The following is a 112,895-nucleotide window of genomic DNA, read 5'->3' on the forward strand; positions in this document are numbered from 1 at the left end:
GTCGGCAAGGGCCGCCCCTGCCAGAGGGCACAGGATCAGGAACAACATGGTGGTGAAAAGGATGCGCATCGTGAGCCCCTTACGCCTTTCTTCGTTCTTTCCCGCCATAGGCCTTCTTGCCGGACGCCCCCCGCAGGGGGTCCTTGGCAACCCTGACCCACTCCCCGGAACGGCGGAAGGAGAGGATGCGCCTTTTCTGGATGAACGATTCGAGTTCATTATCCCCCACAACGCCGGGGGTGGCGTCGATAAAGAGTACCGGAATCTTCATAGGTCGTTTTTAGCAAACTTTCTCAGCAACAGCAATCCCCCAAAACAGGGAAAGATTGTGACCTGGATTCGATCGGACGCAGAGGGACTTGAGTCGCCTTCCGGCGGCCACGCACCGATTCGCTCGCACTGGATCGCCTTGTAGCAGATTTCCCCACGAGTAACAATACCCCAATGGACAAAAACGCCACGGATAAAAACGCCGTGCAGTCCGGGCCGGGACGGGTACGAAATAAGGCTTGTGCATCACACCGGAAAACAATATGATTTCCCGCAAACACCCTCCCAAAGGAGCCGTACATGACACGAAGCGCACAGTTGTTGAGCATCATTTTCACCATCTCTTTCATCGCGGCGGGCCAGGTTGCCCATGGGTTCCCCAAAGGGACCTTCAGCAACCGTTCCGCGGCCCGGACCGTCTCGCAGCAAGCACCGCTCCCCCTCTCCGGCACCGTGGTGGAAACCATGGACGCGGGGGGATATACCTATGTCGGCCTGGAGAACAACGGAGTGAAGAGTTGGGTGGCCGTCCCCGTGATGAGCGTGACCGTGGGGCAGAAGATGTCGTTCAACCCCGGGGGCGAGATCCCAAATTTCACCAGCAAAACCCTCAAGCGCACCTTCGACCGGATCGTCTTTTCAGACGGGCCGGTGGCACAGCAGAAGGCCGCCCCGACGAGCGCACCCAAGGCGGCACCGGCGAAAGCCGCCGCTAAAAGCGACAACGCCAAGGTGGAAAAGGCCACCGGTCCCAATGCCTATACGGTGGCGGAACTCTACAAGAACAAGAATACCCTGAACAAACGCAAGGTCGTGGTCAGGGGCAAGGTCGTCAAGGTCGCAACGGGGATCATGGGGAAAAACTGGGTCCACCTGCGGGACGGCAGCGGCAGCGCCAAGAAGAAGACCAACGACCTCACCGTCACCACCCAAACGGTGCCCAACGAGGGGGATGTGGTCACGGCCGCGGGGATACTCAGCAAGGACCGGGATTTCGGCGCCGGCTACAAGTATGAGCTGATCATCGAAGATGGCACCCTGCAACCCTGAACCTGAGCCGGCGGCCGCCCCCAGCGTCATCGGCGTCAGTTCCTGCCTGCTGGGGGAGCAGGTCCGCTACGACGGCGGCCACAAACACGACCGGTACCTCACCGGCTGCCTGGGCCCCCTTTTCCGGTTCGTATCGGTCTGTCCCGAGGTGGGGTGCGGCCTGTCCATCCCCCGGGAGGCCATGCGCCTGGAGGGGGACCCGGCTGCCCCGCGCCTGGTGACCACCCAAAGCCGCATCGACCTGACCGGCCGGATGCAGGCCTGGTGCCGCATGAAGGTCAGGGAGTTGGAAGGCGAGGACCTGTGCGGCTTCATCTTCAAAAGGAGTTCGCCCAGTTGCGGCTTGGTGCAGGTCCCGGTCTACGACGGTGGCGGAGCGGCCGGAAGCGGCAGCGGCCTGTTCGCCGCAGCCCTGACGGCCCGATTCCCGCTTTTGCCGGTGGCAGAGGAGGGGCGGCTGGGCGACCAGGGGTTCCGGGAGGAGTTCATCGAGCGGGTCTTCACCTATCGGCGTTTGAAGGCTTAAAACAGCGGACCTCTGTTCGTAAGCCCTCCCCTGCTCCGGCAGCGGGGGGAAATGCAAGCGACCGGCGTGACGACACTATCCCGCTATCCGCACCAACCCCTTGACTTGCAACGTCAAACGCAGTATGTAGCCACACAGTCATAACCGCATACTTCCGAACGCAAAGGTCATCCATGCACCTGCGTCTCTCCCTCATCGTCAAGCTCACCCTGGCCACCTCCCTGATCCTGGTCGGCTTCATGGGCATCCTGGACTATATCAACCTGAAAAACTTCCGCAAAGCCACCATCGAGTACGCCATCTCCAATGCCGACCAGTTGACGGAGATCATCAACCAGAGCACCTACGACGCCATGATGAAGAACGATAAGGCCAGCCTGTACCTGATGGCGGACCGGATCGCCCAGAGCAGCAGCATCGAGCATATCAGCATCATCGACCGGAGCGGCAAGGTGGTCTTCTCCAGCCACAAGAGCGAGATCGGCACCATCATCGACCAGAAGAACGCGGCCTGCATCTTCTGCCACCAACCGAACAACACCCGGCTCTTTTCCCCGACCAACAACAGCAGCCGCCTGTACCGCACCGCCAACGGTGCGGAGGTGCTGGGCTACACCAAGGCCATCTACAACCAGCCGGAATGCTCCACCGGGGCCTGCCATTTCCACGACAAGGATCATCATATCTTGGGCGTGCTGGACATCACCCTCTCCCTGGAAAGCCTGCGCCAACAGTCCCACGAGTACCGCATGCAGTTCATCGTCATGACCTGCATGCTCCTGCTGTTCATCGGGGTGTTGATCACTTTCCTGACCCAGCGCCTCGTGGACCGCCCGGTGCAGCGGCTGGTGCAGCACACAGCCCGGGTGTCGGCGGGGGACATGGACGCCCGCATACCGATCACCAGCGACGACGAGTTGGGGGATCTTTCCGAGGCGGTCAACGACATGACCGCGGGCCTCGCCAAGGCCAACGAGGAGTTGAAGGAATGGGCCGGCAATCTGGAACACAAGGTCGAGGAGCGGAGCCAGGAGATCAAGCAGATGCAGGCCCAGCTCCACCGTTCCGAAAAGCTGGCCTCCCTGGGCAACCTGGTGGCGGGCATCGCCCATGAGATCAACAACCCCCTGAGCGGCATCCTGCTCTACGCCTCCATCGTGGACAACGACAAGCGCCTCGCCCCGTCCCTCAAGCCGGACCTGGAACGGATCATCGCCGAGTGCCGCCGCTGCGCCGAGATCGTCAAACAACTCCTGGAGTTTTCCCGCGAGGCCCTGCCCCACAAGGAGGCCATCTCCCTCAACAACCTCCTGGACCGGGTCGTCGGCCTGCTGCAGCATCAGCCCAGCTTCCAGAACATCAGCATCAAGCGCTCCTATACCCCGGACCTGGGGGATGTCTTCGTGGATTCCAACCAGATGCAGCAGGTCTTCGTCAACCTGTTCATCAACGCCAGCCATGCCATGCCCAAGGGGGGGCTGATCAGCATCACCACCTCGCAGCAGGACGGCGGCGGTTTCGCCTGCGTGGAGATCGGGGATAACGGCTGCGGCATCTCCGAAGAGGACCTGCAACGCATCTTCGACCCATTCTTCACCACCAAGGCCGAGGGGACCGGGTTGGGGCTCTCCATTTCCTACGGTTTTGTGGAAAACAATGCGGGGAAGATCGAGGTGGCAAGCAAGGTGGGGGTGGGGACGACCTTTACCATCCTGCTGCCGCTTCAGGGAAGCGGAGAGGAAGAGCAGGGAGGACCTATGTGACTTATAGGTCCTCTGGGTCCTATAAGTTCTATTATTTTTTACTTCTCCATCTGCGCCTTCACCGAGATCCCCAGCCGCTTGAGCATCCCCTGGAAGTTGGGACGCAGGATGCCGGTCTCCTCGGCGGCCCGGGTGATGTTCCAGTTGTTCCGCTCCAGAGCTCCCATGACAAAGGCCTTTTCGATCCCCTCCACGGCCTGGTCCCGGATATGGCGCTTCATCTCCTTCAGTTCGTCCGACGTATGGGGGACATACCCTTCCTCCATTCCGTGCAGCTCCGGCGCGCCGGGACTGTCCGGGGAGAGTTCCAGATCGTCCTTGTGGATGACCTCCCCACCCGCCAGCACCACCGCGCGCTCGATGGTGTTCTCCAACTCCCGCACGTTGCCCGGATAGTCGTAGGTTTCCAACAGCGCCATGGCGTCCGGCGCGATGCCCCGGATGTTCTTGCCCATGGCGGCGGTGAATTTTTTCAGGAAATGGCTGATAAGCAGGGGGATGTCCCCCTTGCGCTCCCGCAGGGGAGGCAGTTCGATGGGGATGATGTTGAGGCGGAAGAACAGGTCCTCGCGAAAGGTCCCCTCTCCCACCATGGTGCGCAGGTTCCGGTTGGTGGCCGCCACCAGATGGATGTTGATGGGGACCGGCTGGGTCCCGCCGATGGGGGTCACCAGGCGTTCCTGGAGCACCCGCAGCAGCTTGGCCTGGGTGGAGAGGCTGATGTTGGAGACCTCGTCCAGAAACAGGGTGCCGCCGTCGGCCACCTTGAAGAGCCCGGTCTTGGCCAGGACCGCCCCGGTGAACGCCCCCTTGACGTGGCCGAACAACTCGCTCTCCAGGAGGTTTTCCGCCAGGGAGCTGCAATCAACGGCCACGAAGGGCTTGCCGTTTCTCGGGCTGCTCTGGTGGATGGCCCGGGCGACCAGCTCCTTGCCGGTGCCGCTTTCGCCGGTAACCAGCACCGTGCTGTCGGTGGCGGCCACCTGCATGATCCGGTGGTAGACCTTCTGCATCTCCTTGCTCTGGCCCACGAACAGGCCGAATCCGTGCTGTGAGGAGATGGCATCCTTGGTCCTGTTGAGTTCCTCCATGAGGAGGACCCGCTGCTCCAGGGCCCGGTCGATCTTCTGGAGAAGCTGCTCGGGAGTGAAGGGCTTGGCGATATAGTCCACCGCCCCGTTCTTCATGGCCTCCACGGCGGTATCCACGGTGGCGTAGCCGGTGATGATGATGACCGGCGCTTCCGGCTGGAGGGTCTTCACCGCCTTGAGGACCTCGATGCCGTTCATGCCCGGCATCTTCAGGTCGGTGACGATCAGGTCGAATTCCCGCGCGTGCAGGGATTCGATGGCGCTGTGGCCGCTCACGCACGTTTCTACGAAGAAGCCTTCTCCTTCGAGAATACGTCTCAGGCCGTCCCTGATCACCGCCTCGTCGTCGACTACCAGCATCCGGAACTGTCCCATCCCCGTCTCCTTCCCCGTAAACGTCACATTGCAATAGTTTCAAAAGCATGTCAACTACTCAAAACATAATCTGTTTTCCTATTTTAGCAAGACGATACCGCAAGTCAATACGACTGCCCAGATGTATAATTTCGCTATACGGTTACGCCTCCCGCCGATTCTTCATTAAAAACCAAATGATCCCGGCCTCCTGACGACCGGTTTGCGCCTGTCCTCTTTTTTCGACTGTATGGGATTGCTATACAGCCGGCCGCGCCGCTCCCCACGCCCCGTCCGCGGAGTGCCCGGGCATACCTCTAATTATCCCAGATACTTATCTTTATTTTTTAAATGGTTGCGTCATTATGGCACGGTCGATGCTCTGGCAATGGGCAAGGAAACACCATGACACGCTCAGCAAGAAAGGGGAGAGCCATGAGAACCATATCAGCAACGCTATTGTCCCTGATGATCACTGCCGGTACGGCGCTGGCGGCGGGAGGGGGAGCAGAGGGAGAAGGTCTGAGCCTGTTGGCCACATTCTTCATCGCATTCGGCATCCTGATCGTCCTCTTCCAGTTCGTTCCCGGCATCATGCTGCTGGTCGGCATGCTCAAGGGGGTATTCTCGGCAAGCGAGAAGAAGGCGCACGAAACCGGCGGCGACAAATAACGCCACGCTCCGTAAAAAAGGCGGGGCAACTTTTCAAACACACTTTGAATGCTATACTACCGAGGGAGGACGCCATGAAAACCACACCATTGATCAATGCTCTCATGCTTACCATCGGTTCCGCATCCAGCGCCTTTGCGGCAAGCGGCGCGCGGGAGGACAACAGCGGGCTCTTCGTATGGATCTTCCTGGGCTTCTGCGCCCTGATCGTCGTTGCCCAACTCATGCCGGCGCTCCTGATAATGCTCGGGTTCGCCAAGGCCATGGGCAAGAACAAGGTAGCCGACCCCCAGACCGTGACCAATAAATAACGGCGCAGCACGAGCACTTACCGCCGATTTCACGTCAATGTGGAATCGGCGGCACATCTACGAAACAATGCGCACCAGACGGCACCACTACCCATCGCCCCGCCCGAGACGGGGCCCCAGGGAAAAGGAGAGCTCACGTGAAGACGGATGTTTGCAGAGTGATACTGTGCCTGGCTGTTCTCATGCTGCCCGCGGCCGCCGCTTCGGCGGCCGGCGCGGACAATGACGCCTGCCTCGCCTGCCACGGCAATCGGGATGTTGCCAGAAACGGCGGCGAGCGGCTGTACCTGGATGCGAGCAAATTCGCCTCCACAACCCATGCCCTGATCGGGTGCACCTCGTGCCATGACTCGGTGACGGCAGCCCATCCCAAGGACGGTTCCCACCCCACCAAGGCCAGGTGCAAGGAATGCCATGCCCCCATCCAGGCGGAATACGCCAAAAGCCTCCATGGCGCCAAGGCGGCCTGCAACGACTGCCACAACCCCCATGAGGTCAAGCCGGGCATCGCGGCATCCGGCGATTACCTGAACAGCAAATGCGCCAAGTGCCACGACAAGGGCAAGACCATCAAGAGCCATTCCAAATGGCTCACCCAGGCCGACCTGCACCTGGATTCGCTCCCCTGCGTCACCTGCCATACCGGCTCCAAGAGCTACGTCATCACCATGGCCATCGAAAACAAGAAACCGGACGATCCCCACGGCGACTTCAAGACCGCCACATACGGCGAGCTTGGCGCGCTGCAACCCATAAACGGGGATATCAGCCGACTGGTGGACAAAAACGGCGACGGCTTCATCTCCCTGGCCGAACTGAGGGATTTCAACCACGAGGCGCGCAACAAGGGGATGCGGCTCTGGGGGATGATGACCCCCGAGACGGTCACCCATACCTACCAGATCAACGAGAAGTGCTGGGATTGCTCCTTCTGCCACGCCTCGGGGCCTCAGGCGATGCAGACCAGCTATGTGGCGTTCCCCGACAAAAACGGCAACGTGACCCGCGTGGCGGTTGAAAAGGGCGCAATTCTTGATATTCTCTATGGGACGCCCGATTTTTACATGCTCGGCACCACCAGAAGCAGCGCCCTCAACATCGTCGGTGCGCTGATCATAGTGGGCGGGATGATGATGCCGGTCGGGCACGGCACCCTGCGGTTCCTCACCAGAAAAAACCGGAAGGAGCACTGAGCCATGAAACACACGGAACAGATCTATCTCACCCCCATGCCGGTCAGGATCTGGCACTGGCTGAACGCCTTCGGCATCGTGACCCTCTGCGTGACGGCCCTGCAGATCAGGTTTCCCGATTACGTGAACATCTTCGGCACCTACAAGGCGGCCATCCGCCTCCATAACACCGCCGGCGTCGTGGTGTCCATATCCTATGCCCTCTGGCTCATCTACTACATGTTCGTGGCCCGCACCATGCTCAAACTGTATGTCCCAACCCTTGAGGACATAAAATCCGGCCTCTTCCGCCAGGCGTTCTTTTACTTCTTCTATTATTTCAAAGGGGGGCCCAACCCGCATCACAGCACCCCGGACAGCAAGTTCAACCCGTTGCAGAAGGCCTCGTACCTGGTGATCATGTTCGTGCTGCTGCCGCTGGTCGTCTTTTCCGGCTACGTCCTGATGTACGTCGCCCCGCTGCGGGAGATCTTCATCGTGATCGGTGGCATCAAGACCCTGGTGAGCGTCCACTACCTGATCGCCTGCTGTTTCTGCGCCTTCCTCTTCGTACACATCTACCTGGCGACCCTGGGGCACACCCCCTTTGCCCACTTCAAGCCGATGTGGAACGGCTGGGAGGAAGAGGAGGTAGAGGACGAACTGGGGGCCATCCCCGGAGCGGAGCCGGTGCCGGTGACCGAACCCCATGCGGCGGCGCGCCATTCCAGCACCACGGAAACAGCGTAGATAGATTTCGATTCGGAAAGGAGGGATTTTTCGTCCAGGCACGGAAATCGAGGGATTGCGCGGAGGCGTACATCAGTACGCCGCACGAAGCGAGCCCGGAGATTGACGCCGCATGGGCGAAAAAGAACCCTTTCCTTCCATCATCCACAGGAGGAGCTCCATGCGTCGCAATCTCATGTTTTCGATCACCCTGGCGGTTCTGTTATTCGGCATGATTGCACAAGCCGTGGATATTCGGGATATCACCTTCACGACGAACAATGCCGGCAAAGTGGTCTTCAGCCACAAGAAGCATATCCAGCAGAAACAGATGGCCAACAACTGCAAGTCCTGCCACGACACCCTCTACCCATTCAAGAAAAAGGCCACCTACACCATGGCCGACATGGAGAAGGGCAAGTCGTGCGGTGCCTGCCATGACGGCAAAAACGCCTTTGCCCTGAAGGAGTGCGCCCGCTGCCACCAGGTGAAGGAGATCACCTACGCGGTGAAGGCAACGGGCACCACCCGTTTCAGCCATCAGAAGCACCTGGCCGCCACCCCCGACTGCAGCGCCTGCCACCCGAGCCTGTTCGCCGCGGGCCACAACAAACGGACCACCATGGCGGAGATGGAGAAGGGCAAGTCGTGCGGGGCGTGCCATAACGGCAAAACTGCCTTCAGCCTCGACAAATGCGCCTCGTGCCACCCCACCAGGGATCAGAAATTCGCCGTCAAGAACGTCGGCAACGTCATCTTCAGCCACGCCGACCACGCGAGCCATTTCCAGTGCGGCAGTTGCCACACCAAGATTTACACCACCACCCGCAGCAAGGCGCGCGTCACCATGCATGCCATGGAAAAGGGGAAATCCTGCGGTGCCTGCCACAACAGCGCCAAGGTCTTTACCGTGGTCGGCAACTGCGATCGCTGCCACAAAGGGTTGAAACCGAAGGACATCGGCTTTACGGTCAAGGATACCGCACCGGTCACCTTCAGCCACTCGTTCCATAGCCAGGCATATAAATGCGCCGACTGCCACACCAAGATCTTCCCCTACCGGGCCGTGACTGGCAAGGCGACCATGACCGACATGGAGAAAGGCAAATCCTGCGGGGCATGCCACAACGGCAAGGAGGCATTCAGCGTCAAGGCCAACTGCGCCAGTTGCCACAAGACGAAATAAGAACTACTCTGGGGCCTATAGGACTCATACGACCTATAGGTCCCAGAGGGAAGGTTGAATCAACTACCACCAGGGAGAGATGAAAACATGTTCAAAACCCTCGCAGGACGAGCCCTCATTCCGGTCGGCATTGCCGTCACCGGATTCGTCGTCGTCTGTTTCCTCCTCCTCTACTCGGTCATCAAGAACGTGGTCAACCGGGACACGGTAGGCTATGCCACCAACCTGGCCGACACGATCCTCAAATCCACCCGGTACGCCATGCTCAAGTCCGACCGGGAGATGCTCACCACGATCATCAGCAACATCGGCCAGCAGAAGGGGGTCGAACATATCCGCATCTTCAACAAGAAGGGGATCGTCAATATCTCCACCCGGTCCGACGAACTGGACCGCCAGGTGGACAAGAAGACCGAGGGGTGCATCGCTTGCCACGCCGGGGCCACGCCGTCCGCCTCCCTGGGCAAGATGGAACAGGCGCGCATCTTCACCAACGGCGACGGCCGGGATGTGCTGGCCATCACCGCCCCCATCTACAACGAACCGGAATGCGCCAATGCCGCCTGCCATGTCCACCCCCCGGAACAAAAGGTGCTGGGCATCCTGGACATCGGGCTCTCCCGGGAGATGCTGCTCAACTCCCTGGCCTCCATCCGCAACCAGATGATCGTCTTCACCATCATGATCCTCGTGCTGACCGTGGGCGGCGTCACGGCACTCCTGCGCCGGAGCGTCTTTCTGCCGTTGCAGAGACTGCGCCACCTGGCCGACCAGGTGGAGGCGGGTGAGACCCCCACGGCCCATCCCACCCACTTTCCCCGTGAACTTGACAGAATTGCCCAATCCCTCTATAACCTGAGCCAGAGGATTCGTCCCGCCGGGAAAGAACCGGCCACTACCGAACAGGGAACCGTCCCGAAGGATGTCTAGGTGCTGCAAGAAACTCACAACCGGGGCCCGGCTCCGGTTTCGCGCACATCGGGCTATGCGATGACACAGACCGTCGACAATCAGCCGGCAACCGACCTGGCGCCGCAGCAGAGCCAGGTCGAGCTGTTCGAACAGCAGCTCAGGGCTGACATCAAGCGTCTCGGCCGTTTCTCCAACCGGGGGCTGTGGGCCTTTTCCCTGTTCATGCTCGTCTGCATGACGGCATGGCGCGACTTCCCCATGCTCCCCCTGCCCGACACGGTCGTGGCGGCCCTCGGTCCGCCGCCGGCGCCCCACATCATCAGCATCGTCCTCCTGTTCTACACCTTCTCCGCCATCATCCTCAGCCTCTCGCGCATGACGGCGGGCCTGGAGCACAAGAGCAGCTTCTGCCATGTGGGCTACCTGACCGGCTTCTTTCTCTTCTACCACTTCGCCAAGGCGCTGGACGACAACTTCTGGGCCGTCCTCGGCTCCGGGGTCACCATCCTGTCGGTGGAGAGCTACCGCATCTGGAGCTTCTGCCGGGAGGCCCTCGGCCGCAAGGCCGAACAGCTGGAATTCGTCCAGAGGACCGGCCGGATACCGCCGGAGGACGAGTAAGCAGCAGCCCATCCCCGGCCTCCGGCTTCTGGGACCTATGGGTCCTATGGGACGTATAAGTCCCATGAGGGAAAGTTGGGAAGAGATAATTAATCCACTAGCCACCGGGAACCCACTTACCATGCACATCATCAGCATCGACTCCTCCACCGCCATCGCCAGCATCGCCCTGACCTCCGACGAAACCATCGTCGCCGAGGCCCTGTTCAGCGCCAACAAGACCCTGTCGGCGCGCCTCATACCGGAGATCGAACGCATGCTGGCCGCAGCGGGGCTCACGATCGACGCCATCGACCTCTTTACCTGCGCCGTCGGCCCCGGCTCCTTTACCGGGGTGCGGGCCGGCGTCGCCACGATCCAGGGGCTGGCCCTGGCCACCGGCAAGCCGTGCGTCGGCTTCTCCACCCTGGCCCTGGTTGCCATGAACTTCCCCCTGGCCTCCCTGCCGGTCTGCCCCCTGCTGGACGCCCGCAAGAACGAGGTCTACGCCGCCCTGTACGACTGCTCCGCCCCCCTCCCCGCCCCCATCATGGAGGAGTGCGTCATGGGGCCGGAGGCGTTCCTGGACAAACTCTCCGCCGCCACCCATACGCCGGTCATCTTCGCCGGCGACGGCGCGCTCCGCTACCGCCAGGTCATCACCGAACGCATGGGCGGACAGGCCCGCTTCCCCTCCCCCTTCCACCATGCGGGCCACGCCGCCAACGGCGCGCTCCTGGCCCTCCACGCCTACCGGAACAGCGCCACCCTGACGCCGGAGCGCCTCCTGCCGGTCTACCTGCGCCCCTCCGAGGCGGAATACGCCAAGATCGACCAGCAGAACACCCGCCAGTCACGGTAATCCTCAACCACCCCCTGACCCCCTCCTAATTTAGGAGGACCCTCTGGGGCCTAAAGGGCCGGGGGTGGTAGCCACACTCTCGCATTTTACCCATAATAAAAAAATTCATTACCGGTAAAATCATCTTGTCTACACCATATTTCCTGGTATACTCCATCAAAATCCCGACGGACGGAGCTTGCCATGAACATCCATGAGTACCAGGCCAAGGAGATCTTCAGCACCTTCGGCATCCCCGTGCCCCGCAGCCGCGTGGCGCTGACCGCCGACCAGGTGGAGCGGGCCGCCAAGGAGATGGGGGGCCACTGCGTGGTCAAGGCCCAGATCTATGCGGGCGGGCGCGGCAAGGCGGGGGGCGTCAAGATCGTCCACCACCCGGAGCAGGCCAACGACGTGGCCAAGGAGCTGTTCGGCAAGAAGCTCGTCACCCCCCAGACCGGGCCGGAGGGGCTCAAGGTCCGCCGCATCCTGGTGGAGGAGGCGGTGGAGATCGCCCGGGAGTTCTACCTTTCCATCACCCTGGACCGGGCCACGTCGCGCTACTGCCTCATCGCCTCCCCCGAGGGGGGCATGGACATCGAGGAGGTGGCCCACAAATCCCCGGAAAAGATCCACGTCCTGACCATCGACCCGCTCATGGGGCTGCGTCCCTACCAGGCCCGCAAGATCGCCCTGGCCCTGGGGCTCACCGGCGTGGTGTGCGAGGACTGCGTGGAGTTGATCCTCAACCTGTACCGCTGCTGCCTGGACAAGGACTGTTACCTGGTGGAGATCAACCCCCTGGTGGTCACCAAGGCCGGGTGGCTCCTGGCCATGGACGGCAAGATGTCCTTCGACGACAACGCCGTGTACCGCCACCGGGAATACCCGGACATGGTGGACTACTCCCAGCTCGACCCGCTGGAGATCAACGCCGGCAAGTACGACCTGGCCTACATCAAGCTGGAAGGCTCCATCGGCTGCATGGTCAACGGCGCGGGCCTGGCCATGGCCACCCTGGACGTGCTGAAGGAGTTCGGCGGCGAACCGGCCAACTTCCTGGACGTGGGGGGCGGGGCCACGCGGGAGAAGGTCACCGAGGCGTTCAAGATCATCCTGGAGGACTGCGACGTCAAGGCGGTCTTCGTCAACATCTTCGGCGGCATCATGCGCTGCGACGTCATCGCCCAGGGGATCATCGAGGCGGCCAACGAGGTGCAGTGCCACCTCCCCATCGTGGTGCGCATGGACGGCAGCAACGTGGAGGAGGGGAAACGCCTCCTCATGGAATCGGGGCTGAACGTGCAGGTGGGCGACAACCTGGGGGACGGCGCCAAGCGGATCGTCAAGATGCTGGGATTGGGGGGAAAATAGCATGTCCATACTGATCGATAAGCATTCCAAGATCATCGTACAGGGGATCACCGGCCGCAGCGGCCTGTTCCACACCCAGCAGTGCCGGGCCTACGGCACCAACATCGTGGCCGGCGTCACCCCCGGCAAGGGGGGCATCCACATCGACGGCATCCCGGTGTTCAACACCGTGGAAGAGGCGGTGCGCTACACCAAGGCCAACGTCTCCATGATCTTCGTGCCGCCCCCGGCGGCGGCCGACGCCATCCTGGAGGCCTGCGCCGCCGAACTGGACCTGGCGGTGTGCATCACCGAGGGGATACCGGTGCGGGACATGGTCCTGGCCCGCGCGATCCAGGAGCGGAGCCGGACCCTGCTGGTGGGCCCCAACTGCCCCGGCGTCATCACCCCCGGCCAGTGCAAGCTGGGCATCATGCCGGGCTACATCCACAAGCCGGGCAAGATCGGCGTCGTCTCCCGCAGCGGCACCCTGACCTACGAGGCGGTGAAGCAGCTCACCGACATGGGGCTGGGGCAATCCACCTGCGTCGGCATCGGCGGCGACCCGATCATCGGCATGAAGTTCATCGACGTGCTGGAGTTGTTCAACAACGACCCCCACACCGAGGCGGTCTTCATGATCGGCGAGATCGGCGGCGGGGCCGAGGAAGAGGCGGCCTACTGGATCAAGGAAAACATGAAGAAGCCGGTGGCGGCGTTCATCGCCGGGGTCACGGCCCCGCCGGGCAAACGCATGGGCCATGCGGGAGCCATCATCACCGGCGGCAAGGGCAAGGCCGAGGACAAGATCCGCACCCTGAACGAGTGCGGGGTCGTGGTGGCCGAGAGCCCCACCAGGATGGGGCACGCCATGAAGGAGGCGTTGAAGGCGGCGGGCAAGCACACCGCGCACCCGGCGAAACCGGCGGCGAAAAAGGCGAAGAAGTAGCGTAACGATAGCAAGGGTGTGAACTGGCCCCGTTTCCCGTGAGGGAGGCGGGGCTTTGTTTGTTTTAGGAGGGATTTTTGTGGCGACACATGGTATTTTGGTGGGGAATTTGACCCGTAGGGGCGCCTTGCATGTGCCCCTACGGGGCTGTCCCGAATATATGGGCTCTAAATTTCAAATGAGGAACCCTCCCCCTACCCATCCCCCCACAGCGGATCGGTCTTGAACTGCCGCGCCCTTGGTGACGGGCCGTGATCTCCCGGAGGGACGCACGTTCGCCAAGGCCGAAGAGGTGCAGCGATGTCTTCAGATCCGCAGAGGTCAAGGCCGGCTTCCTTTAGGAACAGCGGCAATCGGCATCCTGTTCATTGTTGTACATAAGCTTTAATCCGCACTTCTGGCACCGCCAGAAGAGGCCGCCTCAGCCGGGCAGCAGGATCATCTTGCCCTGGCATTCGGGGCACTGTTTTTCAGTTACCATGATGTGTTCCTCCCCTATTCTGTGATATGCTCCTCACCGCATGAGGCAGCCTTTTAATGGGTGGCCCTCATGGTGTATTCTTACCTATAACAGTAACAAACAAGCATCAATTATTCAATGCCGCCCCGCCTTGCTCAACAAAAAGCAGGGCGGCGCGCATCGTTCGAGGCACGCACCATGAAGATCGGGCGCAACGATCCCTGCTCCTGCGGCAGCGGAAAAAAATACAAGAACTGCTGCGGCTCAGGCCATACCCTCCCCCTCAACGAGGATCGCCGGTGGGTAGAGGAGCAGGTCATCAAAGACGGCGACATGCTCCTGTACGGAAATCTATCGGACGAACTGGCGGACATCCCGGCGGAAGCGCTCTGGAAAGAGTTCCGGCGGATCGGGGAAAGCTATCTGGGCGGCGGCAAGGATCGAACGCGCGTGGTGCACGAGCTGGTGGATGCCACCATCGACTCCCTGATCGAACGGGACAGGAGGTTCGGCTACGCCCCTCCGTTCTGCCACAAGGGGTGCGGCAATTGCTGCCATGAAGTGGTCTATTGCACCGCCGAGGAAGCGGCGGATATTCGTGATTACTGTCGGGAAAACGGCGTCGGGATCGATTACGAAAAGCTCGCGCGCCAGCTTGATTACCTGGAATTCGACACCAGCATGGATCACACGGGGGAAACGACCTGGAATGACCAAAGATCGGAAGACCAGTCGTGCGTCTTTCTGGACCGGGCGGACAACGGCTGCGCCATCTGGCCGGTCAGGCCGCTGGTATGCCGGGTGCATCTGGCCGAGGATACGGATCAATACTGCGCGCCGCACAATGGCGTCGTAAACCCCGAGGCCCACGGGATCAATTATATCGAACTGAGCTATATCCTGAGCGTCGTTTTTACCATCCACCGGGATTCCATCAAGAAAACCATGGGGAGATTGCTGCTTGACGCACAACCAAGGGGATCGGATGAGACCAGGCTCCCCGAGTGACAAATCGGGAAGCCTCCCCCAAAAACACAAAAAAATAACGCCAACATTCCGGCCTGTTACGCATAAGGGCTTGTAATCAAACCAATAACTCCCGATTGACGTACCGCCCGAAACGGGGCATACTATCCCCCACATATCACCGAACGGGAACTCATAGAGGTCCCGTTCTTTTTTGCATCCGGCTCCGCTTCCCCTTCGTCATTAACGCTGTTCGCTCTCAAAAGGTCGCCCATGGAAACACCTCCCTTCGTCCATCTGCATCTCCATACCCAGTATTCCCTGCTGGACGGCGCCATCCGCGTCGAAGACCTGGTCCACAAGGCCGAGGATTACCACATGCCGGCCCTGGCCATTACGGACCACGGCAACATGTTCGGCGCGGTGGAGTTCTACCTCAAGTGCCAGAAGGCCCACATCAAGCCGATCCTCGGCTGCGAGGTCTACCTGGCGCCCGAGTCCCGCTTCTCCAAGGAGGCCAGGGGGATCTCCGACGCGGCCTACCACCTGATCCTGCTCTGCCAGAACCTGGAGGGATACCGGAACCTCTCCTACCTCACCTCGGCCGGCTACAAGGAGGGGTTCTACTACCGCCCCCGCATCGACCGGGAGTTGTTGAAGGAACACAGCAACGGGCTCATCGCCCTGTCGGCCTGCCTCAAGGGCGAGGTGGCCATGCAGTGCGGCCGGAACAAGATGGAGGATGCGCTGGCCACGGCCCGCTGGTACAGCGAGTTGTTCGAGGACCGCTATTACATCGAGTTGCAGGAAAACACCCTGGCCGAGCAGGATGTGGTCAACAAGCGTCTGCTGGAGATTGCGGGCGAGCTGAAGCTGCCGCTCGTGGCTACCAACGACTGCCACTACCTGAACCGGGAGGATGCCCGCGCCCACGAGGTGCTGCTCTGCATCCAGACCGGCAAGACCATGAGCGACCCGACCCACATGAAGTTCACGGCGGACGAGTTCTACGTCAAGTCGCCGGAGGAGATGGTCAAGGCATTTTCCTACGCCCCCGAGGCCATCGCCAACACCGTGGCCATCGCCGAGCGCTGCGACTTGGAACTTCCCTTGGGCAAAGAGTACTTCTTCCCCCACTTCGAGCCGCCGGCCGGCAAGACCCACGGCGAGATGCTGGAGCACCTGGCCACGGAAGGGCTCAAGGAGCGCATGGTCACCATTCTGGCCAAGTACCCGGATATGACCCTGGAACGGCAGCAGGCCTACTTCGACCGCCTGCGCATCGAGCTGGACTGTATCCACCAGATGCAGTTCCCGGCCTACTTCCTGATCGTGTCCGACTTCATCAACTGGGCCAAGGACCACGGCATCCCGGTCGGTCCGGGCAGGGGCTCGGCCGCCGGTTCGCTGGTGGCCTACTCCATCAAGATCACCGACCTTGATCCCATGCCCTACAATCTGCTGTTCGAACGTTTCCTCAACCCGGAACGTATCTCCATGCCTGATATCGACGTCGACTTCTGCATGGACCGCCGGGAAGAGGTCATCCAGTACGTGGTGGAGAAATACGGGCGGGAGCGGGTCTGCCAGATCATCACCTTCGGGACCATGAAGGCCAAGGCCGTGGTGCGTGACGTGGGGCGGGCGCTGAACATGACCTACGGGGATGTGGACCGCATCGCCAAGCTGATCCCGGACGACCTGAAGATGACCCTGGCAAAGGCCCTGGAGCAGGAACCGCAACTGAAGGAGTTGGCGGCGGCCGACCCGCAGATCAAAAATCTGCTGGAAACCGCCATCTGCCTGGAAGGCTTGGCCCGCCACGCCGGCACCCATGCCGCCGGGGTGGTGGTGGCCCCCCGGCAGCTGGAGGAGTTTCTGCCGGTGTACAAGGACCAGAAGACCGGTTCCATCAATACCCAGTACTCCATGAAGTACGTGGAGATGGTCGGCCTGGTCAAGTTCGACTTCCTGGGGCTCAAGAACCTTACCGTGATCCAGAACGCCGTCAAGCTGGTGCGGGAGGGGAAGGACCCGGAGTTCGACATCACCCGCCTGCGGGACGACGACAAGGCCAGCTACGACCTCATCTCCTCGGGCAACACCACCGGCATCTTCCAGCTCGAAGGCAGCGGCATGAAGGAGATGCTGGTCAAGCTCAAGCCCTCCTGCTTCGAGGACGTGATCGCCGCCTGCGCCCTGTACCGGCCGGGCCCCCTGGGGTGCGGCATGGTGGACGAGTTCATCGAGCGCAAGCACGGCCGCCAGAAGGTGGTCTACGACCTGCCCCAGCTGGAGCCGATCCTGAAGGATACCTACGGGGTCATCGTCTACCAGGAGCAGGTCATGCAGATCTCCCGCACCCTGGCCGGCTACTCCCTGGGGCGCGCTGACCTCCTGCGCCGCGCCATGGGCAAGAAAGACCCGGCGGTCATGGCCAAGGAGAAGGAGCCGTTTCTGGCCGGGGCCAAGGCCCAGAACATCGACCCGAAAAAGGCCGAGGCGATCTTCGACCAGATGGCCAAGTTCGCCGAATACGGCTTCAACAAGTCCCACTCGGCCGCCTACGCCCTCATCGCCTACCAGACCGCCTACCTCAAGTCCTACTACCCGGTGGAGTTCATGGCCGCGCTTCTCACCTGCGACATGGACAACACGGACAAGGTGATCAAGAGCATCGGCGACTGCCGCGAGCAGGGGATCGAGGTGCTGCCGCCGGATGTGAACAAGTCCGGCCTCTCCTTCACCGTGGTGGGCAAGTCCATGCGCTTCGGCCTGGGCGCGGTCAAGGGGATCGGCACCGGCGCCGTGGAGGCGATCCTGGAGGCGCGGGCCGAAGGTCCCTTCAAGGATATCTACGACTTCTGCGAACGGGTCGATATGCGACGCGCCAACAAGAAGGTATTCGAGGCCCTCATCAAGTGCGGCGCCTTCGACTCCACCGGCGCTTTCCGCTCGGCCCTCATGGAAGGGCTGGAGCAGGCCATGTCCTACGGCCAGAAGATCCAGGAGGAAAAGGCCAGCGCCCAGGTTTCCCTGTTCGACACCGCCGAGGTGGTACGACACAACGGCAACGGCGGCATGCACCTCCCCGACGTCCAGGAATGGCCGGACAAGGAAAAGCTGGGGTACGAGAAGGAGGCGTTGGGCTTCCTGATCACCGGCCACCCCCTGGACCGCTACGTGGACGACATCAAGCGCCTGACCAACTCGGAGATCGCCCATCTGAGTGAGATGCCGGACGGCTGCGAGGTGCGGGTCTGCGGCATCGTCTCCGCCTTCCGGGAGATCCCCACCAAGAAGGGGGACCGCATGTGCTTCGCCACCATCGAGGACCTGACCGGCTCGGTGGAGATCACCGTGTTCCCCGACACCTATGTGGAAACCTCCACCCTGCTCAAATCCGACGACCCGCTGTTGGTGACCGGCAAGCTGGAAAAGACGGAAAAGGGGGCCAAGATTCTGGTCAGCCGCCCCAGCCCCGACAACGGGCGCAGGGGGGGGCATCATCGCGACCCCGGCCCGGCCGGCGATATCAAGCTGCTCCAGGATGCCCGGGCCATGACCACCAAGCGGGTCTGCTTCACCCTGCGCACGGACGATCTGCCGGTGGAGCGTCTGGACGCCCTCAAGACGATCATCCAGCGCTACCACGGCAGCGTGCCGGCCTGCATCCATTTTCTCATCCCGCAGCGGAGCCGCGCGACCATGCCGCTCCCGCCGGATTTGAGCGTCATGGCCAGCGATGATTTAAGGCTGGAAGTGGAGCGACTGTTCGGCTATAATGCCGCGACTTTCGAGTAGAATCTTATAGGACCCATGAGACTCATGGGCTCTACAAGTCATATCCCGGCAAAAACACTATCGAGGTATCACTATGGCGACCCCGTTTCATCTGGAATTCGAAAAACCTATTGTGGAGCTTGAGAAGAAGATCGAGGAGTTGAACGCCCTGGCTGCGGACGGCCTGGACATCAGCGCCGACGTGGCCACCCTGGAAGGGCATGTGGAGAAGACGCGCAAGGATATCTTCGCCAACCTCTCCCGCTGGCAGACCGCCCAGGTGGCGCGCCACATCAACCGTCCCTTCACCCTCGACTATGTCAAACACATGTTCACCGAATTCGTGGAACTGCACGGCGACCGCAACTTCGGCGACGACCACGCCATCGTGGGCGGCCTGGCCCGCTTCGACGGCCAGCCGGTCGTGGTGATCGGCCACCAGAAGGGGCGCGACACCAAGGAGAAGGTCTACCGCAACTTCGGCATGCCCAACCCGGAAGGGTACCGCAAGGCGTTGCGCCTGATGCAGATGGCCGAACAATTCAAGCTGCCGGTCATCACCTTCGTGGATACGCCCGGCGCCTACCCCGGCATCGGCGCCGAGGAGCGCGGCCAGGCCGAGGCCATTGCCCGCAACCTGCGCGAGATGGCCAGCCTGCGCACCCCGATCATCGTCTGCGTCACCGGCGAAGGGGGCTCCGGCGGGGCCCTGGCCATCGCCGTGGGCGACCGCATCCTGATGCTGGAGCACTCGGTCTACGCCGTCATCTCCCCGGAAGGGTGCGCCGCCATCCTCTGGTCCGACGGCACCAAGGGCGAGCAGGCCGCAGAGGCGCTCAAACCGACCGCCAAGGACATCATCGGCCTGGGGGTCATCGACGAGATCATAGGCGAGCCCATAGGCGGCGCCCACCGGGACCACGAGGCCATGGCCGCGACCTTGAAAGAGGCCATAGCCCGCAACCTGGCGGAGCTGAACAAGCTCTCCCTGGACGACCTGGTGGAGAAACGCTATCAGAAGTTCCGCGCCATGACGCGCTGCGTGGAATAGCGAACTTAAAGTCCCCCCTCCCTTGACGGGAGGAGGCTAGGGGGTGGGTGAAGCTGCCAATGAGTTCATTTCATGGCAATCTCCCCCCCACCCTGCCCCTCCCCCGCAAGGGGGGAGGGAAATGTTTGGAATTGGAATATAGTATCAATGGGGGCGGCTTAACCGCCCCGTTTTCGTTAAAGAGGTACGACTATGCTGGAACGTCTGCAAAAACTCATCTCCCAGGCCGGTATCACCTCCCGCCGGGCCGCCGAGGAACTGATCGTGAACGGCCGGGTCGCGGTCAACGGCGTTATTGTCACCGAGCTGGGGAGCAAGGCCGACCCGGCCACAGACCGCGTCGCCGTGGACGGCAAGCCGCTCCAGTTCAGCGAAAAGCACCTGTATATCCTGCTCAACAAGCCGACCGGCTACATCACCGCCCTGAAGGACTCCCAGGACCGGCCGCTGGTGACCGACCTGTTGAAAGGTGTGGAGGAGCGGGTCTACCCGGTGGGGAGGCTGGACTACAACACCGAGGGGCTTCTGCTGCTGACCAACGACGGGGATTGGGCCAACCGCCTGATGCACCCGCGCCACGAGGTGGAGAAGGAGTATCACGTCCGGGTGCGGGGCAAGGTGCTGGAACAACAGCTGAAACGGATGGCGGGCGGGGTCGAGCTGGAGGACGGCGTCACCGCTCCGGCAACGGTGCGCATGGTGAAGAGCAGCGACCAGAACGACTGGATTTCGGTAACGATCCACGAGGGGAGGAACCGCCAGGTACGGCGCATGTGCGAGGTGGTCAGCCTCTCCGTGGTGCGCCTGCGGCGGGTACGCTACGGCAGTCTGGAGATCGGGGCGTTGAAGCCGGGCCAGTTCCGCTACCTGACCGATGCCGAGGTGCAGGGATTGCTCCAGCCGGGAGGGATATCTGAGCCCGAGCCGCAGAAGGTGCAGAAGCCGCGCCCCCCCCGCAGCACGAACACGACAAAGACCGGCACTGGGGCGCCAGGGAGCCCCCGGAAAGCGCAGAGTACGGCAAAGGTCGGCACAACGGCGTCTGGACGCCCCCAGAAACCGCGTGGCACGGCAAAAACCGGCATAGAGACGGCAGGACGTCCCCCCGCCCGGACGGCCGAGAAACAGACCAAAAGGCAGCCCTCCCGCACGAAGCCCGGGGAATCCCCGAGACCCTCGCGACCACGCCGGTGAACTGCTTTTTCGACAGATGTAGGGGCGGAGTGCCTCCGCCCTGCATATCTTCGCCCGGATCAAGAAAACTCAAGCAGCCCGTTTCCAGGGGTTAATCCGGGCCAACGCCTCCGATGCCCCCCGCTCCGCCTCTTCCGTATCGAAATCAGCCTGCAATCCCAGCCAGAGCCCGGCGGTCGTGCCGAAGAATCGGGCCAGCCGGACGGCCGTATCGGCCCCGATCCCCCGCTTACCCTGGCAGATGGCGGAAATCCTGGACTCGGGCACGCCGATTTCCTTTGCCAACCGATACTGGCTGATGCCCATGGGCACGAGGAATTCCTCTTTCAGCACTTCTCCCGGATGGATGTTCGGCAGCTTATTCATACTCATTACCTCAAGATATGTTGTTGTTAGTGATAGTCGCAAATCTCGACGCGGGATGCCGTGCCGTTTTCCCACACAAAGCAGATACGCCATTGGTCGTTGATCCTGATGCTCCACTGCCCTTCGCGGTCGCGGCCTAGCTTCTCCAACCTGTTGTTGGGCGGGGTACGGAGGTCTTCCATAGCTCTGGCGTTGTTCAGCATCCTGAGCTTGCGCCGTGCCACCGCCTGAATGTCATGGGGTAGCTTGCGTGAGAATTCACCCTCCCACACTTTCAATGTCTCGTTGTCGTGGAAGCTCTGGATCATGGAGAACAATACTACCGCACAACGGAAGCATTTGCAAGGATTGTAATGTCGGGCCGAAGCAAAACCGGCACCACGCCCCGGTGCCACAGGCACAGCCTATCCGCTCGTAACAGATGAACGCCCCTCACAGCATATCCATCGGGATTGCCCTGACAACGACGGACTCCTGCCTGAAAAGGCGCTCCAGCCTCTCCCGGAACTCTTTCCACCACCCGCGGTCCAATTCCTTTGTCATGACTTCGTAGATAACGATTTCGTCCTTTACCGCGTCGCTCTGCCCCTCTTTCCACACCCCTTCTGCGGGAGACCTGACGTAGGTGGTTATCCCCCCGAACTGTTCGGTGAGTTCGTCCCTGACCTGGAGATACATTGATTGCGGAAAGGGATGGCCATCGTTGTCGCACAGGGGGAGCAGCAGTTGAATCAGGTTCATGGAATCACCTCATGCCATGTGTATATCGGGGATGGCCTAAGCTCCGGGGGCTGGTTTGGCAGGGGCCTGATAGGAATCGATGAGTCCCTGAAGCAGTTCATCCTGCGCTTGCAGGTGCTTCTGGATCTCAAGCGCCTCGTACAGAATGGCCTCGGCATCATTGTAGGTGTCGTCGGCCCTGGTATCGGCCGCGGCCCCCTCGACTTTCTGGCCTACCATGATGATGGACAACAGGACCAATTGCAGGAAGGTCTGCGCGATCCAGGATATGAGGGCGCTCGTGCCGCCGTGAATGGCTTCCGGGAGGCTGATGAGTGCGATGAGGGCAAAGGCATAGGCGCACCACATGGTGCCCACGCCCTCGGTGATTTTTTCTCCCAGAAATGAGTTAAAGCGGGCCACCGGGCCTTCTTTGACAACCTTCTTGGGTTTGGGAGCGCGCTTCTTCCGGAGTTCGATTTGGGGATGCGGCTTATGCTGGTAGACTTTCATGGCTGCTCCTTGGGGTGGAGAGATCATGGGGATTATTGGGATGAACCTGTCTACTGGCCCGTTTTCCTGAGCTGCTTATTCTCTGTCATGAGGCGGATAATCTCTGCCTTGAGGCGCGCATTTTCGTCCTTCAGTTGCTCACAGGTGTTTTCCGGGTGCGGTACGGCAGGTTCCGGCTTCTTTACTTCGACTGCCGGGTTGCCCCCGCCACTGTTGCCGCCGCTGACGGCTTGCTTCACCGGGACAACAGGTGGAACGCCGGAATCGGCATTTTCGGCGCTGCCGATCTTTTTGCACTTATCGGTAGCGGTATACTCCCTCAACGCCTTCTGAGTCGCAAAGCATGCGCTCGGATTCAGGAGATAGCTGAAACCGCTGCATGCGCCGGCCTCCTTCTTCTTCAAGGCATCCTGTTCCTTGATGCAGCGGTCATACCCGCTGCCGGCCAGAGCATTTCCCGAGAGCACAAGAAGCAGGGTGGAAAGGGGCAGAATTATTCTCATAGAACTATAATCCTCGTTTTTCCGCTGTCCAGCGTTCTGCCGGACAGCAAAATTTGTCATTTATATGCACTGCTGCGCAAAGAACTCATCAAGTTCCCTGATCCATCCCGCCTTGACGCTTTCATCCACAAAACTGGCCTGAAAACTGTTGCGGGCCAACCGGTATGCCTCATGCGCCCCCAGCTCCGGCAGCGCGGCGAAGGTGGCCAGGTAATTCTCGTTCAGGTAACCACCGAAATAGGCCGGATCGTCGGAGTTGATCGTTGCGGCGATACCGGCAGCCAGCAATCTGCCGATGGTGTGGCCGGCAAGGTCCGGGAATACGCAGAGCTTTACGTTGGACAGGGGGCACACGGTCAAGGGTATCCGTTGCTCCGCCAGCCGCGCCACAAGCTGGGGATCTTCCAGGCAGCGCACGCCGTGGTCGATGCGCTCCGCCTTCAGCAGATCGAGGGCATGGTGGATGTATCCGGCCGGTCCCTCCTCCCCGGCATGGGCTACCAGCCGCAGCCCCAACTCCCGGCAGCGGGCGAATACCCGGGCGAATTTCTCCGGCGGATTGCCGCGCTCACTGCTGTCCAGGCCGACACCGATGAACCGGTCGCGGAACGGCAGGGCCTCTTCCAGGGTCGCAAAAGCGGCCTCTTCGCTTAGGTGGCGCAGAAAGCAGAGGATCAGCGAGGCGCTTACCCCCAACTCTTCGCGGCCACGCCGGACCGCCCGGTCCAGCCCGTTGATGACGGTTGCAAAGGGAATTCCCCTCTCCGTATGGGTCTGGGGGTCGAAGAAGATCTCCGCATGGCGGACATTCTCGGCTTTGGCGCGTTTCAGGTATGCCCAGGCCATGGCGAAGAAATCGTCTTCCGTTTGCAGCACGCCGGCCCCGGCGTAGTAGATATCCAGAAAGCTCTGCAAGTCGGTAAAGGCATAGGCGGCACGCAGGTCGTCCACGGTTGGATAGGGGAGCGGGATGTTGTTCCGCGTTGCCAGTGCAAAGATCAGTTCCGGCTCCAGGGAGCCTTCGATGTGAATGTGCAGCTCTGCTTTGGGCATGCGGCAGAGAATGTCGGGCAGGCTCTCCCGTGGGATACAAGCGAAATTCATGGTGACGTGGTTACTCCTGATATTTTTGAGATCACGCTTACAACAAAAGGCCGCGCGATCAACCCATGTTGACCGACACGGCCTTTTTTATACTCATTGAGAGACCGCGTCCCGGACGAAATCATTCTTCCTCCTGCGCCTGATCTATCGCTACTTTTTCGCCTGCGCCTTTTTGAGACTCTCCTGGAACGACTCCGGGGTAAAGCCGTGCATGACGATCTCGTTCTGCCCCGTTCCCAAGACGATCACCGGAATCCCCTTGCTCTTGTATTTGCCGGTCAACAGCTTCATGGCTTGGTCATCCTGCTCCACGTCGCGGTTGGTGTAGGGGATGTTGTTCTTGGCGAAGTACTCCTTGGTCGCGCGGCAATGGGGGCACCAGGAGGTGGAGTAGAGCACGATCTGGGGGTACTTCCGGGCCTCTACCGCCTTGACGGGGTTGAGCCTGCTCTGGGGGGCCTGTTGTCCGGCGGCCATGGCCCCGGACGCCACCAGCAGCGTCAGCATGACGGCGGCCAAAATCCTCTTGATCATTATCATTTCTCCTTGGGTGCGGTTATCACCAGTTGTTGTCGCTGCAAGGTAAAGGTCAGCGGCTTCTCCACGCCTTCCCGCCGGACCTTCAAAACGACCGGAGTCCCGGCGCGCCCCCGCAGCCGCTTGTGAACCATCTGCCGGAAATCGCTGCCCCGGGTCGGCTTGCCGTCGATGTGGGTAATGACATCCCCCGCCTTGATCCCGGCCACATGGGCAGGTCCGCCGGCCACAAGCTGCCGGACCGTGATCTGCCCGTCGGGGGCAGCCACGCCGTCAATGCCGACGCCGCCGAAGTTCTTCTCGCCGTTGGCCGCAAACGCCGTCAGCGCCGTCAGGGCCACAAACAATATCAGCAGCACTGTTTTCATGGGTCAAATGTACCACAGGGCACTGGCGGGGTCAAACGAACAAGGCTCTTGAACCTGTGTCCGATTGCACGTATCATCTGGTACAATACCTGGGAAAAAGCAGTTCACCACAAAGGCACAAAGGACACAAAGCTAAACAAAGAACGATTTCAGTTGGATATATGATAATTTCATAATTGACTGGCCTCACCTTTTCGCCGCTAACTCTTTGAATCCTTTGTGCTCTTTGTGCCTTTGTGGTGAATAACCGCCGTCTTTAGGATAATATCTTCCACCGGAGAACCACAACTATGAAAACTCGGATACGGACACTCCTGGCGGGCGGCACAAGCGGCCGGGAATGCGTGGTCACAGGATGGGTGCGCTCGGTGCGCGCCGCCAAAGAGGTGGCCTTTGTCACCCTGAACGACGGCTCCGACATGGCCGGGCTCCAGGTGGTGGCCGGAAAAGATCTGGCGAACTTCGACCCGGTCTGCCGTCTCGGCACCGGCGCAGCCCTGCGGGTGCACGGCACGCTGGTGGAATCCCCGGCGGCCGGGCAGCAGTGGGAGTTGCACGCCACCATCATCGAGATCGTCGGCGAGGCCGACGATGCCTACCCGTTGCAGAAGAAGCGCCACACCTTCGAGTACCTGCGCACCATCGCCCACCTGCGGCCCCGGACCAACACCCTGGGCGCCGTGTTCCGCCTCCGTTCGCGCCTGGCCCAGGCCGTGCACCGGTTCTTCGCGGAGCGGGATTTCCTCTACGCCCACACCCCGATCATCACGGCCAGCGATTGCGAGGGGGCCGGCGAGCTGTTCCGCGTAACCACCCTGGATGCCGGTGCGCCGCCCGACTTCGACCTGGACTTCTTCGGCCAGCGCACCGGCCTCACGGTCAGCGGTCAACTGGAGGGGGAGCTTCTGGCCCTGGCTTTTTCCGACATCTACACCTTCGGCCCCACCTTTCGCGCCGAAAACTCCAACACGCCGCGCCACGCGGCGGAATTCTGGATGATCGAGCCGGAGATGGCCTTTGCCGACCTGGCCGACGACGCCGAACTGGCCGAGGAGTTCATCCGCTACCTGTGCCGTTTTAGCCTGGATGAGTGCGCCGACGACATGGCGTTTTTCGACAAGCAGATCGAGAAGGGGTTGGTGGAGCGTGTCCGCCAGGTGGCCGAGGCCGACTTCGTCCGCATGGATTACGGCGAGGCCATCGAGCGGCTCCAGCGGTCGGGTACGGCGTTCTCATTTCCCGTGGAATGGGGGCTGGACCTGCAGACCGAGCACGAACGCTATCTGAGCGAGCAGGTGGTGGGTGGCCCGGTGTTCATCCTCAACTACCCCAAGGAGATCAAGGCCTTTTACATGCGCCAGAACAGCGACGGCCGCACCGTGGCCGCCATGGACCTGCTGGTGCCCAAGGTGGGCGAGATCATCGGCGGCAGCCAGCGCGAGGAGCGGCTGGACCGGCTGACGGCACGCATGACCGAGATGGGCGTCTCCCAGGAACCACTCTGGTGGTATCTGGACAGCCGCCGCTGGGGGAGTTGCCCCCACGCCGGTTTTGGTCTGGGCTTCGAGCGGCTGGTGATGTACCTCACCGGCATGGACAACATCCGGGACGTGATCCCCTTCCCCCGCACGCCGCGCCACGCCGAGTTTTGACGACAGTCCTACACCATCCAAAGCGGCCTCGCGCGACGACGCAGCGTAAAACCAGGCGGTTGCTGCATCACGGCCATTCAGAGGTTCAGGCCGTAATCGACATCATTCAAGCCTTTGAATTCCGTTACGTCGTCGCGGCGTTGCGTGAGTAATGCCGTTACCGGTTTTCTCCGCCCCACTGCTCTCCCTCCCCTTGCGGCGCGATGGTCGAGTTGTAACGTTCGATAGTGGCGTTGCATTTGTCCAGGGCGCCGCGGTACAGCTCCAGGTTGGTCAATATCCCCAGACGGCCGCTCTCGGACAGGCAGTATGCCGCCCCCGGCTCCGAGGGATCGAGGGTTTCGACCTCGCTCAAAAGAGGCTGCGGCTCAGTGGGCAGTATGGGACGGACGCACGGCGGGCAGGTCCGGCAACCGGCCAGCAGGCACCAGCACGCCATGCCGAGCAGGGCGCGGCTGAACACGGAGAGAACTGATACGGGACTGCGTAACTTTGTCGATGGTCTGCTTCTCATGCTGAATGTCCCCCTGGAGTGTTATCGAGCCTTGGGCGGCCTGTACCTGCGCCTTGAGCTCCTGATTTTGTGTTTGAAGCTGGTCGCGTTCGGCCGGGACGTGGAAGCCGAACCACCAGACAACCCCTGCCAGCGCGGCAACACCCGTCACCTCAACAACAACCCTGCGGTTGTCCCACAGCCATGCGGCTAGTGCGGCGGCGGTCATGGTTCCCCACCCGGCTCGGTGTGGGCTTTCTGCCCAATGCCGAAGCCTCCGGCCCCCAAGATCGCGGCGACCGCCCCGCCGAACGCAAGCAGGTCCACCGGCTGTCCCTTCACCAACTGCGTGATGATGGCGCCGATGGCCGTGACCAGGGCGGCGGCAATCCCCACCCTGATGTTGTCATACGTCTGGCCGTCGATGCCGGTCAGAATGTCCCGAATGAATTTCATTGGTCCTCCTTTACGCTTCACGGCGTTATTGTGCGCATCAGGCACGCGCCTTGATCATCTCCTTGAGCCCGGCAACCTCGGCATAGGTCAGCCCGTCCCTGGCGGCCTGCATGACCTGCGTAATCTCTTCAGCAGACACCCCGTCGCGCCGAAGCCAGGACGGGAGGAACTGCACCTGTGACGGATCGGCGGCGGCCCGGTCCAGCCGATAGAAGGCGGCCACGTCCTCGGCCTCCTGCAGGAGCTCGACGGGGTCGGAGGCATTGATGGCCGCAATGGTGGCCGGCCCCACCTTGCCGTCCGCCGTCACCCCGGCCGCCTCCTGCAGCCACATGGCCCCCCGCGCCCCCCCGTTGACCACGTGATCGTAAAGCCAGGTCGCCACGGACTGGTCGTTGATCTCGGACAGACGGTACTTGTCCCAAAAATTCCAGCGGTAGAAGTCGAGCACAACCTGTTGCAGTGAGGCGAGCCTAGCCAGACAACAGTTCAAATGAGAGGCATAGTTGCGATACGCCGTGGTGCCATAGGCCGGTTGGGGCACGGTATTGGCCTTGACGCCATCCACATACTTCCACCCGACCCAATTCGGCCAGGACTTGCGGGCAATGCCCTTGTACGTTTCCCCCCCGGCATCGTGCGGGTTGTTGGCGTAGCCGCCTTCATTTGATATGACTGTTGCGTGTGCTATGGTGAAATTTACCATTTTGGCCCCCTTTCTCAGGTAATCAATGTGCTTGTCACTGCACCCTGGTCGTTTACCCAAATTCGATATTGTTTTGTCCCATCCGGCGTAGAAACGACCATCCCGTATTTCGACATGGAATGCAAACAATGCACCTCGCCCCCTGGCGTTACCTGGAAATTGACATTGCCGGTGCCAGAACCGGTTTTATATTTGACCCCGAGGGCTCCATCTGTTTCGCGCAAAACGATCCCTTCCACGGCATTAAACGACAGGCCCCGAAAATAAGAAGGAAATTCACTATTTCCATTCGTTTGTGTAAAATCACCGATGTACCAACTGGCGATCTCGCCTTGATTGTTGATATAGGGTTGCACAACCCCGGATTTGTCCGCTCCGCCGAGCCAGATGATATTGTAGACTCCACCCCGATTGGTGATCTCAAACAACCGCCAGGTTGAAAGCTGATTACCCAGAACATGCGGAACTTCTAAAGTGATATTCTGGCACTCACCGTCGAAATAGAAGCCCCGCTGTATCCGACTCACAAAGGTCGGCAAGACGATCTTCAGTCCTTCCACATCGTGGGCTTCTATGCAACAGCCGTAACGATCAAACATGGGGCGCCTGATCTCGATAGCCTGCGCCCTCCCCATGCGGGTTGAGGAACGCCCGATATGTACCCCTATCCTGCCAGCCTTGATGGGATCACCATACAAATGGTCGTATTCCAGAGGATACGCCAGGGTTAGCACATTATTGTTCACCAGCGTGACGCGATTCATTTCAAAATTGTTGTCACCACGGCCGATATATACAGGATCGTCAACCGTGAAGAGGCTCCCGTTTGCCACATTGACCGAGATATCGCTGTTTGATGTTGAGGCGACCAATGTCGATACCAAGAACTGCCCGTCACCGGAAACCCCCTCGAACGTGGAATCCTCAATGGTAATGTTCCCGTTTTGATAGGAGTCTTCATACACCTTGGTGTCACCGATCCAATAAGCCAGCGCCACGTTCTGGACAATCGGTTGGTATGCTCCCCAGTTCGAGGCCCCGTCTCCGACGCGGATTCCGTACCCACAAGGGATATTCGCCATGGTGAGTTGCTGCATCCGCATATTGTTGGAACTTCCCCGAAAATCAAACACGCCTCGGATCAGCTTGTTGCCCTGACCATCCACATAGACGTTCTCTATCTGCACCCCGTCTTGGTCGTGGGCATAGAGAAAGCTCTTGCACCCCTTTTTTAGCAGTACCGCCATGTCCTTAAATTGGTAGTTGAACTGCCCCCACGGCCAGTTGGCGGTCTGTGACACACCATCAATGGCTAAAGGCTTGCCAATGGCTCCGAGTTCAATGGTATCTATACTGTCATCGTCGCCGTCCCACATGAGAGCCGTACCCATGGGGCCGTTTGTATCCCAGTAGAAGGTTGAACCCTGTCCCTGGAATATCCAGGAGCCACGAATGGGCGAACTTGGAGCAGTGATCTTCTTTGTATACCGAAAAATACCGCACGGGAAAAGAATGCGCCCGCCGTTGCTGGCATTGATGCAGGCCTGTATAGCGTCGGAATCATCGGTTACGCCATCGCCGATGGCACCGAACCATCCCGGAGAACAGCCGTTGCTGCCGGTTGCAAAGGCCACACTGCCGGCACCACTCTTCAAAAACAGCTTATGGTTGTTGCTGGCCTGAATAGGAGCCAACACGGAAAGGTTGTAAGCCCCCAAATCCACAGAACCGCCGCCTACGAACACCAATCTCACATTGCGTTGCACAGCCGTGTTTGCCGTCAGGGCTACCACACTGCTGATGAGGATATCCGCCGACAGCCCTCCCACCTGCGCAAGGCACTCAGTCAGAGAACCGTACGCCCGTGCGTCAACCCACGGCGCGGAAAGTGAAAATTGCATTGTATTGATAGACAATGGCAAATCGGTCAAAGTCCCTTCGGCATTCCAGCCCACCACCTTGTTGGCTAGCGTTCCGGCCACGGCTATGACCTGATTCGTGTCGTTCTCAACCGGCACCCTGATCGCTCGCTTGAATATCGACCCGACCTGCTGGAGCATCATGAAGTTGCGGCAGGTCTTGAGCCCGGTCAGGTAGCGGGCCAGGTCCACGCGCCCGTACAGGGACGGCGCCAGTTCTCCGGCGGTGAATGCGGTTTGGGGGATGCCCGTGCCCATGCTTAACTCCTTAGAGGCGTGAATGGTGGAACCTTAAAGGCGTGAATGGTGAATAGTGAATGGTGAAACCTTGGAATCGCCTTTATTCACCATTCACGATTCACGATTCACGGTTTCTACCTTCTCGCCCTGATGAAATCACTCTCCGGCCCGTCGCCGCTCCGTTCCTCGTTCAGGGCGTCGGCCCCCGCCTCCAGCATTGCCTGGGCGTACATCCTCTGGGCCAGCTGCGCCCGGTTCATGTCCGTGGTCAGGGGGATGGCGATCTCCGCCGCTAGGGCCCACGCCAGGGCCGAGGTGAAGGATTCGGGGAATAGGGCGACGTCGGCGATCCGGGCGGTGTACTCGGCCTCGGCCATTTCCAGGTCGGTGAGGATGGCCCTGGCGGCGCTCGCCTCCGCCTCCCCGATCTCGAAGGGGACCGGCGCGCCCGCGCCCTGCCCCCGCTCCCCATCCGGCACGAGCCGCCGCACCTTCAGGCAGTCGGAGGGGTAGTGGTAGCGGTACCGCCAGCATGAGGGGGGCGAACCCAGCTCCTGCAGCAGGGCGTACCTGCGGGCAAAGGGCCAGGGCCAGGCCTGGAGCACCCGGTCCCGCACCGGCACGTAGAAGAGGTTGCAGACGCTCGCCTGCTGGCTTGCCTCCCCCACGGACTCGATGAACAGGGTCACCCCGCAGCGCGCCAGGGCCATGTTGCAGATCGACACCTCGGAGATGCTCGCCGACAGGTATTCCACCACGTACAGGCAGTTGATGCCCGGATCGGCGCCAAGGGCCTGGGCCATGACCACCAGCTCCCCCAGGGTGTCGCACACGGACGCCGCCAGGTCGATGTTGTACCAGCCCAGGCCACGCTCCGTGACCACCGGGGAGATGGCAACAAAACCGCCGCCGTTCTTGGACACGGCCACCGTCAGGGTCAGGCCGGTTTTCCCGGTGACATGGTCGATGGCATCGGTCAGGCGCACCATGATGCTGGTGGCCGTGTTGAGCTGTATGTCGTGCATGGGGAGACTCCTTTATAGGACCTATGAGTCCCATGGGACCTATAGGTCCTATGAAAACCTAAACGACGACGTAGCCGCCTGGGTAGGTGGTATTGTCCGGCGCATCCGAACAGATCCAGGCCGAGAAGTCCCCGGCGGTGAGCGGCCCGGTGGCGACCAGGTAGTTCAGGGCCAGGTACTGCTTGAAGGCCGCCGAGGGGAGTTTGAACTTAAGGGCGCTGTTCCCTCCCAGGGAAGCCTTGGGGATGGCGCCGGAATCCAGCACCGTGACGGCCGTGCCCATGGCGGAACTGCTGTCGGTCTGCAGCTGGAAGTTGACCGTGGCGGCCCCGGCAGCCTGGGCCGCGGCGCCGACCCGGATGTAGAGGAACAGGTCCTCCCCGGCGCCGATGTTGCGTGCCGTTGCGATGTCGATCACATTGGCGGACAGGGCCGTGGTCGTAACGGCCTGGGCCAGGCTGAGTTCAAGGGACTTGTCGAGAATCATGTGAAGCTCCTTTCTAAAACCGTGAATGGTGAACGGTGAATGGTGAATCGTGAAATATTGGAATCGCCTTTATTCACGATTCACGTTTCACAATTCACGGGTTTTACGCCACCGCCGCCTCGGTCAGGGACAGCTGGTCGCAGGTCTTGATGGGGATGCCCATGAAGGTGGTCTTGAACTGCTCCGCCGCCTCCCGGATGGCCAGGACGTTGGACGACTTGGCCAGGGCCTGGATGTCCAGCATCTCCCGCACGGTGCGGTTGGCGTAGAACACCGGCCTCCCCATGGTCAAAAACGGGATGCGGTGGATCGCCTTGATCATCAGCTTGATCACGTCGGCGGCCGAGGTCTCGGTGACCAGGTTACTGACGTCCACGTTGCAGATGCGCACGGCATAGCGCCAATCCTTCACCACCAGGCCGTTCTTCCACTGCCACCAGTCCTTGTAGGCCCGGTAGAAGCCGCCATTGGCGTCGGTCACATCCTGGAGCCCCAGGTCGTCGTGCTGCAACCCGGCCTTGCTCCCCTTGGGGTAGATGCCGAAGACGGAGTTCTCGCCCCACACCACGAGCCAGATGGAGGTGTTGTCGGAGCCGGTGCCGCCGCCGCTGATGACGTTCTGGGAGACCGGCACGGCGGTGGATAGCGTATTGTAGCGGGGGGTGAGGCCGTTGAAGCGCTCCGGGTTCAGGGACGAATCGCCGTAGAACAGGGTCTGGGCCATGGTCTGGTTCATGGCCTCCACCTCGGCCACCCCTTCGGAGAGGCGGAAGGCGGCTGTATTGCCGTTCAGTTCGGCCACGTCCTTGTCCACGTGGTTCCTGGCTTCCAGCATGCCGCAGGTGTCCACCACCGGGGTGCGGGTGGATTTGGACGGCTGGACCCCCTCGTACAGCTTGCGCCAAGTGGCCGAGGGAAGGCCGGTGCGGATCACGGAGCGGTGCCCGGTCTCCAGGTTGGATTCCTTGAAGGGCATGTCCTCCAGGATGGAGTTGGTCTGGTTGAGCAGTTCCGCGACGGCGGCCACCTTGCCGTCGGGATCGAGGCTGTTGGCCACATCGATGAGGGTTGCCCCCTTGTTGCCGATAACTGCCATGGTGATGCTCTCCTTTCATTTCAGGGAATGGCGGTGCTGACTGGTTGCAATACTGTCTATTTTCCGGGAGCTATGGGAACGATGGGGTCCCATGATTCCCCCCCGCAGGGTCGCCCCGGCATTTTCGAGCTGCGGTCATTCGCCGCTGCCGTACAGCCGGTCGGCCACGCTCCGTTTGCCGCCGCCGGGACGGCTGCCGGGGAGGACGATGCTGTCCTCGCGCATGGCGTTCCCCATGCGGACCATGAGGCGGATCAACTCCGGGTGATTGCCCAGGCCGAACCGGTTGAGGGCCGCCGTGAGCTCAGGGGTGCCGAAGGTGTTGAGCGCCCGCTGGGCCACCTCCACGTTATGGGCGAACCGTTCCCCGCCGATCTCCCGGTCCGCCCGGGCCGCATCGGCCCATCCCGTGACGATGCCGTTCCAGGCCTCCAGGCGCCGCGCCTCCATGCGGGGATGAACCTGGGTGAGGAGCCGGTCGAAGAGGAGCTGCGCCTTTTCCTGGGGCAGCCCCATCTCTTGGGCGACCGGCTTGAAGGCCTCCAGCGCCTCGGCCACCAACTCCATCTCCTGGGCCTCCGCCGGGATGGTGAACTCGCCGTACTCCTCCGGCGCTCCCGTCGCATCCGCTTCGGGGGCAGGTTCCCGCTCCCCCGCCGTATCGTCGGCCTCGTGCCCTTCCGGGGCCGCCGCTTCCGCAGTGGCTCCTGCTCCGGGATGGGGCGCGCCTTCGGGCGGGGCGTCTCCCGCCCCTGCGGCCCCGGCCGCCCCTGCCGCCCCCATGAGCAGGAACAGCGGGGACAGCGCAATCCTTCTAAGCCATGTGTCGAGCATCTTCATCCTCCTGATCTCCGGGCCCCTTGCCAAGACGCATCATGGCGATGTACTTCTCCGGGCAGGCGGCCATGATTGCACCCACCACCCTAAGCCCCACGTTGCGCTGCCCTTCGTTCATGGCCATCACCAACGGATCGGTGGAGAACGACGACCGGAACACCCCGCTTTGGGTGAGGAGCCGCCAGAGAAAGCGCCGCCCGGCCGGGATGGACATGAGGCTGTCCAGGTCCAATAGTTCCTGTTTCCTGCCCTTTAGCTGTGCCATTGCCGTTTCCTTGCATTTGGTAGGGGCGATACCGTAAAACCGGGCGAGCCGTTGGCATCGCCCCTACCTGTTGTTCACCACGATAAAATCGGGCGTAGGGGCGACGCCGACGGCTCGCCCTGACGTCGCCCCTACGGTTATGCCGTCCCCAGCAGACGGGCCAGGGCGTTGGTATCGCCCACGCCGGTCTCGCTCAGGGTCTTGGCCGCCTGCGCCGCATCCGCCATGGCCGGGGCGGCCGCCGCCATCTGCTGCGCCTGCTGGGCCTTGGCCTTCTGGGCCCGCAGCCCCTTCACCGCGTCGGCGGAATTGATCACGTTGGGCGGCACCCCGTGCATGCTGGCGTACTCGTCGATGGCCGCGTCGATGTTCAGCTTGTCCACGGCGCCCGCATCCATCCGGGCCAGGTTGCCGATGTACCCCGCCACCCGCTCCATATTGGCCGTGCCGATGAGCTTCTGGGCCTGGGCCATGACGCTGATGTACTCGATCTTCAACGCCTGCCCCTGCAACTCCCGGGGCGGTGTGGGGATCATCCCCCGGCGCAGCATGATGGCGAAGGTCCGGTCGATGGCCGGGTCGTACAGCTCCTCGCCGAAGCGCTCCATGGTCGGGCCGAGCACCAGCAGCTTCTCCTGGTGGCGCTCCTCCACCTCCCGGGCCGTCACGTTGGAGGCATCAGAGGTAGCGAACATCTGCATCAGGTCCTCGAAGAAGATCGTGCGGATCTCCCGCTTGATGGCTTCGATGTCGGCGCGGATCTCGCCTATGTTGGGGTTGAACTGGTAGGCCGGGCGGAGCCCCGCGTGCTGCTGAGCCCCCAAATTATCGATATAGGTCACGTCCCCCGGCAGGATGGAGGTGCGCTGGGTGCGCAACGACGCATCGGCCAGCATGGGGGGGCGCACCAGCTTGTCCAGGGCCTCGGCCTTGCGCTTCTCGCAGAATTGCAGCCCCTTCACCAGCCCCAGGGCGTCCATGCCGGGGGAATAGCCGTACACGTCGTCCCCCTCCACGTCCCAGCGCGGGGCCATGACCGGGAACTCGTCGAAGCCCGACTCCCGCAGCAGGAGGTCGTTGCTCCCCCCGGCTTCGTAGTAGATGGAGCGGAACGGCTTGTCCTTGGCGTTCATCCTGGAGCAGTCGCGCCCCTGATTCGGCTCGATGGCGTGGACGACCTCCACCGGCTGCTCGTAGGAGCCCCGGTCCCACAGGGTCTTGATGGTGTGGGAGACATGGTCGTGGCCGAACTGCTGCACCACCTGGCGCACAGTCATGGGGAATTCGCGGTACAGGGTGTCGCAGCGGAGCTTGTCGGAGAGGGCGATCATGAACGACCCCACCGGGAAGGGGTAGCAGCGGATCACGGTCTCGTCGTCCTCCAGGATCGCCAGGGCCGCCGTGCCGTGGCCCGCCGCCGCGCCGTAGATCTGGGGCATGACGTTGTAGAAGTTGGAGCGGGAGAACACGATGCGCATCTTGTTCTCCACGTCGAAGAGCCACTGCTTGACCGCGCTGGAAGCCATCATGTCCACGTCGTCCGTGGTCAGGCGGAACCAGGGGCGGGCCTGGGAGGTCATGCCGGCGTGCATGCCGGACTTGAGGGTGCGCAGGGCCGTGGTGGCGCAGGAATTGATGATCTTGTCGTTGGCCTTGACCCCTTTGTTGCGGTCGATGACCAGATAGCGGCCCGTGCGGGGGGAGAGGAAATCAGTGAGCTCCCGCCAATGGGGGATAAAGGAACTCCGCTCCTGTTTCAGCTCTCCCAGCCGCCTGGAAACCTGCTCGCGTACCGATTCTTCAGCCATGGAAATGCGCTCCTGTCGTCGCGACGGTGCTTGGTGAATTATCCCCTGCCCTTCCTCATCAAAGAGGGAGAAGAGCCGGGCGTTTTCCTCCCCTCCTGGTTCAGGAGGGGCCGGGGGTGGTAGCCGGTAACTTCTCAAACTCAACCACCCCCAACCCCCTCCTTATCAAGGAGGGGGAATTCTACTGTCCCAACAAGGTCTTACCGACCGTGGGCGCCGGTGCGGTCACCCCCTGCGCTCCGGTCAGGATCGTGTTGCTGGCCGCCTGCCTCCGGCGCAGGCGTTCCGCATCCCTGGCCGCCACCACCCCGGCATCCTGTTCTTCCGGCGCCGGGGTCACCACCGGCGCGCTGGGCGCTCCTCCTCCGCACATATTCCGCCTCCCGTGACGTGGTGTGTTTCGTATGGCCATCAAAACAAAAAAACGGGATTGCGTCCATGCCGCAACCCCGGTGTCTTTCCCCAAAAGTGCATGGGGGATGGGTGAGAGTCGAATTTTTTGTTTAGGGGATCAAGGGGGTGGTTAGGGCGGACGGTTGCTTATGTCTGTTTTTTAGAAACGCGAAAGGCGGCCGATTGGCCGCCTTGGGGAGCAATAAGGGGACAGACTGCTTATTGCCCCTCCGTCGAAACATAGAAAAAGTCTCCTTACGATTGGAGCGTCTTGTCCTCAATTACCTTTCGCACGCGCAAAGCAACTTCTTGTGCCAATTTCATATCATCATGAAGTCGGTGCATATTTAACCAATGCTCTTGCCAGAGATCGGGTGGAACAATTGAAGCAAAATCAATTGGCGTAACGTTGCCCCACTTTTCGTATGCTTCTAACCGTGTAATCCTCTCATGTAGATCAACTATCTTGCGCGTTCCGGGTGAACGCTTAGCTGGGCCCAACATCCATTGTCGCCAATGGCTTTTTCCTTTGGACTGATTGCATTTACCACATGAGGGGACAAGATTTCTTATTTCACTGATGAATCCAGTGGGCATCTGGTCAGTGACAATCGGTCTTAAGTGGTCCCATTCTGATGACTTATCCCCACAGTATGCACAACGGACATTTCCCGGTTCCATCTCAAGAATGAGCAGTGCTTGCAGTATTTCATCGTCAGTTGGCGGAATAATCGGAAGGATCGAGGAAACGAAAGCGGCGGTAATGCTCGATGACCGTGCAGAGATTGCTTTTGCAATAGCAGTGCTTGGCATCTGAAAAACGGATTGAATATTCATTTTGATTCCCTCGTTCAAGGAAGTGCATGAGGCCTCACACAGGGCAAGTCTCAAGGGTCAGATGACCAATAAGGGGACAGGCTACTTATTCGTTTTTACCTCTATCCTCCAATAAACGGCCTGTCACCTTATTGAACTTCCTACATAAAATGAAACAAGTAGACGCGACCCTTTGTATTTCTCAGACTGATTCACCTATCTGCAGTAAATTGATTAATGACGGAAGTCAAGCATCTCTCGGTCGCATCGCTCACAATTTTATGGTACTCTTTTACAAGTCCAGAATAAGGAAAAGTCCCCGACGCAGACCCGGAGCACGTTGCTTTATATTCTCGCTTCGCTCCGTCAGGCCATGTCACCTCCAGGGAATGGTTAGTAGAAAAATCATATGTATTTGTGAGTACCGGTGCCAGCACAAATAGAGTAAGTCCAGTTAAAAAACCTTTAGTAATATTCATACCCATATTCATATCAGGATTTTCTTCAATAGATATATTCAGGTCATAGTATGGAGCATTGGGTTTCTTAGAATATAATCCATAGCCTAGATCTTCAAAATAATTTGACTGTTTCAGTTTACCAACCACTCGGTTTACAAATCCATCACTAGTATTAGTGATGCTATTATTTGTTTTTACGTTAATGCTTGAAATATAGCCTAATTTGTCACTTTTATTGTTTTTAGATGCCACAGCAATATTATCCGAAAAATCAGGTGTTTTTGTCATGTTCGAAAACGAATAGCAACCGTTCAGTGCAATGACTACAAGAAAAACACCTATAAATTTTGTTACCAATGCGTACCTGCTTACAACCATACCCATTCCCCCCTTGTATTTTTTAATAAAGTCTGGTTCTTAGTCATTTCGTGAGGGCAACGCATGACCTTCCCTCTGCAATCTGAGCCGTTGCAAACTTAGTGAGCCCCCGCAATGGTCAGGTCTCCATTCCCCACAAAACCAGCAAACACCGACGCCCCAGCGCCCTACCCATCCCCTTCTACACCCCGCACCCCCTAATTTCAACGGAGGAAGCATATGGGGTCGCGTCTCCAAAATTCAAATTTGCAATCTGGAGACGCGATCCTTACAATACTCACAACAGATGGTTATTTAGGTCGCTGAATGGTAAGCCCCTGCTGCCCAGATGCAACCCATCCATGAATCCCTGCATCAGTTTCAACATGTAACGCCCAATAGTCCTTTCCGTAAGTCGTACGATTTACTTTCAGCTTTTCTCCAGGTTTTAGCGTTTTGATTAACTTTAGGCTACCGTATGCTGCATCAATTTCGCTGGCATAAAGTGGGGTCGCAGAATCGACGAAAATTTTGATTTGCTGGTCCTGATAACGATCCCATCCCCAAATGATGAGCGGAATTGCCATAGCTACAGCAATTATCACGATCAATTTCTTTCTCATGATTTCTCAATCCCACCAGCGACTATGCGTAATTCCGAAGACATACTCAATTGACCGAACTTATTAACCTGTATCGCAGTTCCTTATCTCGGATATCCCCGGAATTCCCTCCAAGCCTTTGCATCAAGAAACTCTCTTCCTTTCATACTGAGCCGGGGAAGCCCTTTGTCGATAACCACGAACTCCAGCTTCACCAATGCTCGCACACTATCCGCAGCAGAGCCCCTGGCCAGTGCCCGCACACGCGCCATCGCCTCGGAGGCATCACGGGTGGCCAACCCCTGCAACAGTGTCACCGAGGTGCTTAACTCCGCCTCTTGCATGCCGCGCCACAGCCACCTGCTGCCAAAAATTTCCCCATAGGCGCTCAAAATCAGGTGTGAAATGGACACCAAAAAGCCAAGACCTATATGGGCCCGGTCGATGTCGTCCTGGATGGTGAAGGGGTCATCCATCAAAAGCGGCCCTGCCGTCCACCCCAGGTAATAATCGTCTTTAGGCTCGTAGGCATGCCCGACACACCCCAGCATGGCCAAGGCCAGCAGCAGGTAGAACGGCCAGAACCACCCCGGATGAGTCCGGGAGAGCGGAGTTGCGTAGGACATGGCGAGGAGGCAGCAGAACAGGCCGCCCGCCGCCGCCAGCCAAGCGGTGTCGCCGTCCTGACGCCGGCATTCCTCCTTCGGCCGGAGGAAATACGAAGCGACCATGAACGCCAGGCAAAGGTTTACCCCGGTGACAAACGACAACCGGTAGCCCAGGTGGTCGATTACCGGCAAATCGACAAAGGCCAGGGCAAAGAGCAGCATGAGGATGAAGAGCACCACCGCCACCGGGGTCAGCAGTACCGTCAAGACGGCAAAAAGCTTTGCATCACTGCGTGCGCCGGCGCAGAGCTCCCGCAGTTTCGTGCGGAGCACCCAATCAACCTTCTGTTGTTCAGTTAGCTCGGTCATGTTCGGCTGATTCCTTGAGTTTTAGGCCCTCCGCAAAGGCCAGACCGCCTACTCTCCACATAACCAGCGCCCCCCCCCGCTGCCCCAGCGGACTACTGCCTCCCCTTCTACCCCACCCAACCCCGAATTTCAACGTAAAATCAAAGTGTTAATAAAATTAACACAAAACCGCCAATCCCCATATCCCCCTGTTTTCACATTAAAAAAAGGCACCCGAAACCTAGCCGGATGCCTTTCATTGCGTCATTTTGATACATAAAAAGTTTACAGGGGCACGGGATCGGGCCTGACACGTGCTTTTTGCCCCACTGAATCCTTATGGGGCCAGGTCCGCACCTGTGACAATTTCAGCCTTCCGTCACGCTCCCCGACAGAGCCCCTGTTTCCTTGCTTACAGCCTGAACTGCTGCACCAGCCGCTGCAACTCCTCTGCATTGCCCCGCAACTGCGCGGATGCCGTGGCCGATTCCTGCGCGCCGAGGGAGGTCTGCTGCACCACTGCGGTGATCTGCTGCATGTTGCTGGATATTTCGCTGGTCGTGGCGGTCTGCTGCTCGGCTGCCGTGGCGATCTGGCCGACCTGCATGGCCACGTCGTTGACCTGCTCCAGGATGTCCCGCAGCGCCTCGCCGGAACGGGCCGCTTCCATGGTGCCGGCCTCCACCTGGTTCACTCCCTGCTCCATGGCGCTCACGGCGCCTTTGGTTTCGCTCTGGATGGCCTTGATCATCTCGCCGATCTCGCGGGTGGCGCGGGTGGTACGTTCGGCCAGGGCGCGCACCTCGTCGGCAACGACCGCGAAGCCCCGCCCCTGCTCACCGGCGCGGGCCGCTTCAATGGCGGCGTTCAGGGCCAGAAGGTTGGTCTGGTCGGCAATATCCTCGATAGTGCCGATGATGGCGCCGATCTGGTCGCTGCGCGCCCCCAGGTTTTCCACGGTTCTGGCCGACTCCTGAACCTTCTCGGCGATCTGCCCCATGACTGCCACGGTCTTCTCGACCACCGCTGCGCCGTTTTCGGCCGATTGGGAGGCGCGTTGCGCCCCTTCGGCGGCAAGCTGGCAGTTCCGGGCGATATCCCCCGATGTGGCCGACATCTCTTCGCCGGCCGTGGCCACGGTGCCGACCTGAACGGCGACCTCCTCGGAGCCGCTGGCGATGCGCTCCGCGGTGGAATGCAGTTGACCGGAGGCAGCGGCAACCTGGGCCGACGTGTTGGACAGTTGACTGATGATGTTGTGCAGGTTTTCGATCATATGTTTTGCCGATTCGTTGAGTTGGCCGATTTCATCCTTGCGATCGACAACGACGGCCACCTTCAGGTCCCCGTCCGCGATGCTGCGATTGACCTGCACCGCATGGCTGAGGGGCAGGGTAATGCTGCGGGCGGTCACGAAGCCGATCAGTGCGGCGACAAGCAGCGAGATCGCGACAACGATGATGATCTCCAGTCGAGCCGACCGGTAGGTTTCCTTCACCGCATCGCCCGATTTGCTCATCTCCCTGGCCTGGAAGTCGATCATTTTGTTGAGCGAATCCAGATAGTCATTCTGGACCGGTTGAAGCTTTGTCAGCAGCAGCTTTCCGGCTTCTGCCTTGTTGTTGGCGTCAAGCAATTCGAAGATCTCATTCTGTGCGGCGTTATATGGCGTCTTGCTGTTTTTGATCGCCTGGAACAGCGCCTTGTCTTCGCCACTGTCTATCGCCTTGTCGAGCTTTTCAAAAAAGCCGGCGTTCTCTTTTTTAGCTTTCTTGATCTGTTCAAGGCCGTTTTTCAGCGTGGCAGGGTCTTCCGAGATAATGGCGTCTCTCATGAGGCGCGTTATCAGGTTGGTATTGTCCTTGATAACATGGATCGCGACCGTCTTTTGCCACCTGTTATCGGTAATGACATGCACCTTGTCGTTGATGCGGGTGAAGCCCTTCAGGGCAATCCCGCTGATCACGACCATAATCAGCAGCATCACGGAAAAACCGAGGGCCAACCGGGCACTGATCTTCAAATCTGACAGCATGCTACACACCTCCTTTTTTTGTTTCATGGGATATCATAGACATATAATATGGACGTAATAGGGATATTTATCGATTAACGAGAGCGTCGAGGGGATCGATCCTCCATCCTGCGGCATGATACGTAGAGCAAGCTCAACCTGATAAAACCTGCTTCCCCCTTCTACCTCACCCGAAACCAAATTTCAATGTAATTGCAAAACGTTAAAAATTTTAAACGGACATTTCCCTTATCCCCTTGTTTTCGCGCAAAAAAAGGCACCCGGAACCGAGCCGGATGCCTTTCATGGTGCCATTGTGGTACAAAAAACTTTTACCGCCGCCTGCTCCCTGACTTTCCCTCAAGAAGCACGCAGGGCGGCCGCCTGGCCGCCCCTCCCCTGATTCTTGCCTACAGTGCCGCCGCGACCGATGTCGCCAACGGCGTCGTGCCCCTGCCGATCAACCGGCTGAGTTGGCGGCCGTCGTCGAACAGCGCCCCCTTGGCGGCTCCGCTGTCCGAATTGGCGAGCAATTCGGCGACCACCTCCGGCAGCCCCGCCTTGAGAAGGGCATTTTTGTAGTCGGCTTCCGCCAGGTTCACATACCCGATTGCCGTGCCGGACCGGCGCGAGACCTCCGCGGCAAACTCCGTCAGGGTGTAGGCGGTGTCGCCGGCCAGTTCATAGACGCGCCCCGCCTGGTTGTCCGCGGCCAGCACGGCAGCCGCCGCTTCCGCGTAGTCGGCGCGCGCGGCGGATGAGATCAGGCCGTCGCCCGCGCAGCCGTACACGGCGCCGAGTTGCAGCGCGGCAGGCACGCCGGCCGTGTAGTTTTCGGTGTACCAGCCGTTGCGCAGCAGCGCGAACGGGATCCCGGAGGCACGGAGCAGCGCCTCGGTCTCCCGGTGTTCGTCGGCCAGCCCCAGCACCGACGTATCGGCATGCAGGACGCTGGTGTACGCCAGGAATTTCACCCCCGCCCGCTTGGCGGCGTCGATGACCGTTTTATGCTGGGCCGCGCGCTGTCCGATCTCGCTGGAAGAGATCAGGAGCAGCTTGTCCGCCCCCTTGAGCGCTCCGTCCCAGGTGGCGGGCTGGCTGTAATCCCCATGACGCACCTGCACGCCCAATGCGGCAAGATCCTTGGCCTTGTCCACATTGCGCACCGCGGCGACGATATCGGTTGCGGGTACCTTTTTCAGCAGCGCTGCGACGACCAAACGGCCCAACTGCCCGGTTGCTCCTGTGATGACGATCATGACAAACTCCCTTCAACGGTGATTGATGTATTGTATGGATTCATCATATCAGCTATAATTACTTTTAGTAAGTACGCACAAAAAGGTAAGTGCCATGACAAAAGCCAAAACCCCAAAACTCTCCGAACTGCTGCGGCGCGGGGAGATCTTTGCCGTCGAATGCCCCTCGCGGGAGATCCTCAAACACGTCACCAGCCGCTGGGGCGTGTTGGTGCTGGTGGCCCTGATGGAGGGCACGCACCGCTTCAGCGATCTGCGGCGCAAGGTGGGCGGGGTCAGCGAAAAGATGCTGGCGCAGACGCTGCAATGCCTGGAAAAGGACGGCTTCATCCACCGGGTGTCCCTGCCGGTCGTGCCGCCCCATGTGGAATATTCCCTGACGCCCATGGGAGCGGAGATCGGCCGCAAGGTGGAGTCGTTGGCCGATTGGATAGAGATCAACCTGCCGACGATTCTGGCGGCGCAGCGGGCAGGGTAACGGGGCCTGCCCCAGTGGGCGCATACCCCATATGAGGTAAGCACAGGATGATTTGCGGTGGTTACAAGCCGGGCGCAGCCGGGGCAAAAAAATTAATTCCACACATATCGGCATGTTAGCCGAACCTTCGTAGTTGGCACCGTTAATGCTATTACCTTAGGCAAGAAGCATTTAAACTCATCTGGAGGCATTATCACATGAAAAAAGTTCTCTCCACCCTCGTAGCCGCTATCGTTGCTCTGTCCTTCTCCGCCGTTGTTTTCGCTGCTGACGCTGCTGCTCCGGCTGCCGACGCTGCTGCTCCTGCTGCAACCGAGAAAAAAGAAGTGAAGAAACCGGCTAAGAAAGCAAAAAAAGCAAAGAAAGCAAAGAAAGCCGCTAAGAAAGACGCAGCTGCTCCTGCTGCTGACGCTGCTGCTCCTGCTGCTCCTGCTGCAAAGTAATTCTTCCTCCGAAGGAAGAAAAAAGGCCACACCGCAAGGTGTGGCCTTTTTTTATTCCCGCTCCGGCGTTTTGCAGCCCTCGCGGGGCCGAGTGGAGCGCAGGTTGTCCCGAATGTGTTGGAGTGGATGGTAGAGCGTCTAGTTTTAGGGATCGGGAGGGAGTTGAGAGAGGGAGCCTGCTTACATCCGCTTTCGGGAAACACGAACGGCGGCCGATTGGCCGCCTTTGCTATGTCATTACCGCTCAGGTTGCTGCTAGGCGAGCGCTTCCAACCCTTTCCGCCTGACCAGATCGAGCAGCTTCAGTGCCGGACCGCTCGGATGCTTCTCGCCGCGCTCCCACTTGCTTACCGATCCGACGGACACGTTAAGGTAGTGGGCAAAAACGGCTTGGCTTACACCGGCCCTATTCCGTGTCTCGATGATCTCATCGGGAGCAAATTCCGCAACGGGAACAAGACACGATTCATCGAACTTTCGCATCGTTCTTTGGTCAACAACCCCTATATCATGCAAATCCTGCATCGATTCATGCAGTGCCGCCAGTGCGGTACTTTTATATCTCTTTGTCATGGGTACTCCACCTCCTCCATCTTGCCATGTTGCAGCGCCGTTTCGATATGTGCGTCACTCAAACCCAGATAGAGAGAAGCAGCATCCTTATATTCGCGTTCTTCTTCCCTGGTGAGGTTTTCCTTGTCTTTTTTGGCGAAGCAGAACATGAAAACGCACCTTAGAGAAACATCCGATAATCAACATTCAGAACCTTTGCCAGCTTGCGGGCGTTTTCCTTGCCAATGGGCCGCCTGCCGTTTTCCATATCGGAGATATGGCGGCGGGGGATTTCCGCGAGTTTGGCAAGCTCTTCCTGCGTCAACCCCTCCCGCATACGATACGCTTTAACGGCAATTTGCGGCTCTTTACCGGAAAACTCGGGAAAGGCGTCCCGGTAATCGATGGTATCCTCCAGATCGGATAGTCCCAGGGACACCGCAAAACGGCGGACTTCCATTATTTTATCGGGCGGTCCCAAAAATCTTGCCGCATCCATTTTTTCAATAGGGCGCTTTCTCGTGCGTGCCAACATAGAGTACCTCCACCAACCGAATCTGTTTGTCCCGTTCTTCCCACACCGCAACGTAACAGGGCTTTCCTTTTTTAAGGTACTTCATGGGGGAGCGCCTACATTTTACATTTGTGTATAATGTAGGCGCGCCCCTTTTCTGTCCTTGAAATTTCCGTCGAATTTTCCCTATCCTATCATCCTTGCCCATTTGTGGTAAAAACCCACCCGAGCTTCAATCGTTCATTTTTGCTTCTGTACGCAATCAAGTGACCATCTCTAATCATGGCTGCAACCTGATGTTCAACTTTTCGCTCAAAAACCTTTCGTGGCGTCCCTCTCGTCAGAATGCAGCATTTTTTTAGTATAATTGTTGTTAATGCTTTGCGCACGCAGGAGTTGTTTGGTAGCGTTTTAAAGGCTTCAAGTATTAGTTTTCGCAACTCAACTGGTTTTAAATTGAGTACTTTTTGTATTGAAAGTGGACCGCCGCTAATAATTTCATCAGAGTCATCAATCTCACCCTCATCATCTGATTCCAAATCAACATCATCGATGTCCTGTGGATTGGATTCTGTACTGTCATCTATAGGCTCTTCGGCTGCTTCATTCGGAGAATTCGTGTGCTGTTCACCACCTTGAGGGTAAATCCCCCTTGCTTCAAGCATACCCCAAAGCTGTTCCAGCGCTTTTTCATTGTCTATACGGTAGTTGCTTTCCCTTACCCTGAAAAAGACCCAATTGCAGCGCTCCAGCATCCGTTGTCGTTGCATGTCATCTTCAAATTTATCTCGACCGTGCCAATGGTCACCATCGCACTCGACTGCGAGTTGCGCGCTGCCGCCTTGGACAACAAGATCAATTTTTTTACCTGCAAACTCAAATTGTGGAACCACAGTATAGCCACGACCGGCAATTTGCAGTGCAACATCTACTTCAAACCAGCTATCAAAAGGTGCTGGCGATTCTTCACGCCAACGATCAGCCACATGCGCGGCCTGTCTCAAATCTTCAACTGAGATGCCCCCTACTGTAGGAGGCGCTGTCGTATCGTAGAAGTGATTGAGTAATCGCTTACGGAGACATCTGTTGCTCAAGTCGTTGCTGGTCACAGAGTGAAACAACCACATCTGTTCTCTGGCTCTGCTTGCTGCGACGTTAAATCTTCGCGTATCCTTTTCCTGAACTAGTGCACCAATACGTTCATTGGTCGCCGCCACCATGCTCATAAAGATAACATCCCGCTCATCACCCTGGAAACTGTACGGATTGCCGCAGAGTAGTCGTCGCTCTTGCATTTCTTCCGTACCCAATTGCCTGACGAGCATATCTTCAATGACTTTTGACTGGGCATCGCCTTGTAAGACAATGACCCCCATCGTCATCCCGTCATAGCAATTGTCTTTACAGCAAGCAATTATCTGCTTAACAATCGCTTCAGCTTCAGGTCGGTTAACAATTGTTTGCCCACTTCCCTCTCTGTATCCCGAAGGAACATGCACAGCCTTGAGCGGTACCAGACGGTTCGGAGGGACTTGCTTCAATGGGATCAGAGGATCGGATGTGTAGCAAAGTTCATTACTAAAACGGATAATTTCTGGGGCACACCTGAAGTGTTCACAGAGGGTGATTTTGTTGCCAAACCGGATCTGACCATGTGCAAATAGACTGTTTTCAATGTCAAAGGAGGCGCTGTGCTTAAAATCGCTCAGGTGTGCCTTCATAAGGTTGAATACGTGCGTTCTGTCTGTGCCAACAGCTTCAGGACTGATCTGCTTCTCATCACCAACCACGATAATTTTTTTGGCAAGATAGAGTAGTGGCAATCCTTCAAAACCGCACTGTGAAGCCTCATCCACGATTACAACGTCAAAACAACCAGGTGCGGCTTCAACTGTTTCGTAGATCCTGTGAAGCGGCATTATCCAGGCAGGAACAGCCCCTTTACATTCGTTGAGGCTTCGCTGGGCATCTAGTCGATGTTTATGCGCATGTTTTCCAGTGCCTTTGCCAAGTCTACGCATAGACTGATGCCAGGAAACCAAGTGTTGTTGATGCTCTCTTGTCATTCGAGCAAAACAATGGGTCCAAGCCTTAAGCGCAGCAAGTTCTTCTAGTGCTTTGGAATATGTCAATTCATACTGTCGAATGTTTCTTTCCAGAACGCTGCCATCCTGCCTTTGGAATTTAACCATCCAGTCAGTAGCTTGACGCCATGCCCATGCTTTATCCAATTTTTCCAATTGCTGGACTGCCAACTGTTTAGAATGCGGAGAAGAAAGGGTAGAAGCAAAACGTGGGGTTTTTGATGCCAATACGTTGAGGAATTTTTTCTTTGTAACAACTCGCGCATGCTGTGTACTCAGACCTTGCAGACTGTTAACGGCCTTACAGTACCTGTCAGGATCATGGTCCTTGACCGCATGGTAGATTTCTGAACAGAGTGGATGACCGTTAGCGCGTGAGACAGCTGACATTACTCGACCATCTTCTTTCAAAACTTGTTGTTTCAATTGCTTTAGTTCAGCTTGTTCAAGTACGTTTTGACAGGTTTTTATGAGTTCCACGAGTGAATCAACATCCTCAAACTGTGGGCGAGGCAGTCCCGGTATTGCAACGACTGCTGATATTACATCCGCTCTTTTTGAGTACAAATCCAATACATTATCAAGCGCTTCTATTAACTCTTCAATTTCGGCTATCTGCATCAGCGGGTGAATCTCCGGCTGACTGGATGCCTTGCCAGCCCAAAGCGACCATATTTCAGCAAGCAAAAACTTTACGCTCAAGTAATCGATGAGATCGGGCAATAAATCCTTGTTGAGACATTCTTGGCCATTCAACCTCACCTGACGTAACATTTCACCATGTTTCTTTACCATCGGGTGTTCAAACAGACCAAACTGCTTTAGTCCGCCACCTGATGTAAAATGAGTAAGTAGGCTTTTGGCATCACCACTCAAACGCATCTGATCTATTCCAGAAGGAATTTCTACGACACATGATTGCGTTTTATCTGCCATTTTTTTGAGATTTTCAAGGCGATCAGTCGTGAGTTTGTGCAATTGTTTCCAAGGAGTGTCGAGGTCAGCTAACACGTCTTTAACTGCTCCGCCAACCCATGATTGTGATCGGCGGTTGACACTATGGATTTCTGCAACCAAGTGATTCATGGCATCATGCAGTGCGAGAATCTGCTCCCGATCTGACTTTGCAATGGCCTGCCCAGATAATGACCTTAATCTTCCCTCGCTGTCTTTCGCCAGCAATTCGTAGTCTGTAAGTTGCTGCCATAGTCCGCGCAGATACTCACAATCAGGTAGATCCTTATTAGGATCAGGAAAATATTTTGATAGCTCAACCTCCATCTCGTTGCTTATGTCTAACAACAAAACGGACAATTCGTCTATCTCAGACCTCGAAAGCGGAGCGTCATCAGTTTCCGTTATTTCATCAGTAAGCCAGTTATAAACTGGTTCATCGGTCAACAGACTGGAAGCAATTGCGGCTGCAGTTCCTGTGTAGGTTCCGCCAGCGATAGAGTGCTGAAAGGTCTCCCTTTCCCGCAAAGCAACCAGCGCATATTCAGCTTCCGCCTTAGCCTTTTTACTATCATGCAGCTTTTGCTCAAGCTCTTCCATTTTCCTGGCAGTTGCAGGGATATTACGGCTGTTTATGTTGTTCAGAATGCCGTTGACGCTGCGCTCCATCGATTCGCGTTCATCAGTCCCACTCCCGAGCATGCTGATGCACAATGGGCTAACTGCCGGCGGAATTTTTTCATGCAATACTTCCAGCGCCCGGGTAGTCTTGGCGGTTACGAGAACTCTCTGGCCGGTAGCCAGCAAATGGCAAATGAGATTCGTGATGGTCTGTGATTTGCCGGTTCCCGGTGGACCCTGAACAAGCACCCCCCGCTGTTTGTTAAATTTGTAGATTATTTGTCTCTGCTGTTCATTCGCCTGTAGCGGGAAATAGATATGATCATGTACGTAAGGTGTTTGTTCGTGAGGTGTGTCGTGCTCACAGATTTCTCCTTGTAAATCAGCGGGGTCCGCCGCCTCACAAAGATCGAGGAATTGTACTGGTATCTCCATGCCGCTCTCTACCTGACGGCGCATGTCGGCAAGAATGTTCAATAGACCTTTTTGAGACCGCTTTCGTAGAATGAGTGCGGGAGCAAATTCGATGAGTGGAACTTCGGTGGTATTGGCACCACAGGGGCGTTCAGCATCAGCATTGTAAATACCTCTGCCTTGCTCTTCGAGTGAGTTTGAAATTGACGACAGAATTGAATTGGAGGTAGTTCTATCCCAAAAATTATCTCTTAATTGTCTGCCTGCGGCCACAAGTGACGAGGCATTGGCCGGAAAACAATCTGACTCAAGCATGTCGAGTTCGACTTCTGCCTGATCACCGTCAGGCGCAGGCTTAACAACAAATCTACCAATCGCGGCCTCGAACTCAAGTGATGCCTTGGCGACTACCAAATGCCTGCGCACGGACTGCCCTTTGGGTTGCCGCCATGTCAGCAACCCCAGTCCCACGATTAATTCATACTGTTCACCAAACCGCTGCTGTTCCTGGTAAATTCCATATAGCGCTCCAAATACCTTTTGAATTTCGAGGTATTTTTTATAGATGACCACCCAAGGTTGCCATTTCTGCTGTACATAGGCGTCCCAAGAGGTTTGTACCGCAGGGTTATCGGATAGACGCTTTGTTTCAATAGTTTCGTGCTGCTCACCTGTGGCAGGATCAATAACTTTGGTAGTTATGGTAATGGATTGCTGAAGTGACGGCAGTGAATCAAATTTCCGTAACTGAGACTCAATGACCCACTGATCACAGATTTTAGGCACTGGTGGCAGTGCTGCCTCAGGCATTTTTTTTACTTCAAGCCAAATGTCATCAGGGGTGTTTTCTTCCGCTCCCCATGTCCTTGAATAACAGTTTGTTCCATTTCTTGGGATGTCTGAGAACCAAAAAATATTCTGATAATTATCGATATCTCTGACCACTACTGAATTTACTCTGGCGAGCGCGGATAGATATTCGATGACGTTGACAACGTGTGCTCGTGCTTTATCGAGTGGCGTTGGAACAGATGCAGCAACTGGGGGGGATGGTGGTTTAGGTTGTGGCACTGGTGCTGTATCTGGCTGTGGCTGTGCAGTGGAAGACAGAGCAACTGGCTGTTGTTGTGATTCAGAAGGTGACGCTGCTACATATGGCTCAGATTCCGACTGTAGCATAGTTGGTGACACTGACTGTAGCTCTAGTTGAAATTGTGGCATGGAGGTTGTTGGTTTTGGTGTGTTCGATGAAAATGGTGTTGACAGTCTGCATTTATCAATTGCAGTAGCAATTTCTTCACGCAAGTGCATTGCTTTAGGTTTATCTCTGTGCTGAAGTTCCAATAATAAATCCTTCAATACAGCCATTTTGTTAACATTTATATTATAAAGTTCTTCTATTTCTGCTGTAGATTTATCGAAATATGGCCTCGACTGCATAACGATAAGAGCCCCTTTAGGCTTTATTTAAAACTTTTACGCATTAGACTCAGCGATTAAGGAACAATTACCACGCAAATTGAATATACGTGGTACCTTGGTGACACAAAGGAAAGCCCATAGGGGTTACGTCCGCAATTTTCAAATTTACAACACAACCACATAAGCTTTGAACCCTGCCCAGACTACATCTCCCCCACCCTCACATAAACTTCCGCCCGACCGAGTAAGCCTTCCCGAGCAGCGGCCCGACGGCATGATACCCCTTGTGGGCGGTATCGTAGATGAGCGGCTGCAGCTTGAGGATGTCGGGGAGACCGTCTTCGCCCAAGGTATCCCGGTCCGCCTTCACATCGATAATCTCGCCGACAAACTGGGTGTGTATCCCCAGATCGAAGGTATGCACCAGCCGGCACTCCAGGACAAGCGGGTACTCCTCCGCATAGGGGGCATCCACCACGTCGCTCCTCACCACGGTCAACCCGGTCACGCCGAACTTGTCCGCGCTGCGCCCCGAGGCCATCCCGGCATAGTCGGCTTCCGCCATGTACGCCCCGTTGGCAATCCCCACGGTGAACGCCTTGCGCTCCACAATACTGTCGTAGGAGTGCCGGGACTTGCGCAGGGATACGGCGATGCAGGGGGGCTCGGAACAGCACACGCCGCCCCACGCGGCGGTCATGATGTTCGGCTTGCCTGCCTTGTCATAGGTTCCGACCATGAGTACGGGGGTGGGAAAAAGCAGTGTCTTTGCGCCAAGTGATTGTTTCATAGTATCTCCAGTGTGATGACGCCCCGCAAGGGGCTGGTTTTCATTCGACAGAGAATGGGGGAGTACCGACGCACTCCCTTTACACGTTCTACCCCACGGAAAATCGAATTTCAATTAAAAACCAACGTGTTAATCTTATTAACATTTCAGGGTCAGTGCCCCTATTCCCCTGTTTTCACATTAAAAAAGGCACCCGAAACCTGCCCGGATGCCTTCGATTGCATCATTTTGATACATAAATATGTTTTCACGAGGGCGGCAGCCCAAGGCTCCATACGAGCCCTCCGGTCCGCGCCCCGCTTCCCTGCCATCCCTCGCCATCCTCCTGCCCGGCACCGGCGTTGTCAACCGCAGACCACACTCTTAACGCCTGCCACCGCCACGGAACCCGCCACCGCGAACGAAACCGCCGCCACGGAATCCGCCGTCGCCGCCGCGGAAGTAGCCCCTGCCGTAGAAAACGTCCCGGCCATGGAAGCCGCGCCCGCCGTGGCCACCGGTAATGAACACGAAGTCCGAGCCCCAATAGCCGTAGGGATACGGGCCGTAATAGTCGCCGTAATAGCCGTAATAGGGATGATAATAGGCGCCATCGTACACCGGGACGGCAACACAGCCCGTCACCAGGAGCGAGACGGCGATCAGAAGCAGTAGCCTTTTCATGTGGCACCTCCTTCGATGCCGGGTTCTTCCCCCCTTACTCTATAAGACGTTTCTTCCCGCTCTTTTGTTACAAAAATCCGCTGAAAAGGCGCCCCCGGAGAGCCCGGCGGCGGGCATCAACCGACCAAGGCGGCGATGGCCCGGATGGATTGCGCGATGTGGCTTTCCCGGGGTGATTGGTCCGGCCGGTGGGCAAGGAGGAACGCCGTCAGGTCCGTTGACGGGATAATGGGAATGCCCCCGCCGTCGACCCGCTCCAGGCTGTTGTCGCGGGACAGGGCGACCGCGCCGGTCACCCAGACGCGCACCCCGTGGTCCTTCAGATAGGCCGAGAGCAGGTGTACCTGCTGCCGCACCTGCTTGATGGGATTGCGCACCGTATCGCGGTACGCCGTGCCGCCCCGCCCGACCTTGTGGATGGTCCAGCGGCGGTCGTCAGGGCCGCCTTCCAGCACGCCGTTATGGCTTTTGGATTCGACCACGAAAACGCCGTTGGGACCGCAGACGATGAAATCCAGCTCCCGTTCGCCCGTTGACGACCGGGGGTCCGGGAGACAGACCTGATAGAAGATGGTGTAGGTGTCGGGGAGTTGTTTCAGGATGCCGAGGGAATAGTTCTCGCCGGCGGCACCGGATACCCTGGAGCGATCCCGGTATCCGGCGGCCAGCAGGAGGATGCCCACCATCCCGAACCAGAGGAGAACCCCTGCGGGATACAGCGCCGAGGCCGCGAGCGCCAGGGGGAGGCCGATATATGCCACGTATTTTCGCCGTCTGCTACAGTCGCGGGCAAGCTCTTGGGTGATCCGGTTTTCCCGCACGTAGTCGGTGTTTGCCACTAGTTACTCCAGAGGGTATCGGGGGGGGCATGTTACCCTTTCATGTCGCCGCAACGCAACAACCGCTCGCCCCTACCTCCCGAACACCTTCTTCAGCAACTCGGTCCCCCGCGCCGCCGGGTTGGTCCTGATCTTCTTCTCTTCCTCGCCCAGCATGGTGAAGAGGCCGTCCACCGCCTTGGTGGCGACGTAGTGGTCCAGATCGAACCCACCGACCGTCGCCCCGGCAAAGGGGATGGACTCCACCTTGCCCATCATCTGGTTGTAGCTGCGGGCCACGCCCACATCCTTCATGCTCGACGCGACCACCGGCTTGAACGCGCCATAGATCCGGTCGCCGGTCTTCTGCCGGAAATAGTCGGTCGCCGAGGTGTTACCCCCCTGGAGGATCTTCCGGGCGTCGTCGAAGGTCATCTCCTTGAGCGCGGAGACGAAATACTCCGTGGCCTTGGGCGCCGCCTGTTCCGCGGCCCGGTTCATGCTGAGGACGAAGTCGTCCACCTGGGCCTGGAACCCGAACTTGCCCAGCAGGTCGGTGGCGGTGCGGATCTTCTCGGGCACGAGGATCTTGATCGCGGCGTTGTTGAAGTAACCGTCCCGCTGCCCCACCGCCGTGACCGCCTTGGTCGTGCCGGTGGCAAGCGCCTCCTTCAGCCCCCTGACGATGGTGGAATCGTCCAGGCCTGCGCCGGAGGAGCCGGAAAGCCCCAACCCGTGGGTCAGATCGTCGAAGAAGCCGCCATGGGCGGCCAGGGGGGATATGCAGAGGAGCAGGACCAGGAATAGTGCGGATACATGCAGGCGTTTCATAGTGCCTCCCAGGTGTGGTTCGGGGTCGCGAAAGGTCGGACTGAACTATTGTACCATCCAGCCCCGCACCTTTCCAGTTTTCAAAGGATTATCCGCGGCCGGCCCGTGGCGGCAGGCCGACGAGGCGGTGCCCCCCCGTGCGCCTGCCGGCGCATTACATGAACAAAAAAACATGAAAAATTATTAAAAAATGCGTGCGCTCAACATTAAAAAATCCTTTTTTGTAAAATAACCCGACGGGTGTGGCGGCGTGTCGGATCCCGGGCAAAAATCAACCTGCCGCATTCATTATGGATTGCCGGACCAGCCCTGATTGCCCTGTTCCACCTTCTTTACACCTCGCGGAGCCCAACGGCCAACATAGCGATATTATGCAGCATAATTTCAGGCACACAAATTGATATCCAGTGAATCGAGCCTGGGAAAGGAGGTGAAACATTATGAAAAGGCTAGTGATCGCATTACTGTTGGCTATGGTGACCGCCACAGGCGGTTGGGCATTCACCCGTGCCGGGCTTGACGCCTTTGGCCAGCCGAACGTTAACGGGCCGAATCTGCAGGGCCCCGCGGCAGTGGGCGGCCTGCGATACGGCATCACCCCGGCCGGGGATACCTCCGCGACATTCACATTAAACGGACCGGGCAGTTTTGCCGGCGATCTTGGCAGCCTGTTTACCAATGTGAGCTTCCAGTACGGCACGGATTCCAGCGAACCCAACAGCGCGCCTCCCCCTCCGGTACCGGAGCAGGTCACGATTCTGCTCCTGGGCGGCGGGTTGTTCTGCCTGGCGGTTTTCGGGAAAAGGCGCATGAACCATTAAGCGAGCCGCGGCTGAAAGAGTTCGCAGCGCAGATGACCGCGCCATCCCACGGGGCCGGGTTTTGAATGGTACGCACCATTCGGAACCCGGCCCGCTCTCTGTGCCCTCGCCCCGGGGAACGGGAACGCCCTACCCCCGCGCGTAATCCACAATGCCCTCCACATGGATGGCGGTCGTGTTCAGGAGCGGGATGCCCGATGGGCTCTGTTCCAGGATCAGCGGCAGCTCGGTGCAGCCGAGGATCACCCCGTCGATCCCCTCCCGGGCGGCCATGCGCCCGATAACCGCCAAAAGCCCCTCACGGGTCTCGTCCCGGATGATCCCCAGCTCGATCTCGGACATCAGCTTTTCGTGGATATACCCCTGGTCGGCCGCCGCAGGCACGACGACCGAGATCCCCTGGTCGGCAAACGGCGGGGCAAAGAAGTTGGCCTGCATCGTAAAAAGCGTCCCCAGGAGGCCGACCCGCCGCAACCCCGCGGCCCGTGCCGCGTCAAGGGTCGCGGTGACGATGCTCACCAGGGGGATGGGCGCTTGCGCCCGGACCCGGTCGAAGACGATATGGGGCGTATTGGCCGAGATCGCGGCGAAATCAGCGCCGGCCCGGTGCAGCGCCTCGATCCGCGCCACCAGGAGAGCGGTCAGGAGATCCCACTCCTGCCGGGCGACCAGACCAAGCACCTCCTCGATATCGACGCTGTAGACGATAATCTCCGGGGCCGCCAGGCTTCCTGCGGACCGGAGCGCCTCGATGATCCGTTTATAGTAGTCGATGGTCGATTCCGGGCCGAGCCCGCCGATAATACCGATCTTTTTCATGGCACACCCCTGTTTTTCCGTAGCATCCCCAGCCCCGGCCGAACCGTTTTTCCTCTCCCGCACACCATCCCGGCGGCGGTGCGGGTCAACTATCCGGGTTTATTCTTCTATCTCCGAACGGTCATTTTTTATGGGTGTTGGGGTGTTTTTTCCTTGACAGCCCCCCTGCCAAAAAATCCGGCAAAGTAACCGGAGCGTCACAAAATCAACACCTTACCACACTACTCCCCAAGCTTTTCCACAGGCGGCTGGGGAAAGCCTGTCCCGGAAGAACGATACGGGGTCACCCCGGGACAAGGAGCCATTTTCCTCTCCATCCCCCAGCCCGTTCGGCCCCCGGGCCATTCCCGGCAGCCGTCCCGCCAACCACGCAAAAATACACGCATTTCGCGAGAACTACCGTCCGTCTTACCCCACAAAATACCCAGTTCAACCGCAATTCCGCTATGTTAAAATTATTACCACATTCCCCTGATCCGTTAAAAAAAGTAACAAACAGCGATTATTCAGTCAACCACCCGATTTTGCACGAGAAAAGGCACACGGACCGCCTCCGTGTGCCCCCGTTTGTCCCATTATGATACAGGGGTCCCACTATCCGTGTTTGGAACAACGCCGGCACCATCTGCTCATTGGGTTTGCAACGGCAGGGAATGGCGGGGAGGAACATGGGTGATGGTTTCCTGTGACGTGGGGGTCCCATGGGCCCCGGAGGCCCCATGCAGCACGGATGATCCCGGATGCCCGCCCTTAGCGCACGGTCTGGCCGATCAATTCTTCCTTGACGCCGTCGTCGATGTAGCTTTCCTCGATCGCTTCCCGCACCCAGGATTCCTTGCAGCGGGCGAGCACCCGCGCGACCCCTTCGGCAACCGAGGGGATGTTGTTCCACAGGGCGTTGCGCAGCGAGCGCAGTTCATTCCCATCGGCCGGCCTGCCGGCGGCCAGTTCGCGGCACCGCCCGCACAGCAGGGCCAGGGTGTCCATGTTGGGCTCGATCTCCGGCTTGTAGTCCCAAACCCGCAGATCGGCCTTGCCGCCGCACCATTCGCATTTGAAACCGGCCCGCTTGCCGATGGACTTGCCGAAGACGGCGATAGTTTCCTCACGTACCTTGTGGGCCTGATACCCCTTTGCCATGGTTGCCTCGCGTGAAAGTAGGGAGCGCCGCGCCGCCGGGAATCCGGCGGCGTTCCCGGAATCCGGGCGCAAAAAAGCCGGGCCGCGCACAGAAACAGATCCTTCGGCAACCCGGCCGTCTCCCCGATGCCCGGCGCGCTTAGTCGCAAGGCATTACGGAGACCCGTAGCTTTCCGCCCCCTCCTCGCGAAGGGTTAGGCTTTATCGGTAGTGAGAGTTACAACGCGCAATCGGGACAAAGCTTACCATGTGCCGGCACAAGCGTCAATCACGGGGGACGTAATCGCCAAGCGACCGGGGCCGGCCCGGAGAGCCCGCCCCGGCTTCACGCAACGTATTAGCTTGGCTTTGTTTACGGTTTGGCATACTGTAATCAGTGAGGTGAACATGAGCGATTTCAAAGTGGCGGTGGAGACGAAGGAACTGGTACGGAGGATCAACCGGGTACTGACCAAGGGCAAACATCGCCTGGTGAAGTCCCGCAGCGAGAGCGACAAGTCGAACCTGGGCGACTGGTATATCGTCAGCACCTCCACAAACGCGGTTACGGCCTGGCATAGCGACATCGCCGAGCTGGCGCGGGAAACGGCGGCGTTGCTGTCCAACGAATACTTCGACGCGGAGCGCCCGGACACGAAGCCCCCGCGCGAGATCGACGAACGGTTCTGATCGAAACGCACCCCCGCAACCGCGAGCATCATCGGAATAGTTGGTTTCTTCCGTCCCGCCCTTTTTTCATCCCGAGACGCCGGTCCATCCGACCGGCGCCGACGCCCCAACCGCTGAACACTCCCCGTTACCTCTGACAATCTCCTGCAAAAAAAAGCGGTTCATGCCGCTGCACATGAAGCTGTTTCCGGGGATGGTTCCGGCAGCTCTGCTTCCCTGAGCAGCCGGCCTATTCCCGCCACCCGCCCCCGGCGGCGGCGTAGATATTGACCAAGTCGTTGCGCAGGCCGGCGTCGGAGGCTGCCAGAGCGGCCTCGGAATCGAGCAGGTTGCGCACGGCCACCAGCACGTCCAACAGGCCGGTGTAGCCGTTGATGTACTGTTGCATGGCCAGGTCGGCCGCGCGGCGGTTCTGCCCCACCCCGGTGGTAAGCGCGGCGTTGCGCGCGGTCTCGTGCAGATAGCCGGACAGGGCGTTTTCCATGTTCTCCAGCGCCTCCAGCACGGTCTGCTGATACCCCAGGAACGCCTGTTTCTGTTGCGCGTCCGCCGCGTCGATCTGCGCCTCGATCCGGCCGAAATTGAGGAGCGGCTGCACGAGATTGACACCGATCCCCCAGGGGGTGGAGCCGAAGGGGGTCGCGGTCTGGACGCCGAACAGGGCGGTCAGGGAGATGTCGGGAAACAGTTCCGCACGGGCGGCGGACCTGGCCGAGATGGCGGCGGCAAAGCGGCGCTCGGCGGCCCGGATGTCGGGCCGCGCCGCCAGGACCTTGGCCGGGGCCGCAAGCAGGATCCGGTGGTCCAGGGGTTTCAGTTCACGGGCGGTGGCGAGCAGGGCGTCCCTCGTCCCCGGCGGAGAGCCCATCAGCACGTTCAGGCGGTTCATGGCGGCGTCGTAGGCGGTCTCCAGGGAAGGGATGAGCGCCTCGGTGGCCGAGACCTGCGCCGCGGCGCGCTGCACGTCGAAGTCGCTGGCCATGGCCCCCTGCACCTGCGCCTTCACCAGTTCCAGGGTCTTCTGCTGGGTCTTGAGGTTCCGCCGGGTCAACTGGAGCTGGCGCTCATAGTTGCGCAGGTCGAAGTAATTGCGGGCCACCTCGGCCAGAAGGCCGACCCGGACCGCCTGGCTGCCCGCCTCGCTGGACTCCAGGAGGGCCGCCGCCTCGGCCGTGCGGGCCCGGTTGCGGCCGAACAGGTCGATCTCCCACGAGGCCTCCACATCGGCCCCGGCGATCCAGACGGTCTGATTGTTGGTGGCAAACCCCTGGTTGCCGCGCTGGGCGGCGGCGACCCCGTTCACCTGGGGAAAGAGCCGCGACCGGGCGGCGCTCCGTCCGGCCCGCGCCTCTTCCACCCGGGCCTTGGCGATCAGGAGGGTCTTGTTGTTGGCCAGGGCCTCGGCCACCAGGGCGTCCAGGGTCGGGTCGCCGAAGCGGGTCCACCAGGCGTGGTCCACCTCGGCTTCCGGGGTAACGATCAGGGGAGCGTTCGGGTCCGTCGCCCCGGCCTTCCCGGTCAGGCGGTTCCAGAACGATGGGGCGGCGATCCCGGAGGATTGGGGCCCCAGGGGGCCGCTGCACGCCGCCAGCAGCAGGACGGCCAGCAGGGCCGACAGTAGTATGGCAGTTGGTTTGAGCTTAGACATGGTGGTGTACCTCTTCCGTTTTCGTGATGCGTTTTTCCAGGGTGCGCATCAGCACATAGAAGACCGGCGTCAGGAACAGGCCGAAGAAGGTGACCCCCAGCATGCCGGAGAAGACGGCGATCCCCATGGCGTGGCGCATCTCCGCGCCCGCCCCGGACGAGAACACCAGGGGCACCACGCCCATGATGAAGGCGAAGGAGGTCATGAGGATCGGCCGCAGCCTGAGGCGCGCGGCCTCGATGGCGGCGGCCGTGGTGGTCTGCCCCCCCAGCTCCAGTTCACGGGCGTATTCCACGATCAGGATGGCGTTCTTGCACGCCAGGCCGATGAGGACGAACAGGCCGATCTGGGTGAACAGGTTGTTGTCGCCGTGGGTGAGCCAGACCCCGGTGATGGCCGACAGCAGGCACATGGGCACGATGAGGATGATGGCCATGGGGAGGAACAGGCTCTCATACTGGGCCGACAGGACCAGGAAGACCAGCAGCACGCAGAGCGGGAACACCAGGAGGGCCGTGTTGCCCGAGAGGATCTGCTGGTAGGTCAGCTCGGTCCACTCGAAGCCCATCCCCTTGGGCAGGGTGGCACCAAGGACCCGGGTGATGGCCGCCTGGGCCTGGCCGGTGGAGTAGCCGGGGGCCGGGGCGCCGTTCAGGTCGGCGGAGCGGAAGGCGTTGTAGCGCATGGCGCTGTCCGGCCCGGTGGTCTCGGACACCTGGACGATGGCGCCGAGCGGCACCATGCGCCCCTCGAAGTTCTTGGCCTGGAGTTTCAGGATATCGCTCGGCTTGGAGCGGAACTGCTTGTCGGCCTGGGCGATGACCTGGTAGGTGCGGCCGAATTTATTGAAGTCGTTGACGTAGAGCGACCCCAAGTAGATCTGCATGGCGTCGAACACGTCCTGCACATCCACCCCGAGCTGGGCGGCCTTGGTGCGGTCCAGGTCGGCGTAGAGCTGGGGCGCGCTGATCTTGTAGCTGGTGAAGACCCGCGCCAGTTCCGGCGTTTTGGCCGCCTGGGCCTGCACCGCCTTCATGGTCCGGTCCAGCGCCTCGTACCCCTGGTCGGTGCGGTCCTCCACCTGGAGCTTGAAGCCGCCGATGGTGCCGAGCCCCTGCACCGGCGGGGGCGGGAAGATGGCGATGAAGGCCCCGTTCACCCCGCTGAACTTCTGTTGCAGCTTCTCGGAGATGGCGAAACCGGACAGTTCCTTGGATTTGCGCTCCTCGAACGGCTTGAGCGAGACAAAGACGATGCCCGCCGTGGGGCTGTTGATGAAGCCGTTGATGGAGAGGCCGGGGAAGGCTATGGCGCTCTCCACCCCCGGTTCCTTCAGGGCGATGTCGGACATGGCCCGGATGACCCCCTCCGTGCGGTCCAGGGTGGAGCCGTCCGGGAGCTGGGCGAAGCTCACCAGGTACTGCTTGTCCTGGGTCGGCACGAAGCCGGGGGGCACGTGCCGGAAGCCTGCGTAGGTGGCCCCCAGGAGGAGCGCGTACACCAGAAGCGCGGCGGATTTGCGCCCCAGGATGCCGGTCACGCCAGTGCTGTACCCGTGGGAGCTGGCGTGGAAGAACCGGTTGAACCCCCGGAACACCGGGCCGAAGAGTTTGTCCATCCACCGGGTCAGCCGGTCCTTGGGCGCGTCGTGGGCCTTGAGCAGGATGGCGGCGAGGGCAGGCGACAGGGTCAGGGAGTTGAAGGCCGAGATCACGGTGGAGAAGGCGATGGTCAGGGCAAACTGCCGGTAGAACTGGCCGGTCAGGCCGCTGATGAAGGCGATGGGCACGAACACGGCGCACAGCACCAGGGCGATGGCGATGATCGGCCGGGTGACCTCGCCCATGGCCTTGATGGTCGCCTCCCGGGGGGCCAGGCCGTTCTCGATGCTGCGCTCCACGTTCTCCACCACCACGATGGCGTCGTCCACCACGATGCCGATGGCCAGGACCAGGCCGAACAGGGAGAGGGCGTTGATGGAAAAGCCGAAGACGTGCATGACCCCGAAGGTGCCGATGATGGAGACCGGCACGGCCAACAGCGGGATGATGGAGGCCCGCCAGGTTTGGAGGAACAGGATCACCACCAGGACCACCAGGGCCACCGCCTCCAGAAGGGTGTGCACGACCGCCTCGATGGAGCCGCGCACGAAGATGGTCGGGTCGTAGACGATGCTGTAGTCAAGCCCGGCCGGGAAGTTCTTCTTCAACTGGGCCATGGTGCTGCGCACCTGGTCCGAGATGGCGATGGCGTTGGAACCGGGGGTCTGGAAGATGGGGATGGCCACGGCCGGCTTGTTGTTCAAGAGGGAGCGGAGCCCGTATTCCGCCGCGTCCACCTCGATGCGCGCCACGTCCTTCAGCCGCGTGACCACGCCGTTGTTGCGTTTGATGATGATCTCGCCGAACTCGTCGGCATTCGTCAGCCTCCCCTGGGCGTTGACCGGCAGTTGCAGTTCGACCCCTTGCTTGTAGGGGGGGCCGCCGATGACCCCGGCCGCCACCTGCACGTTCTGGCGGCGCACGGCGGCGACCACCTCGGCTGCGGTCATGGCGTGCTCCGCCACCTTCTGCGGGTCAAGCCAGAGGCGCATGGCGTAATCGCCGGAGCCGAACAGCTGCACGCTGCCGATGCCCGGGATCTTGGCCAACTGGTCCTTGACGTTCAACAGGGCGTAGTTGCGCAGGTAGAGCATGTCGTAGCGCTCGTTGGGCGAATTCAGGTGCACCACCATGGTCAGGTCGGGGGAGCTTTTCACCGTGGTCACCCCCAACTGGCGGGTGACCTCCGGCAGGCGCGGCAGGGCCTGGTTGACCCGGTTCTGCACCAGCTGCGTCGCCAGGTCCGGGTCGGTGCCGAGCTTGAAGCTGACCGTGAGGGTCAGGGTGCCGTCGCTGGCGGCCTGGGAGAACATGTAGAGCATGCTCTCCACGCCGTTGATCTGCTCCTCCAGCGGGGTGGCGACGGTTTCGGCGATCACCTTGGGGTTGGCCCCGGGAAACTGGGCCTTGACGATGACCGAAGGGGGCACGACCTCGGGGTATTCCGAGATCGGCAACAGGAACATGGAGATCAGGCCGGCCAACAGGATGGCGACCGAGATCACGCCGGCGAAGATCGGCCGGTCGATGAAAAATTTGGATAGGTTCATGGCGCATTCTTTCCGGATTCAATCCTGTAGTTGCGGGCTCGTGCCTCGTAACAACACTTACTTCGTACGGTCCCCCCTCCTTGATAAGGAGGGGGTCAGGGGGTGGTTGAGGATTACCTGAGAGAGCAAAGGCTACCACCCCCGGCCCCTCCTAAACTAGGAGGGGAGGAAAAAGAGAGAGATGTTACTTTGCCGCCAGCCGGTCCGGCTCCTGTTGCTGGGCTTGGGCGACCTCCTGGACGCGCACCGTGCTATCCGGCCGCACGTGCTGTAGCCCGTCAACGATCACCCGGTCCCCCGGCCGCACCCCGGCGAGCACGATCCGCTCGCCCCTGGCCTGCTGGCCGAGCCTGACCTCCCGGTAGGCGACCTTGCCGTTGTCCCCCACCACGTAGACGAACCGCTTGCTCTGGTCGGTGCCGACGGCCCGTTCCGGCACCAGCAGCGCGGCGTTCTCGCTGCTGCTGGCCAGGCGGACCGCCACGAACATGCCGGGCACCAGGGCGCCGTTTTTGTTGTCGAAGCGGGCCCGCGCCCGGATAGTGCCCGAGGCGGGGTCGATGCGGTTGTCGAAGCTCTGGATCGTGCCCTGATAGGGATGGGCTTCGTCCCCCTGCACCGTCACCTCGACGCGCACCTGGCGTTCCTTGGCCGGGGTGTCGGCATGGGCCCGGATGCTGCTCATGTAGGTCTGCTCATCCACCTCGAAATCGGCGTAGATCCCGTCGTTGGACACGATGGAGGTCAACAGCGGCGCGCCCGCCCCCGCCTGCACCCGGTTGCCCAGGGTGATCTCGGCGCGGCTGACCCGCCCCCCGATGGGGGCCTTGACGTAGGCGTGGTCCAGGTCGATGCGGGCCTGTTTCAGCTCCGCCTCGGCCACCTGGATGGCGGCCCGGGCGACCCGGTCGGCATTGGCCCGTTCGTCGTAGAGGCGCTGGGCGATGGCCTGGGTCTGCACCATGTTGGCGGCCCGCTCCCGCTCGGTCCTGGCGAACCCGGCGTTGGTCCGGGCCGTGACCAGATTGGCCTCGGCCTTGGCCACGGCCGCCTCATAGGGGCGCGGGTCGATGACGAACAGCACCTCGCCCGCCTTCACGATCTGCCCCTCCTTGAAGCGGACCCCGGTGATGCGCCCGCTCACCTCGGGGCGCAGTTCGGCGAAATCCACGGCCCGCATCCGCCCGGAAAATTCGGACCAGATGCGCACGTTCTGCGGCTTGACGGTCACCACGCCCACCTGGGGGGGCGGCGGGGCCGCGGCGGTCGGCTGGGCGTTCACGTTCGCGGCCATGTGGTAGGCGGCCACTCCGGCCCCGCCGAGGGCGATTATCGCGCCGATCCCCACGAGGACGGCGCGTTTCCTGATCATGTTTGTCAGATGTTCCATGGCTTTTCTCCTTGCTGTCCGGGGCGGCCGGTTGCGCCGCCCCGCGAGTGTCTGTCGGTATGATTTTGCTGCCGTTTCGTCTGCTGTTTCTTCCCCGTTCCCCTAACCCATCAAGATCTTTCCCCCGGTCACTAGTTGACCGGTCAGTCAATAGCGGCGTCAAAAAATGCCGCTGGGAAGCGGCAGTGGTGCGACGAAACGGCGTATCTAGTTGTAAAAGAGCGGACCGGGCCGCCTCAGGCGGCTTTTTCGGTCCTGTTCCCCGCTCCCAGTATCTTCAGCAGCCCCGGTTTCAGATCCCGTTTCAGGAGTTCCAGATCGTTCTCGATGCGGGCGATCACCAGTTGGCCGACGATATAGGCATAAATCTCCTGGGCCTTGACCTGGACATCGGTGGTCTCCGGCAACTGCCCCGCCGCCACCAGGTCCCGCAAGGCATTCACGTAATACCGTTCCCTGCGGTGGGCGATATCGGCGAACTTGGCGCGGATACCGGCCTCCTGCCCGGCCATCTCCGAGCCCAGGGACGTGAAGGGACAGCCGCACACCTGATGGTATTTGACGGCGGTCTGGGCCTGGAATTCGTAGATGGCGTCGGCCAGGCGCTCGAAACGGGCCAGGGGCTCGGTGCCCGGTGAAAAGATGCTGTCCAGCTCCGGCTGCAAGAGCGTATAGGATTCCTCCATGACGGCGATGGCCAGGTCCACCTTGGAGGGGAAGAAGTGGTAGAAGCTCCCCTTCTTCACATCGGCGGCCCGGCAGATGTCGTCAACGCTGACCGAACCGTAGCTCCCTTTCCAGATGAGCTCCATGGCGGCTTCGATCAATTTCGTTTTGGTATCCGGTTGCGTCGTTTTCATTGTATAGCTCCTCATCAAGCTATGGTTTTACCGTAATCCCATTTGACTGACCAGTCAACTCTTTTTTTTACGGGGGGGAGTCGCGCTAGACGCCGGCAAGGGCCCGAAAGGGCTGCAAGCCGCCAACGTCACAAAAGTCTGAGGCTGGCGGCAATCGCACCGAAACCAGGAAGCCCCGGAGCGATCCGGGGCCTTTTCCATGGGGCCCCCGGAGGCTTGCCCATTCTCCCCTTTTCATTCTTGCGGGTCTGGTTCGGAAGCCCCTTCCGGGGGTGCTGCGGGTCTGGACGGTGGCGTTGCCGCCCGGACACGGCTCTTGGGGGCGGATTTCATCAACGCCCTGGCCGCCCCGGGATAATGACGGCACCACGCCAAAAGCGTCCTGGCGGCGGGACGGTACCGCCCCGCCAGCTGCTCCACGTCCGCCCAGTAGGGGTGGCTTTCCAGGAACAGCTCGATCCCCTTGCCGGGGTGGGCGATGGCCCAGGTGACGATCATCCTGGAACGCTCGTGATTGACGGCATCCCACCGGGAAAACGTACGGGCTGCCGCGGGGTTGTCCCGGGACCACGACCAGAGTTCGAAGGCGGCATCGGGGTAGGTATAGGCCCAATTTTCAACGGCCGCCGGTGCCGGGGCCGCCGGGGCGAACCCGGCGCCCGCCACGAAAAGGGCGATGAGGAGTACGGCGCAGAATCTGAATTTCATGTTATTCCACCGCCACTTCATCCTTGAGTTGCTGGATGATTTCAACCTGGCGCTGGTAGATGAAGCGGCCGATGATCGTGTCGGCCCTGGGGTCGGGCTTTATCTGAAAGATACAGGTAGTGCCGCCGTTCCCGTCAGCCGTGGCCCTGACGAACGTTCCCGGGATCTTCAGAGCGGTCCCGGCGAGTGCGAGATGCAGCACCCCCCCCTGGTCGGTATCCGTCGCCGGGACCGGATCGGCATGGATCGAGACACCGCTTCCCGAGATATCCACCAGGTTCCCTTCGATCACGACGTCGCCGTAGGTGAATTTCACCGGCAACGGATCGCGGACCCGGACCCGGACCGCCTCCCGCCGTTCCGCCCGGATCTGCGCATAGCTGAATTTGTGCAGGATAACGGTCTTCTTGGCGACGTTGACATAGGAGGCATAGCAATGCACCCCCAGATCGTTGTGAAAGTGGGGGCATTTTATGAGCGCGTTGTTGTCCTGTTTCAGGATCAGCGCCTGGTGCTCATGGACCTTGAGCTCCACGCTGTCGCCCTCCACCCCGACGATGGTCGAGCCATAGCTCACCGGCACCTCGTCGTAATAGTTCAGCAGCGAGAAGTCGCGTTTCAGCCTGTTCGCCGCCATGTCGGAAAAGATCTGCACGATGGCGGCGTTGTCCGACGTGCCGTCGTTGACGGTCACCAGATGGTAGATATCGGCTTTCATAGAGAGTCCCTTGAGAAGATGAGTGGGTGCATGCCGGCATTCCACCCCAAGGGGGAAATGGCCGCGCCCCTTGTCCGGTATCTGAGGCACGGGGCGCGTGCGGGCATGGTGCGCTATCTCTTCTACCCTACGCAAATCCCCATTTCAAGAGCAATGTGCAAAAGAGACCAATTAAAAACGTTGAAAAATAGCGCGTTGCACCCTCGGCACCGTCCCGGAACGGAAGGGCCGGGCGGGGTGCCGGACCGTAAAAGGCACCTGAAAAGACTTCACAATTCCCTGATTTGCTGTATACTGTACACAATTTCGGCCGACCTTAAAAAATCTTCACCTCCCTCCCCTCCACGCCCCCCTGACCACGGTGTATGGCAGGGGCGGAAAATGGTACGAGGCTGCCCATGAGGCACATATCGGTTGTTCGAATCATGGTGTGCGCCTGGCTCTGCCTGCCGTGGCTCTTCGGCATGGCGGGGTGCAGCCGGGAGGCCCCCGCCCCCCTGCAGGTCGCGACCAATGTCTGGCCCGGCTACGAGCCGCTCTACCTGGCCCGTTCCCTGGGCTATTACCCGGACTCCGCGGTGCGTTTCCACGAGATGACCACCTCGACCGATGTGTTGAAGGCGTTCCGCAACCACGCCGTGGACGTCGCCGCCCTGACCCTGGACGAGGCGCTCCTGCTGGTGCGGGACGGGATCGACGTGCGGATACTGCTGGTCGCGGATATCTCCCACGGCGCCGACGCCATCATGGCCCGTCCCGCCATCAAGACCATCCGCGACCTGAAGGGAAAACGGGTCGGCGTCGAATCCATGGCCCTTGGCGCCTATGTCCTGACCCGGGCTCTGGACCAGGCCGGCCTCCCCCCCCGGGATGTGACCATTGTGCCGGTTCCGGTGCAGGAGCACGAACACGCCTACAGCGCGGGCGAAATCGACGCGGTGGTCACCTTCGAGCCGGCCAGGACGCGGCTCGTGGCCCTGGGGGCGCACAGCATCTTCGACAGCCGCCGGATTCCGAACGAGGTCATCGATGTGGTCGTGGTGTGCGCCGATATGCTGCAATCGCGGCCCGGCCAGGTGAAGACGCTGGAGGAGGGGTGGTTCAAGGCGCTGGAGTACCTGCGCACCAACCCGGCCGATGCCGCCCGGCTCATGGGGAAACGCGAAGGCCTGACGGCGGCCCAGTTCAAGGCGACGCTCGACGGGATCGTCATCCCGGACAGGGACGAAAACAAACGGCTCCTGTCCGGCGCCCTGCTGCCGCCGGCCCAGCGGCTTGCCGACGTCATGCTGCGGGGAAACCTGCTGGACCGGCCGGTCGATCCCGCCCGGCTCGTCGTCAGGAGACCCTAGCATGGTCCGTCCCCGCTACCGCCTGCGCCTCCTCGTTCCGGGCATCGTTTTCACCGTAACCCTCCTGCTGATCCTCGTTCTCACCCTCGACCGCATCCGGGAAGGAAAGCGGGCGATCATCGGCTCCCTGACCGAAACGGCCCACACCCAGATGAACCAGCTCCAGGACCTCCTCTCGGACAGCCTGATGCAGGGCGAACAGGGGGAGGCGGCGCAACGGCTCTCCTATGCGGCCCTTTCCCCCCAGGTAGTCGCCCTGGCTCTGGTGGGTGCCGACCACCGGGTGCTCATCGCCAGCCGCCAGGAATGGGTGAACGGGGACGCCGCCGCCATCCCCCATTACGACCGAGGGCTTGCCGACAAGGCCATATCCCTCCACCAGGGCACGCTCTACCCGGGAACGACCGATCACCTCCACGGCTACTACCCCGTGACCCTCGGCATGCGGGCCGGGGAGATCAGGCCGCAGCATACCGGCATCCTGTTCGTGGGCTATGACTTTTCCGGCCAGGTCAATCACCTCCGGCACGAGGCGTACCGGAGCGCCGCCAAACTGGGCGCGATTCTCTTCCTCTTTGCGCTGGTGCTGTCGTTTCTCCTGCACCTCCTCATCACCAGGCCCATCGACAGGCTCCTGGGGGTGGTGAAGGAGATCGCCGGCGGCAACCTGGGCGCCCGGGCCATGGCCCCGGGGACGGACGAGATCGGCAGCTTGGCCCAGGCATTCGATGAGATGGCGGAAAAACTGGCCCGGAAGCAGGAGTGCCTCCACGACCAGAACATCCAACTGGAGGAGGAGATCGCCGAACGGCAAACGGCTCAGGAGGCCTTGCAGGAGCAGGCGTCCCAACTGGAAGAGGAAATCGCGGAGCGGCAAGCGGCCCAGGAGGCGTTGCAGGAGCAGGCATACCAGTTGGAGGAGGAGATTGTCGAGCACCGGCAGGCGGAAGACAAGCTGCGCATCATCTTCGATGCGGCCCAGGCCGGCATCGTCATGCTCGACGCCAACGGCGTCATCACCTTTGCCAACCAGTGCGCGAGCCGGCTCTACGGCTTCGAGCATGGGGAGATGGCGGGCTCCCGGTACGACGACCATGTGCACCCGGATGAGCGCCCGATCTCCGATGAGTTGCTCGACAGGCTGATGCGGGGCGACGTGGAGGCCATCGCGGAAAAACGCCACTACCTGAAGAGGGAGGGGGGCGACTTCTGGGGATACCTGAATGCCAAGCGGCACCTGGGCGACGACGGCAGCCTCCTGGCCATCATCATCGTGATCACCGACATCACGGAGCTTCGTAACGCGCAATTCCAGATGGGCCTCAACTTCCAGCGCCTGGAGAGCCTGGTGCGGATCCTGCAATACCGCTGCGACTCCATCCAGGGCTTTCTCGACTATGCCCTGGAGGAGGCCCTGGGGCTCACCGCCAGCAGGTTCGGCTTCATCTTCGTCTATGACGAGGCCCGCCGCGAATTCATCCATACGGCGTGGTCGCGGGACGCGGTGAAGGCGTGCGGCGCCACGGGGCAGCGGATGCCCTCGGCGCTCGAGGAAGCCGGCCTGTGGGGCGAGGCGCTGCGCCAACGGCAGCCGGTCATCGTGAACAGCTATGAAAGCCCTGATCCGCTGAAAAAGGGGTGCCCGGCCGGGCACATCCCCCTGGAGCGGTTCCTGTCGGTCCCGGTCTTCGGCGGGCAGGAGATCGCGGCGGTGGTCTGCGTCGCCAACAAGGCCGGGGATTACGACCAGGCGGACGTGCTTCACCTGCGCGTGCTGCTGGATTCCGCCTGGAAGATCTGCCGGCAGATGAAGGGGGAGCAGGAGCGGGAGGCGCTCCAGAAGCAATTCAACCAGGCCCAGAAGATGGAAGCGGTGGGCAGGCTTGCCGGTGGGGTCGCCCACGACATCAACAACAAGCTCTCCATCATCATGGGCTACGCCGACCTGCTGAAGTTGCAGCCGAATCCCCTGAGCGACAACCAGACCCACTACCTGGAGGAGATGCAGAAGGCGGCCAACCATTCCTGCGAGATCGTCCGCCAGCTCCTCGCCTTCTCCCGCAGCGACGTGATCTCGCCGCGCACGGTCAACATCAACGCCATCATCGCCGATACCTGCAAGGGCCTGGGGCGGCTCATCGGCGAGGACATCAGGTTCGAATTCAGGCCGGCGGAGGATATCTGGCCGGCCCTGCTCGACCCGACGCAGATCGACCAGATCATCATGAACCTGGCGGTCAATGCCCGGGATGCCATGCCCGACGGCGGCCTGTTCAGCATCGAGACCGGGAACGCGTCCCTGGACGAGGCCGCCTGCCAGGGGATCGCCTCGGCCCGGGCCGGCGATTACGTGCGGCTGTCGGTGGGGGACACCGGCTGCGGCATGGATGGGGAGACCCTGGGGCACATCTTCGAGCCCTTCTTCACCACCAAAGAGGTCGGCAAGGGGACCGGACTCGGGCTGGCGACCATCTTCGGCATCGTGTCCCGGAACAAGGGGTTCATCACCGTGCACAGCGAGGTCGGCTTCGGCACCACCTTCAACATCTTTTTCCCCCGCATGGCGCGGGAAGGGACCGGTTCCGAGCCCCCGGGGGACGAGCGCCGCGCGGCCCCCGGCAGCGGCACCGTCCTGCTGGTGGAGGACGAGGAGGCGCTGTGCGACCTGGCGGCGAAGATGCTGGACACCCTGGGCTACCGCGCCGTCATAGCCAAATCACCCGGGGAGGCCATCGAGCTGTGCACCGGGGGCGACCTGGGCGACATCGACCTGATCCTGACCGATATCATCATGCCGGGGATGAACGGCAAGGAGATGTGCGACCGGATTCGGGAGCTGCGCCCCGACACCCCGGCGCTCTTCATGTCGGGCTACACCGCCGACGTCATCTCCGCCAAGGGGATACCGGAGGCCTCGCTCCACTACCTGCAGAAACCGTTCAACCTGCTCAAACTCAGCCAGATGATCCGCAAGGCGATGGGATAACGGACGTTTTGACCGTCCCCCCCGCCCCGCATCTCCCCTTGCAAACGGATCGGCATGTGCTATAGAATAGGTACGGTCACTGGAGTGCCAAGAGCCATGAGAGCAGTGTCATCGAGGTGATGATATGGCCGAATCTCTTGAATCCGATGTCTTCATGCAAACCCACATCATGGTCGACTGCCGGAGGATGGCAGCCCGGATCACCTCCGAATCCTGCGTGAAGTATCAAAAAAACAACGATGCCCTGGCCTGTGTCGGTTGCAGCCGGTGCAACCCCGGCGAACTCGGCAGGGCGGCGGAGTGGCTGCCCTACATCCAGTCGCGGATCGGCTTCCCCAAAGACCTCTGAAACCGCCCCCTCCTGCCAGCCGGACCCGATTCCAGCCCGCCGCGGGGAGGCATCCCCTCCCCCGAGCTTGCCCGCGATTGCCCAAACGGACGAAGGGCCAGGCATGTCTGCCTGACCCTTCGCATCCGTAACGGTATGAGGATGGGTGCGCCTACCGGCCGCCCCGCTCGTCGCGACGTTCGTCTTTCTGATCGCGACGTTCTTCCTTCTGGTCGCGGCGCTCTTCTTTCGCATCCCGGCGCTGCTCACGACGTTCTTCCTTCACATCCCGGCGCTGGTCGCGGCGTTCCTCTTTCATCTCCCGACGCTGCTCGCGTCCCGGCCGCCCCATGTCGTCACGCCCGTCACGGTCGGGACGATAGTATCTCCCCTCATAGTGATCCCGGTCCCTCGAATAGACGCGGTATTCCCGGTCGCGGTACTCGTGGATTCTGTTGATCCTGTAACGGCGCAGATCCGGGGGGAGTTCCCGATAGCGCACCCTTACCCAGTCGCCGCCGTAGTACGAGGTGCGATACCAGCCGCCGCCCCGGTTGATGTAGTAGATGCCGGAGAGATAAAACATGTCGTAGGGCACACCCACAGCAACGCCGAAGCCAAGCTCTGCCGGATAGAGGAAGTCGGGCGGTTGCGCGATGACGACCGGCGGGCCGCCCACGTTGATGTTGAAAGAGATGCCCGCCCAAGCCGCCGGAGCCGCCTGGAGCAGGGCCACTGCCGCTGCTGCCGCTAACAATTTTTTCATAAGGTCTCCTTGTCGCTGATCTGGTCTCCCCCGGAAACTCCGGGCGGGAAACAGGCTGCCCCTTCGTATTCCAAGGCATTGTCTCATCATACCATACCGTTGTGGCAATTTAGAACAACTTAGTGAAAAAAATCCATTAAACCGGCGAGTTGCGCAGGAGGCGGGGGAACCGGCACGGCATCGCCGCACCTGATCGAATGCCGTGCCGGTGCGGCCCTGCGGGGGCTAAAGCGGTCATCAGGAGCGGCGGCGCTGTAATGGCGAAGAGTGAACCTATATTCCCCTTGCCAACCAAGTGGTTCATGTTATATGTTATCTAAAAGGTATCATGTAACACCCAAAAGGTATCGAAATGTTAGAAGCACTCATCGGTTCCACAACCAGCGAAAAGGCGCTCATCTATCTCACCGCCCGGTCGGAGGGATATATGCGGGAGATTGCCGACTTCTTCGACATTGCGCCGGCACCCCTGCTCCGTCAACTGGATAAACTCGAAACCGGCGGCATCCTCTACAGCAAATCAGTCGGCCGCACCCGCGTGTTCGGCTTCAACCCACGCTACCCATTTCTGGCTGAACTCCAGGCGCTGCTCGCCAAGGCGCTCACCTTCTATCCCGATGATGTCCGCCAGCGTCTGGAGGACAATCGTCGTAGGCCGAGGCGGAAAGGGAAACCGTTGTAATGTCCATCCCCTTGGGTGACATGAGCCTGGCCGAACTGGCCGCTTACGTATCCGACCACCTGACCGGACAAGGCATCGACGTGGTGTTGAGCGGAGGAGGCTGCGTCTCCGTCTACAGCGACAATCGCTACCGATCCGACGACCTCGACTTCATCGAGCGCTACCGGGAGGATCGCAAGAAACTTGCCGCGGCCCTGGACATGATCGGCTTCAAACCCAAGAGGCGCTACTTCGTCCACCCGGACACCCCATTCTTTCTTGAGTTTCCGACCGGACCGCTCTCCATCGGTTCCGAACCGGTCAGGGAGATCGCCGAGATGGCATTTTCTACCGGCACCCTGCGCATGCTTACCCCGACCGACTGCATCAAGGACCGCCTTGCCCACTACTTCCACTGGGGTGACAAGCAGGGGTTGGAGCAGGCGCTCATGGTCGCCGGGGCATGCCTGATAGACCTGGACGAACTGGCGCGCTGGTCGCGTGTGGAAGGAATGTCGGATGAATTCGAGAGTATCAAAGACAGATTTTTGAACGCTTCTGCTAACAGATAGTAGTGCGGAGTTGGGTAGCAGCATATAAGCCCCGTACTGAAACGCGGAGATCACAAGCTAAATATGCAAATAGCCCTTCTGACTAGGAGATTCTTCGTATCGTTTTATCGCACGAGTCCGATATCAGTTCATTCAACCGATACAGGCTGTCACACTTATAGCGATCGAATCCCCGTTCAAACAGTTTCAGTCTGACGCTCTGAATTTTATGAGCGATTACTAGTACTCTCGACAGCAAAAACTTGGGTTTTATGGCAAGTTCTTCCGCCAAAGCCTCCCAGTGCCTTCGTTGAATCGCCGCAGGGTCGTTTTCTCCCCCGATTCCCATGGCAAGGCCTTCTGCCAAGCCAAAATGACGATATATCCTTGTGGAAATCAGATCGTAAAACGGAGCCAAGACCGGACCTTCCGGTACCAAAAGAAAAGAAACATTTTTTCCGTGCGCGTCGGAATTGCCAACCAAATAATTGAAAATCAACCAATCGATGAGAGACAATACATCCTTTCCCGATCTGCAGCTTTTCTTCCGTAGTAAATCAACGCATTGGACAAAGCCGGGGCCACCTTCGTTCTCGTATTTGAATTCAGGAGAAACGCTCAATGCCTGGCAAAAATCCTCTTGATGAAGCCTTCGTATTTCACCGTTGCTGCCGGTACGGTCATATCTCTTTATGACGAAAACGCGTAACCCATCAAGTTCGCAGATAAACGATGAAGGGACATCAATGCCTATCTCACCCGCCAAGGCCATGCAGAACGCCTCATTTTCAACCGTACCATCCAATACCTCCATAGGTGGCTTTATAATATAATTGCTTGGCGCACCTCCCAGCGTGAGATAAAACACCTCATCGGAAAAATAGACGGGTAGTTTCTTTTGAGCTCCCGCAAGAGAAAGTCTAAATCCCAGCTCACCAGCCAGAAGCGGTCTTTGTGGAAGTTGCTGTAGTATTTTCGTTAATTCCGGAGTGGTCAGAAGAGTGTATGTGGCCTCCTCCTTGGATAATCTTGCACCATCAGGGTATAATGACACCGCTCCCGCGCAATCGCCCCCAATTTTTTCCAACAGACCAAAATCATTCCGAAGAGAGACGCCTAAATTTCTTGCCACAACCTCTCGAATTTTTTGCTCCGGTAAAAGGTTGGCGAAAAAGGCATGTGGCTCATCATCAAGATACGGTTCATCTCGTATCGGGAGGGAGAGAGACAACGGAATCTGAGATGTCTGTGCCCAGCTTTTTTCGTACTGGAAACAAAACGTTCTCTTCTCGTCCAGCCAAAGATGGCCAACGGTCTCATTATCCAGTAACACGACCAGTTTGGTTATCATGCTTCAGTATCCCTTGTTTCCCAACCTCTGGGCTTTGAATGAATCTCAATGCCCAGACAGGCTATGACCTGCAAGACCTTATTCAATCGGACAGTTTCTTTTCCATTTTCGAGCGCCGAAAGAAATGCGTGACTTACTCCGCATAGTGCTGCCGCGTCATGGAGCGTAAGGCCGTCCTCTTTTCGCTTCTTTCTGATGATCAACCCTAGGTCTTCGGCTGTTTTAATTTCCATATCGACCTCCCGTGAAACGCAGCCCACAGCTTTAATCTTCAACGTTCGTTTACTATATCACGCCACAGGAAAGAAAAAAACCATAAAGTCAACGATCGTTTACCTTTGGATGCAGAAGGACTAAAACAATGAACATTATAAACGATCGTTTACAATGTGTGCCGAGTTGGGAACAATAATCAAAAAATCGACGATTATGTACCTAATAGTAGGTGGGAAAGTGGGAAGAAAGCTACAGGAACGAATCAGAGCTTGGGAAACCGGATGCGGCTCACCATCAGCGAGCCGGAGAGTGCGAAGATCAGCACCAGCGGGTGCAGCGTGAAACCGGCGAACGCCACCTGCCCGAACCAGAGATACTCGTGCACGGCCCCCTGGGTGGCCGCCAGAAAGAGCACCAGCACCAGCAAGAGCGACGTGGGGATCGGGGTTCCCTCGAAATACTTCACCTTGCCGTCGGCGCCGGACAGCTCCCCGGCCGTAACGTTGTAACGCGCCAGACGGGAGACGCCGCAGGCGACGAAACCGGTGAGGACGATACGGTCGTAGAGCCCCTGCATGCCGCAGCCGTAGCCGATCACGGCCGGGGCCACGCCGAAGGAGATCACATCCGCCAGGGAATCCAGCTCGCGCCCCATGCCGGAACTCTTCTGCCGCCACCGGGCGACCCGCCCGTCCAGGACATCGAAGACCAGCGCGGCGAGCACCATCCCGCAGGCAAAGTACACATGGCTGATCTCGCCCGTTTGCAGGTACGTCAGCATGGAAAACAGCGCCCCGGTGCCGCAGACCGCGTTTGCCAGGGTAAACCAGTCGGCAAGCTGGAACTCCCGGATCATGGAAAAAGGTTTATGTCGTTTTTTCGTCGTCATGGCGCATTGCTCCTGTCCTTTTTCCCGTTGGGCACGCATGTTCTGCATCAGATCACCCCCGGCCGCCCCACGGGCGCCGCCCGCGGCTGTTGTTGCGGAGGGTGACGAGCGGCCAGCAGCCGATCAGGAGCAGAGCGCCGCTCACCGCATAGGGGAACACCATCCCGCCCCAGAGCCGCTCCGGTTTGTCGATTTCAGCATCGTGCGGGTTGTCCCGGTCGTAGAGGACCGGCACGGTCTGGCCGATGGAAAACCCGCTGTAATGGGGATGGTACAGGGATTCGAAGGTAACCGTCCTGCCGTCGTGGGTCCCGAACGTGACGACCGGACGCAGCTCTTTATCGCCTTTGCGGCCCAAGATGCTCCACCGCTCCCGGTACTCGACAATAACCCCGCTGGACTTCAGCCCGGAGTGCACCAGGCGGTAGTTCCTGATGTTCCGCTGCAGGGTGTCGCCCCCCACCAGGTAGGCGAAAAAGAAAAACGGCGCGGTAAAGAAGAGGGCATACATGATGGTGCGTTTAACGGCACCGGGCAGTTCTGGTCTGATACGTCGCGGATTCACACTCTTCACCAATCTTGCGGTTCTTCATCGTCCTTCGGTTGCATTCGATTATACCCCCCATGGGAAAAAAGGGAAAGGCAACAGACCCCACGAATCATTCACCCCAACCCGTCCTTGATTTCCTGTAGTTGCTTTTCATAACATTCGGGACAGATGCCGTGGCTGAAGCGGGCCTCGGAGTGGTTCGATATGTACTCTTCCAACTGCTGCCAGCTCGCCTTGTCGTCCCGGATCTTCTTGCAATGCATGCAGATCGGGATGATGCCCTCGAGATGCTTCACGTGTGTCAGGGCCTCTTCCAGTTGCAGCACCTTATGGGCAAGCTCCTGCTGCGTATCCTTGAGCATCCCGGCCCCCCTCCTGATCACCAGACAGGCGCAGACAAGCACGAACAGCAGGATACCCGCCAGGCAGGCCACGGTCAGCGCAACGATATGGACGATCGCACGGCTGTAGGGGGTAACGTCCGTGTAGAGCTCGAAGACGCCGATGACGTCGTTCCCCGCCCTGATGGGGATGTAGGTTTCCACCACGGCGATGTTGAATTTCGTCTCGTCCCTCAGGTCGAGCATCCGGTCCTTCTTCTCCGTGTGAGAATCGACCGCCCCCTTCAAGGCCCTGGCCAGACGCTTGTTATCGGCGTCCGTATGGCCGATGATCTTCCCGTCGGTGCTGTAGACGATCTTTCCGGCGGGGGTATAGACCTTGACCTTGAGGATGTCGAAGTTACGGAGGTAGGTGCGGAAATAGCGGTCGATGACCGGCAGGTCGGCCTGATTCGGCTGGATGCGGTACCGGCCGTCGCTCCCCATGGGGGCCAGCCGGTCCCGCTGCTCCTCGAACATGGCCCGGCTGACCCGGGCGGCCGCCTCCATGGCGTCCCGCGTCGCCTCTCCCGCGGTGATCTCGTAGACCGTAACCGCCGAAAGCGCCAGGATAACGACGATGGAGATGCCGGCGATCCAGGCGATAAGGCGAAGCAAGGCATCGGGATCGGTGCGGGCTCCAGGCGTCAGAAGACGCCGCCCATAGCGTACGATGGTGTCCCTCATGGTCTGCCACCGGTTGCCAGCTCCCACGCTGCCCGCCTTTTCCCCGGTTTCTCTTCCCCTCCGTATCGCATCATCCATCCTGGCGGCTACCCTTCACAGCCCCCGCAACGCCCCGTCCCCGCTCGCTGCGGAAGTGAAAAAACGCCAGGGCCAGGGACGCGGCCTGGAGCGCGGCGCAAAAGTAGAAAGGCGCGCCGATGCGCCAGTCGCCCCGCGGCAGGTGGGACACCATGGCCAGAAGCGGCGCGCCGAACAGGGGCGCGAATACGGACGCGAGGCTGTTCACGGAGTTGACCGCACCCATGATCTGCCCCTGGTTCCGGGGACCGGCGGCGCTGGAGATGATGCTCTGGAGCGCCGCCGTAATCGTGAAGCCGAGTATGTTCAGGAAGATCACCGCGTACATCATCCACCCCTGGGTGGCCATGCCCCACAGCAGGAAGGCCACGGACGAGGAGAACAGACCGGCCACCGCCAGGCGGCGGGGGCTGAAGCGCTTCAGCAGGCGGCCGAGCAGAAACCCCTGCACGATCAGCGACATGAGGCCGACCGCCGCCAGGGACCAGCCGTTCTCCCGCGGGCCCCAGCCGAACTTGAAGGTGGTGTACAGCACCCACCCGGTGAACATGACGAACTGGGCCAGCCCGCTCAGGGCGACCACGGCCACCAGCCGCCCCACGCCGTTCAGTTGGGTCAGGCGGCGCAGGGAGGTCAGGGGGTTGGCCTGTTTCCAGTGGAACGGGCGGCGGCGCTCCAGGGGGAGCGATTCGGGGAGCACGAAGTAGCCGTAGAGCCAGTTGACCATGGCCAGAGCGCCGGCCACGAAAAACGGCAGTTGCAGGCTGATCGCCCCCAAAAGCCCCCCCATGACCGGGCCGATGATGAAGCCGGCGCCGAACATGGCGCCCAGCAGGCCGAAGCGCCGGGTGCGCTCTTCCGGGGGGGTGATGTCGGCCACATAGGCGTTGCACACGGCCGCATTGGCCTGCATGGCGCCCCCCACCAGCCGCACCGCGATGAGCATCCACAGGGCCGTGGAGAGCCCGGTGGCGAAAAAGGTGAGCCCCAGCCCGCAGAAGCCGAGCAGTAGCACGGGGCGGCGGCCATAGGCGTCGGACAGCGCCCCCAGGACCGGCGAGCCGAAGAAGTTGGCGAGCCCGAAGGCGAACACCACCACGCCGAACCAGAAGGCCTGATCCGCCTGGGAGCCGGTGAAGCTGCCGACCAGGGGCGGCAGCACGGGGATGATCAAACCGATGGACGCCACGTCGATCAATACGGTCAGCATGATGAACGGCATGGCCGCGGTACGGTCGCGGCGCGGAGAAAACAGTTTAAAGTCCTTCATACGAAACTACATGTCCCTTTCGTGATGCTTCCAGAGGCGCGGCAGGAGGAGGGTAGTGCTCCGGTGATCAATATATATGAACCCCGGCTGTAGGGGCGTAGTGCCTACGCCCCGGATTGAGGACGTCCATGGGGGTCATCCATTGGGTGCCTGTCCCGTTATCGGCCTCGCAATGGATACGATAGTAGTCGTTAACGCCTTGCCGGCTATCATAGTAACCAATTCGCCGGAACCTGGCAACGTCTTCCACGCAGTTCACATCTCGCCGCCCTACAACTTCTCCACCGTGTACCCCTTCTGCCGCAGGGCCTCGATGATCCCGTCCGGCCCCACCAGATGCGCCACCCCCACCAGGACGAACCGGGTCTGGCGCAACTTTTGATACCCCTCGATCACCGGCAGCCAGTTTTTGTTGCGCTCCACGATCAGCCGCTTGTAGAGCTGGGGCTGGCGGGCCTTGAATTCCCCCGACATCAACTCGTCCAGCTTCCCCGCATCCCCCGTGCGCCAGGCTCCCACGAGGAGCCCGAACTGCTCCCGCATGTTCTTCATATCCTCGATGGAATAATCCACGAACTCATCCTCGTTGCCGTCCGCCATGGAGACCACGTAGTCGATCTGCTGGTCGGCCGTCTCCAGCCCGTCCACGGCCTTCTTGTCCGCGATGGCCCGCGCATAGTAGACGTTGTCCACCCCCTGTTGGGTTACACCCATTTTCAGCAACTCCATGAGCGTCAGGGTCGTCACGATCATGGACGGCTTGAACTGGCCGAAGGTCGAAAGCGGGAGGCCGTTGGCCTCGGAAAAGGCGCTGAGCGCGGCGTAGGCCTTGGGCGACAGATGCTTGTCCACAGTGCTGCCGTCGCTGTACAGGGCCTTGGCCAGAAACCGCTGCTGGGTCGCCGGTGCCTGGAGCTTGCCCAAATCGGTCTCGAAGACCACGACCTGGGCAGCCCGGTACGCCCGGTCGAACTCGGCCGGCAGGGGAAAATCCTTCTCCCGCAGCACATGGCAGGTGCCCCCCAGGTAGAGGACGCTCCCCCCCTTCCGGGCCTTCCACACCGACGATTCGGCCCCTGCCCCGCTGCAGGCGAACAGGACCAGCATGATACCCGCTATGACTCTCTTCATCCCGTGTTGCTCCTTCTCTGCATACGTGGTGGTTTGGGAGAACCGCCCCCCCTGACGTCACCTGTGCCCGAACGGCACACAATCCCCCGGATTGGCCAGCCCCAGGCGGGATACGGCCTCCCTGAGGGCGGCGATGGTGTAGGGCTTCTGGATGAACCCGTCCAGCCCCTTGCCGGCGAACCGGGGGGCGACCTCCTGTTTGTTGTAGCCGCTGGACATGATGACCCTGATCCCGGGGTCAAGCCGCCTGAGTTCCCGGAAGCACTGTTCCCCGTCCATGTTCGGCATGGTCAGGTCCAGGATGACGAAGGCGATGCCGGGGGTGTTCCGGCACAGCTCCACCGCCTCCCGGCCGTCCACGGCGGTGATGGGAGCGTACCCCAGCGCCTTCAGCATCTCCGTGCCGATGCCCCGCACGCTCTCCTCGTCGTCCGCCAGGAGGACCGTGCCGCTCCCGTGCCAGTCGCAGACAAGGGGCTCCGGGGCGGGCGGTTCCGCAGGCAGGGGGGCGGCGGGTAACAGCACCTTGAAGGTCGTGCCGCGCCCCGGCTCGCTGTAGACCTTGATGGTCCCGTGGTGGCCGCGGATGATGCCGAGCACCGCGGCCATGCCCAGGCCCCGCCCGGTGAACTTGGTGGTGAAGAAGGGGTCGAAGATCTTCGCCATGGTCTCCCGGTCCATGCCGCAGCCGGTATCGGCGATCTCAAGCCAGGCGTAAAACCCCGGGCCTATGCTCTCGTTCAGCCAGGCGTCCTTCAGATACGCCTCGTCGCACTCCATGCAGCCGGTGGTGATGGCGATCACGCCGTCCCTGTCGCCGATGGCCTCCGAGGCGTTGATCACCAGATTCATGACGACCTGGCGCAGTTGGGTGGCGTCGGCCTCCACCGCCGCGAGTTTCGGGCTGAGGTTGAGCCGCAGCGATGCCTTCTTGGAGATGGAGACCTCCAGCATCTGGACCATTTCTTCCAGGATGCGGTTCAGGTCGATGCTCTCGACAAGGAATTTCCCCTTGCCCGAATAGGCCAGCATCTGCTTGGCCAGGTCCGCGGCCCGGGCGGCGGCCTCCTCGATCTTGTGCAGGTTCTCCACACAGGGGGATTCCCTGTTGATGCGCATCAGCGCCAGGTCCGCATTGCCGATGATGACCATGAGGATGTTGTTGAAGTCGTGGGCGATGCCCCCGGCCAGGACCCCCAGACCTTCCAGCTTCTGGGCGTGCAGCATCTGCTGTTCGATCTTGCGGCGTTCCTCCTCGGCATGCTTGATCTCGCTGATATCGCTGATGTGCCCCACGATGCCGATGAGCCCCCCGTCATCGCCCTCGTAGCGGCGGCCGGTGAAATACCCCCAGAAGGCGCTGCCGTCCTTCCGCAGGTAGCGCCGTTCGGTGCTTATGGTATCGATTTCCCGGCCGATGATCCGGCGCAGGTTTTCGCTGCAGGGGGGGCGCTGGTCCGGCGGGACGTGGTCAATATACGGGGAGCCGGTCAGCTCCTCCGGGGTGCGGCCGAGCATCTCGGCCAGGCGCCCGTTGGCCACCATGATCGTGCAGGCCGCGTCCAGCAGCACGATGCCGGCCTGGGACGACTCGAAGAGCACCCGCATCTGCCCCTCGCTCTCCCGCAGGGCGCCCTCCCGCCGTTCAAGCTGCTCGGCCATGTGGTCGAAGGTCTGCCCCAGGGCTCCCAGTTCGCCCCCCCGCACCAGTTCCGCCACCCGGATCTTCCGTTCCCCCTCGGCCAGGCGCCGGGAGGCGTCCGTCAACACCGAGATCCGCCGGATGACGAGACGGGTGCCCACCAGGTAGGCTGCCCCGGCCGCCAGGAGCAGAAAGGCCGACAGCAGGGCCACGTTCATGAGGAACTGGGTGTCCGCCGCAGCCAGGGCCGCGTTATAGGGGATGGTCATCCGGGCGTACAGGTAGGGCTCCGCCTCGCCCCCGAGGCGCATCTTGCGGTAGCTGGCGATGCGCCGGTCCCCCGCCATGCTTTCGATGCTGCCGGTCGCCTCCTCCGGCCCCTCGACCATCTGCCGGAACAGGTCGGCCCGCAGCGGGGTGCCGACCCTCGGGTTCGCCTCCCTGCTGGCGTAGATGATGACGCCCCGGTGATCCACGAGCAGGAGCCCGGTTTTCTGGGGGAGTTTGAACTGCTCCACGATATTCTGGTAGAAATCCAGATTGAGGGTGGCGACGATGACCCCGGCGATGGCGCCGTCCCGGCCCCGGTAGGGATAGGCGTAGCTGATGGCGGGCCTGTTGGTGGTGCGGCCGATGAGGTATTCGCTGGAGGAGAGGCGGCCGCTGGCCAGGGCGTTTCTGAAATGGCGGCGGTCGGCGATGGAGAGGGGGAGCTTGGCCGGAATGCCCGAGCACCAGACGTTGCCCAGGGGATCGGCGATCAGGAGGTTGGCGTACTGGGGGTTGAGCAGGACCAGGCTCTTCAGGATCGCCCCGGTCCGGGCCGCATCCTCGCCCGCGACCTCGGGGAGCCGGCCAAGGGTGGCCAGCAACTGTTCGGTCGCCGCCGTGAGGTTCTGCTGTTCCGAGACGATGCGCCCCACCACCCTCCGGGTCTCCGATCCGGCGCTCGCGACGACCTCCTCCCGGTGATGCAGCCCGGTATGGACGATAATGCCGACACAGGGGAGCGCAACGATCCCTATGATGAAGAAGAGTACGGTTTTGACGGACAGCGGCGCAGGGGACATCGGGAAAATCCTCCGTGGTTACGCGTTCATGTCGTCGCCAGGGGCCACGACGCGCCGCACGGCGGCGGAGAGGCTCTCCAGGTTGAACGGCTTCTGGACGAAACCGTCCACCCCCACCTCCCCGAAGGATTCCGCGACCTCCCGTTCGCTATAACCGCTGGCGAGGATGACCCTGACGTCCGGCCGGATGCGGCGCAGCTCCTTGAAAACCGCGATGCCGTCCATGATCGGCATGCTCATGTCCAGGAGCACCCCGGCGATCCCGTCCCCCTTGTCCCGGAAGATACGGATGGCCTCAGGGCCGTTGGCGGCGGCAAGGGTCGCAAAACCGAGTTCCTCGAGCATGGCGGCCGAAACGTCGCGGATCATCTCCTCGTCGTCGACGATCAGGATGGTTTTCTCGGGCATGATGGTCCTCCTGTGGAACTTTTATGGGAAAGGGGGGTTATGGGACATATGGGACCAATGGGACGCATAGGTCCTAAAACTATCATAAGTCCCAGCTCCCGTTACCCCTCTTGTCTTCACAACCCAAAACGCCAGCTATAGGCCGTTTTCTGACAGTTCAGGACCGCCATGAGCGGTATCCCCAACACTTCCAGACGTTCGGCGGCGCGCTCGAATTCCAGGTTTTCGATCTGCTCCACCAGACTCAGCAGCACGCCGAAGTCCCCCTCCCTGTTCAGCAAGGCATCCAGGACCTCGTCGGAGAGATGAAGATTCGCCACGATCTCCTCCATGGGGAGGTCGAAGACGGCGGTGAGGATCGACAGTATGCCGATCATGTAGCCTTCATCGGCGGCATGACGGTTCCTGCGCACCAGGGGGGTCAGTTTGACCAACTCTTCCATGAAGACCGCCCGCACCGCGGCCAGGTCGACGGCCGGGTCGTCCAGGCACGACTCCCCGTCCGTGGCGAAGATCGCCAGTTGCACCCAGCGCTTGAGCTGGTGCAGCCCGATCATCATGACGGCGTGGCGAATGGAGACGACCTTTGCCCGCAGCCCCAGGGAGATGGAGTTGACCAGGACCAGCAGTTTGTAGACGAGCGGCGGGCTCTGCTTGATCGTTTGCTCCATATCCTCAAGTTCCGCCTCGGCGGTGAGCTGCTGCATCAGCTTGAAGATAACGGCGGACGAGCCGTCCCAGCGCCGCTTCTTCATGACGGCCGGCTGGGAGAACGTATACCCCTGGAACAGGTCGAAGCCCAAGCGGTTGCATTCCAGGTAGCGCTCCCGGCTATCGACCTTTTCCGCCAGAAGCTTGACCGGGTACGGCCTGAACTGCTCGACCAGCAGAGCCATCCCGGCGCTGTCCACCCCGGTGATATCGATCTTTATGACGTTGACCACGCCGTCGTACAACTCCCGGCAGCGGGGATCGTAGGTGTGGTCGTCCAGGGCCAGCAGGTACCCCTTTGCCCTCAGTTCGCGGCAGCGCCCGATCACGTCGGGGGTGATGGCGACGGTTTCCAGCAGTTCTATGCCGAACCGTTCCGGCGGGAGGATTTCCAGGGTATCGCTCATGAGCAGGTCCGCATCCACGTTGATGAACCCGCGATGCCTCCCCATGGCGGCCTGTGTGCCGAAGCAGGAGATCGTATTCATGATGGTGTTGGAGGTGGCGCTGATGTCATCCTGGATCTCGGCATGGTCCGGCGCTTCCGATGACCTGAATAACAGCTCGTAGGCGACGATCTCCTCCGCCTTGCTGACGATGGCCTGCCTGCCGATGAAGTGCTGCCCCATTAGCGCATCTCCCCCATCCCCGCCGGCGCGCCGGGCGACGCCTCAGGGGTCCCGTTCAGGATCGAGTCGATCTTTTTCAGGAGTTCTCTCGTGGTGAACGGTTTCTGAATGAAGTTGATCCCCCGGTCCGGCGCGCCGCTGCGGAGGGTGGCGGTGTCGGTGTATCCCGACATGTAGAGGGTCGCGAGCCCCGGATGGGTCTTCTGCATCTTCTCCCGCAGCTCCGGGCCGTTCATGTCGGGCATGACCACGTCGGTGAGCAGCAGGTCCACCTCCCGGCCGGCGCTCAGGGCGAGGGCCTGCCGGGGCCCTGCCGCAACGATCAGCCGGCAGTTGCAGCTGTCCAGCAGGTCCCGGACCAGGTTGCGCACCATATCGTTGTCCTCCACCAAGAGGATGGTGCTGCCGGCCACGTTGACCTCCGAGATCTCCGCGGCGCTTGCGGTTTCAACCGGCACGGCGTCCTCATCCAGGGGGAAGAAGATCTTGAAGGTCGTCCCCTCCCCCTCCTCGCTGAACACCACGACATGCCCGCCATGCTGTTTGACCAGGCCGTAGACCGTGGCCAGCCCCAGGCCCGACCCCTTGCCCACATCCTTGGTGGTGAAGAACGGCTCGAAGATGTGGGAAATGGTTTCCCGGGTCATGCCCGCGCCGGTGTCGCTGACCCCCAGCATCAGGTACCTGCCCGACGCAAGCCCCTCATGCTGGCGGACGTATTCGTCGTCCAGGGTCACCGGCGCCGTTTCGATGGTGATGACGCCCCGGTCGAAGATGGCGTCCTGGGCGTTGATCGCCAGGTTCATGAGGATCTGTTCCAGCTGGTTCCGGTCGGCGCGGACGGCGTAGACGATCTCCGAGAGGCGCAGCCGGATGGCGATGTTCTCCCGGATGGTCCGGCGCAGGATCTCGTAGAACGAGGCGATGACATTGTTCAGGTCCACCGGCCGCATTTCGAGGAACTGTTTGCGGCTGAAGCTCAGAAGCTGCTGGGTGAGGACCCTGGCCTTGTCGGCCGCCTGCATGATCCGGTCGACCCGCTCGAAATCCCGGCTGTCGGCCGGCAAGCGGTTCTTCAGCAACTCGGCATAGCCCAGGATCGGCGTCAGGAGGTTGTTGAAGTCGTGGGCGATCCCCCCGGCCAGGCGGCCGATGGACTCGATCTTCTGGGACTGGCTCAACTGGACCATCAGCGCCTGCCGCTCCGCCTCCCCCGCCCGCCGCTCCGAGATGTCCCGCAGGATGGCGCAGTCGTACTCCAGGCCGTCTATTTCCAGATAATTGGCCGACACGTCCACGGGCACCCGGCGGCCGTCCCGGGTTTGGGCCGCGTCCTCGAAATGCAGGTGCCCCTCCCGGCTCAGCTCTTCCCAATGGGCGCGCCATGATTCGGCCGTAGCGTGGGAGGAAACGTCCCACGCCCGCAAGGCAAGCAACTCCCGGCGCTCGTACCCGCTCAAGCGGCAGGCGGCGTCGTTGACGTAGAGAATCCTGCCGTCCGGGGCGATCCAGGAGACGGCATCCGCCATCCGGTCCATGACGCTGGCCGACTTCTGCAAATCTGCTTCGATCCGCTTGCGCAGGACGATCTCTTCGCCCAGTTGGGCGTTGCGCGCCTCCAGCAGGGAGGTCCGATCCCGGACCATCTCCTCCAACCGCTCCCGGTGCCGGAGCAGTTCGGCCTCCCCCCGCTCCTCGCGCCTGCGGTTACGGTAGAGCAGCCGGGCGGTCACGAGCGATCCGGCGGCAAAGAGGGCCACCAGGGCCGACATGAGCGCCGCTTCCGTGCGCCAGGGGGCCAGGTAGTCGTCGACGGCCAGGCCTGCCGTTACGTAGAGGGGGTAGTTTGCGATCTTGCGGAAGGAAAAGATGCGCTCCACCGGGTCCAGGCTCCCCCGGGTCCGGTAGGTGCCGGAGGTGTCCCCCCCCCGGACCAGCCCCCGCAGTTCCCGCGGCACCACGGTGCTGCCGGTGCCCCCCTCCCCTCCCGCCTGTCCGGGATAGCGCACCATGACGGCCAGGTCTGTGTCCCGCAGGGCGATGAGGCCGTGCGCGCCCAGGTCGAAGGAGGCGCACAGCCGGACGAAATAATCCAGGGAGACGGCGGCGTAGGCGATGCCGGCGAAGCTGCCGTCCGGGTTGTCCATGCGCCGGACGATGTTGACGATCCACCGGTTGGTGACCCGGCTCATAAGCGGCTTGGTGACGATCAGGCCGATCCAGGGATTCTGGCGGGCGCTGACGAAGTAGTCGCGATCGGAGATCTTGATCGGCCTTTCGAGGGCCGCCCGGTCGCTGAAGACGATCTCGCCCCGGGCGTTGGCTACTCTCAGGTCCTGGATCTCGGAGATACGTTCGTTATGGGCGCGGAGGTAGGAGCGCAGAGCCGGGCCGTCGATGCCGCCGCTTTTGATCTGCCGTTCGGCCTCCTTTTTCACCGCAAAGACGGTGAGGCCGGCCTTGTCCATAATGCCGGCAATGGTCAGGTTGAGGGACTGGGACAGGTTCTGGGTCCGGATGACGGCGCGGCTCTCGTACTGCCGGTGGCTCCGGTAGAGGGAATAGCCTGCCAGCCCGGCGACGAACAGGTTGATGAGCAGGCAACTCGCCGCGAGCCAGGGGAGAAAGACCCGGGTGGATATGACCCGGTTGGATGTCGGGGGGGGAGCTTCGGGCATTGTGGGGAACAGTCTCCGCTCGGCGCCGGCCACCTGCCGATGCGACCGATCCGCTCGATATCATTAAAATATTTTCAATTAATTATAAACTATAATAAAAAACCGTCAACATAATAGTGGGCGGGTTGCGCGCGGCGGTTAGTGTCCGGCCGGGCCGTTCAGGATGGCGTCGATCTTTCTCATGAGATCCCCGGCGGTAAACGGTTTCTGGATGAAGTTGACGCCATCGTCCAGCACGCTGTGGTGGACGATGGCGTCGTTGGTGTATCCCGACATGTAGAGCGTCGCAAGGCCCGGGTGGCTCGACCGCATCTTTTCACACAATTCCGGGCCGTTCATGTCGGGCATGACCACATCGGTGAGCAGCAGGTCCACTTCCCGCCCCGCGCTCAGTTCCATGGCCTGGCGGGGCCCCTCGGCAACGATCAGCCGGCAGCCGCAACCCTCCAGGAGATCGCCGACCAGGGTGCGCACCATGTCGTTGTCCTCCACCAGCAGGATGGTGCTGCCGGTCACGTCGACCTCCGAGAGCGCCTCCACGGCCGCCGTTTCCTCGGGCAACGCCCCCTCGACGATCGGCAGGTAGATCTTGAAGGCCGTGCCCTCCCCCACCTCGCTCGACACCTGGATATAGCCGTTGTGCTGTTCGACCAGGCCGTAGACCGTGGCCAGCCCCAGGCCCGACCCCTTGCCCACATCCTTGGTGGTAAAGAACGGCTCGAAGACGTGGGAGAGGGTCTCCCGGGCCATGCCGGCGCCGGTGTCGCTGACCCCCAGCATCAGGTATCTGCCCGGCGCAAGCCCCTCGTGCCGGCGGACGTATTCGTCGTCCAGGGTCACCGGCGCCGTTTCGATGGTGATGACGCCCCGGTCGGCGATGGCGTCCTGGGCGTTGATCGCCAGGTTCATGAGGATCTGTTCCACCTGGTTCCGGTCGGCGCGGACGGCGTAGACGATCTCCGAGAGGCGCAGCCGGATGGCGATGTTCTCCCGGATGGTCCGGCGCAGGATCTCGTAGAACGACGTCACCACGTTGTTCAGATCGACGGTCTTCATCTCCAGGATCTGCTTGCGCCCGAAACTCAGGAGCTGTTGGGTGAGGGCCTTGGCCTTGCCGGCCGCCTGCATGATCCGGTCGACCTGCTCGAAGTCCCGGCTGTCGGTCGGCAAGCGGTTCTTCAGCAATTCGGCATAGCCCAGAATCGGCGTCAGGAGGTTGTTGAAGTCGTGGGCGATCCCCGCGGCCAGGCGGCCGATGGACTCGATCTTCTGGGACTGGCTCAACTGGATCATCAGCGCCTGCCGCTCCGCCTCCCCCGCCCGGCGCTCCGAGATGTCCCGCAGGATGGAGCAGTTGTACACCTGGCCGTCTATTTCCAGATAATTGGCCGTGATCTCGACCGAAAACAGGCGGCCGTCCCGGGCCGTGGCCTCGGTCTCCACATGGAGGCACTCGCGGCGCTGCAGCTCTTCCATGAAATGCCGCCACGCCTCGCGGTCGAACCCCATCAGGCCGATATCGGGCACCGACAGGGAGAGCATCTCTTCGCGGCTGTAGCCGTACATCCGGCAGGCGGCGTCGTTGACGTACAGGTAGCGGCCGTCCGGGGCGACCCACGCCACGGCATCGGCCATGCGGTCCATGATGATCGCCGCTTTCTTCAAATCCGCCTCGGCCCGCTTCCGCAGGACGATCTCCCCGGCCAGTTGGGCGTTGCCCGCCTCCAACTGGGCGGTCCGCTCCCGCACCGTCTCCTCCAGCTGCTCCCGGTGCCGGAGCAGTTCGGCCTTGGCCTCCCCCTCGCGCCTGCGGTTGCGCTGGATCAACCGTGCGGCCAGGAGCGATCCCGCCGCAAAGACGGCCACCAGGAGCGCCATGCCCCAGGCTTCGCGCCGCCAGGGGAGCAGGTAGTCGGCGGTTGCGAGGCCGGCCGTTATATACAGTGGATAATCGAAGACCTTGTGAAAGGAAAAAGAGCGCTCCACCGGGTCGATGCTCCCCTTGTTCCGGTAGATGCCGACAACGTGCCCCGTCCGCACCAACTCCCGCAGTTCCCGGGATACCACGGCGCTGCCGATGCTGCGCGGCTCCGGGTAGCGGATGACGACGTTCAACGCCCCGTCCCGCAGGGTGATGACCCCCTGGCGGCCCATATCGAACGTGGAAAAGAGCCGCATCAGGTAATCCAGGGAGATGGCGCCAACGACCACACCGGCGAAACTGCCGTCCGGGTTGTCGATGCGCCGGACGATGTTGATCACCCACTTGGCGGCGGAACGGGCGAACAGCGGCTCGGAGATGATCAAGCCGGCCCGGGGGTCGTTCCGGGCCCGGCGGAAGTACTCCCGGTCGTTCACCAGGGTGTCGGAGCCCGAGAGGTGAAGGTCGCCATAGATGAACGCGCCCCGGGCGTCCGCGACCCGCAGGCCGTCCAACTCGGGTATGAGGAGCCGCTGGGCAAGGATATAGTCGTCCAGGTCCGGGCCGGCGGCGCGGCCGCTCCTGAGTTGCCGCTCCCGCTCCCGCTGCACCGACAGGAGGGCGATGCCGGTCTTGTCGACAATGCCGGCAATGGTCAGGCTGAGGGATTGGGCCAGGTCCTGGGTCTGGATGGCGGCGCGGGATTCGTACTGCCGACGGCTTTGGTACAGGGAAAAACAGACCAGCCCGATCACGAACAGGTTGGCGAGCAGGACGCCGGCCACGAGCCGGTAGAAAGAAGCACGGCCCGGCGCAGTCGTACCGGATGTCGTGGGGGTGACGTCGGGCATGTGATGCGACCACCTCCGCGGGAAAATGGTTTCTGGCCAGATAAACTATTGATTTTCAATTAGAATTATTAAATAATTATAGGGGAAATTTCGGAATCGTCAACACAATAGTGTAAACAGCGGGAAAAGCCCGGGGGAGCGCGGCAGGGCCGCCCCGGAGCGGGAAACGGCGACAGGCCTTGCCATCCCGACATTTTTTGGAATACTTGCTACGGAAGAAGTAAGTGTGACGGGGAGCGACACCATGACCTTTATGCAATGGGACCCGAACTTCGAACTCGGCATCCATGAGTTCGACGAGCATCACAAGCACCTGGTCGGCCTGATCAACCTGGCGTTCGACGGTTTTATGTACAAGGCGGAACGGGATGAGATCGAGGCGGTTCTCGACGAGCTGTCCGACTATGCGACCTACCACTTCGCCGCCGAGGAACAGTGGATGGAAACCCACCAGTACCCCGCCCTGCCGCAGCACCGGCAGGAACACCAGCGGTTCTGCGATCGGGTGGCGGAGATCCGGGAGGAGTTCCGCCGGGGGGAGGCCCACCTCTCCCTGGAGGTGCTGCAATTCCTCCATAGTTGGCTCACCAATCACATCCTCAAGACCGATGCCGCCTACGGGCGCTTTGCCCGGGAACTGCCCCACGGCTGACCGGCCGCCATGCCGACCGGATTAACGGGCGCTCCCCTCCCGTCACGGGAGGGGAGCGCCCCGAAACATTCTATGTTCCAGGACACTAGTGGGCTATGGAGTGGTTGTGCCCCGACGCCCCATGATCCTGATGGCCTCCGAACGCCGGCATGTCCTGAAAGGCGGTATGGTTGGGATGGATGCAGTAGCTGCTGGTGGTGCCTGCCGGAACGGCGTACCGGCAGGCGGTGTTGTGGGCGAGACACCGGGAAAATTCATCGACGAGATACTCGGTCCTGCATTCTGCCACATTGGGTTCGCTTCCGCTGAAGTTTTGAATCGGTATAGACATAAGTCCCTCATTTCTCCTCTGCCGGTCGCCCGGCATTTCACTGAATCCCGCCCCACTGCATGGTGTCCATCGGAGACATCGGAGCCGAAAAGCGCGCAAAAAATGCCGGGCTCCACGAAGATGACCTATCCTTCGGCAGCTCGGCCATCTTCCCGTCCTTCGGGAGATCCGTGGCTTTCCGTCCCTCTCTCGCGAAAGGTTTGGCCTTATCGGGACAGAACGAACGTATGAAAACGACTCATTACGTGAATGATTATACCACCCGAGTGGGGGGGTTCAACAAGACAAAATTTATTTTTTAATTATCAAACTTACGGAACCCGCATCGCCAATGGCGTTACGGGGGCAGGGACGTTTCCCCCATGACAGATGAAGGAGTCTGCCGTATAATGCACACGCAGTGCGAGGGGGTGTTCCCCGGATAACGACGAGATAAAGGTATGCAGATGGATGATTCCGATAATTTTGGAAAAATGACCGAGCAGGAACTTCTCGAATTCGACAGGGCGCACATCTGGCACCCCTATACGTCGGCCACCAAGGCGCTGAAATGCTATCCCGTGGCCAGGGCCGACGGGGTGTACATCGAGCTGATGGACGGGCAGCGCCTGATCGACGGCATGTCCAGCTGGTGGTCGGCCATCCACGGCTACAACCACCCGGCGCTCAATGCCGCCATGACGGCCCAGATCGGGCGCATGTCCCATGTCATGTTCGGCGGCCTGACCCACCAACCGGCCGTGGAACTGGCGCAACTGCTGATCGAGATCGTGCCGGACGGCCTTGAGCACGTGTTCTTCAGCGATTCCGGATCGGTGGCGGTGGAAGTGGCCATGAAAATGGCGCTGCAATACTGGCACTCCCGTTCGTGCGGCGCCAAGCACGCCTTCGTCACCGTGCGCCACGGGTATCACGGCGACACCTGGCACGCCATGTCCGTATCCGACCCGGACAGCGGGATGCACGCCATCTTCAACAAGAACCTGGCCAAACAGTACTTTCTGCCCGCGCCCCGCTCCGGCTTCCACGCCGCCTACGACCCGGCGGAGACCGGCGAGGTCGAGGCGTTCCTGCGCCAACACCACGAACATATCGCCGCGTTCATCCTCGAGCCGATTGTCCAGGGCGCCGGCGGCATGCGCTTCTATCACCCGGAATACCTGCGACAGGTGCGCCGGCTCTGCACCGACTACGGCATCCTGCTCATCGCCGACGAGATTGCCACCGGCTTCGGCCGGAGCGGCAGGCTCTTTGCCTGCGAACACGCCGCCATCTCGCCGGACATCATGTGCGTGGGCAAGGCCCTGACGGGCGGTTGCCTCACGTTCGCCGCCACCCTCTGCACCCAAGAGGTGGCGTACACCATCTCCGACGGCGCGCCCGGCGTGTTCATGCACGGCCCCACCTTCATGGCCAATCCCCTGGCCTGCGCCACGGCCCTGGCCAGCACCCGGCTCCTGCTGAAAGGCGATTGGCAGGGAAACGTCGCGCGTATCGAAGAGACCCTGAAAGAGAGGCTCCTGCCGCTGCAGCGGGTCGACGGGGTGGCCGACGTGCGTGTCCTGGGGGCGATCGGCGTGGTGGAGATGAGGGAGCCGGTGGACGTGGGGCGGATTCAGCAGCGCCTCGTGGCCGAGGGGGTCTGGCTGCGGCCGTTCGGGAAGCTGGTCTATACCATGCCGCCGTTCATCATCTCCCCGGATGAGTTGCGGACACTGTGCGACGGGATCGGCAAGGTCATTGCGGGGCTTGCTGGGCGCTGATCCCCCGGGACTGCGTCTCTCTACGTACCTTGACGCGGCGTCCCTCAATCGTTCCTTTATGAGCTCGCCGGGATGACGGCTTGTACTTCATTGGAATACACGCTCTCGTTCCCGGCCGAATCGTACGCCGTAACGACAAAGTAGTATGTTCCCGGAGCAAGCCCGCTGACGGCATAGCTTGACGCCATCCCGGCATTAATGGTGCTCGTATAGCTTCCGGGTGACGTCCCGTAATGCAAGTTGATTCCTGCGACAACGCCTTGTGGCGGATCCCAGGATAGCTTGACGACTCCCGTTGAGGCGGTTCCTCCTGTCGAAGTGGTTCCTCCGGTTGAAGTGGTTCCTCCGGTTGAGCCGCCAGTGGCGCTGCTTGGCGAAGAACTACCTGTCGATGCCGTCGATCCGCCGCCGCTGCCGCACCCTGCCAGGGAAATAATAACCAGTAAGGACAGGAATAAAGCGGATAAAGGCTTCATCATGCTCATGTGACCTCCTTTGATCTGTGTTGACGCAAAAAAGCCGGATCGCGGAAATATTCTGAGATATTTCGGCAATCCGGCTGTCTCGGTGAGACCCATGGATTTTCTGTCCCATCCTCGCGGATGGTTTAGCATTATCGTCTATCTTTTTTGCGTTTCAGTTTTTATTTACGATACACGGATGGAGGTTGTAACGGTGTGACATGGATCACAATTGGAACATTTTTCACGAATCCGTGCGGGTGCGGTATGCAGGGCAGGGTGCTGCCGGGGAAGAGGACAGGCTGCCCCGGCGTAATCGGTGCCTGTCCCCGGAATTCCCGGTAGCATGCAGATTTGGCTCTTTATGGCCTTTTTGCCGGATGAATCATGTTCAGGTCAATTTCCCCTTGATAAACTCCAGCCCCTGCGTCAGCAAACCACCTTCCGGAATGACGCCATCCGGGGTGAGTTTGTCGACTAAACCGGGGAGATGCCGAGCAAGCAGAGAACTCATCTCGGGACTCGATACCCCCGCCTTTTCGGCAAGCCCCTGGATCGTTTCGCTGCCAAGCGCATCATTGACTTGGTCGGCATTGAGCGGTAGATTTTCTCCCGTCCCGACCCACGATGATACGATATCGCCCAGTCCCTTATCCTTGAATGTCTGGACCAATCCGCTTAATCCGCCCGACTGGTTGCTTGACAGCATGTCCATCAGACCGTTCAAAAGCTCCGGGCTTTTTCCTTCAGTTCCACCGAACATGCCTTGCGCCTTGCTGGCAAACTCGTCCAATAGTCCCATGGTAAACTCCTTATCTGCCCTGGACCGCGCCTATGTCCTCCCGTTCACTTCTGTGACCCCTTCTTCGCTTCGCGATATCCCGCCTTGATGGCATCGGCTTCCGACATGTAGCTTCCCTGCTTCGTCGTGCCGTACCAAGGGCTGCCCGATCGGTGAAATATCTTTGAAGCGGGGTTCACCCATACCATATTCTTGTCGGCGGGAGGCTGCTGAACTGTCTTGGCGGGCTTGGGCGCCGTAGTAGCCGCCTTGGGTGTCGCGGTTTTAGGAGGTGCGGCAGAAGCGGCGCCGGCCGTTACAAGCGGCGTGAGTTTTTCGATAGACTTGGCAGAAACCCCGGCCCTGGCAAGATCGGCTGCCGAGGTATAGGGCCTTCCGGCAATGATCTTTCTCGCCGTGGCGGGGCCAATGGTGGGCAGCTTCTCCAACTCGGCCTGGGATGCGCTATTGAGATCGACTTTTTTGCCGGCGGGAAGTTTCATATCCGCCTTCGCCTTGACAGAAGCCGGGTCCTTGGGTGCAGCATTGACTCCGGTTAGTGAGAGGGCAAAAGCCAAGGTTACTGAAGCGAGGATCAACAGACCTTTGGTCAAACACTTTTCCATTGGAGACCTCCATACCGTTCGGTCAAACGGGAACCGGTGCATTCGTGCGGACTACCCGGTCCGTCCCGCTACAGGCCATTAATAGCTCTTTTTCTTGGCACCCTTGGCATCACTCTTAACATCGATGGTAGCGGCCTTCATGGTGTACGTAACCGTTACCTTGCTCCCGACCTTTAAATCGCCGGTAGTCTTTGTATCCTTATCCTTGGCGATCTCCCACTTCTCTTTTCCTTTTTGGACAACGACCGTGTCGTCCTTCACTTCGAGTACCGGGCCGGTCACCTGATAGGTCCTGGGGGCACCGGCAAAGGCGCTGGATGCTGCAAGCAAAATGATTCCGGCCAACGTTGCGATACATTTCATGTGGAGCCTCCTTGTCTGGTGGTAGATTTCTTCTTTCCCGAGCAGATCCCGAATTCCCGCAGGCGACGCCTCTCGGTCGGGAGGCGCTGCAGCCGCCTCTGCTTCCTTTTCCCCGGCCTGATTTCATTTCACGGCAGTAACCGTGTCACTGATTTTGCACCATGACCAGCTGCGTCTGCATCGGCGCCGGGAAGCCGGCGGCGGCGAGTGATTCGCGGATGGTGCGGTTGCCGTCGAAGTAGACCTGCCAGTAGTGGTTGTTATGGCAGAAGGGCCGAACCGCAAGCACCGGACCGACCAGGGTGAACTCCAGAATGTCCACTTCAACCGCCGGTGTTGACAGCACATTGGGCACCGCTGCCAGCTTCTCGCGTAAAAGCAGCATAGCCGCGACATGATCGGCACTTCCCGCAAGCTGGCATTTCAGCTCTACCCTCCGGTAATCATTTGCCGAGTAGTTTTGGATGTTATCGCCGAAAATCTTGCCGTTGCCGATCATCGTCTTGACGTTATCCGGTGTGTTGACCGTGGTTACAAACAACCCAATCTCCGTGATGGTGCCGGTTATCCCGGCGGCGGTTATAAAATCGCCCACCTTGAAGGGATGCAACACAACGATGAAGATGCCTGCGGCCAGGTTTGACAGAAGCCCTCCCCAGGCTGCACCGATGGCGATACCGATGCCCGCCACCAGGGCGGCGAACGTGGTGGTCTGGAATCCGCAATAACCGAGGATGGCCACGACCAAAACGATGTTCAGCGTAACGGCGACGAAATTGCCGAGATAACGCATCAGGGTCGGATCAACCTTCTGTTTTTCCAACACCCGCTGCATCATCTTCCCGACAAATCCGATCAGCCAGCGTCCCACGACCCAAAACAGGATGACGGCGACCACTTTGGTTCCCATCTCGGTGATGTAGGTTACCGCAAGCTGCTGATACTGGTCGATGTTTTGCATAATCCACTCCTTGACGCGGTAATACGGCACACACCAGACTGCGAGGACAGGGGCACAACTACGACAAACCGATACATTAACAGTTACTATATCAGAGTCTCTCGTGCCCACAAGGCTCGCAACAAAAAAAGACTTCACGGCCGCGTTGAGCATGATTTTGAAAAATACAGGGACAGGTCCCTGCATTTCCCGTAGATGACGGGCACGATCATAATCACGGAGGAACTGCGGGGGGTATCACACGGACGCCCTCCCGGAAAGGGTTCCAGGAGGGCGCCGGTGTGTCGACTACAGCGTTAGGATGCTACTTGGCGTTGCAGGTGAAGTTGGATTCGATACGGCGGTTCTGCTCTTTCCCCGCCTTGGTCTTGTTGCTGGCAATGGGTTTCGTCGGACCGTAACCAACAGCCTTGATCCGCTCGGGAGCGATCCCGAACTTTTCGATGAGGTAGTTACGAACGCTTTCGGCACGCCGCTGGGAGAGCTTCATGTTAGCCGCCTTGCTGCCAACATTGTCGGTGTGTCCTTCGATGGCTCCGGTAGCCTGAGGGAATTCGGCCAGGAAATCACCGAGTTTTTTCAGTTCATCGTGGTACTGGGGTTTGATCGCAGACTTGTTTGTATCAAAATGGATATTGATAACCGTGGGGCTGCACAACTTGGGAGCAGGTGCCGGCGGTGCCGGCATAACTACCTCGAGGTTCGCTGCGCTCTTTGCCGTACCGCCGGCGCCACTGCACGTAAGGGTATACGTGGCATTTTCGGCAGGCGTGACCGCCATGGACCCCTGTGGCTGAACCGCGCCGATTTCCGGTTGTATCTCGCAGTTGGTGGCATTCGTCGAACTCCACATCAACGTCGCGGACTGCCCTTTGGTAATGGAACTCGGGGCAACCGTCAGATTGCCGGACGGGACCGGAGGCGCCGGAGTAGTTACCGAAAGGTTCGCCGCGCTTTTTGCCGAACCGCCGGCACCATCGCACGTCAGGGTATAGTTGGTCGTGTCGGCGGGTGTGACCGCCATGGAACCCTGCGGCTGAACCGCACCGATTCCCGGTTGTATTTCGCAGTTAGTGGCGTTCGCCGAGCTCCACGTCAAGGTCGCGGACTGCCCCTTGGTAATGGAACTCGGAGTAACCGTCAGCTGGTTGGAAGGAGCGGGAGGTACGGGAACAGGTTCTGCGGCCGGAACAGCGGCAACAGGGGCAGGAGCTGTTTTGCCGCCGAAGAGGAAGGTAAACCCTGCGGTATATTCCCAGTTAAACTTGGGACTCTTAGGGTCCTCCAGGATAAACAATTGACGGGCATCGCCCCGCAAGGCAATCGAGTCGGTCACGAAGTACTTGAGTCCCAAGCCTGCATTGGCGGTTGCGTCGGTGGTTCTGTCGCTGATTTTAAGGCCATCTTTACCGTGACCATAGGTGATTCCGCCACCACCCACGGCAATATACGGCACCAGAGGACCGTCCGGCATGAAGTTATAGAGGATGTCCAGGCGGTAGGACAAGGCGTTAATGCTCCGTTCACTCCGCGTACCGTCGGTCGCCAGAAAATCGCCCACCGCTTCCACGCCCCAGTTTTTTGTCAGGTCGTAGCCTAAGCGTAACCCATAAACAGGGGAAGTTTCCAAGTGCTGGACACCATCAAAGGTATAACCGCCGACAAATGGAGAAACGGAAAATGCCCCTTGCCGCTCTCCGGCAAGAGCGCCGGTTGCAAATGCCATACAGGCGAATGCCATTGTTACCATGGTTGTTATCTTTTTCATCGAGTTCCTCCTTTTTTTGACGTGTGTTACAACGCCAGTTCATGTCTAGTGTACCTCAGGTTTTCCGCTCGGCAAGCTCCGTGGTGAAGCGGGCTGTCGCCAAGCAAGTCAATTGTATCGGACAATGCCGGGCTGTCAATAGCCCCCCACTCCCGTTATCACACGAAATAAGGCCCCCGGAACGCCTCCGGGAGCTTCATTATGTAGCATTGTGGTTATGTCGGCTGGGGGAAATACAGGGACACCATACCTGTTTAAAGACTTCATGCTTTAATTGGTATGGTGTCCCTCAATTTCCCGGTTTGAAGACAAACAAAGGGTCCGAGCATATTCGAGGGATTATCCTGCAATCTATCAAGGGGCGACGAGGAAAAACGGGGCGTCCATGCATAAAAACAGTTAGCTTCTAGTTTCATTTAGCTTGCATAGTTAAACTCATAAGCTTGTTGCTACCACTTAACGAAGTTATTTACTACTTGAAATATCCACCCGATAAGCATCGGTTCCACGTACACTTTTATCGGTCAACTTAATAAGATTACTAATTAGTATATCGCCATCAAGAGAATTTTCCACAGCAAATGCACGGCACTCCTCAGCAACTCTTTTTATCCAGCCATTCACCTCTTTACCAAACTCATAGTACTCACGTAATCCTTTAAAATGATTTGAGACCCCTTTTGCTCGCTTTATATCTAAGCGAGTTGTTGTGGGTATTGGCTTGCCGGCTGCTATATGTTTAGCAGCGAAGGTGTAGCTTTCAGATCCGTTTAATGAAACGGCACTAGCATTTACCTTTTTATTGTGCTCGTTGGCAAAATCAAACCATCTGGATTTTTTTGTAAAGATGTCCGTCATGATCATATTCTCCCATTATTGTGTCGCGATTTATTCTCCTACGCCTTTGTTATCTGTTGAAAACACATATTGCAGCCTAGCCCTAAGTAATTTGTGTCGTTCAAACAAGAATTCCTCAAATCGTTCAATATGCCAAAGAGATTGATCAGCTGGAATGAAGTGGCGCTTCAAATATTCCTGGCTTCGTGTAGCAAGCCATTCATTTAGCGGACGATCTTTCTTGCCCGAGTTCTCATCGCTGATAACAAGTGCCAGGTTTCCAAAGTTGTCACGCAATTCCTTCACGTGATCCGCCACATTTTTTTTGAACGCTTCTCGCGGGAAGAGATGGTCAATAGAATGGTTGATAGTTCCCCAGTTTCTTTCATCGTACAGTAACGATAGAGCGAGAAAACATGTATCTTTGCCATAAGTGGTCCGCAACACGTTATCCACGGCATTGTCAGAAGATGCCGCAGTCCGACCTGCTTCTGACACCGCCTTATTGAGTTCTGCTATTGGGAATTCACCACTCGGCCTGCGATAAATTTGAAGGACTTCCCGTAATTTATGAAGCATTGAATCTGATGAACCACCAAGGACGTGATTTAACAAAGCAGAAATGAGCCAAACACGTACCCGTTTTGCATTAAGTACCTCCGCAGCCGACTCTCCACGTAGTCTCAGGTTTGGGTGCTGGTGCAGATAATACGCAACCGGAATGAGTGCATTAACGCTTGTCAGAGTATCTTCGTCGATTCCAAATGCATTCGCCGCATCCACAGCGCGCATTATTGCCTGTCGCACCTCATCCCACCAGCTCCTGATAATTGTGCATGTTCCCTTTGTAAAGCTGGAAACGCGGTAAGCGACCGGCTGATCAAGAAGAACCAAGCAGGATTTCATGACAAAATCTTTGTTTAATCTGTTTTTACGTGTAAGTTTGTTATTTAGCTCATCAACAAACTCATTAATGACCTCGCGAGCATTTTCTGAGCCCCAATGTAGTGTCAAAGTAGACAGGAGTAAATCAGACTTGCTTAATTTTGTCCCTCCCGAGTTTGCACGAACAAATATCTCTAAAATTCGTTCGTGGTCAGGATCGGTTTCAGCGTGGTATGAAATTGCATCGTCAACCCAAATGCTCTCGTAAAAGTGCGTCAGATTATGTTCAACTACGCTCGCTTCCTGTGAAGTTAATTTTCGTACATCCCTAATACTCTTTATCTGACGATCAATAAGATCTTGCAGACCAGAATCGATCCCAACATTTAGGATACGGCCGGCTTCGAACCAATAGCTGTTTTGATTGATTAGGGTTGGAGTATAGTCGAAAAATCCAAAGTGATAGGAAGTCTCACCCTCGGCATCAGGAAATCTTCCGTCATGCAGCAAATCTAAAAACATTTTTTTTGCTACAGATGTTCTCGCACCTTTTCCACTCTTTGTTTTTCTGCCAAGATAGGTTCCTTGCAATCCGACCAATAGAGCCGTCAATCTTTGCTGCCCGTCCAAAACAAATGTAATGTCGCGTCTTCCATGTATGCGAGCCAACGCAGCCCGGTTACGGGATTCGTTTACACTATGCAGAAATTCGTATGCTTCAACATCATCGCGTGATTCCATCGGAACTTGCCAAAACAAAAAAGAGCTGATGGGATAGCGACGCATTAGAGAATCGAACAATGCACATATCTGGACTTCCGTCCATACGAATTCTCGCTGTAAAGCCGGGAGGAAATATGTAGTGTTGATACGTGGAAGAATATCTGCAATAGTTTCAGACTGGTAACTCATTACCCCTCCAATTTGCAGCGTAAGTCATCTCGCCAAGAGTCCGTATATTTTCATCATTCATCGACTGCAATTTTTTGGGAATTCCAGGGGCAGTATAAAAGCGTCGGTCACATACAGCCCCCAGCATCCCCTCGTCCTCATAAAGCCCAGCATATAAACCGCGCCCCATCTTACCCTCACAAACACAAATTTCAACAACAAAATCAGTATGTTAATTTTATTAACACTCACCCCCAAATGTTAAAAAAATTACCACAAAACCGCTAATCCCCTACCTCCCCAAAATCACACGAAAAAGGCCCCCGGAACGCCTCCGGGAGCCTTATTGTGTAGCATTGTGGGGATATACCGGGGACCTACCGCACTTGAGCGGTTCCCCGGCACGGCACTCGGTTCATTATGCCCCGGAATAATCCGGCACGTGCACGCATAGATTGATTTTTTGCGCGCTCGTGATTACAGTAGAAGGTAAAGCAATCTACAGACAAAAGGAGTACCTGATATGCCTTTCCCATCATCACCACGCAGCACGTCATTTCCCCGTCCCGTAGCCACGGCGCAGAGCACCACCATGGGCGCGGTCTACGGCTGGATGGCCGCCGGCCTCTGCCTCACGGCCCTCGTATCCATGGCGGTCGTCAGTTCCCCGGCGTTGTTCAACGCACTCTACACCAACAGGATGGTTTTTTTCGGGCTGATCATTGCCGAGTTCGGCTTGGTCTTTGCCATCGCCGGTTTTGCCGTCCGCATGGGCACCGCCACGGCGGCCCCCCTCTTCCTGCTCTACTCGGCGCTCAACGGGGTGACGCTCTCGGGGATCTTCCTGGTCTACACCGGCCAGTCCATCGCTTCCGCCTTCCTGAGCACCGCCGGCACCTTCGGCGCCATGAGCGTGTACGGATTCGTCACCAAGCGTGACCTGACCTCCTTGGGGTCGTTCTGCTTCATGGGGCTGATCGGCGTCGTCATCGCCTCCGTGGTGAACATCTTCCTCCACTCCACCATGCTCCAGTTCATGGTCAGCGGCATCGGCCTGATCGTTTTCATCGGCCTTACCGCCTACGACACGCAAAAGCTCAAGGGAGTCAGAGGCGGCGCGGCGGTAGCCGGAGCGCTCGCCCTGTACCTCGATTTCATCAACATCGTATGGACAAAGTTTACATCTAATGTTGGTAAATTGGTAATTATGACTATTTTTATGTTACTTATAGAAATGGCAAAGAAGTTTAGGTGTATTTTTTTAGCCCACGATTTACATACTTTCATGTTGAATAAATATTGTACTGTAATATAGCAGGATGTATATTCCGAATAAATCCGACCACCATTCCGCTGGCAATCCGACCACCATTCCGCTGGCAATCCGACCAGCGTTCCTAACCGAAGACTACTAACAGAGTGTAGTCGCAAGGTAACTCCGTAGTGGTATGGTGACCTCATTTTCCCTGAGAAGGCCAACAATGCCGCAACTACGAGTTAACAAGCGATAAATTCGAGAGACATTTAGTCTTGAAGGTGATTTCAAAATGACGCTTAGTGATAAAGTAAAAGGAATGTGTGTTTTATTGGTTGACGACAGTGAAGAGATCAGAAACCTCGTAAATGACATGCTATTTTTTTATGGTTTCAATGTGTTGGTGGCGGAAGGCCCCGAAGAAGCTCAGCGTATAAGCGAGGGGAAGAAATTCGATCTATTATTCACAGATGTTGAAATGCCTGTTATGAATGGAGTAGAACTCTTTAATCTGATATCGCCCGAACGTCCCGAAATGGAAGTGCTGTACATGTCAGGTAATATTGATGGTGTCGCCAAAAATTACCAAGAGGCAATTTTATCAAGCAATTTTATAGAAAAGCCTTTCGAATGTGATGATTTAGATAAGAAATTGCACGAGATGTTTTTACATTGACCTCGCAGAACTTCATACATCTTGGCTGATTACCTCACATATTGGCTCTGGCGTCGTCATCAACGCGACGGCGATTAGCCTTAACATTAATTTATAACTAGCTGTAGTTACAAGAGTATTTTTGCTTATCGTGCATTAAATTTCGTTTTCTGTGGTGACCCCAGTTTCATCATGTATTGAATCACAGCACGCAATTGATCGTTGGAGAGCCCTTCGGCCACGGCCAAAAGAACCTTCTTCTCATAGCTCAACTGACAAAGGTGTTCCTCCCGTGATCCGAACAACAATGTCTTCTCGTCCAATCCGAGTGCTGCGACCAGTAACGGATTTTTAGTTTTTACAAATCAAACAAGAGTGTATTTATTAAACATTTAGTTTATAAAAATCACAATAATTTAAATGTCTTATTTAGGTTCAGCAGGAGATGATGAATATAGATTAGAGACAGCTGAGGAGAGAATCACGTTGTAAGTACCATTTTGAATTTATTCACGGCGCTTTGTCGTCTTTCATGAGCCGCAACGTTATTTTGTAACGCTTCTTGTTTAGCATCAATATTGTTAAAAAATCATATATTATCTGCGTCGATTCTTTTTCCATGCCATAAGCAGAAGGTTAATAATGACCCATGAGGCTAAAGCGCGTAAACAGATCGACCAAAGCTACTGCCGGCTTGACAAAATTCCGCTTGACACGCTTTCTGCCCAAAATTCCGTCAAACTGACCATCTACACTATAACTCAATAATTTACACAAGCCCCTTACATAGGTTATAAACAAAACCTGTGGATAACGTGTACCCCTCACGAGCCCCATCATCAGGGAACAATAGAGGAATGATATGGGTGGAAGGCACGCCATTTATAAATCACTGACTTTGCAGAAGGCTGGAATCGCGCTATGCGGCAAACTGTTTCGCCTGGAAATATCAGCATCTGCCGATCCGGCCGAAGTGAAATGCAAAGCTTGTCTGAGACGGATGGAGACTGGCCTCCCGGTTCCGCCCAAAAGGAGTTACCTGCCTAAAGAAACGACTCCTTTGGACCGTTATATTGGCGACAGGATCCGGATGTGTCGCACCGGGCTTCGGATGAGCCAGACTGAATTCGGGAGAAAGGTCGGCATATCGCAAACCTGGGTATCTCAGTTGGAACTTGGCAGGATGTCTGTCGATATTTTGAAGCTGATTACCTATGCCGATGCGTTAGGGAAAAAGGTCGATGATTTCTTACCGCCGCGGCGAAAGGGTAAGATGGTCTTCTGATGGCAACCAATTAAGTAGAGTCGTTAGTCGCCCACTGAAACAATAGGTGGTTGGCTAGAAGGATGCCACTCTTTGCCGAATACTTTGCCGATTTGCCAGTAAAGCCGCTCCCTGGAATAACGATCTAAAGCCCTTGCACCAGTGATCATTCCTGAGAAGAATACTGGAAAGCCTGGCTCATTAGTACAGTCTTGGTAGTGGCCTTTTTCGCTAATAAAAATTGTTTTTCTCTGATTTAAATAAATCTGTGACGCAAGAGCGTTAATGACCACAACTGCTGCTGGTTGCGCTAATTGCAGCAACGTATTGAATACATCAAATTGCCTTTGACCAAAAGCATTGAGCTTCACATTATCTGTAGATACCAATATCTGCTTTTTCGTTTTTTCTTGCTGAGTCTCACGGTAGGCAAACAAATCAAAGTGTTCCCATTGAAGATTTAACACTCTTGCAAGCGTTCGATGCGGCTCGAAAAACGAATAATTATCCCGCGCCAGGACTTCGAGATTTTGTGCCAACTCAATGTCGAAATCCAGTGGGCTCGGCCAGCTAAAGAACGTTTTATTGTCAAAATTGGGTCCTGTTATTTTTCGCTGTAAACTCCCCATTCCCTTAGCAGAAAACGAGGGGTTCAAACCCACAAACACAAGAGCTCCCTTTTTGGGTTCCATGTATTGCATCGGCAAAAAGGCGCCACTGTTTGGTTCGAAGGAATTATCCCAGATTTCCATGAGTTCTGCATTGATTTGGTCAATGGTTTGCGTAGTAGCCACATCATTTCTCCATATTTTTGGTTACTTATCCGTTTAGCTTCTCCTCTAAAACACCTAGATATCATGCAGAATTACATTAAATAGCAACACTTTTAGGTGCACTTTACATTCTTGATCCCGTCCGGCCTCCAGCTGGGCGGGATGACATGGTTACCTCTCTTCTCTTTCCCCGGCAACAGGCTCCCCAATGTCACCACCATATTACCGTACTTCTGGTTTACTTCATCCATGGCCTTCGTGGCCTCAAGCTTCTTCCGGTCCTCTATGAATAGCGGCAGCTGTTCCACCTCGTGCTGTAGATTGCTCAGACTGATCCCCAGGAGCCGCACTGGCTGTTCCAGGTCCACGGTCTCCAAAATCCCTACAGCCGTCCGGTAGATCTCATCGCTTTGGTTGGTGTGCCTCTTGATCGTCGTCTGCTTGCCCCAAGAAGAGAAAAAATCTGCATACCTCACATATAGACTGATCGTCTTGCCGGCCACGTTGTACCGCCTAGCCCGACTGCCTACCATCTCGGAGAGCTGCAGGAGGAATCTTCGGATCTCCAACGGATCATCGATATCCCGCTCAAGAGTGCTGCTATGCCCGACGCTCTTAACCTCGTCCTCTTCGCCGAACGGCGTCACCGGGCTGTCATCGATCCCCTGGCCCATGAGCATCAGGCGCCGCCCGATTATCCCGAACTTCCGCGTCAGCCTGGCTTCATCACAGCGGCCCAGCTCACCGCAGGTATTGATGTTCATCAGTCTGAGCGTTGCCGCGGTCTTCTTACCGATGCCACACAGTTCACTCGCCGGCATGTGCTCCAGTATCCGGGAGACGTCATCAGGTTTGATGATGGTGAGACCGTCCGGTTTTTGCAAGTCGCTAGCCAGCTTCGCCAGGAGCTTGTTGGGGGCAATGCCGATGGAACAGGTAATATCGAATTGATGCTTGATGCGGGCTTTGATCTGGTAGGCGATGGTCTCAGCTGAGCCGAACATCTTGAGAGAGTGGGTAATGTCCAGCCAGGACTCGTCAATGGAGAAAGCCTCCACCTCCGGGGTGAAGTCCTGGAAGATCCGGTTGATCTCAGTAGATGTGTGCTGGTATTTCTTGTTGTCTCCTATAACGATGATCAGTTCCGGGCAGAGCCGCCTCCCTTCCCATACCGCCATGCCGGTTTTCACTCCCCGGGCTCGGGCTTCGTAGGAGGATGTGGTGATCACCGGCCGGCCACCAGAGCCGACCACGGCGATAGGCTTGCCCCGCAGCTCTGGTCTGGCCGATTGTTCTACTGAAGCGAAAAAGGCGTTCATATCGCAGTGGATTACAGTTCTTTGATTCACGGTCATTCCGCCTGGAGCGAATTAAGTGACCATATCTGGTCGTGGGTATTATAGACCAGTTCAAAGAGAGTTTCACCATCTGAGACGGCATAGTGCATGAGCAGGGCCTCGCCGACCCGGTCCCGCCAAAAGTAGGTGGTGAGCTTCACCTCATGCTTTCGGTTGTTCAGTTCAAACCACTTGGGGGCAATCTTCCCGCCCGGGCCGAAGACCACGGCTACCCGTATGGGACTTCTGATCGGCTGCATGACCTATTCCGTGCTACGAAACAGGCCGATCATTTTGCCGACTATGGAGACTTCACCCTCCCCAGGGCGGATTATGATGGGGGCGTAGTTTGGGTTAGCCGGCTGGAGCAGGATGCGGCCCGGCTCCTTGAAGAATTGCTTGAGGGTAGCGTCACCGTCAACCATGACCGCCACGACTTCCCCGTTGCTGGCTATCTGCTGTGGCCGGATCAGGACGATATCGCCGTCGAGTATCCCTTTGTTGATCATCGAGTTGCCTTCCACCCGAAGGAAGTAACAGCCTTCCCCCTTGATCAGGCTCCGGTCAACGGCCAAGTGCCCGGTGATATCCTCAATGGCCGGCTGCAGCATGCCGGCCCGTATCCGGCCGACAATGGGCAGAGCGACGGTTGCCGGCGGCGTCTGGGAGAGAACTATCCCCCTGGAACTCCCTTTCCGGTGTTGAAGGTAGCCTTTCTTTACGAGGGCTTTCAGGTGCACCATTGCCGGGGCGGTCCCGGCGGTCCCAATGCCGGCAGAGATTTCCCGCAGTGTGGGGGAGGAGCCGTGTTCGGCCTGATAACTGATGATAAAGTCGAGGACTTCCTGTTGGCGATCTGTGAGTTGAATCATGTCAATATCCCGCAAAAGGTATTCAAGTGATATAGTATCCAAATGATAGCTATTTATATAAAAGAGTCAAGAGGGAAAATATTTTGGTGAAATCCCGGAGGTCAGGTATCATTGCCGCCGGAGGGATCGCATGTCTCGAATCGTCATTCTTTTCTTCGCTATTCTGTTTGCCGCAACATCCATTGCCGCACCGCTGCCGTCCACCGGTACGGTCGAGGTCTTCTTCTCCCCCCATGGTGGGGCTACCGAGGCGGCCGTCAACGAAATCCGCGACGCCCACCAGGAGATACTGGTCCAGGCCTACAGCTTCACCAGCAAGCCGATCGCCAAGGCGCTCCTTGACGCCAGGAAGCGGGGAGTGAAGATTGAGGCCGTCCTGGACAAGAGCAACGCAACGGCCAGGTATTCGGCCGCTACCTTCCTGGTCAACGTCGGCATCCCGGTCCTGATCGATTCGGACCACGCCATCGCCCATAACAAGATCATCATCATCGACCGGTCCACCCTGATCACCGGCAGCTTCAATTTTACCTCCGCGGCCGAAGGAAAGAACGCCGAGAATCTGCTGGTCATCAAGGGGAATAAGCCGCTGGTTGCAAAATATTTGCAGAACTTTGAAACCCACAAAGCCCACTCAACCCCCTACACGAGGTAACCATGGCAGAGAAAATTGATGAAAAGGAAACCGTGACCCTGGAAGAGCTGGCTATCTCCAACAGCTTTGAGATCGCGGCCATGTTCAACATTATGGAGCGGAGAGGGCTGATTACCAGGACTGAGCTTGAAGAAGAACTCAAACGATTGCGAACGGTGCATTAACCATGTGTGGCCGCTTTACTTCCCTTCTATCCCCAGAACTGCTCACCGCGATCCGGGAGCTCTTCGGTGTGCCGATCCCGGATGCAGCTGAGCCCCGGTACAATATCGCCCCCACTCAGAACGTCTGGGTGGTCCGCAACGAGGGAGACCACAACCGCCTTGACCTGATGAAGTGGGGGCTGGTTCCCTTCTGGGCAAAAGACTCGTCGATTGGCAGCCAAATAATCAATGCACGTAGCGAGACTGTCGCCGAGAAGCCGGCCTTTCGCCAAGCCATCAAGTATAGGAGGTGCATCGTGCCTGCAGGAGGCTTTTTCGAATGGGCGCCTCCTGCGGTTGAAGGGGGTAGTAAACAGCCCCTTTACATCCACATGGCCGACGGGTCCTTGATGTGCTTTGCCGGACTCTGGGAACAGTGGAAGCGTCCCGAGGATGAAAACTTCCTGGAGACCTTCACCATTCTGACAACCAGGGCCAATAACCTCGTGGCGCCGATCCACGACCGCATGCCGGTGATCCTCCGGCCGGAAGATTACAGCCTCTGGCTGAGTCACAGTATGCACGATCCGGAGCAACTGAAGGGTATGTTCGAGCCGATTCCCTCAGATCACCTGGAGGCCTACAAGGTGCCGGACTTGGTTAATAACGTGCGCTATGATGGTGTGGGGTGTATTGCGAGGGTGTGAAAATGAGTCTTTGTAAAGCTAGACAGATTTTGAGGGCAATATGCATTGCCATAATTTTGGTCTATGCGATCAGGTTTGTGTATTTGTCCGTCCTCAGGACCAACCTGTCAATCAGTAGCAACAAGATACCTCCAGATGAAGTGACCTTGATGTCTCAAGAACAATCCAATCAGATCATCGCCATGTGGAAGCAGATGGCTTCTGGACAGAGCCAAGAACAGCCGGTGGATACTCAACAAGGTTCTTTTGTGCAACCAGAACCGGCTAAACCATCTGATCAGCCCCAGGGGGCAAAAGCCGGGGTGATCTACAAATATACTGACACCAACGGGATGATTATGATGGTGGACGACCTGGATAAAGTCCCCCAGAAGTACCGGAAGAGAATGCAGGTATCTGGCGGGACGTACGGACAGCAGCGCACAGCGGTCAAGGTGCTAAATAATCAGATTTGGGTTCCAGTTACCCTTACCCACAGGGGGAGATCGGCTTCTACCTGGTTGCTACTCGACACCGGTGCGACGACCACCTCTATTTCGCCAGCTCTGGCCCAGCGTCTGGGGATACAGTCAGCTGAAACCATCGGCGGCATGGCTACCCTTGCAGACGGAAGAGTTGTGCAAACAGCCAATGTCATGGTAAATCAGGTTACAGTTGGACCGAAGTCGAAACAATCGTTGAATGTGCAGATTATGCCCCGAACCAATGGAGAAGAAACCGGGCTGCTCGGAATGAACTTTCTGGGGGATTTTCCGCATACTATTGAAACTGGTGCCGGCATTATTCGCTGGCAGTAAGTTACCCACACCAGAGCACCTCTAAAATAAAAGAGGCCGGTGATTCCTCACCGGCCTCTTACAATCAGTTCACCGGATACCATCCTCTATTCCGCTGTGAACGTTATTGTAGTGCCGCCAGACATGGTGGCGGTAAACCCGCTGCATTTACTGAAGCGCAACCGTAACCGTATAGTTGCCCGTTTCTCCGGGGTATAGGCCACCTAGCTCTATATATGAACCCGAGCAGTAGATTGCATACCCGGCGGTGCCCTGGATCCCACTCGTGCTCACAATTGCTAGAGTGTCTGTCTCGGTGCCGCCGCCCGTGGGGGTGTAACTAAACACCAAGTTGCCTGCCTGATTGATACTCCAATGTCCATCGGTCATTCCTGTTATCGTGCCGTCCGCGTTATAGGTCACTGTTGCTGAGAAGGTACTCCCATCTGCGCGCACTCCATGCGCTGAAAATGTTTTTCCGCTCAACATTGCGGACGTGAAGACTGGTGCTGAGCCGCTCGCGTAAGTGAACACCATCTGCACGCCGTCCCCAAACACTGTTAATCCTGTGCTGGTATAACTGACAAGCGTTACCGTGGTTGGTGAGTTCAAAGTTGTAGTGTACGTTGCGGCGGTAGTCGTGAAAATGAGTTGCCCGCTCGAGTTGATACTCCAAGTACCGGAACCGGTGCCTACAGCGCTACCGTTCAAGCTCGTCATTTGAGTCCATGTGCCGTCAGCGTGCCAAACTTTGGTGTTCAATGCTACCGAGCCGTTCCAGGTAGTCGGGTTCGTAGTTGTTTTCCCGGAAAACATGCTGGACGTAAAAGCTATCGGAAATACTGAGGCAGTAGCAGTTGAAATCGCTGTTGCGTTTGGAGTCGCAGTGACAGTGCCGCTGGAGGTGGTCCCACTGACGACGGTTTGTCCACTGATCGAAATGGCGTAATTCCCGTTTGTGTCCGGTGCGGTGATTGTAGCGTTGTCAAAAACCTTATCGACACCTGATCCGATGGAGATGTTGCCGTTGAGGAAGTCGGTAGAAGCGGTGACAGACGCCGGATATAACCCGCTCAATGCAGCTTTCAAGCTGACCACGACTGCTGCAAACTGCGTAGTAAAATTCGTCGGTAATGTTGTGGTGACGGTCGCGGTTCCTTCGGCAAGCTGCATGCTTAGGTTAGTCAAAGGATTAATGTTCGTTGTACCCGGAGCTGCGGCAAATGAATAGTATGTTCCAGCGTTAAGGAGAAATGGCGCGGTCAGACCATCGACAACAACGCTAAATGCTCCATTTGCGCCTACCTTTGCGGTCTTCGTTGCCCCTTTCGCATCAGTGAGTGTGACCGTTGTTCCGGATGCAAGCGCTGCACCCTGTGATGCTGTTCCTGAAACTGTACTTTGTGCGGCGGTTCCGCCTCCACCGCATCCGTACAATACTGTCATCGCACAGACTGCTAGACCTGCCAGAATCCTCTTCATAAATACCTCCATTTGAATTTCCAATCCGAAGACTGGTTAAAAATTGATACCTACCTGCGACGCGGTAACGTTAGAAGTGTTTGAGCTCATCGCTTGATCAATCCATCCAAAATTGTTTTGAGGCAAATTGAATATTACGGTCCTTTACTTCTCTCAGTCCCGTGACAAATGCCGCTTCCGAGTCATTCAAAATGAGTCCATTGGTTCGATTGTGGGAAATATGTGATACATGGGCACTTAACGCGTTCGCGAGCTGCTGGAGTCTATCGGTTCATATTCTTGTTTTAGCCGCTTCATATTTTTGAAGCTGCTGAGGCGTGACGCCTATCAACTCCGAGAGTTTTTCCTAGCTCATACCGGTATTTTGTCGGAATGTTTTATTTTTTCTTTCGATTAAATATGTATTGATGATGTATCTCATTGTGTAGTCACTCAAAATAACAGAGAAACTTGAACAAGTTGCCACAAACTACAATTAGGGGAATAGACGAGTAAAACAATCATTGTTATGCTTAGCTCATTATGTGCCAATTTTTCATCAACAAAGAAACATCAATAATATTAAATCTTTATTTATATTTGACGTATTGCTAAGGTAATAGAGGCAACATTAAGTATCATTTTTTTAAATTATATATATCAATTATTGAAATTTATGACCTACTCCAACGGAGTTGGAGCGAATAGAGGGGCTCTGAGCTAAAACACTCTCCTCTCAAATGGGTCATCGTCGTCCCACTTTCGGCCGCCTCCGGCAGGGTGACCGCCGCTGGCCCCGCCCGCGGCTTTCCCACCGCCATCACCACGACCACTCAGCATCTGCATCTTTTCACCAATGATCTAGTCGTAAATCGTTCCACACCGCTGTTATCCTGCCATTTGCGGGTTTGTAGGCGCCCCTCGATGTAGACCAGCTTGCCCTTGGGCAGATAACCCAAGCGACCTCCGCAAATTTGACCCAGAGAGTAACCCGGTGCCACTCCGTACGCTCCTCCCACGTCCCGTCCTTGCCCTTGATCTTGTCGCTGGTGTTGATACTGAATCCTATGACAGCCACCCCGGCCGGGGTGGCTGCGAAGCTCCGGATCTTTTCCCAGAGTACCGATGATTGTTGCACGATTTAAGCTCGCCATTGTTTCCCCACTCAATTCAATATTGATAAGAAGTTGCGCTCTTTATGCATAAAGGAACACGGAGATGGTGAATCAGCCTGGCCCGAGGCGATTGATTTTGTGGATGGTGAATCAGTTGGATTTTAGTCAGCAAAGCGGGAATGGGAGGGGCACCGGAGAAAGAAGAAAAGGGGAGAGTGGTTACAACGGAACGATCAACGCGCCGACAGAACCAAATAGAGAGTTTTTTATGGCACAATCCTTCAAAAAGCAGCGCCGATTCCTTGGCCTTGACGTTTTCCATGTCGGGATAGAGGCGCCAAATATCCAGAGAATAAAAATGACAGGGCAGACCTAATATAAACACAACACGAAGCCCCTCCCGCGACGAGTCGAAAGGGGCCGGTGGAAAAAGCAGATTCGGAGAGAGTTAAATGACTTTGGGCTTGTACTGCGTCAACAGGTCGATAACCTCCTGGTCGCCAATCTTTTGAGCGATATCCCATGCTGATCCAAAGTTTGCTCTCGCCCCAACTTCCAGTAATTTTTTTACTATGGCAGCATTATCTCTATCTACTGCAAGAGTTAATGGAGAGGCCCCATAATTATTCACAAGGTTAGTGTTGGCCCCCGCCTTGATCAACGCTAGGGCAATATTTGTGTGTTTATCACCGATGGCGAAAAACAGTGCTGTATCGCCGTCTCTATGTTTGAGATTAAGATCAGCTTTCGCTTGGATTAGCAAATTAACGACATCATCAGAGCCCGATATTACTGCTGCACTCAATGGACTCACCCCAAATTCGTCTTGGACGTTGACATTTGCTTTTTTTGAGATTAGAAATTCGACCACATCTGTATTCCCTTTATCCGCAGCTAGCCAAAGGGCGCTTGAACCATTATTTGCCACACCATTTATATTTGCCCCGAATTTAACCAGGAGCTTAACTGCATCGAAATGGCCTTTCTGCGCTGCCGACATAAGCAATGTCCAGCCTTTGGTCTCTCCACCGCCAACGTTCTCGACTGTAATAGCCTTATTAACCAGTTTTTTGTTTTTCTTGAGCATTTTTGCCAGACTGTCCAGATCATCGTCCAGCATAACATCAAAAGCCTTGTCTATCGGCTTCGCCGGCCGCAATGCTTCCTCGCCGCCACCGCCGGTGGTGATCTCTACATTACCAGTTCTGGTTTGGCCGTACTCGCGGCAATTTTTGTAGACTCCTTTATATGAGGTACCGCCGCTGCTTGACTTGATTGTTATTTGCTTCGTCCCTCCGTTAACGCACGCGAGCCGCTTGCCGTTGTTCTTTTTTTGTTTCGCTGGCCCGCCAAGGTCATTGACCATTTCCTGGATCTTAGTGAAGGTATCATCATCGGCGTAGGCCATAGGCACGGTTCCCTTGTAGCCGATCAGAGCAGCTCCCAACATCACCAGTGAAATAAGCTGGAATCTCCGCATTCTGATTTGATCCATTATTTTCTCCTGAATATATTCTATTCGATTATGTTTAAGGTAAATACTGATAAAATGCGGCTTACAAACACTATAAAGTAAAGTATGTAAGCCGCTTGATCTAATCAATATTAGTTTATTACTAACGGATCACCAGCAATTTATTTCGTATGAGTATGTTATCAAATACACACTATCTAGTGGTTTATCAAATTCAATTTTAATGTTTGAAGGAACACTTATACTGTATCCGTTGTCTTTGCAAGACTTAGCAACGTTACTCGAAATTTTGGAGAGAGATGAAAATTTTTCACTATATATCCATTCGTTAATATTTTTGCCAGTCTTATTTATCCCCAGAATATTATTACCAGAGTAGCCCATTGCAAGATCATGGTATTTTGGAGGGGTATAATAAGATGGGACATTACCATAATACATTTGACCATCACCCGGGATTTTAGCAGCAGGGGCTTTTTCTGAACCGTAACTAACACCTCCAACGGCCAGCAGGCATATTGCCACAATTGCGGCAGTCACTTCCTTGTTTGCGGATTTAAACAGGCTCCCCAACAAGATGCCCAGATACCCAATAACAAGCAGTATTCCACCTAATCCCACAGAGACTTTTACAGACGCCTGCTGTCCGGCAATGGCATTGCCGCCGTCAGGAAAACCATTAAACATGTTGTTCAAATTACCGACCGCATTTGCCATGTATTCAATCTGGCCTTTGCCCGAAGTAACCGCAAGGCCACTCAGACATAACCCCACTACCGCAATAACAATCATCCATACCTTTGTATAGCGTATCTCACCCTTATATATGGCAATCAGGGATAAAGCCGCCGGCACCACCGGCAAAAGATAGAGCAGGTAAGTAATGCCGCCGATATGGGTCACGTTTACATATAACCCATTTCCTCCCTGTGCCAAAGGCAAGAAAACAGCAAAAAGACACATGACAGAAAACACTAGTGCAATGATTTGTTTGATCAAAATAGCCTCCTGGAAGTGAATTACAATTCATTCAAACTGTAGAGCTCAATTTACTAACCGCCATAAAAATACGAATTGCATATACTATTAGTCCGGCTCCAATAAGCATTAATATGTAAGATAATGGTCCAGAGAAATAACTACCAAAACCAATAGATAAAGAGCCAAGAAACAGTGGAGGAATGCGACCGGCATTGCCAGTAGCCCCTGTTGTTACATTTCTGTAGGCTAAGGCTTTGAATAAACCACGACCACCACTCCCAGCGACAACAATACGATCACCATTATTT

General features: G+C 58.5%; 113 protein-coding genes, 2 pseudogenes and 3 riboswitches (2 of these 118 only partly in view). Of the genes and pseudogenes, 38 read left to right on the plus strand and 77 right to left on the minus strand.

Annotated features, from left to right (window positions below; all coding sequences use genetic code 11):
* Both ET418_RS03950 and ET418_RS03955 read right to left on the minus strand, forming a co-directional pair.
* A protein-coding gene (locus ET418_RS03950) for a hypothetical protein (RefSeq protein WP_149306278.1) crosses the window boundary here: on the minus strand, positions 1 to 69 show its 5' end (the start). 252 nt of this gene lie to the left of the window's left edge; only the first 69 of its 321 coding nucleotides appear in the window; it begins with the start codon at positions 67 to 69; the stop codon falls past the left edge of the window.
* A 10-nt stretch (positions 70 to 79) separates the two neighbouring features.
* Positions 80 to 271, minus strand: a complete 192-nt coding sequence (locus ET418_RS03955; RefSeq protein WP_149306279.1) for a GSU3473 family protein — start codon at positions 269 to 271, stop codon at positions 80 to 82.
* Positions 272 to 570: 299 nt separating this feature from the next.
* Between ET418_RS03955 and ET418_RS03965 the strand changes: the two genes are divergently transcribed.
* The 3 genes from ET418_RS03965 to ET418_RS03975 all read left to right on the plus strand — a co-directional run bounded on the left by ET418_RS03965 (position 571) and on the right by ET418_RS03975 (position 3,609).
* Complete coding sequence (locus tag ET418_RS03965) at positions 571 to 1,320, plus strand: DNA-binding protein (protein WP_149306280.1); 750 nt, start codon at positions 571 to 573, stop codon at positions 1,318 to 1,320.
* Entirely contained in the window at positions 1,301 to 1,846 is a 546-nt protein-coding gene (locus ET418_RS03970) for a 2-thiouracil desulfurase family protein (protein WP_149306281.1), read from the plus strand. Before ET418_RS03965 ends, ET418_RS03970 begins: the two co-directional genes overlap by 20 nt.
* Before the next feature lie 173 nt (positions 1,847 to 2,019).
* Entirely contained in the window at positions 2,020 to 3,609 is a 1,590-nt protein-coding gene (locus tag ET418_RS03975; RefSeq protein WP_149306282.1) for a sensor histidine kinase, read from the plus strand.
* Between the two features lie 38 nt (positions 3,610 to 3,647).
* On the opposite strand, the gene ET418_RS03980 is transcribed toward ET418_RS03975, so the two are convergent.
* The gene (locus ET418_RS03980) at positions 3,648 to 5,075 is read right to left on the minus strand and encodes a sigma-54-dependent transcriptional regulator (RefSeq protein ID WP_149306283.1); all 1,428 of its coding nucleotides are present in this window, start codon (positions 5,073 to 5,075) and stop codon (positions 3,648 to 3,650) included.
* Between the two features lie 414 nt (positions 5,076 to 5,489).
* On the opposite strand from ET418_RS03980, the gene ET418_RS03985 reads away from it, so the two are divergent.
* From ET418_RS03985 to ET418_RS04055, 15 genes and pseudogenes are all read left to right on the plus strand, one after another.
* Positions 5,490 to 5,726: a hypothetical protein gene (locus ET418_RS03985; RefSeq protein ID WP_149306284.1), complete on the plus strand. Its 237-nt coding sequence runs from the start codon at positions 5,490 to 5,492 to the stop codon at positions 5,724 to 5,726.
* Positions 5,727 to 5,800: 74 nt separating this feature from the next.
* Positions 5,801 to 6,037, plus strand: a complete 237-nt coding sequence (locus ET418_RS03990; RefSeq protein ID WP_149306285.1) for a hypothetical protein — start codon at positions 5,801 to 5,803, stop codon at positions 6,035 to 6,037.
* Between the two features lie 137 nt (positions 6,038 to 6,174).
* Entirely contained in the window at positions 6,175 to 7,230 is a 1,056-nt protein-coding gene (locus ET418_RS03995; protein WP_246152936.1) for a cytochrome c3 family protein, read from the plus strand.
* Between the two features lie 3 nt (positions 7,231 to 7,233).
* Entirely contained in the window at positions 7,234 to 7,959 is a 726-nt protein-coding gene (locus ET418_RS04000) for a cytochrome b/b6 domain-containing protein (RefSeq protein ID WP_149306286.1), read from the plus strand.
* Positions 7,960 to 8,119: 160 nt separating this feature from the next.
* On the plus strand, positions 8,120 to 9,124 hold the full coding sequence (locus ET418_RS04005; RefSeq protein ID WP_149306287.1) for a cytochrome c3 family protein: 1,005 nt from the start codon (positions 8,120 to 8,122) through the stop codon (positions 9,122 to 9,124).
* Between the two features lie 87 nt (positions 9,125 to 9,211).
* Positions 9,212 to 10,054, plus strand: a complete 843-nt coding sequence (locus ET418_RS04010) for a HAMP domain-containing protein (RefSeq protein WP_149306288.1) — start codon at positions 9,212 to 9,214, stop codon at positions 10,052 to 10,054.
* Positions 10,055 to 10,114: 60 nt separating this feature from the next.
* Positions 10,115 to 10,657: a menaquinol oxidoreductase gene (locus ET418_RS04015; RefSeq protein WP_149306289.1), complete on the plus strand. Its 543-nt coding sequence runs from the start codon at positions 10,115 to 10,117 to the stop codon at positions 10,655 to 10,657.
* A gap of 121 nt (positions 10,658 to 10,778) precedes the next feature.
* Positions 10,779 to 11,498 carry a tRNA (adenosine(37)-N6)-threonylcarbamoyltransferase complex dimerization subunit type 1 TsaB gene (tsaB, locus tag ET418_RS04020; protein ID WP_149306290.1) on the plus strand — a complete coding sequence of 240 codons (720 nt, stop codon included), beginning with the start codon at positions 10,779 to 10,781 and terminating at the stop codon, positions 11,496 to 11,498.
* 183 nt (positions 11,499 to 11,681) lie between these two features.
* Positions 11,682 to 12,851 carry an ADP-forming succinate--CoA ligase subunit beta gene (gene sucC, locus ET418_RS04025; protein WP_149306291.1) on the plus strand — a complete coding sequence of 390 codons (1,170 nt, stop codon included), beginning with the start codon at positions 11,682 to 11,684 and terminating at the stop codon, positions 12,849 to 12,851.
* 1 nt (position 12,852) lies between these two features.
* Positions 12,853 to 13,779 (plus strand): succinate--CoA ligase subunit alpha, encoded by a 927-nt coding sequence (gene sucD, locus ET418_RS04030; protein ID WP_149306292.1) that lies wholly within the window; start codon positions 12,853 to 12,855, stop codon positions 13,777 to 13,779.
* Positions 13,780 to 14,428: 649 nt separating this feature from the next.
* Positions 14,429 to 14,506 (plus strand): annotated as a pseudogene (locus ET418_RS18375) (SEC-C metal-binding domain-containing protein); the annotation flags it as partial.
* 66 nt (positions 14,507 to 14,572) lie between these two features.
* Complete coding sequence (locus ET418_RS18075) at positions 14,573 to 15,247, plus strand: YkgJ family cysteine cluster protein (RefSeq protein ID WP_246152944.1); 675 nt, start codon at positions 14,573 to 14,575, stop codon at positions 15,245 to 15,247.
* A 231-nt stretch (positions 15,248 to 15,478) separates the two neighbouring features.
* Positions 15,479 to 19,009, plus strand: coding sequence for a DNA polymerase III subunit alpha (gene dnaE / locus ET418_RS04045; RefSeq protein WP_149306293.1), 3,531 nt, complete (start codon positions 15,479 to 15,481; stop codon positions 19,007 to 19,009).
* Positions 19,010 to 19,082: 73 nt separating this feature from the next.
* Positions 19,083 to 20,039 (plus strand): acetyl-CoA carboxylase carboxyltransferase subunit alpha, encoded by a 957-nt coding sequence (locus ET418_RS04050; RefSeq protein ID WP_149306294.1) that lies wholly within the window; start codon positions 19,083 to 19,085, stop codon positions 20,037 to 20,039.
* 192 nt (positions 20,040 to 20,231) lie between these two features.
* The gene (locus ET418_RS04055) at positions 20,232 to 21,233 is read left to right on the plus strand and encodes a pseudouridine synthase (RefSeq protein ID WP_149306295.1); all 1,002 of its coding nucleotides are present in this window, start codon (positions 20,232 to 20,234) and stop codon (positions 21,231 to 21,233) included.
* A gap of 69 nt (positions 21,234 to 21,302) precedes the next feature.
* Here ET418_RS04055 and ET418_RS04060 read toward each other — a convergent pair whose 3' ends face one another.
* The 8 genes from ET418_RS04060 to ET418_RS04095 form a co-directional block, all read right to left on the minus strand.
* Complete coding sequence (locus tag ET418_RS04060) at positions 21,303 to 21,599, minus strand: HigA family addiction module antitoxin (RefSeq protein ID WP_149306296.1); 297 nt, start codon at positions 21,597 to 21,599, stop codon at positions 21,303 to 21,305.
* A 26-nt stretch (positions 21,600 to 21,625) separates the two neighbouring features.
* Positions 21,626 to 21,907: a type II toxin-antitoxin system RelE/ParE family toxin gene (locus ET418_RS04065; protein ID WP_149306297.1), complete on the minus strand. Its 282-nt coding sequence runs from the start codon at positions 21,905 to 21,907 to the stop codon at positions 21,626 to 21,628.
* A gap of 124 nt (positions 21,908 to 22,031) precedes the next feature.
* Positions 22,032 to 22,340, minus strand: coding sequence for a hypothetical protein (locus ET418_RS04070; protein ID WP_149306298.1), 309 nt, complete (start codon positions 22,338 to 22,340; stop codon positions 22,032 to 22,034).
* A gap of 36 nt (positions 22,341 to 22,376) precedes the next feature.
* On the minus strand, positions 22,377 to 22,832 hold the full coding sequence (locus ET418_RS04075; protein WP_149306299.1) for a hypothetical protein: 456 nt from the start codon (positions 22,830 to 22,832) through the stop codon (positions 22,377 to 22,379).
* Positions 22,833 to 22,882: 50 nt separating this feature from the next.
* Positions 22,883 to 23,335, minus strand: coding sequence for a hypothetical protein (locus ET418_RS04080; protein ID WP_149306300.1), 453 nt, complete (start codon positions 23,333 to 23,335; stop codon positions 22,883 to 22,885).
* 60 nt (positions 23,336 to 23,395) lie between these two features.
* Positions 23,396 to 24,439 carry an adenosine deaminase gene (locus ET418_RS04085; RefSeq protein WP_149306301.1) on the minus strand — a complete coding sequence of 348 codons (1,044 nt, stop codon included), beginning with the start codon at positions 24,437 to 24,439 and terminating at the stop codon, positions 23,396 to 23,398.
* A 150-nt stretch (positions 24,440 to 24,589) separates the two neighbouring features.
* On the minus strand, positions 24,590 to 24,973 hold the full coding sequence (locus ET418_RS04090; RefSeq protein ID WP_149306302.1) for a glutaredoxin domain-containing protein: 384 nt from the start codon (positions 24,971 to 24,973) through the stop codon (positions 24,590 to 24,592).
* Positions 24,974 to 24,975: 2 nt separating this feature from the next.
* Positions 24,976 to 25,344 carry a PDZ domain-containing protein gene (locus ET418_RS04095; RefSeq protein ID WP_149306303.1) on the minus strand — a complete coding sequence of 123 codons (369 nt, stop codon included), beginning with the start codon at positions 25,342 to 25,344 and terminating at the stop codon, positions 24,976 to 24,978.
* A gap of 290 nt (positions 25,345 to 25,634) precedes the next feature.
* Between ET418_RS04095 and asnS the strand changes: the two genes are divergently transcribed.
* Entirely contained in the window at positions 25,635 to 26,996 is a 1,362-nt protein-coding gene (gene asnS, locus ET418_RS04100) for an asparagine--tRNA ligase (protein ID WP_149306304.1), read from the plus strand.
* A 157-nt stretch (positions 26,997 to 27,153) separates the two neighbouring features.
* On the opposite strand, the gene ET418_RS04105 is transcribed toward asnS, so the two are convergent.
* The 18 genes from ET418_RS04105 to ET418_RS04190 all read right to left on the minus strand — a co-directional run bounded on the left by ET418_RS04105 (position 27,154) and on the right by ET418_RS04190 (position 43,186).
* Positions 27,154 to 27,351 carry a hypothetical protein gene (locus ET418_RS04105; protein WP_149306305.1) on the minus strand — a complete coding sequence of 66 codons (198 nt, stop codon included), beginning with the start codon at positions 27,349 to 27,351 and terminating at the stop codon, positions 27,154 to 27,156.
* 13 nt (positions 27,352 to 27,364) lie between these two features.
* Positions 27,365 to 27,718 (minus strand): hypothetical protein, encoded by a 354-nt coding sequence (locus ET418_RS04110; protein WP_149306306.1) that lies wholly within the window; start codon positions 27,716 to 27,718, stop codon positions 27,365 to 27,367.
* The gene (locus ET418_RS04115; protein ID WP_149306307.1) at positions 27,715 to 27,945 is read right to left on the minus strand and encodes an amino acid ABC transporter substrate-binding protein; all 231 of its coding nucleotides are present in this window, start codon (positions 27,943 to 27,945) and stop codon (positions 27,715 to 27,717) included. Before ET418_RS04115 ends, ET418_RS04110 begins: the two co-directional genes overlap by 4 nt.
* Positions 27,946 to 27,982: 37 nt before the next feature.
* Positions 27,983 to 28,651 (minus strand): glycoside hydrolase family 108 protein, encoded by a 669-nt coding sequence (locus ET418_RS04120; RefSeq protein WP_149306308.1) that lies wholly within the window; start codon positions 28,649 to 28,651, stop codon positions 27,983 to 27,985.
* Between the two features lie 14 nt (positions 28,652 to 28,665).
* A complete protein-coding gene (locus ET418_RS04125) occupies positions 28,666 to 30,828 on the minus strand; it encodes a hypothetical protein (protein WP_149306309.1) in 2,163 nt (720 codons plus the stop codon).
* A 116-nt stretch (positions 30,829 to 30,944) separates the two neighbouring features.
* Positions 30,945 to 31,835 carry a phage connector family protein gene (locus ET418_RS04130; RefSeq protein WP_149306310.1) on the minus strand — a complete coding sequence of 297 codons (891 nt, stop codon included), beginning with the start codon at positions 31,833 to 31,835 and terminating at the stop codon, positions 30,945 to 30,947.
* A 58-nt stretch (positions 31,836 to 31,893) separates the two neighbouring features.
* Positions 31,894 to 32,322 (minus strand): Bbp16 family capsid cement protein, encoded by a 429-nt coding sequence (locus ET418_RS04135; RefSeq protein WP_149306311.1) that lies wholly within the window; start codon positions 32,320 to 32,322, stop codon positions 31,894 to 31,896.
* 103 nt (positions 32,323 to 32,425) lie between these two features.
* Entirely contained in the window at positions 32,426 to 33,418 is a 993-nt protein-coding gene (locus ET418_RS04140; RefSeq protein WP_149306312.1) for a major capsid protein, read from the minus strand.
* Positions 33,419 to 33,553: 135 nt separating this feature from the next.
* Positions 33,554 to 34,252, minus strand: a complete 699-nt coding sequence (locus ET418_RS04145; protein WP_149306313.1) for a peptidase — start codon at positions 34,250 to 34,252, stop codon at positions 33,554 to 33,556.
* Positions 34,233 to 34,520 carry a Bbp19 family protein gene (locus ET418_RS04150; RefSeq protein WP_149306314.1) on the minus strand — a complete coding sequence of 96 codons (288 nt, stop codon included), beginning with the start codon at positions 34,518 to 34,520 and terminating at the stop codon, positions 34,233 to 34,235. Before ET418_RS04150 ends, ET418_RS04145 begins: the two co-directional genes overlap by 20 nt.
* Positions 34,521 to 34,657: 137 nt before the next feature.
* Positions 34,658 to 36,328, minus strand: coding sequence for a portal protein (locus ET418_RS04155; RefSeq protein ID WP_149306315.1), 1,671 nt, complete (start codon positions 36,326 to 36,328; stop codon positions 34,658 to 34,660).
* 181 nt (positions 36,329 to 36,509) lie between these two features.
* Positions 36,510 to 36,701 carry a hypothetical protein gene (locus ET418_RS04160; protein ID WP_149306316.1) on the minus strand — a complete coding sequence of 64 codons (192 nt, stop codon included), beginning with the start codon at positions 36,699 to 36,701 and terminating at the stop codon, positions 36,510 to 36,512.
* Between the two features lie 275 nt (positions 36,702 to 36,976).
* Complete coding sequence (locus ET418_RS04165; protein ID WP_218043360.1) at positions 36,977 to 37,558, minus strand: HNH endonuclease signature motif containing protein; 582 nt, start codon at positions 37,556 to 37,558, stop codon at positions 36,977 to 36,979.
* Positions 37,559 to 37,749: 191 nt separating this feature from the next.
* A complete protein-coding gene (locus ET418_RS04170; RefSeq protein WP_149306317.1) occupies positions 37,750 to 38,376 on the minus strand; it encodes a hypothetical protein in 627 nt (208 codons plus the stop codon).
* 290 nt (positions 38,377 to 38,666) lie between these two features.
* Positions 38,667 to 38,978, minus strand: a complete 312-nt coding sequence (locus ET418_RS04175; RefSeq protein WP_149306318.1) for an SH3 domain-containing protein — start codon at positions 38,976 to 38,978, stop codon at positions 38,667 to 38,669.
* 83 nt (positions 38,979 to 39,061) lie between these two features.
* The gene (locus ET418_RS04180) at positions 39,062 to 39,934 is read right to left on the minus strand and encodes a hypothetical protein (protein WP_149306319.1); all 873 of its coding nucleotides are present in this window, start codon (positions 39,932 to 39,934) and stop codon (positions 39,062 to 39,064) included.
* 391 nt (positions 39,935 to 40,325) lie between these two features.
* Positions 40,326 to 41,948 (minus strand): methyl-accepting chemotaxis protein, encoded by a 1,623-nt coding sequence (locus tag ET418_RS04185; RefSeq protein WP_149306320.1) that lies wholly within the window; start codon positions 41,946 to 41,948, stop codon positions 40,326 to 40,328.
* Positions 41,949 to 42,337: 389 nt separating this feature from the next.
* On the minus strand, positions 42,338 to 43,186 hold the full coding sequence (locus ET418_RS04190; protein ID WP_149306321.1) for an SDR family oxidoreductase: 849 nt from the start codon (positions 43,184 to 43,186) through the stop codon (positions 42,338 to 42,340).
* Between the two features lie 94 nt (positions 43,187 to 43,280).
* On the opposite strand from ET418_RS04190, the gene ET418_RS04195 reads away from it, so the two are divergent.
* Together ET418_RS04195 and ET418_RS04200 are read left to right on the plus strand one after the other, a co-directional pair.
* A complete protein-coding gene (locus tag ET418_RS04195) occupies positions 43,281 to 43,664 on the plus strand; it encodes a winged helix-turn-helix transcriptional regulator (protein WP_149306322.1) in 384 nt (127 codons plus the stop codon).
* Positions 43,665 to 43,861: 197 nt separating this feature from the next.
* Positions 43,862 to 44,107 carry a hypothetical protein gene (locus ET418_RS04200; protein ID WP_149306323.1) on the plus strand — a complete coding sequence of 82 codons (246 nt, stop codon included), beginning with the start codon at positions 43,862 to 43,864 and terminating at the stop codon, positions 44,105 to 44,107.
* A gap of 255 nt (positions 44,108 to 44,362) precedes the next feature.
* On the opposite strand, the gene ET418_RS04205 is transcribed toward ET418_RS04200, so the two are convergent.
* The 8 genes from ET418_RS04205 to ET418_RS04245 form a co-directional block, all read right to left on the minus strand.
* On the minus strand, positions 44,363 to 44,680 hold the full coding sequence (locus tag ET418_RS04205; RefSeq protein WP_149306324.1) for a helix-turn-helix domain-containing protein: 318 nt from the start codon (positions 44,678 to 44,680) through the stop codon (positions 44,363 to 44,365).
* Positions 44,677 to 44,829: a type II toxin-antitoxin system RelE/ParE family toxin gene (locus tag ET418_RS04210; RefSeq protein WP_149306325.1), complete on the minus strand. Its 153-nt coding sequence runs from the start codon at positions 44,827 to 44,829 to the stop codon at positions 44,677 to 44,679. Before ET418_RS04210 ends, ET418_RS04205 begins: the two co-directional genes overlap by 4 nt.
* Positions 44,830 to 44,840: 11 nt before the next feature.
* The gene (locus ET418_RS04215; protein WP_218043361.1) at positions 44,841 to 45,119 is read right to left on the minus strand and encodes a helix-turn-helix domain-containing protein; all 279 of its coding nucleotides are present in this window, start codon (positions 45,117 to 45,119) and stop codon (positions 44,841 to 44,843) included.
* 248 nt (positions 45,120 to 45,367) lie between these two features.
* Positions 45,368 to 50,686 carry an AAA domain-containing protein gene (locus ET418_RS04225; RefSeq protein WP_149306327.1) on the minus strand — a complete coding sequence of 1,773 codons (5,319 nt, stop codon included), beginning with the start codon at positions 50,684 to 50,686 and terminating at the stop codon, positions 45,368 to 45,370.
* 202 nt (positions 50,687 to 50,888) lie between these two features.
* Entirely contained in the window at positions 50,889 to 51,458 is a 570-nt protein-coding gene (locus tag ET418_RS04230; protein ID WP_149306328.1) for a flavin reductase family protein, read from the minus strand.
* Between the two features lie 363 nt (positions 51,459 to 51,821).
* Positions 51,822 to 52,121: a hypothetical protein gene (locus tag ET418_RS04235; RefSeq protein WP_218043370.1), complete on the minus strand. Its 300-nt coding sequence runs from the start codon at positions 52,119 to 52,121 to the stop codon at positions 51,822 to 51,824.
* A gap of 116 nt (positions 52,122 to 52,237) precedes the next feature.
* A complete protein-coding gene (locus ET418_RS04240) occupies positions 52,238 to 52,960 on the minus strand; it encodes a nuclease-related domain-containing protein (protein ID WP_149306329.1) in 723 nt (240 codons plus the stop codon).
* A 72-nt stretch (positions 52,961 to 53,032) separates the two neighbouring features.
* Positions 53,033 to 53,770: a DUF4197 domain-containing protein gene (locus ET418_RS04245; RefSeq protein WP_149306330.1), complete on the minus strand. Its 738-nt coding sequence runs from the start codon at positions 53,768 to 53,770 to the stop codon at positions 53,033 to 53,035.
* A 440-nt stretch (positions 53,771 to 54,210) separates the two neighbouring features.
* On the opposite strand from ET418_RS04245, the gene ET418_RS04250 reads away from it, so the two are divergent.
* Positions 54,211 to 54,591, plus strand: a complete 381-nt coding sequence (locus tag ET418_RS04250) for a hypothetical protein (protein ID WP_149306331.1) — start codon at positions 54,211 to 54,213, stop codon at positions 54,589 to 54,591.
* Between the two features lie 129 nt (positions 54,592 to 54,720).
* Here the strand turns inward: ET418_RS04250 and ET418_RS04255 are convergent, their stop codons facing one another.
* Both ET418_RS04255 and ET418_RS04260 read right to left on the minus strand, forming a co-directional pair.
* Positions 54,721 to 55,410, minus strand: a complete 690-nt coding sequence (locus tag ET418_RS04255; RefSeq protein WP_149306332.1) for an aspartate/glutamate racemase family protein — start codon at positions 55,408 to 55,410, stop codon at positions 54,721 to 54,723.
* Between the two features lie 750 nt (positions 55,411 to 56,160).
* Positions 56,161 to 56,550, minus strand: coding sequence for a hypothetical protein (locus ET418_RS04260; protein ID WP_149306333.1), 390 nt, complete (start codon positions 56,548 to 56,550; stop codon positions 56,161 to 56,163).
* Positions 56,551 to 56,652: 102 nt separating this feature from the next.
* A riboswitch (cyclic di-GMP riboswitch) is annotated at positions 56,653 to 56,760 on the minus strand.
* Positions 56,761 to 56,937: 177 nt separating this feature from the next.
* On the opposite strand from ET418_RS04260, the gene ET418_RS04265 reads away from it, so the two are divergent.
* Entirely contained in the window at positions 56,938 to 57,219 is a 282-nt protein-coding gene (locus ET418_RS04265; protein WP_149306334.1) for a hypothetical protein, read from the plus strand.
* A 229-nt stretch (positions 57,220 to 57,448) separates the two neighbouring features.
* Here ET418_RS04265 and ET418_RS04270 read toward each other — a convergent pair whose 3' ends face one another.
* From ET418_RS04270 to ET418_RS04295, 6 genes are all read right to left on the minus strand, one after another.
* Positions 57,449 to 58,867, minus strand: coding sequence for an efflux transporter outer membrane subunit (locus ET418_RS04270; RefSeq protein ID WP_149306335.1), 1,419 nt, complete (start codon positions 58,865 to 58,867; stop codon positions 57,449 to 57,451).
* The gene (locus ET418_RS04275) at positions 58,860 to 62,018 is read right to left on the minus strand and encodes an efflux RND transporter permease subunit (protein WP_149306336.1); all 3,159 of its coding nucleotides are present in this window, start codon (positions 62,016 to 62,018) and stop codon (positions 58,860 to 58,862) included. Before ET418_RS04275 ends, ET418_RS04270 begins: the two co-directional genes overlap by 8 nt.
* 184 nt (positions 62,019 to 62,202) lie before the next feature.
* Complete coding sequence (locus tag ET418_RS04280) at positions 62,203 to 63,408, minus strand: efflux RND transporter periplasmic adaptor subunit (protein ID WP_218043362.1); 1,206 nt, start codon at positions 63,406 to 63,408, stop codon at positions 62,203 to 62,205.
* A 236-nt stretch (positions 63,409 to 63,644) separates the two neighbouring features.
* Positions 63,645 to 64,268, minus strand: coding sequence for a TetR/AcrR family transcriptional regulator (locus ET418_RS04285; protein ID WP_149306337.1), 624 nt, complete (start codon positions 64,266 to 64,268; stop codon positions 63,645 to 63,647).
* A 234-nt stretch (positions 64,269 to 64,502) separates the two neighbouring features.
* Entirely contained in the window at positions 64,503 to 64,976 is a 474-nt protein-coding gene (locus ET418_RS04290; RefSeq protein WP_149306338.1) for a hypothetical protein, read from the minus strand.
* Position 64,977: 1 nt separating this feature from the next.
* The gene (locus ET418_RS04295) at positions 64,978 to 65,694 is read right to left on the minus strand and encodes a PilZ domain-containing protein (protein WP_149306339.1); all 717 of its coding nucleotides are present in this window, start codon (positions 65,692 to 65,694) and stop codon (positions 64,978 to 64,980) included.
* 398 nt (positions 65,695 to 66,092) lie between these two features.
* On the opposite strand from ET418_RS04295, the gene ET418_RS04300 reads away from it, so the two are divergent.
* From ET418_RS04300 to ET418_RS04310, 3 genes are all read left to right on the plus strand, one after another.
* Positions 66,093 to 67,046: an ABC transporter substrate-binding protein gene (locus tag ET418_RS04300; RefSeq protein ID WP_188055269.1), complete on the plus strand. Its 954-nt coding sequence runs from the start codon at positions 66,093 to 66,095 to the stop codon at positions 67,044 to 67,046.
* A 1-nt stretch (position 67,047) separates the two neighbouring features.
* The gene (locus tag ET418_RS04305) at positions 67,048 to 70,032 is read left to right on the plus strand and encodes a GAF domain-containing protein (protein WP_149306341.1); all 2,985 of its coding nucleotides are present in this window, start codon (positions 67,048 to 67,050) and stop codon (positions 70,030 to 70,032) included.
* A 124-nt stretch (positions 70,033 to 70,156) separates the two neighbouring features.
* A complete protein-coding gene (locus tag ET418_RS04310; protein WP_149306342.1) occupies positions 70,157 to 70,381 on the plus strand; it encodes a hypothetical protein in 225 nt (74 codons plus the stop codon).
* A 151-nt stretch (positions 70,382 to 70,532) separates the two neighbouring features.
* Here the strand turns inward: ET418_RS04310 and ET418_RS04315 are convergent, their stop codons facing one another.
* Positions 70,533 to 71,126 carry a hypothetical protein gene (locus tag ET418_RS04315; protein ID WP_149306343.1) on the minus strand — a complete coding sequence of 198 codons (594 nt, stop codon included), beginning with the start codon at positions 71,124 to 71,126 and terminating at the stop codon, positions 70,533 to 70,535.
* Positions 71,127 to 71,478: 352 nt separating this feature from the next.
* Between ET418_RS04315 and ET418_RS04320 the strand changes: the two genes are divergently transcribed.
* Together ET418_RS04320 and ET418_RS04325 are read left to right on the plus strand one after the other, a co-directional pair.
* Positions 71,479 to 71,808, plus strand: coding sequence for a winged helix-turn-helix domain-containing protein (locus tag ET418_RS04320; RefSeq protein ID WP_149306344.1), 330 nt, complete (start codon positions 71,479 to 71,481; stop codon positions 71,806 to 71,808).
* The gene (locus tag ET418_RS04325) at positions 71,808 to 72,359 is read left to right on the plus strand and encodes a hypothetical protein (RefSeq protein WP_149306345.1); all 552 of its coding nucleotides are present in this window, start codon (positions 71,808 to 71,810) and stop codon (positions 72,357 to 72,359) included. Before ET418_RS04320 ends, ET418_RS04325 begins: the two co-directional genes overlap by 1 nt.
* 82 nt (positions 72,360 to 72,441) lie before the next feature.
* On the opposite strand, the gene ET418_RS04330 is transcribed toward ET418_RS04325, so the two are convergent.
* The 12 genes from ET418_RS04330 to ET418_RS04385 all read right to left on the minus strand — a co-directional run bounded on the left by ET418_RS04330 (position 72,442) and on the right by ET418_RS04385 (position 88,800).
* Positions 72,442 to 73,689 carry a type II toxin-antitoxin system HipA family toxin gene (locus tag ET418_RS04330; protein WP_149306346.1) on the minus strand — a complete coding sequence of 416 codons (1,248 nt, stop codon included), beginning with the start codon at positions 73,687 to 73,689 and terminating at the stop codon, positions 72,442 to 72,444.
* Complete coding sequence (locus ET418_RS04335) at positions 73,686 to 73,922, minus strand: helix-turn-helix domain-containing protein (protein ID WP_149306347.1); 237 nt, start codon at positions 73,920 to 73,922, stop codon at positions 73,686 to 73,688. Before ET418_RS04335 ends, ET418_RS04330 begins: the two co-directional genes overlap by 4 nt.
* Before the next feature lie 245 nt (positions 73,923 to 74,167).
* Positions 74,168 to 74,794 (minus strand): CDP-diacylglycerol--serine O-phosphatidyltransferase, encoded by a 627-nt coding sequence (gene pssA, locus ET418_RS04340; RefSeq protein WP_149306348.1) that lies wholly within the window; start codon positions 74,792 to 74,794, stop codon positions 74,168 to 74,170.
* A gap of 52 nt (positions 74,795 to 74,846) precedes the next feature.
* Positions 74,847 to 75,359 carry a DUF3592 domain-containing protein gene (locus ET418_RS04345; RefSeq protein ID WP_149306349.1) on the minus strand — a complete coding sequence of 171 codons (513 nt, stop codon included), beginning with the start codon at positions 75,357 to 75,359 and terminating at the stop codon, positions 74,847 to 74,849.
* A 98-nt stretch (positions 75,360 to 75,457) separates the two neighbouring features.
* A complete protein-coding gene (locus ET418_RS04350) occupies positions 75,458 to 76,411 on the minus strand; it encodes a hypothetical protein (RefSeq protein ID WP_149306350.1) in 954 nt (317 codons plus the stop codon).
* A 70-nt stretch (positions 76,412 to 76,481) separates the two neighbouring features.
* The gene (locus tag ET418_RS04355; RefSeq protein WP_149306351.1) at positions 76,482 to 77,759 is read right to left on the minus strand and encodes a TCR/Tet family MFS transporter; all 1,278 of its coding nucleotides are present in this window, start codon (positions 77,757 to 77,759) and stop codon (positions 76,482 to 76,484) included.
* A gap of 270 nt (positions 77,760 to 78,029) precedes the next feature.
* The gene (locus tag ET418_RS04360) at positions 78,030 to 78,890 is read right to left on the minus strand and encodes a TraB/GumN family protein (RefSeq protein WP_149306352.1); all 861 of its coding nucleotides are present in this window, start codon (positions 78,888 to 78,890) and stop codon (positions 78,030 to 78,032) included.
* A 57-nt stretch (positions 78,891 to 78,947) separates the two neighbouring features.
* Positions 78,948 to 81,602, minus strand: coding sequence for a hybrid sensor histidine kinase/response regulator (locus tag ET418_RS04365; RefSeq protein ID WP_149306353.1), 2,655 nt, complete (start codon positions 81,600 to 81,602; stop codon positions 78,948 to 78,950).
* 18 nt (positions 81,603 to 81,620) lie between these two features.
* On the minus strand, positions 81,621 to 82,010 hold the full coding sequence (locus ET418_RS04370) for a response regulator (RefSeq protein WP_149306354.1): 390 nt from the start codon (positions 82,008 to 82,010) through the stop codon (positions 81,621 to 81,623).
* Positions 82,011 to 82,126: 116 nt separating this feature from the next.
* Positions 82,127 to 83,350 carry an EAL and HDOD domain-containing protein gene (locus ET418_RS04375; RefSeq protein ID WP_149306355.1) on the minus strand — a complete coding sequence of 408 codons (1,224 nt, stop codon included), beginning with the start codon at positions 83,348 to 83,350 and terminating at the stop codon, positions 82,127 to 82,129.
* Positions 83,350 to 86,028, minus strand: coding sequence for a hybrid sensor histidine kinase/response regulator (locus ET418_RS04380; protein WP_149306356.1), 2,679 nt, complete (start codon positions 86,026 to 86,028; stop codon positions 83,350 to 83,352). The genes ET418_RS04375 and ET418_RS04380 overlap by 1 nt, the downstream gene beginning before the upstream one ends.
* Positions 86,029 to 86,166: 138 nt before the next feature.
* Positions 86,167 to 88,800, minus strand: coding sequence for a hybrid sensor histidine kinase/response regulator (locus ET418_RS04385; RefSeq protein ID WP_149306357.1), 2,634 nt, complete (start codon positions 88,798 to 88,800; stop codon positions 86,167 to 86,169).
* A gap of 244 nt (positions 88,801 to 89,044) precedes the next feature.
* On the opposite strand from ET418_RS04385, the gene ET418_RS04390 reads away from it, so the two are divergent.
* Positions 89,045 to 89,452, plus strand: coding sequence for a bacteriohemerythrin (locus ET418_RS04390; protein WP_149306358.1), 408 nt, complete (start codon positions 89,045 to 89,047; stop codon positions 89,450 to 89,452).
* 85 nt (positions 89,453 to 89,537) lie between these two features.
* Here the strand turns inward: ET418_RS04390 and ET418_RS04395 are convergent, their stop codons facing one another.
* Positions 89,538 to 89,783: a hypothetical protein gene (locus tag ET418_RS04395; RefSeq protein WP_149306359.1), complete on the minus strand. Its 246-nt coding sequence runs from the start codon at positions 89,781 to 89,783 to the stop codon at positions 89,538 to 89,540.
* 131 nt (positions 89,784 to 89,914) lie between these two features.
* Positions 89,915 to 89,998: riboswitch (cyclic di-GMP riboswitch) on the minus strand.
* A 225-nt stretch (positions 89,999 to 90,223) separates the two neighbouring features.
* Here ET418_RS04395 and bioA point away from each other — a divergent pair.
* Positions 90,224 to 91,546, plus strand: coding sequence for an adenosylmethionine--8-amino-7-oxononanoate transaminase (gene bioA / locus ET418_RS04400; RefSeq protein WP_246152938.1), 1,323 nt, complete (start codon positions 90,224 to 90,226; stop codon positions 91,544 to 91,546).
* A 56-nt stretch (positions 91,547 to 91,602) separates the two neighbouring features.
* Here bioA and ET418_RS04405 read toward each other — a convergent pair whose 3' ends face one another.
* From ET418_RS04405 to ET418_RS04440, 8 genes are all read right to left on the minus strand, one after another.
* Positions 91,603 to 92,031, minus strand: a complete 429-nt coding sequence (locus ET418_RS04405) for a fibronectin type III domain-containing protein (RefSeq protein WP_188055271.1) — start codon at positions 92,029 to 92,031, stop codon at positions 91,603 to 91,605.
* A 61-nt stretch (positions 92,032 to 92,092) separates the two neighbouring features.
* Positions 92,093 to 92,168, minus strand: a riboswitch (cyclic di-GMP riboswitch).
* Positions 92,169 to 92,398: 230 nt separating this feature from the next.
* Entirely contained in the window at positions 92,399 to 92,809 is a 411-nt protein-coding gene (locus ET418_RS04410; protein ID WP_149306361.1) for a YidB family protein, read from the minus strand.
* Positions 92,810 to 92,853: 44 nt separating this feature from the next.
* Entirely contained in the window at positions 92,854 to 93,414 is a 561-nt protein-coding gene (locus tag ET418_RS04415; protein ID WP_188055273.1) for a ComEA family DNA-binding protein, read from the minus strand.
* A gap of 78 nt (positions 93,415 to 93,492) precedes the next feature.
* Entirely contained in the window at positions 93,493 to 93,777 is a 285-nt protein-coding gene (locus tag ET418_RS04420) for a hypothetical protein (protein WP_149306363.1), read from the minus strand.
* 145 nt (positions 93,778 to 93,922) lie between these two features.
* The gene (locus ET418_RS04425) at positions 93,923 to 94,738 is read right to left on the minus strand and encodes a mechanosensitive ion channel family protein (RefSeq protein ID WP_149306364.1); all 816 of its coding nucleotides are present in this window, start codon (positions 94,736 to 94,738) and stop codon (positions 93,923 to 93,925) included.
* 304 nt (positions 94,739 to 95,042) lie between these two features.
* Complete coding sequence (locus tag ET418_RS18520) at positions 95,043 to 96,506, minus strand: OmpA family protein (protein ID WP_188055275.1); 1,464 nt, start codon at positions 96,504 to 96,506, stop codon at positions 95,043 to 95,045.
* Positions 96,507 to 96,971: 465 nt separating this feature from the next.
* Complete coding sequence (locus ET418_RS04435) at positions 96,972 to 97,364, minus strand: hypothetical protein (RefSeq protein WP_149306365.1); 393 nt, start codon at positions 97,362 to 97,364, stop codon at positions 96,972 to 96,974.
* Between the two features lie 30 nt (positions 97,365 to 97,394).
* On the minus strand, positions 97,395 to 99,140 hold the full coding sequence (locus tag ET418_RS04440; protein WP_149306366.1) for a DUF262 domain-containing protein: 1,746 nt from the start codon (positions 99,138 to 99,140) through the stop codon (positions 97,395 to 97,397).
* Positions 99,141 to 99,642: 502 nt separating this feature from the next.
* Here ET418_RS04440 and ET418_RS04445 point away from each other — a divergent pair.
* The 3 genes from ET418_RS04445 to ET418_RS04455 all read left to right on the plus strand — a co-directional run bounded on the left by ET418_RS04445 (position 99,643) and on the right by ET418_RS04455 (position 102,314).
* On the plus strand, positions 99,643 to 100,434 hold the full coding sequence (locus ET418_RS04445; protein ID WP_149306367.1) for a Bax inhibitor-1/YccA family protein: 792 nt from the start codon (positions 99,643 to 99,645) through the stop codon (positions 100,432 to 100,434).
* Positions 100,435 to 100,666: 232 nt separating this feature from the next.
* Positions 100,667 to 101,050 carry a response regulator gene (locus tag ET418_RS04450; RefSeq protein ID WP_149306368.1) on the plus strand — a complete coding sequence of 128 codons (384 nt, stop codon included), beginning with the start codon at positions 100,667 to 100,669 and terminating at the stop codon, positions 101,048 to 101,050.
* 841 nt (positions 101,051 to 101,891) lie between these two features.
* Positions 101,892 to 102,314, plus strand: coding sequence for a helix-turn-helix domain-containing protein (locus ET418_RS04455; RefSeq protein ID WP_149306369.1), 423 nt, complete (start codon positions 101,892 to 101,894; stop codon positions 102,312 to 102,314).
* Positions 102,315 to 102,337: 23 nt separating this feature from the next.
* On the opposite strand, the gene ET418_RS04460 is transcribed toward ET418_RS04455, so the two are convergent.
* From ET418_RS04460 to lexA, 4 genes are all read right to left on the minus strand, one after another.
* Positions 102,338 to 103,087 (minus strand): hypothetical protein, encoded by a 750-nt coding sequence (locus ET418_RS04460; protein ID WP_149306370.1) that lies wholly within the window; start codon positions 103,085 to 103,087, stop codon positions 102,338 to 102,340.
* 92 nt (positions 103,088 to 103,179) lie between these two features.
* Positions 103,180 to 104,415, minus strand: coding sequence for a DNA polymerase IV (gene dinB / locus ET418_RS04465; protein WP_420819510.1), 1,236 nt, complete (start codon positions 104,413 to 104,415; stop codon positions 103,180 to 103,182).
* A 2-nt stretch (positions 104,416 to 104,417) separates the two neighbouring features.
* Positions 104,418 to 104,663, minus strand: a complete 246-nt coding sequence (locus tag ET418_RS04470) for a hypothetical protein (RefSeq protein WP_149306372.1) — start codon at positions 104,661 to 104,663, stop codon at positions 104,418 to 104,420.
* A gap of 3 nt (positions 104,664 to 104,666) precedes the next feature.
* On the minus strand, positions 104,667 to 105,275 hold the full coding sequence (lexA, locus tag ET418_RS04475) for a transcriptional repressor LexA (RefSeq protein WP_149306373.1): 609 nt from the start codon (positions 105,273 to 105,275) through the stop codon (positions 104,667 to 104,669).
* Between the two features lie 130 nt (positions 105,276 to 105,405).
* On the opposite strand from lexA, the gene ET418_RS04480 reads away from it, so the two are divergent.
* Genes ET418_RS04480 through ET418_RS04490 form a run of 4 tightly spaced genes read left to right on the plus strand, consistent with a single transcriptional unit; the run spans position 105,406 to position 107,577 of the window.
* Positions 105,406 to 105,930 carry a phospholipase D family nuclease gene (locus tag ET418_RS04480; RefSeq protein WP_149306374.1) on the plus strand — a complete coding sequence of 175 codons (525 nt, stop codon included), beginning with the start codon at positions 105,406 to 105,408 and terminating at the stop codon, positions 105,928 to 105,930.
* 2 nt (positions 105,931 to 105,932) lie between these two features.
* Positions 105,933 to 106,094, plus strand: a complete 162-nt coding sequence (locus tag ET418_RS18080) for a hypothetical protein (protein WP_188055277.1) — start codon at positions 105,933 to 105,935, stop codon at positions 106,092 to 106,094.
* Between the two features lie 2 nt (positions 106,095 to 106,096).
* A complete protein-coding gene (locus ET418_RS04485; protein WP_149306375.1) occupies positions 106,097 to 106,780 on the plus strand; it encodes an SOS response-associated peptidase in 684 nt (227 codons plus the stop codon).
* A gap of 2 nt (positions 106,781 to 106,782) precedes the next feature.
* Positions 106,783 to 107,577 (plus strand): retropepsin-like aspartic protease, encoded by a 795-nt coding sequence (locus ET418_RS04490; RefSeq protein ID WP_149306376.1) that lies wholly within the window; start codon positions 106,783 to 106,785, stop codon positions 107,575 to 107,577.
* A gap of 147 nt (positions 107,578 to 107,724) precedes the next feature.
* On the opposite strand, the gene ET418_RS04495 is transcribed toward ET418_RS04490, so the two are convergent.
* From ET418_RS04495 to ET418_RS18710, 3 genes and pseudogenes are all read right to left on the minus strand, one after another.
* On the minus strand, positions 107,725 to 109,050 hold the full coding sequence (locus tag ET418_RS04495; protein ID WP_149306377.1) for a hypothetical protein: 1,326 nt from the start codon (positions 109,048 to 109,050) through the stop codon (positions 107,725 to 107,727).
* A gap of 800 nt (positions 109,051 to 109,850) precedes the next feature.
* The gene (locus ET418_RS18705) at positions 109,851 to 110,036 is read right to left on the minus strand and encodes a single-stranded DNA-binding protein (RefSeq protein WP_476703884.1); all 186 of its coding nucleotides are present in this window, start codon (positions 110,034 to 110,036) and stop codon (positions 109,851 to 109,853) included.
* Positions 110,036 to 110,155 (minus strand): annotated as a pseudogene (locus tag ET418_RS18710) (hypothetical protein); the annotation flags it as partial. The pseudogene ET418_RS18710 and the gene ET418_RS18705, both read right to left, overlap by 1 nt.
* An 80-nt stretch (positions 110,156 to 110,235) precedes the next feature.
* On the opposite strand from ET418_RS18710, the gene ET418_RS04505 reads away from it, so the two are divergent.
* Complete coding sequence (locus tag ET418_RS04505) at positions 110,236 to 110,508, plus strand: hypothetical protein (protein WP_149306378.1); 273 nt, start codon at positions 110,236 to 110,238, stop codon at positions 110,506 to 110,508.
* A 72-nt stretch (positions 110,509 to 110,580) separates the two neighbouring features.
* On the opposite strand, the gene ET418_RS04510 is transcribed toward ET418_RS04505, so the two are convergent.
* The 3 genes from ET418_RS04510 to ET418_RS04520 all read right to left on the minus strand — a co-directional run.
* Positions 110,581 to 111,627 carry an ankyrin repeat domain-containing protein gene (locus ET418_RS04510; protein ID WP_149306379.1) on the minus strand — a complete coding sequence of 349 codons (1,047 nt, stop codon included), beginning with the start codon at positions 111,625 to 111,627 and terminating at the stop codon, positions 110,581 to 110,583.
* A 129-nt stretch (positions 111,628 to 111,756) separates the two neighbouring features.
* Complete coding sequence (locus ET418_RS04515) at positions 111,757 to 112,605, minus strand: hypothetical protein (RefSeq protein ID WP_149306380.1); 849 nt, start codon at positions 112,603 to 112,605, stop codon at positions 111,757 to 111,759.
* A 31-nt stretch (positions 112,606 to 112,636) separates the two neighbouring features.
* Positions 112,637 to 112,895 carry the 3' portion of a hypothetical protein gene (locus ET418_RS04520; protein ID WP_149306381.1) on the minus strand. Its footprint extends 158 nt past the window's final position, so only the last 259 of its 417 coding nucleotides appear in the window; its start codon lies beyond the right edge, outside the window; its stop codon occupies positions 112,637 to 112,639.

This window comes from Oryzomonas rubra (assembly GCF_008369015.1).
Lineage (GTDB): Bacteria > Desulfobacterota > Desulfuromonadia > Geobacterales > Pseudopelobacteraceae > Oryzomonas > Oryzomonas japonica.

Bases quoted from the DNA above. Each gene is read 5' to 3' on its own strand.
- ET418_RS03955 (WP_149306279.1), bottom strand. From the start codon at position 271: ATGAAGATTCCGGTACTCTTTATCGACGCCACCCCCGGCGTTGTGGGG.
- ET418_RS03965 (WP_149306280.1), top strand. From the start codon at position 571: ATGACACGAAGCGCACAGTTGTTGAGCATCATTTTCACCATCTCTTTC.
- ET418_RS03970 (WP_149306281.1), top strand. From the start codon at position 1,301: ATGGCACCCTGCAACCCTGAACCTGAGCCGGCGGCCGCCCCCAGCGTC.
- ET418_RS03975 (WP_149306282.1), top strand. From the start codon at position 2,020: ATGCACCTGCGTCTCTCCCTCATCGTCAAGCTCACCCTGGCCACCTCC.
- ET418_RS03980 (WP_149306283.1), bottom strand. From the start codon at position 5,075: ATGGGACAGTTCCGGATGCTGGTAGTCGACGACGAGGCGGTGATCAGG.
- ET418_RS03985 (WP_149306284.1), top strand. From the start codon at position 5,490: ATGAGAACCATATCAGCAACGCTATTGTCCCTGATGATCACTGCCGGT.
- ET418_RS03990 (WP_149306285.1), top strand. From the start codon at position 5,801: ATGAAAACCACACCATTGATCAATGCTCTCATGCTTACCATCGGTTCC.
- ET418_RS04000 (WP_149306286.1), top strand. From the start codon at position 7,234: ATGAAACACACGGAACAGATCTATCTCACCCCCATGCCGGTCAGGATC.
- ET418_RS04005 (WP_149306287.1), top strand. From the start codon at position 8,120: ATGCGTCGCAATCTCATGTTTTCGATCACCCTGGCGGTTCTGTTATTC.
- ET418_RS04010 (WP_149306288.1), top strand. From the start codon at position 9,212: ATGTTCAAAACCCTCGCAGGACGAGCCCTCATTCCGGTCGGCATTGCC.
- ET418_RS04015 (WP_149306289.1), top strand. From the start codon at position 10,115: ATGACACAGACCGTCGACAATCAGCCGGCAACCGACCTGGCGCCGCAG.
- tsaB (WP_149306290.1), top strand. From the start codon at position 10,779: ATGCACATCATCAGCATCGACTCCTCCACCGCCATCGCCAGCATCGCC.
- sucC (WP_149306291.1), top strand. From the start codon at position 11,682: ATGAACATCCATGAGTACCAGGCCAAGGAGATCTTCAGCACCTTCGGC.
- sucD (WP_149306292.1), top strand. From the start codon at position 12,853: ATGTCCATACTGATCGATAAGCATTCCAAGATCATCGTACAGGGGATC.
- ET418_RS18075 (WP_246152944.1), top strand. From the start codon at position 14,573: ATGCTCCTGTACGGAAATCTATCGGACGAACTGGCGGACATCCCGGCG.
- dnaE (WP_149306293.1), top strand. From the start codon at position 15,479: ATGGAAACACCTCCCTTCGTCCATCTGCATCTCCATACCCAGTATTCC.
- ET418_RS04050 (WP_149306294.1), top strand. From the start codon at position 19,083: ATGGCGACCCCGTTTCATCTGGAATTCGAAAAACCTATTGTGGAGCTT.
- ET418_RS04055 (WP_149306295.1), top strand. From the start codon at position 20,232: ATGCTGGAACGTCTGCAAAAACTCATCTCCCAGGCCGGTATCACCTCC.
- ET418_RS04060 (WP_149306296.1), bottom strand. From the start codon at position 21,599: ATGAATAAGCTGCCGAACATCCATCCGGGAGAAGTGCTGAAAGAGGAA.
- ET418_RS04065 (WP_149306297.1), bottom strand. From the start codon at position 21,907: ATGATCCAGAGCTTCCACGACAACGAGACATTGAAAGTGTGGGAGGGT.
- ET418_RS04070 (WP_149306298.1), bottom strand. From the start codon at position 22,340: ATGAACCTGATTCAACTGCTGCTCCCCCTGTGCGACAACGATGGCCAT.
- ET418_RS04075 (WP_149306299.1), bottom strand. From the start codon at position 22,832: ATGAAAGTCTACCAGCATAAGCCGCATCCCCAAATCGAACTCCGGAAG.
- ET418_RS04080 (WP_149306300.1), bottom strand. From the start codon at position 23,335: ATGAGAATAATTCTGCCCCTTTCCACCCTGCTTCTTGTGCTCTCGGGA.
- ET418_RS04085 (WP_149306301.1), bottom strand. From the start codon at position 24,439: ATGAATTTCGCTTGTATCCCACGGGAGAGCCTGCCCGACATTCTCTGC.
- ET418_RS04090 (WP_149306302.1), bottom strand. From the start codon at position 24,973: ATGATCAAGAGGATTTTGGCCGCCGTCATGCTGACGCTGCTGGTGGCG.
- ET418_RS04095 (WP_149306303.1), bottom strand. From the start codon at position 25,344: ATGAAAACAGTGCTGCTGATATTGTTTGTGGCCCTGACGGCGCTGACG.
- asnS (WP_149306304.1), top strand. From the start codon at position 25,635: ATGAAAACTCGGATACGGACACTCCTGGCGGGCGGCACAAGCGGCCGG.
- ET418_RS04110 (WP_149306306.1), bottom strand. From the start codon at position 27,718: ATGACCGCCGCCGCACTAGCCGCATGGCTGTGGGACAACCGCAGGGTT.
- ET418_RS04115 (WP_149306307.1), bottom strand. From the start codon at position 27,945: ATGAAATTCATTCGGGACATTCTGACCGGCATCGACGGCCAGACGTAT.
- ET418_RS04120 (WP_149306308.1), bottom strand. From the start codon at position 28,651: ATGGTAAATTTCACCATAGCACACGCAACAGTCATATCAAATGAAGGC.
- ET418_RS04125 (WP_149306309.1), bottom strand. From the start codon at position 30,828: ATGGGCACGGGCATCCCCCAAACCGCATTCACCGCCGGAGAACTGGCG.
- ET418_RS04130 (WP_149306310.1), bottom strand. From the start codon at position 31,835: ATGCACGACATACAGCTCAACACGGCCACCAGCATCATGGTGCGCCTG.
- ET418_RS04135 (WP_149306311.1), bottom strand. From the start codon at position 32,322: ATGATTCTCGACAAGTCCCTTGAACTCAGCCTGGCCCAGGCCGTTACG.
- ET418_RS04140 (WP_149306312.1), bottom strand. From the start codon at position 33,418: ATGGCAGTTATCGGCAACAAGGGGGCAACCCTCATCGATGTGGCCAAC.
- ET418_RS04145 (WP_149306313.1), bottom strand. From the start codon at position 34,252: ATGCTCGACACATGGCTTAGAAGGATTGCGCTGTCCCCGCTGTTCCTG.
- ET418_RS04150 (WP_149306314.1), bottom strand. From the start codon at position 34,520: ATGGCACAGCTAAAGGGCAGGAAACAGGAACTATTGGACCTGGACAGC.
- ET418_RS04155 (WP_149306315.1), bottom strand. From the start codon at position 36,328: ATGGCTGAAGAATCGGTACGCGAGCAGGTTTCCAGGCGGCTGGGAGAG.
- ET418_RS04160 (WP_149306316.1), bottom strand. From the start codon at position 36,701: ATGTGCGGAGGAGGAGCGCCCAGCGCGCCGGTGGTGACCCCGGCGCCG.
- ET418_RS04165 (WP_218043360.1), bottom strand. From the start codon at position 37,558: ATGAATATTCAATCCGTTTTTCAGATGCCAAGCACTGCTATTGCAAAA.
- ET418_RS04170 (WP_149306317.1), bottom strand. From the start codon at position 38,376: ATGGTTGTAAGCAGGTACGCATTGGTAACAAAATTTATAGGTGTTTTT.
- ET418_RS04175 (WP_149306318.1), bottom strand. From the start codon at position 38,978: ATGAGAAAGAAATTGATCGTGATAATTGCTGTAGCTATGGCAATTCCG.
- ET418_RS04180 (WP_149306319.1), bottom strand. From the start codon at position 39,934: ATGACCGAGCTAACTGAACAACAGAAGGTTGATTGGGTGCTCCGCACG.
- ET418_RS04185 (WP_149306320.1), bottom strand. From the start codon at position 41,948: ATGCTGTCAGATTTGAAGATCAGTGCCCGGTTGGCCCTCGGTTTTTCC.
- ET418_RS04190 (WP_149306321.1), bottom strand. From the start codon at position 43,186: ATGATCGTCATCACAGGAGCAACCGGGCAGTTGGGCCGTTTGGTCGTC.
- ET418_RS04195 (WP_149306322.1), top strand. From the start codon at position 43,281: ATGACAAAAGCCAAAACCCCAAAACTCTCCGAACTGCTGCGGCGCGGG.
- ET418_RS04200 (WP_149306323.1), top strand. From the start codon at position 43,862: ATGAAAAAAGTTCTCTCCACCCTCGTAGCCGCTATCGTTGCTCTGTCC.
- ET418_RS04205 (WP_149306324.1), bottom strand. From the start codon at position 44,680: ATGACAAAGAGATATAAAAGTACCGCACTGGCGGCACTGCATGAATCG.
- ET418_RS04210 (WP_149306325.1), bottom strand. From the start codon at position 44,829: ATGTTCTGCTTCGCCAAAAAAGACAAGGAAAACCTCACCAGGGAAGAA.
- ET418_RS04215 (WP_218043361.1), bottom strand. From the start codon at position 45,119: ATGGAAGTCCGCCGTTTTGCGGTGTCCCTGGGACTATCCGATCTGGAG.
- ET418_RS04225 (WP_149306327.1), bottom strand. From the start codon at position 50,686: ATGCAGTCGAGGCCATATTTCGATAAATCTACAGCAGAAATAGAAGAA.
- ET418_RS04230 (WP_149306328.1), bottom strand. From the start codon at position 51,458: ATGAAACAATCACTTGGCGCAAAGACACTGCTTTTTCCCACCCCCGTA.
- ET418_RS04235 (WP_218043370.1), bottom strand. From the start codon at position 52,121: ATGAAAAGGCTACTGCTTCTGATCGCCGTCTCGCTCCTGGTGACGGGC.
- ET418_RS04245 (WP_149306330.1), bottom strand. From the start codon at position 53,770: ATGAAACGCCTGCATGTATCCGCACTATTCCTGGTCCTGCTCCTCTGC.
- ET418_RS04250 (WP_149306331.1), top strand. From the start codon at position 54,211: ATGAAAAGGCTAGTGATCGCATTACTGTTGGCTATGGTGACCGCCACA.
- ET418_RS04255 (WP_149306332.1), bottom strand. From the start codon at position 55,410: ATGAAAAAGATCGGTATTATCGGCGGGCTCGGCCCGGAATCGACCATC.
- ET418_RS04260 (WP_149306333.1), bottom strand. From the start codon at position 56,550: ATGGCAAAGGGGTATCAGGCCCACAAGGTACGTGAGGAAACTATCGCC.
- ET418_RS04265 (WP_149306334.1), top strand. From the start codon at position 56,938: ATGAGCGATTTCAAAGTGGCGGTGGAGACGAAGGAACTGGTACGGAGG.
- ET418_RS04270 (WP_149306335.1), bottom strand. From the start codon at position 58,867: ATGTCTAAGCTCAAACCAACTGCCATACTACTGTCGGCCCTGCTGGCC.
- ET418_RS04275 (WP_149306336.1), bottom strand. From the start codon at position 62,018: ATGAACCTATCCAAATTTTTCATCGACCGGCCGATCTTCGCCGGCGTG.
- ET418_RS04280 (WP_218043362.1), bottom strand. From the start codon at position 63,408: ATGGAACATCTGACAAACATGATCAGGAAACGCGCCGTCCTCGTGGGG.
- ET418_RS04285 (WP_149306337.1), bottom strand. From the start codon at position 64,268: ATGAAAACGACGCAACCGGATACCAAAACGAAATTGATCGAAGCCGCC.
- ET418_RS04290 (WP_149306338.1), bottom strand. From the start codon at position 64,976: ATGAAATTCAGATTCTGCGCCGTACTCCTCATCGCCCTTTTCGTGGCG.
- ET418_RS04295 (WP_149306339.1), bottom strand. From the start codon at position 65,694: ATGAAAGCCGATATCTACCATCTGGTGACCGTCAACGACGGCACGTCG.
- ET418_RS04300 (WP_188055269.1), top strand. From the start codon at position 66,093: ATGAGGCACATATCGGTTGTTCGAATCATGGTGTGCGCCTGGCTCTGC.
- ET418_RS04305 (WP_149306341.1), top strand. From the start codon at position 67,048: ATGGTCCGTCCCCGCTACCGCCTGCGCCTCCTCGTTCCGGGCATCGTT.
- ET418_RS04310 (WP_149306342.1), top strand. From the start codon at position 70,157: ATGGCCGAATCTCTTGAATCCGATGTCTTCATGCAAACCCACATCATG.
- ET418_RS04315 (WP_149306343.1), bottom strand. From the start codon at position 71,126: ATGAAAAAATTGTTAGCGGCAGCAGCGGCAGTGGCCCTGCTCCAGGCG.
- ET418_RS04320 (WP_149306344.1), top strand. From the start codon at position 71,479: ATGTTAGAAGCACTCATCGGTTCCACAACCAGCGAAAAGGCGCTCATC.
- ET418_RS04325 (WP_149306345.1), top strand. From the start codon at position 71,808: ATGTCCATCCCCTTGGGTGACATGAGCCTGGCCGAACTGGCCGCTTAC.
- ET418_RS04330 (WP_149306346.1), bottom strand. From the start codon at position 73,689: ATGATAACCAAACTGGTCGTGTTACTGGATAATGAGACCGTTGGCCAT.
- ET418_RS04335 (WP_149306347.1), bottom strand. From the start codon at position 73,922: ATGGAAATTAAAACAGCCGAAGACCTAGGGTTGATCATCAGAAAGAAG.
- pssA (WP_149306348.1), bottom strand. From the start codon at position 74,794: ATGACGACGAAAAAACGACATAAACCTTTTTCCATGATCCGGGAGTTC.
- ET418_RS04350 (WP_149306350.1), bottom strand. From the start codon at position 76,411: ATGAGGGACACCATCGTACGCTATGGGCGGCGTCTTCTGACGCCTGGA.
- ET418_RS04355 (WP_149306351.1), bottom strand. From the start codon at position 77,759: ATGAAGGACTTTAAACTGTTTTCTCCGCGCCGCGACCGTACCGCGGCC.
- ET418_RS04360 (WP_149306352.1), bottom strand. From the start codon at position 78,890: ATGAAGAGAGTCATAGCGGGTATCATGCTGGTCCTGTTCGCCTGCAGC.
- ET418_RS04365 (WP_149306353.1), bottom strand. From the start codon at position 81,602: ATGTCCCCTGCGCCGCTGTCCGTCAAAACCGTACTCTTCTTCATCATA.
- ET418_RS04370 (WP_149306354.1), bottom strand. From the start codon at position 82,010: ATGCCCGAGAAAACCATCCTGATCGTCGACGACGAGGAGATGATCCGC.
- ET418_RS04375 (WP_149306355.1), bottom strand. From the start codon at position 83,350: ATGGGGCAGCACTTCATCGGCAGGCAGGCCATCGTCAGCAAGGCGGAG.
- ET418_RS04380 (WP_149306356.1), bottom strand. From the start codon at position 86,028: ATGCCCGAAGCTCCCCCCCCGACATCCAACCGGGTCATATCCACCCGG.
- ET418_RS04385 (WP_149306357.1), bottom strand. From the start codon at position 88,800: ATGCCCGACGTCACCCCCACGACATCCGGTACGACTGCGCCGGGCCGT.
- ET418_RS04390 (WP_149306358.1), top strand. From the start codon at position 89,045: ATGACCTTTATGCAATGGGACCCGAACTTCGAACTCGGCATCCATGAG.
- ET418_RS04395 (WP_149306359.1), bottom strand. From the start codon at position 89,783: ATGTCTATACCGATTCAAAACTTCAGCGGAAGCGAACCCAATGTGGCA.
- bioA (WP_246152938.1), top strand. From the start codon at position 90,224: ATGCAGATGGATGATTCCGATAATTTTGGAAAAATGACCGAGCAGGAA.
- ET418_RS04405 (WP_188055271.1), bottom strand. From the start codon at position 92,031: ATGAGCATGATGAAGCCTTTATCCGCTTTATTCCTGTCCTTACTGGTT.
- ET418_RS04410 (WP_149306361.1), bottom strand. From the start codon at position 92,809: ATGGGACTATTGGACGAGTTTGCCAGCAAGGCGCAAGGCATGTTCGGT.
- ET418_RS04415 (WP_188055273.1), bottom strand. From the start codon at position 93,414: ATGGAAAAGTGTTTGACCAAAGGTCTGTTGATCCTCGCTTCAGTAACC.
- ET418_RS04420 (WP_149306363.1), bottom strand. From the start codon at position 93,777: ATGAAATGTATCGCAACGTTGGCCGGAATCATTTTGCTTGCAGCATCC.
- ET418_RS04425 (WP_149306364.1), bottom strand. From the start codon at position 94,738: ATGCAAAACATCGACCAGTATCAGCAGCTTGCGGTAACCTACATCACC.
- ET418_RS18520 (WP_188055275.1), bottom strand. From the start codon at position 96,506: ATGAAAAAGATAACAACCATGGTAACAATGGCATTCGCCTGTATGGCA.
- ET418_RS04435 (WP_149306365.1), bottom strand. From the start codon at position 97,364: ATGACGGACATCTTTACAAAAAAATCCAGATGGTTTGATTTTGCCAAC.
- ET418_RS04440 (WP_149306366.1), bottom strand. From the start codon at position 99,140: ATGAGTTACCAGTCTGAAACTATTGCAGATATTCTTCCACGTATCAAC.
- ET418_RS04445 (WP_149306367.1), top strand. From the start codon at position 99,643: ATGCCTTTCCCATCATCACCACGCAGCACGTCATTTCCCCGTCCCGTA.
- ET418_RS04450 (WP_149306368.1), top strand. From the start codon at position 100,667: ATGACGCTTAGTGATAAAGTAAAAGGAATGTGTGTTTTATTGGTTGAC.
- ET418_RS04455 (WP_149306369.1), top strand. From the start codon at position 101,892: ATGGGTGGAAGGCACGCCATTTATAAATCACTGACTTTGCAGAAGGCT.
- ET418_RS04470 (WP_149306372.1), bottom strand. From the start codon at position 104,663: ATGCAGCCGATCAGAAGTCCCATACGGGTAGCCGTGGTCTTCGGCCCG.
- lexA (WP_149306373.1), bottom strand. From the start codon at position 105,275: ATGATTCAACTCACAGATCGCCAACAGGAAGTCCTCGACTTTATCATC.
- ET418_RS04480 (WP_149306374.1), top strand. From the start codon at position 105,406: ATGTCTCGAATCGTCATTCTTTTCTTCGCTATTCTGTTTGCCGCAACA.
- ET418_RS18080 (WP_188055277.1), top strand. From the start codon at position 105,933: ATGGCAGAGAAAATTGATGAAAAGGAAACCGTGACCCTGGAAGAGCTG.
- ET418_RS04485 (WP_149306375.1), top strand. From the start codon at position 106,097: ATGTGTGGCCGCTTTACTTCCCTTCTATCCCCAGAACTGCTCACCGCG.
- ET418_RS04490 (WP_149306376.1), top strand. From the start codon at position 106,783: ATGAGTCTTTGTAAAGCTAGACAGATTTTGAGGGCAATATGCATTGCC.
- ET418_RS04495 (WP_149306377.1), bottom strand. From the start codon at position 109,050: ATGGAGGTATTTATGAAGAGGATTCTGGCAGGTCTAGCAGTCTGTGCG.
- ET418_RS04505 (WP_149306378.1), top strand. From the start codon at position 110,236: ATGGTGAATCAGCCTGGCCCGAGGCGATTGATTTTGTGGATGGTGAAT.
- ET418_RS04510 (WP_149306379.1), bottom strand. From the start codon at position 111,627: ATGGATCAAATCAGAATGCGGAGATTCCAGCTTATTTCACTGGTGATG.